Genomic DNA, 115,343 nt, shown 5'->3' with positions numbered 1-115,343 from the left:
TTTTCATTATTACAGAGGAATCGTCTGGATATTAGACTAATTTTAAGGCATATAGTTACCCAAACCCAGGTAAAACAAAGTTGTTATTGAAATGTTTTACTTCATATAATTTGAACAACAGTATTCTAAAATATCTATTGCTATTTCGTTTTTACTCTTCAGAGGCAAGTCTATGACTTCATTTTTTGAAATTATATTAATCTTATTAGTATCGTAATTGAACCCAGCTCCTTTATCATTTAGAGAATTTAAGATTATAATATCTGCGTTTTTATCTAAGAGCTTTTGTTTGGCATTCTCCAATTCATTATCTGTCTCTAGAGCAAACCCGACTATTAATTGTCCTTTCTTTTTCTTTCCCAATGATTTTAGTATATCTATATTCTTAACTAATCTCAGGTCAATAATATCTTCACTTTTTTTTAGTTTTAGAGGATATATACTATCTATTTTATAATCTGACACAGCTGCCGACATGATGAGTATATCTGTATTATCAAAATAGTTAATAATTTCATTATACATATCTTCAGCAGAGGTTACATCAATCCTCTTTATGTTTTTATGATTTATCTTGAGATGTACAGGGCCAGTTATCAACACTACTTCAGCCCCCATATTTGCAGCCTCTTGGGCTATTGCAAAGCCCATTTTTCCAGAAGAAAAATTTGTTATAGCCCTCACGGGATCTATATATTCACGTGTGGGGCCTGCAGTTACTAATATTTTCTTTTTGTGTAGAGGAGTCTTCTTAGAAATATCCTCTTTTATAAAGGATACTATGTGTTCTGGTTCTGCCATTCTCCCTAATCCCACCAGGCCACTTGCTAACTCTCCTTTTTCCATGGGGATGATACGATTACCAAAAGAGCGCAGAGTATCGAGATTTTTTTTTGTAGAGGGATGCTCACACATGTATAAATCCATGGCTGGAGAAATATAAACATCACACCTAGCAGATAGATAAGTTAAAATTAAAGGATTATCTGCTAAACCTCTACTCATTTTAGCTATTGTATTAGCTGTAGCAGGCGCTATTAATATCATATCTGCCCAAAGGGATAATTCAATATGATCTATTTGTTCTGAACTTAATACGCCTTCTTTCCTACTTGAAATGTGGACATCGTTTTTGGAAAGAACTGAAAGAGTAAGCGGACTTACAAATCTCACGGCGTTATGAGTCATTAGGATCTTGACTTGAGCTTCTGCTTTTATCAGCAATCTCACCAAATGAGGAATTTTATAAGCAGCTATTCCGCCTGATACTCCTAATAAGATTTTTTTTCCTTTTAAAAAGGACATGTATCTAACAAGTTATTTAGATTCTTGAGCATCAACCCATTCCTGGGCTGCTATCTGTGTAGGTTTTGGAAGCCTTTCGTAGTATTTAGAGACCTCTATCTGTTCTCTGTTTTCAAATACCTCTTCTATGACTTCATTTTCGTATTGAAACTCTCCCAATCTAACTTTGAGATCTTTCTCTATCTCGCTAGAGATTTCCTTAGCTCTTTTACTTATTTTTACTATAGATTCATAAATATTATCGAGTTGATAATCGACTTTATTTTGATCGAAGGCAACTTTATTAGTAGAGTATTTTTTATAAACTTCCATTTTAATTTAATGTTATATATTCTATTGCTTTATAGTGTATGTCTGAGATTTCTTCCATCCATTTGGAATAGTTTTTATTCTCTTTATCAGAGTGTTTTATGAATAACTTACAAGCCGTATCCAAATCTATGAATCTCTTCTTTTTTTTAGATTCTATACTCTTTACAGCCAACTCATAAGCAGATTTTGCTCTGTAATAGTATATCTCGCTGGTAAATTTATTCCCTGGATAGTCATTTAAAACTGTACCTAAAGCCACCACAGCGGCTTTGTATTTTTTTGTGCTGTAATATATTTTAGCGTTTTCAAAAGCCTTTTTTTCTATTTTTTCTCTTAGCTCAGACATCAACTTATTACACTCCTCTACATATTTGGAATTAGGATATTTGTTAGTAAACTTTTGCAGATAAGGTATTGCATTATGCGTGCTTTCTTGATCTAAATAATATTTAGGAGAATCTAAGTAATAACAGTATGCCGATAGATACGCAGCGTATTGGGCATTTTCATTGTGTGGAAAATTTTTCTCGAAATTTTTCAACTGCTCAGCAGCTACTATATAATACCCCTTGTTATAAGAACACATTGCATTGTAATAAGAAAACTCTTCCATTTTTTCTAAGCCCCTGTAGTATGGTAATATATTCTCAAAAAACATACTAGCCGTTTCGTAGTCCCCTTCGTTATAATACTTAAGAGCCAACTTTTCCTTTTCTTCTAAAGAGCTACTGTTTAGTACATCATCAAGGGATGCACACGACCATGACAAGGTTATAACTAAAATGAATAGGCAATAATAAAGGTGATTTTTTATCATATTTTTTTCTAAAAAATGCAGCGAAGGTAAGAAACATTTCGCATACTGGTTTAATACAATAATGAGTTACAAGGGTAACAGATTTTGAAAGCCTAAATATAAAGTTTAATCTTTGCTAACCTGAGTTTTTGTCAATTAAACTAAGATTATTGAGAAATTAACCTGAATTATTATTCATACTTATATGAATTTTTCAGGTTAAAAACATTATTTTACTCAGTATTTTTATTCCTCATTTTTGGGCTTTATCTAAAAAATAGACCTGAATTTTGCCTCAGAAATTATTGAACCTTAATTTTTTTGGGGCTTATATTCTTCTGTCATTGATGTAGCTCCACTAAACATACTAGTCATTTTGTTTCTGGTATGTATTTCCCATTGGCTAATATCCTGATTGAATTTTATAGCGCCTCCAAACATATTGGTCATATCAGTAACATTACCTACTTGCCAGTTGCTTAAACTTTTATTGAAAGATGTGGCCTCATTAAACATACTAGCCATATCAGTAACATTATAAACCTCAAAATTGTTTAAATATCCATTAAAAGATGTAGCATTTGAAAACATCCTAGACATATTAGTAACATTAAAAGTATTCCAACTTGTTAAATCTTGATTAAAAGATGTAGCATTTGAAAACATGCCAGACATGTCAGTAACTTTGGAAATATCCCAACTACTTATATCAGAGTTAAATGATGTAGCGCCTAAAAACATGCCAGACATGTTAGTAACTTTGGAAACATCCCAATTACTTATGTCACTGTTGAAAGATGTAGCATTTGAAAACATTGAAGACATATTAGTAATTCCCTCTAAATTTGGAGTCTCTGAAGGTAGAGATTTCAACTCAGAACAAGATTTAAAATATCCTCCTTGATCACTGCCAAATTTTAAATTCCCCCAAGATGAAATACTTATTAATTGAATTGTTATTCCTCCATCATTTTCTGACATTTTTTCAAAGTTAAAGCCTTCGATTTGTCCTGTGATTGTCACAGTATACTCACCTTCTTTCTCATATGTATGAGTGTTATTAGTCCAAGAAGTAATTCTTTCGGATTTACCATCCCCCCAATCTACAGTAAAATCATACGTGCCATCATAATCTATGGGTAATTTTAATTTCTTATTACTCCCAACTTTCCATTTTGACACAAAATCTTTTGACAGAAGCGTCACTATTACAGTGTAATTTTTAACATAAGGCTTTAAATATTGATTTTTAATTGTGATAGTTTGAGAATAAGGAGAAGTAGACCCAGTAAAATTTAGAGGATAAGTGATTAAAGAACTAATGTTATCACCAGAAATAGAAGCATTTAAAGAACTTATATTAACCTGGTTAGCAACTGTGACAGTTATAGTATTATTCTCTTCATTAACAGTGCCAATATATTCTTCTATGCTAGAAGGAAAATTAGCCCCCGTATTTTGATCCTTACTAAACTTTAACTCCGTTATTCTCGGCTCCTTATAAACTCTTACGTTATACACTTTTCTCCCCCCCCCCCCCCCCCCCACGCAGGCCCTACAGCACTGTATTTTACAGGATTAGTATGAGAATTGCTAAAATCAGCAGAAGAAGTGTTAGCCTCAGTAGTGCCAATATCCCCACTATATATTTCTGTTCCATCAAGGTTATTATTGTCGGCTACAACAGTTGGTGTTAATCCTTCTAATATAGCATTATGAGCAACTTTAACAATTATTTCTCCTTCACTATGGTTAACTTCAACAACTATATTATTTCCAAGGTTTTTATCGGTGTTAGTAAATGTGAAACTTTGTATCTGAGGAACAGCATTTTGAGTTACAGTTACATTGTAAGTAACAATAGTTCCATCCTGAGCAGTAACTGTATAAGTTTTTTGACTACTAAAATCTTGCGCTATAGTAGCTTGGGGACTAACACTAGCTCCCTTATGTAATTCTATATGAGGCGTTAAATTAGTAAGTACTGCATTATGAGGGACATTAATAGTTATTGTATGATTATCCGAATCAGTAGTGCTAATAACACCACCTAATTCTTTAACAATTTTCCCAGTATTTAGATTGTCTCCTTCTGCTTTAAACTTAAAGGATATTAACTTAGATGATTTTAAATCTTTAATAATTATAACCTTGTATACTTTTTTTTGTCCATTTTTAGCGATTACTGTATACTCCGTTGCAGAATTTGCACTAAAGGTAATCCCCTTTTTTTCATTAGGAGAAAAACTAACACCAGAATGAACTATTGTAGGTTTCAAACCGCTTAAAGTTGCAGATTCAGATAGGTGTAGTGTTATGGTAGGAGGAGTGACCTTCTCATCGATAACACCATTTCTATTTGCAAAAATTTTCCCCTCATTTTTAGACTTCTCTAATATAAAACTACTAATAGAGCATTCTCGACTATCATTGTTTTTAACCTTATCACTCTTTATGCAGGACAGAATAAACACCGACAAAAACACAAAATAAAAAACACTCTTTACATGAGAAAAATAAAATGTCTTGGTAATCATATTTATTCCATTTAAATAAAATGAATACGAAGTTAACACTTTTTCTTTTAAATATGCTGACATAGTAGCGAAATACTTTTTAACCTAGATCATCCCAGATTATTCATGTTTATATTTCAATATTGTGCATAAAGTGTTAATTTTAAAGGGTTTTACCCCAAAATCAGCCACTTTACATAAAGTCCAAAAGTGGGGAATTAAAGTACATTATTTATAACCTGAATTAGATTGATAATTACTCAGAAATACTGAGTAAGATAATATTTTTAATTTGAAAAATTCATGTGACTATGAATAATCGGGGTTAAAATACTCACATACCAGTTATTAGAATGACTGTTTCCTGGGCGAAGTACAGGAAGAATAACCTGTCTGGTATCTCTATTATGAAAAAAATAGTTCATTGTACATGAACTTACCATAATAACCGTTAAACATTGACATTTGTTGATTGCCATGAGTTGCATCATTGGTTGAATCTACGTCGATAACTATTCTTTTACGAGCAGATAAACTTGAAATATATTTGTATAACCACGCATTACAAAGCTTAAAAATAGCCTGTTTATTCAAGCTGTTCTCAAATCTTGATATAGTGGCTGAGATGACAAATCACCCTGAAGAACATCTTTTTTAAATAAAGGGTCGTTCTGTAAATGGCTAACGTCATTGGTATCTTCATAACCTAACATTATCAATGAAAAATTTAATTCAACAGAAGTTTCCCTCTATAAAATAATATGTTTTTATTCCTCATTTTTGGACTTTATGTAAAGTGGCTGATTTTGGGGTAAAGCCCTTTAAAATTAACACTTTATGCATAATATTGAAATATATCTATGAATAATCCAGGTATCCTACTAACCTTTGTTTTTTTGAATATCCATACAAAACAAGTCTAAAAATAGACCTGAATTTTGCCTCAGAAATTCTTGAACCTTATTTTTTTTGGGGCTTATAGTCTTCTGTCATTGACGTAGCTCCAATAAACATATCAGTCATTGTATTACTCGTATGTATTTCCCATCGGCTAATATCCTGATTAAATTTTATAGCGTTTTTAAACATATTGTTCATATTAGTAACATTACCTACTTGCCAGTTGCTTAAACTTTTATTGAAAGATGTGGCTCCATCAAACATACCAGTCATATTTGTAACATTATCAACCTGAAAATTGTTTAAATATCCATTAAAAGATGTAGCATTTGAAAACATATTAGACATGTTAGTAACATTAAAAGTATTCCAACTTATTAAATCCTGATTAAAAGATGCAGCACTTGAAAACATGCCAGACATATCAGTAACTTTGGAAACATCCCAACTACTTATATCAGCGTTGAAAGATGTAGCGATATAAAACATCCATTCCATATTAGTAACACTAGATACGTCCCAATTACTTATATCACTGTTGAAAGATGTAGCACCAAAAAACATGTGAGACATATTAGTAATTCCCTCTAAATTTGGAGCCTCCAAAGGTAGAGATTTCAACTCAGAACAATGTTTAAAATATGCTCCATTATTGCCAAATTTTAAATTCCCCCAAGATGAAATACTCATTATTTGAGCATTAGTTATTGCCTTTTCTTCAAAGTTAAAACCTTCAATTCGTCCTGTGATTGTCACAGTATACTCACCTTCATTCTTATATGTATGAGAATTATTAGTCCAAGAAGTAATTCTTTCAGATTGACCATCCCCCCAATCTACAGTAAAATCATAATTACCATCATGATATATGGGTAATGTTAATTTCTCACCTTTCCCAACTTTCCATTTTGACACAAAATCTTTTGACAGACGGGTAAGTGTTACAGTATACTCTCTTGTATAAGACTCTAAATGTTCATTCTGAACTGTAATAGTTGTAGAATAAGGAGAAGTAGACCCAGTAAAATTTAGAGGATAAGTGATTAAAGAACTAATATTATCACCAGAAATAGAAGCGTTTAAAGAACTTATGTTAACTACTCCAGCAACTGTGGCAGTTATAGTATTATTTTCTTCATTAACAGTGCCAATATATTGTTCTATGCTAGAAGGAAAATTAGCCCCCGTATTTTGATCTTTACTAAACTTTAGCTCCGTTATTCTTGGCTCTTTATAAACCTTTACGTTATACACTTTTCTACCCCCAGCAGGCCCTACTGCACTATATTTTAGAGGAGTTATATGAGAATTGCTGAAATCATCAGAAGAAGTGTTAGCTTGAGTAGTACCAGTATCCCCACTATATACTTCCGTTCCATCAAGATTATTATGGTTCAAGACAACTTAAGGGGATTTTTTCTTATCCATTTTAACATACAAAAATACAAATTTTCATTTCGATAATTAAACCTCAATTCACACTCTTTTAGATGATAATAAAACTTGTGCTTATGGACTCCTCTAAACCTGGATAATCGAACTTTACATAGTCCCCAAAAATTCTCAATTCCATTAATGTGATTTACTCCTTTAGCAAATTCATTTTCACTATGTTTTACTCTATAATGCCTCTTATAACCATAGTTTACCAAGCCGTCATAAGACTTAAATCCATCAGTATAAATTGTACTTTCTTTACTTGCTCTGCTCTCTATAATAGGCATTATTACTGATGATGAGCAGTTTTTTACAATTTGTGTATAAACTTTACCCTCTCTCTTTAACATACCAAATACTGGAACTTTTCCTCCTGATCCTCGTCCCCTTTTTCCCCTAACTCGTTTAGCTCCAAAATAACTCTCATCTAATTCTATTTCCCCTTGATTAAAGGGACTTTCTTCTTCGCATTTTTGAACAATTAACAAACGTAATTTGTCAAAAATTTTGTTGATAGTATAACGACTTACATTAGTCAATTTACTAACTTTTTTCGCTTCAATATCTAGGCAAAATAACCGTAAAATAGACCTGAATTTTGCCTCAGAAATTCTTGAACGAATTATATACTTGGTTTTCATAGATAACATAAGGGGTTACACGCATGTAAATTTACCTTAAGTTGTCTTGAACCTTATTATTATCGGGTGTAACAGTTGGAAGTAAATCATTAAGCTGTGCATTATATGGAACTTTTACTATTATATCAGCATTATTCTTAATTGTAACAGTTACATTATTTCCAAGGTTTTTATTTGAATTATTAGAGTTGTTGGTATCAAAACTAAAAGTTTTTATCCTAGGTTCGGAGTTTCTAATTACTCTTACATTGTAGGTAACAATAGTTCCATCTTGAGCAGTAACTGTATAAGTTTTTTGACTACTAAAATCTTGCGCTATAGTAGCTTGGGGACTAACACTAGCTCCCTTATGTAATTCTATGTGAGGAGTTAAATTAGTAAGTACTGCATCATGAGGGATATTAATAGTTATTGTATGATTATCCGAATCAGTAGTGCTAATAACACCACCTAATTCTTTAACAATTTTCCCAGTATTTAGATTGTCCCCCTCTGCTTTAAACTTAAAAGATATTAAACTAGATGATTTTAAATCTTTAATAATTATAACCTTGTATACTTTTTTTTGTCCATTTTTAGAGATTACTGTATAATCCGTCGCAGAATTTGTACTAAAGGTAATCCCCTCTTTATCATTAGGGGAAAAACTAACACCAGAATGAACTATTGTAGGTTTCAAACCGCTTAAAGTTGCAGATTCAGATAGGTGTAGTGTTATGGTAGGAGGAGTGACCTTTTCATCTATAACGCCATTTCTATTTGCAAAAATTTTACCCTCATTTTTAGACTTCTCCAATATAAATTTACTAATAGAGCATTCTCCACTATCATTGTTTTTAACCTCATCATTGTCTTTAACCTCATCATTGTCTTTAACCTTAGTACTCTTTATGCAGGACAAAATAAACACCGACAAAAACGCAAAATAAAAAATACTTCTTACAATAGAAAAACAAAAAGTCTTGGTAATCATAACTATTCCAGTTAAATGTTAAAATACGAAGCTAACTCTTTTCTTTTGAATATGTTGAGATAGTAGCGAAATACTTTTCAACCTAGATCATCCCAGATTATTCATGTTTATATTTCAATATTGTGCATAAAGTGTTAATTTTAAAGGGTTTTAACGAAATCTAGGTCACTTGAATTATTTTTGGGATATATCATTATGAAAAATTAAAAATTTGAAGTGCGAAAATTATAGTTTTTTTTTAAAACTTGAGTTTAATCTAATTCAGATTACCAACTACGATAGCAACCTTTTTACTATTTGATTATTTTGGCGATTTTTGTAAAAAAAATGTTATTGTCAATTCATGAAATTGATGGAAAAATCTCTGAATACTCCTATAGAATACCTAAAGGGTATTGGTCCTCATAGAGCAAAATTTTTCAAGAAAGAACTAAATGTATCCACTTATGGTGATTTGATAGAATTTTTCCCTTATAAATACATAGATAAAAGTCAATTTTACACTATTTCGGAGATAAATGCTACTCAAAAAATAGAAGTGCAATTAATAGGAAGAATAACATCTCTGAAAAATATAGGTGAAGGCAAAAAAAGCAGATTATGTGCGACTTTCAAAGATGACACTGGAACTTTAGAATTGGTTTGGTTCAAAGGGATAAGCTGGATTAAAAACAACATAAAAATAGATGAGCGTTATGTAATCTTTGGAGTTCCAAATATTTTCAATGGAAAATACAGTATTGCGCATCCAGAAATGAGCACTTTGAGCGAATATAAAAAATCTCGCATTCCCATACAGGCTGTGTATCCATCTACAGAAGCTCTAGTGAAAGTTAAGATCAGTAGGAGATCTATGCAAAACGCTATGAAGAATCTCTTTGTAGAACTGAAAGGTGAAATAGAAGAAACCCTTACAAGTGAGATAATCGATTCCCTAAATATTATGAGCAAAAAAGCTGCTTTGATAAATGTTCATTTTCCAAAGACATTAGAGCTTTTAGCCAGAGCTCAGTACAGACTGAAATTTGAAGAGCTGTTTTTCATACAATTGGGATTGATAGATCAAAAAATATCAGATAAAAAAAAATACAAAGGGTATAGTTTCAATAAAATAGGAATCAAATTCAATGCTTTTTACAATGATATCCTTCCCTTTAGTCTGACACGAGCGCAGAAGAGAGTTATAAAAGAGATAAGGCGAGACCTAAATACAGGAGCTCAGATGAATAGATTATTACAAGGAGATGTGGGTAGCGGAAAGACCATAATCGCCGTATTGAGCATGTTAATAGCTATAGATAACGGATTTCAAGCTTGTATAATTGCTCCAACTGAAATATTAGCAATACAGCATTATACAAGCATCCAAGAAAGTGTAGAACAGTTAGGTATTAAAACGGAATTATTAACAGGATCAACTAGCACAAAAAATAGAAGGAATATACACGAGAATTTGTTACTGGGGACTTTGGATATCTTGGTAGGAACGCACGCTCTGTTCGAAGATGCGGTAGAATTCAAAAATCTAGGCATAGCCATCATAGACGAACAGCATAAATTCGGTGTAGCTCAAAGGGCTAGGATGTGGAAAAAGAATAAATTGCCTCCACATGTTTTAATAATGACAGCAACTCCTATACCCAGAACTCTGGCTATGAGTTTATACGGAAATTTAGACTTGTCTACAATAGATGAGCTGCCTCCCAATAGAAAGCCCATAAAGACTGTCCACAAATATGATTCTAATCGCTTAGCTGTATGGGGGTTCATTAAAGATGAAATAAAAAAAGGCAGACAAGTTTATGTAATCTATCCTCTCATAGAAGAGTCTGAAAAAATGGACTATAAAGATTTAATGGACGGATATGAGAGCATGTCGAGATATTTCCCCATGCCTGAATATCAGATTAGCATCGTTCATGGTAAGATGAGTTCAGCTGACAAAGAATTTGAAATGAATCGATTCTCCAAAGGGGAAACGCAAATAATAGTAGCCACTACGGTTATAGAAGTAGGTATAAATGTTCCAAATGCATCTGTTATGGTAATAGAGAGTGCTGAGCGATTTGGTCTTTCTCAATTGCATCAGCTAAGAGGTAGAATAGGAAGAGGGAGTCAGCAATCTTTTTGTGTTTTGATGAGTTCTTTCAAACTGTCTGATGAAGCCAAAATACGGTTAGATACTATGGTAAGGACAAATGATGGTTTCGAGATAGCCAATGTAGATTTAAAACTAAGAGGGCCAGGAAACCTAAAAGGCTTACAACAAAGCGGAGTATTAAAATTGAAAATAGCCGACATAACCAAAGATGGTGATATTTTAACCACGGCTAGATCCAAAGCTATGGAGATATTAAAAGACGATCCTCAATTGGAAAAAGACAAGAACAAAAGCATAAAAAAACAATATAGTATTATCAAGCAAACTACCAATGTATGGAGGAATATTAGTTGAATAAAACTCATTATTTATAATGCTTATAAATTGCAGGGTGTCGTTAAAAATTGACAAAAAAATTAATTCAATAGTTTAATTTCGCGCATCACGTTGTGATGTTCTATTACTTTTTCTGAAAAAAAATATGAAAAAAGAAACCCTTTCGATTATGCGTAAATGTTGTTTAGTTATAATATTTTTATTTTCAATTGCGTATAATTCATATTCTCAGGATAAGAAAGCGGGCAAAGCGTTGTTTAATTCTCTTTGTGCTTCTTGTCATAATTTAGACAAAAAGACTATCGGCCCCCCTCTTAGGGGCATCAGCCAAAAGAGATCGAAAGAGTGGTTACATTCTTGGATTATAGACAATGTAAAGCTTAGAGAGTCTGGTGATGTAGACGCTATAGCTATATTTGAGGAATACAACGGATCTCTCATGAGTCCCTTCCCTCAACTTTCAGATGCTGATGTCGACAATATACTAGCTCATCTGAATACTCCTAAGGAAGATAAAAACAATGTAGCGACTTCTAGTGGTGAAAAAAACACAGGCGGTGGAGGCAGCGACAAAGGTATATCTACAGAAGTATTCTTATCGGTTATAGTGGCTATCATGCTGTTGTTTACAGCTATGTTATTCAAATCTAAAAACGCTATAAAAGCTGCTAAGGGAGAACAGACATTTTCATTTTTTGGCAGCGTAAAAAATATCATTACCAAGTTTCTTAAAAATAAAAGACTACTAACGGTATTTATAATCATAATCATTTTTTCATTTCTCAGGTTGGGTTGGAATTGGCTGATGCAAGTAGGTGTAAATACTGGGTATGAGCCTATACAGCCTATAGCCTTTTCTCACAAGATACACGCTGGAGACAACAAGATAGATTGTATGTACTGTCACTCTAGTGTGAAATATTCTAAAACAGCGGGAATACCTTCTGTCAATGTGTGTATGAACTGTCACTTTTATATACAGGAGGGGACGAATACAGGGACTAAAGAAATAGCTAAAATATATAACGCTATAGGTTTCGATCCAGAAACGTCATCATATATAGAAAATTACGAACAAAAACCTATAAAATGGATCAAGGTTCACGATTTACAAGATTTTGTGTATTTCAATCACTCTCAGCATGTTAAGGTTGGAGGTATTGCCTGTGAGACTTGTCATGGTCCTGTAAAGGAAATGGATGACATGAGACAACATTCTGATTTAACAATGGGTTGGTGTGTAAATTGTCACAGAGAAACTCAGGTTAAAATGGAAGGTAATCCTTACTATGAGGACATTCATAATCAGATGAAAGAGAAACATAAAGGAAGTAAAATTACAGTTGATAAAATAGGAGGGTTGGAATGTGGCAAGTGTCACTACTAATTAAAGCCTTTTAAATAATTATCTAGATGATGTCTAATAAAAAGTATTGGAAGGGATTAGAGGAGCTCAAGCAAGGCTCTGAAGTGGTTGATAATATAAAGAACAGAGAGTTCTTAGAGTATATTCCCGTAGAAGATTTTTTAGGGAACAATCAAGAGGCTTTAAACAACTCGAATACCAGCCGTAGAGATTTCTTAAAATACGTCGGATTTAGCACTTTAACTGCTTCTTTGGCAGCTTGTGAAGGTCCAGTGGTAAAGAGTATTCCTTATGTGATAAAGCCTGAAGAGATAACTCCAGGGGTTCCAGATTATTACGCTTCAATTGTAAATAACGGTGAGGATCTCTCTTCAGTGTTGATTAAAAATAGAGAGGGTAGGCCTATTAAAATAGACCCTAACCCTTTGGCTCATGACTACGGATCTGTAAACGCTAGGATAGTTGCTTCTATACTTTCGTTGTATGATTCCGACAGGATGAAAGGTCCTAAGAAATTAGACGACATAACTTCGTGGAAGACCTTAAATAAAGACACAAAAGAGGCTCTAGAGAGAGCTAAAACTAATGGGAAGAAGTCTGTAATTCTAACGACCTCTCTAGTAGGGCCATCTACTAAATCTTTGATAAAAAAACTCAAAAATCATTACGGAGTAGAACACATCACATATGATGCTATTTCAGAATCTGCTGCAGTAACTGCTTTTGAGAGGAAATTTGGAATAAAAGCTCTATTGTCATACGACTTATCTAAAGCTAGTATTATACTGTCATTTGGGGCTGATATCTTAGGTGACTGGCAAGGTGGAGGTTTTGAAAGGAGCTATTCTAGCGGGAGATATCCAAAAGATGGACACATGTCTAGACATATACAGATAGAGTCTAATATGTCTATAACAGGAGCTAATGCGGATGAGAGAATTCCGGCTTCTCCTACCCAACAGAAATTTGCTCTAATCAATCTTTACAATATTCTCTCTGGGGAGAATCTGCCTAGTCAGAAGACTAGTATAGACGATCGTATAAAGGATATTGCCCAAGATATTAAAAAAGCAAAAAAATCTTCTTTTATAGCGGTTCATAGTGATGAGGTGAGTGTAAATCTCATAGCCATGGCTATAAACGAACTCCTAAATTCGGAGGTGGTAAGTAAAACACCTCGTTACGTTCGTACATCTACAAATGATGGGATAGAAGGGTTAGTATCGGATATGAATCAAGGCAATGTGGAGGTTTTGATAACCTCTTACACAAATCCTGTTTATACTCTTCCAAATGCTTCAGAGTTTATAGAAGGTTTAAAAAAAGTTGATTTTTCAGTGGGTTTTGCACAAAAAGAAGATGAAACAGTTTCTCTTATGAAATACAAAGCTCCTCAATCACACTTTTTAGAGAGTTGGGGAGATATCAATTTCTCTCTAGGAGCATACGGACTAATGCAGCCTGTGATTAGACCTCTATTCGATTCACTTCAATTAGAAGATTGTATGTTATCTTGGTTGGGTTCCACTGAGAGTTTTTACGATTATCTAAAAAGATACTGGGAGGAGAATATATTAGATTCTCTCTCTTGGAATACGGCTTTACACGATGGGATTCTCATCAAGAATGAGAAGGTAAATCTAAGTGATAATTCTATAGATCTACATGCGGAAGCTTCAAAAATAAAGCCTGGCAAAGGCACAGAATTACAATTGTATGGAAAAATAGGTATGGGTAATGGTTACCAAGCTAATAATCCTTGGTTACAAGAAATGCCAGACCCTATAACTAGGACTACTTGGGATAATTACTTAACTATCTCTATCAAGCAAGCAAATGAATTAGGCTTAAAAAACTGGAATGTATCTAATGGAGCTCTAAATGGAGATAAAGTGGATCTAACTGTCGATGGTCTAACTATAAAAGGGATTCCAGTTATTGTACAACCTGGACAAGCTTATAAAACCGTTGGGCTTTCCTTTGGATACGGCAGAAAAAAAGCTATTAAAAGCCCTATGGAGGTAGGGGTAAATGCTTATCCTCTATATAAGAACTTCAATTCTGTACAGACAGATGTTTCTATAGAAAAGTCTTCTGATGGACATCATGAATTTGCATGTATACAGTTACACAATACCCTTATGGGTAGAGGAGATGTAGTCAGGGAAACCACATTAGACTCATATATAAACAAATCTAAAAGCCAATGGAATCCAGAGGTTGCTCTCGATACACATAAAGGAGTTAAAAATGTAAATGAGATAGATCTTTGGGATTCAGTAGATAGATCTATAGGTCATCATTTTAAGCTCTCTATAGATTTGAATACGTGTACTGGATGTGGAAGCTGTATCATAGCCTGTCAGGTAGAAAATAACATTCCAGTTGTGGGCAAAGAGGAGATGAGAAATAGTAGGGATATGCATTGGTTGAGAATAGATCGCTATTATTCTTCTAAAAGCTCGTTTGAAGAAGATACTCACACAAAAGACAACGCTAGTGGTCTAGCAGAAAGTATAGCAGAATTAACATCTTTAGAAGATGCTTCTGAAAATCCAGAGGTAGTATTTCAGCCTGTTATGTGTCAGCACTGTAACCATGCTCCTTGTGAGACGGTGTGTCCTGTGGCAGCTACTTCTCATGGTAAGCAAGGTCAAAATCAAATGGCATATAACCGTTGTGTGGGAACTAGATACTGTGCTAATAACTGCCCTTATAAAGTCAGACGTTTCAACTGGTTTAATTACTCTAAAAATGATGCCTTTGATTTTAACATGAATGATGACCTAGGGAGAATGGTTTTAAATCCAGATGTGGTAGTTAGATCTAGGGGAGTTATGGAAAAGTGTTCTATGTGTATACAAACTACTCAATATGTCATTCTAGAGGCCAAGAGAGAGGGTAGGAAGTTAGTCGATGAAGATTTTAAAAACTCTGTAGCATGTGCTTCTTGTTGTCCTACTGACTCTATGGTATTTGGAGATGTAAATAATCCAGATAGCACTATTGCTCAAAAGGAAAAAGATGATAGGAGATATTACTTGTTAGAACATGTGGGAACTAAACCTAATGTGATGTATCAAGTAAAAGTGAGAAATAAAAAAGTTTGATAAAATAAAGATTAATTAAATGGGTAGTCATTACGAATCTCCAGTAAGAGAAGCCTTAATAGAAGGGGATAAAACTTATCATGATATTACTCTGGATATAGTTGCACCTATAGAGGGTAAAGCTACTAAGTTCTGGTGGTGTATGTTTACAATATCTGCCATTGTAGCTCTTTGGGGCTTTGGCTGTATGGCGTATACTATAGGTGTAGGAATAGGTGTTTGGGGTTTAAATAAAACTGTAGGATGGGCATGGGACATTACTAATTTCGTTTGGTGGGTTGGTATAGGACATGCTGGAACTCTTATATCTGCTGTTTTATTACTCTTTCGTCAAAAGTGGAGGATGTCTATAAACAGGTCTGCTGAGGCTATGACAATTTTTGCTGTGGTACAAGCTGGGTTATTTCCTATAATCCATATGGGGCGACCTTGGTTAGCTTATTGGGTTTTACCTTTACCAAATCAATTTGGTTCCCTTTGGGTAAACTTTAACTCTCCCTTACTTTGGGATGTATTTGCCATATCTACGTATTTAACTGTATCATTAGTATTCTGGTATGTAGGTCTGGTTCCAGACTTTGCTATGATAAGAGATAGAGCAGTAAATCCACTTACTAAAAAGATATATAGATTTTTTAGCTTTGGATGGACTGGCAGAGCTAAGCATTGGCAAAGATTCGAGGAAGTTTCCTTAGTATTAGCAGGTTTAGCTACACCTCTAGTTCTTTCAGTTCATACTATAGTATCTATGGACTTTGCTACTTCTGTAATACCTGGTTGGCATACGACCATCTTTCCTCCTTATTTTGTGGCTGGGGCTGTGTTTTCAGGGTTTGCAATGGTTCAGACACTTTTGATAGTTATGAGAAGAGTTATAAACGTAGAATGCTATATTACCATCAGACATATAGAATTGATGAATATCATAATTATGGTAACAGGATCTATAGTTGGTGTAGCGTATATAACGGAATTATTTATAGCCTGGTACTCAGGTGTTGAATATGAACAATATGCGTTTTTAAACAGAGCTACAGGCCCTTATTGGTGGGCTTATTGGATAATGATGACTTGTAATGTCATATCTCCGCAGTTGATGTGGATTAGAAAATTGAGAAGAAACATAGTATTTACATTTATATTATCAATATTTGTGAATGTAGGTATGTGGTTCGAGAGGTTTGTGATTATAGTTACCTCTTTGCATAGGGATTATCTTCCTTCATCTTGGACAATGTTTTCTCCATCATTTGTAGATTTGGGTATCTATGTAGGGACGATTGGTTTTTTCTTTGTCTTATTTTTAGCATACTCTAGGACTTTTCCAGTTATAGCTCAAGCTGAGTTGAAGACTATATTAAAATCCTCAGGTGAGGAATACAAAAAAAAGCATAAGTAAAATGGGCAGTAACTATAAAACTATTTTAGCAGTATTTGACGATGATGACATCGTATTAGGTAGTGTTAAGAGACTCCGAGAAGAGGGGTATTATGTGGAAGAAGTCTTTTCTCCTTTTCCTATTCATGGATTAGATAAGGCTATGGGGCTAGCCCCAACTAGAATGGGCATAACCTCTTTTATATATGGTTGTTGTGGTTTGACTTTTGCTATTTTGTTGACATCTTATATGATGAACTACGACTGGATTCAAGATATAGGGGGTAAACCTGCTAATAGTTGGTTTTATAATATGCCTTCATTCGTACCAATCATGTTTGAGTTGACTGTATTTTGTGCTGCGCACCTGATGGTATTCACTTTTTTCTTCAGATGTGATTTATATCCAGGAAAGATGGAAGATAGTCCTGATATCAGAATTACTGATGATAAATTTGTCATGGAAGTAGTTTTAGAAGGAGACGAAGATAAGTTGAAGGATTTACTTAGGGAAACTGGTGCCATTGAAATTAAAAATAAGCCATAAGTTAGATGAAGAGTAATATAATCATAGCCCTAAAATTTTTAATTGTTGTAATGTTTATTTCTTCTTGTGGTCAAAGAGATAAGAGTAAACCAAATAAAGTTTATATGCCAGATATGTACTATTCGTTGGCCTATGAACCATATAGTTATAATGAAAATTTTGCGGATAAGTCCTCAGCGAGGAAACCAGTAGCTGGAACTGTAAAAAGAGGGTTCGTCCCTTATGATATGCCAAATACAACCGAAGGATATCAGTTGTCCAAGACAAAAGTGGTATCTCCATTGGAAAAAAATGAAGATAATTTGCGCAATGGAAAAGCAAATTTTAACATATACTGTGCCCTTTGTCATGGAGAGAAAGGTGATGGACAAGGAATTTTAGTGCAAAATGAAAAGATTCTAGGGGTGCCAGATTTCAGCAAAGTAAGGCTCCCAGATATAACAGAAGGTAGTATTTTTCACGTTATAACCTATGGAAAGGGAATAATGGGATCCCATGCTTCTCAATTAACTAAAAAAGAGAGATGGGAAATAGTTCAGTATGTAGAAAAGTTAAGAAATGATTTGTAATTTATCTCTTGCATAAGCAAAGTAGATATTTTTTTAAGTCATTAAGCAAAAAAGAATAACGTATATCTGTATAATAAATTAGCATGTATTTATTTTCAAAGAGACTAAAAGGTGTTTGTATCCTACTCATGGCTATAGGGGTAATATCCCTTGTGTATGGTTTATTATCGGCACCTAAAACCATAGAGGACTTAAAGTCACATTCTCATGGTGAGCATTCACATCACTCGACAGAATTAGTAGATAATAATCCCCACAATGACATAGAACATATGACACATACATTACATCAATTACAAACCCGACCTTGGTCGGCATTATATGTAAGTGTTTTCTTTTTTATGGCTATTTCCCTAGGGGCGGCTTGTTTTTTATCTATTCAAAATGCTACCAAGGCTGGGTGGGCTGTATTGGTTCTCAGAATTATAGAGGGGATAACTCTCTTTATTCCTGTAGGAGGGATTTTGATTTTGATTGTTCACTTATCATCTGCATTTCATCTGAATCATATATTCCATTGGATGGAATCGGGAATAACAGACCCTAATGCAGAGAATTACGATGCTATAATAGCTGGAAAATCGGGATATCTAAACTTTCCATTTTTCATCATAAGAGGAGTTATATATGTGGCTATGTGGTCTTTGCTTACGTATCTAATTCGTAAAAATTCATTACTTCAAAAAACTCCAGGGACTGGCATGGTCTTTTGGGGGAGGTCTATGAAGTATAGTGTGATATTTTTAGTCTTTTTTGCAGTTACTTCTTCTACGTCTTCTTGGGATTGGATAATGTCTATTGAACCTCATTGGTTTAGTACTTTATTTGCTTGGTATATCGTGGCAGGAATGTTAGCTACAGCGACTACTACATCGGCTATTATATTTATCTTTTTAAGATCCAAAGGCCTTCTGAAAGAAGCTAATAATAGTCACCTACACGATTTGTGTAAGTATATGTTTGCATTTAGTATATTTTGGACATACCTATGGTTTTCTCAATTTCTGTTGATTTGGTATTCTAACATTCCTGAAGAGGTTACTTATTTTATGACCAGATTTGAAGAATATAAAATCCCATTCTTATCCATGTTGGTTATGAATTTCGTCTTCCCTGTGTTACTTCTTGTAAATGCTGATTTTAAACGTGTTTACTGGTTTGTGATTATGGGAGGTATAGTAATCTTGATAGGGCATTGGTTAGACGTATTTATTATGATAATGCCTGGCAGCGTGGGGAGTAATTGGAGTATAGGCATACCAGAGATTGGTACTACCTTGGGAGTTTTAGGTTTATTTGTCTATATTGTTATGAATGGCATTTCTAAAGCGCCCCTTTTTCCAGAGGGTAATCCTCTATTAGAAGAGAGTAAAAGATTCCACTTTTAGAGATTTCATAAGTCTTTGGATTTGGTCGATAAACCAGATCATATGATTTAATGGAAAATCTTCTGTAAAAAGTGTAAGTAGAAAAGCCTGAAGATCCCAATATTATTCTATATCTTAGAATTGTTGTTCAACTTGGTGATTTAAACTATTTATTTTTTTTCAGAAAAGTCTTAAATTTGATGCTGATCAAGTATTTCTAGATAAGCTAGGCGCTTGCTATTGTTGAGAGCTATTTTATGGTAATTATTTTTTTAAGAAAAACTAGTATCTAAATAGCCTTTTTAAACAATTTTTATAAATCAAATAGTTATCATGAATGCAAAGTTTTCTACAAGGAGTTTATTGTTTTTCATACTGTTATCTTTAATTTTTTCCTGTATTAAAAGTGAGAGGACGGCAGATACAGGAGAAGATTCAAAACTGAGTTCGGATAAGATTATTAGGCTATTCCAACTTAAGGATTCTGAAAATCAAGGCAAGAATCTAGGTAAAGAAGTAACAGTTACTATAGATACAATTAATTTTACTATATCGTTATCTGTTCCGTATAATGCTATTTTGACTGGTTTAAGATTTAACATAGAAACTCCAGATAACGCAAAAATAACTCCCTCGAGTGGGGAAGAGGTTAATTTTGAGCTCATAGCCGATTCTAATCCTAAGGTTTATAGAAAAATATTCAAGGTGACAGCCCAAGATGGCAGCTCCAAAGATTACACAGTAAATATAACTAAAGCTTTATCTGGCGAGTGTAGTATTAAATCATTTAAACTAATTAACCATATAAATACTGGCAAAAAACTTGTGAAAGATATAACTGGAACTATAAATCCCGATGACTTTACTATATCTTTAATTGTTCCAAATACTGCAGTTATAGAAGGGTTAAAACCAACTATAGAGACTGACTTTGGTGCTACAGTTAGTCCAGCAAATGAAATATCTCAGGATTTTATTTCTGGCGAAGCTGTAGCTTATACTGTTACAGCTCCAAATGGAACAAAAAATATTTATAAAGTAACTATAATTAAAGAAATCGCTCCGAAATTAACATCTTTTATAATACAGGCTAATGTTGATAAAGGCGTACCAAACCAAGTCGAATCTGTATTGACTCATGATGATGACAGTGATACTGGTAGTATCTCATTAAAATTTCCCAAAGGAGCTAATGATATTAATTTAACAGGATTAACATCTGCCATTCAGGTGCCTGATGGGTGTGTAGTAGATCCAGCTTCTGGAGAAATATCTGGAGAGATTGAAGGTAAAGCTTTTACTTTATTAAAAGGTGATACTGGTTCTACAAGAGTCTATACAGTAACCGCAGTTAAAAGCCCTTATATTAGTCGTTTTGTATTTGCTTCTAGTGGCAATGCTGGTATAGATTCTGACGTAGTTGGAAATATTGACCATAGTAACAACACTATAAATCTAGTTGTGCCTAGTGGTATTGATTTAACTTCTGTTAGGTTAACACCTACAATTCAAGTGGGAGATGCTAAAACAATTACTAGTTCTCCTCAAAATTTTAGTAATCCTGTAAGTTATGAGGTAGTATCTTCTACTGACGAGAATTTTACTAAGACATATTCTGTTGAAGTAAGGAAAGTGTCATCTGAGGCTAAAATCACAAAATTTGAATTAGAAAAGGGATATCCTGGTAGTATTATAGATAATGTTGCTGGCAGTGATAGGGGTAGGATAGTTGTGCATTGTGTTGCTTTAGCTTCAAGAAGAAACACTAAGCTTCCTTCTATAGAAGTATCAAGATGTGCTACTGTAAGTAGTACGCATGAAAATGGTTTTAGTCGTTATAATATTATCTATGAATATACCGTAACAGCTGAGGACAAAAAAACAACAAAAACTTATGATATGTTTATGTATAATCAGGCTTATGCTGTAACTAAAGATGAAGTGAAACTAGAAGGAAATGATATTACTACAGCTTCTGTATCTGTTGATAATGATAAAAGAGTTATAACTTTTTCTGTGTCTTCCACTACTAATGATTTAACAGCTTTAATGTTGTCCTTAAACTCTACTAGAGGATATTTCATAGAAACTAGCGCAGTTCAAGATTTTTCTAATGGGAAAGAAGTAAGGTATGAGTTTAAGAAATATACATTTGGTGGGAAGAGATATGTGTCTATAGGTTATTACTGGGTAAGGGTAACTAGGTCTCTTTAATGGTATCTCTTAACTAAAAGAGTTATCAAAATGTTTAAAAACTCAAAATCACTTCTGGTTTTTGAGAGTATGTAAATTAATTGAAATCGGATTATATAATTATTTCTGAGTATGGTATGACTATTTTGAAGCCTTTTTCTGATAAGTAGTTAGGTGTGTTCTCATTTCCAGTAAACATTACAAAGTCTCCTCCCCATGCCCCCAAAGATTTTACTATACCATCTTTGTAATCTGAAAAGACAGACTCAGATATCATCGGGATTCCAAGTGTTTTAGAAACTATTTTCTCGTGTTCTTTGAGAAGGTATTCGAATTGATCTAGTGATTTTACAGATATAATCTCTTTAGTTATGTGAGAAATATCAGATATGGACTTTATAGGATTATCTATAGTATTATAATATTCTATAGCCTTTTTAGTACTCATTTTATTGCCTAGGTATACAAAATATAGATTGTCTTTAAAGGGAACATCAAAATTTATCTCCCTCCAAGAGGCTTTACTTTCTTTATTATCATAGACTATAGCTCTTTGTGATTTTGCACAAGCAAGGTCATATCCACTACCTAAAAATGATTTAGACCTTTTCATCAAATCAAAGGGATTTATCTCTGCCCACTCAGATAGATTAGTTATTAAAGTAGAACTGCTTCCCATACCCCATTCAAGGGGAAAGGTGAGTTTAGTCTCTACCCTAACAGAATTTTTATCACTGAGAAAAGCGGGATTTATAGATGTGCTAGACTTTAATAAGTCTTGAAGTATAGAAGCTGTCTCCATATGGGAACAAGCTAAGATTTGAAGAGTCTCTATATCAAAATCAGATGTAAACCACAATTGATCATTTAAATCATAAGCTTTCCATTCTAATAGTCTTTTTTTTGAAGTGTTAGAAACGAACATGGTTTGTCCTTTTGTCAAGGGAAGAGCTAGAGACAGAGCCCCCTTTAGAACAAAATATTCTCCAGTAAGAAGGAATTTACCATTGCTATAGAACTGCATAACATTATGCATTATGGTGGCATAAAATATAAAGGAGTCTCAATTAATTGAGACTCCTTTATTTAGAATCAAAAATTTATAATAATTTAGGGAGTGAATTATAAATTAATTCACTTTGTTATTAAGTTCAGACCCAGGCTTAAACTTAACAACAGTCTTAGAAGCTATCTGTATAGCTTGTCCTGTTTGGGGATTTCTACCTTCTCTAGCCTCTCTCTTTGAAGTAGAAAAAGAACCAAACCCTACTAAAGATATTTTACCTCCTTTAGATAAAGTGTTTTCTACATTAGAAACGAATGACTCCAACATTTTTTTTGCATTTTCTTTAGTAGATCCTGTATCCGATGCCATTGCATCTATAAGTTCTGATTTATTCATAATTTCATTTTTTTTTAAAATGTTAAAACAAGTCGGCTAATTTATGGTTTTTTCTTACACGATTAAAAAAAATCAATCAGTGCTTATAATTTAATTTTTATCACTTCCCCTTGGTTATTTCTGATGTTAAAAACAGTGTCATTTTCGAACACTAAGTATTGTCCTTTTATACCTTTCAAAGTGCTTTGAAACTTAGATTCTTTTTCAATATTTAGAGTTTTTATACTGTTTAATCTAGATTCTAAGGGGTAATTTATATCACAAATGCTACTATCGTTTATCAAGTAGACTTTTAAATCTTCATCTAGATATTTAATCGCTCTATCTCTTTGCTTATAGATATCTATTTCTGAAATTTCATTTGTTAACATTTTTCTCCAATTAGTCTTATCTCTAAATATCTCTTTTAGAGAGACTTCAATTAAGCCAGCTAAATATCTATTTGGTGTTTCAGCAATTGATATAGCTCTTATAGCTCCTTGATCAATCCATCGCGTGGGTAATCCACTTTTGCGAGTTATGCCTATTTTTATATCATCTGTTATGGCTAGATATACTACATGTGGCTGTAATTCTATTTTTTTTTCCCATTCTAAGTCCTTTACTTCTATTCCTAAATGTGCTTTGCTCAACTCTGGCCTAAAAATGCTTTCATTAGTTTGAGGTGATTCCCAAAAACACGAATAACAATGTCCCTGACGATAGATTTTATCAACTGTTTTCTCACAGAAGACACACTTAGAGCTCAGGTGTTCTATACTGAACTCCCTAGATATTAATTTGTTTAATTCTATATAACCAGATTCTGTATTTAGGAAATATCTAACTGGACTGGCATACTCTGTATGCATTTTTTTCAAGTGAACCTGTAATGTCATTTTATTTAAAAATTCTGCCTGAACTCAAGTTTTGATGGCTATTTTATTTTGATGGTTAAAAGTATAAACATTCCACTGAAATGAGCTACATAAAGATTCAGTCCAACTGAGATTATAAGTCTAATTCTTCAATAGCCAAAACTATATTTTTATCGTTTATAATTCTAGTATGGATATCGTATTTTATCTCTTGTTTTTCCTTTGTCAATATTCCTTTAGGGAATTTTGATAGATTTATGTCATCCTTAATACTTATGCCGCCTTTTCCATAGGCTTTGTAAATGGATTCTTTTGCTCCCCAGGCAATGTGTATATCTCTTAAATCAATAAATATTTCCTTTTCTCGTTCTGTTAAAAACTTATCTGTTAAACTCAATATCCTATTTGATATGACCTCTTCTATATCTACACCTATTTCTCTATTGCTGAGTGCTATTGCTATAGACTGTTTAGAATGAGATATGGAAATAAACTGAGAACTGTTCGACAAGAAAGGTTTACCCTGGGGAGTATATAACAATTGATCGTCGTTTATACCTAAACTTTTGAGACACATTCTAGTATATAGAAACTCCTTTTTTCTTTTTGAAGAAGAGAACTTTTTAAATAATTTTAAACTGTCAACACTCAATAATCCTTCCTTTATCATCGATGATGAATTTATATGATCAGGCATATCAAAAACGTGTATTTCAGTTTGCTCTCCTATTTTGTATCCTTTGAATTTCAAGTATTTTAGTAGCTTTGCGCAGTTAGAATTTTAAAACACAAAAATATGAAAACAAATACTGGACTTTACATTCCGTATAAGGTAAAAGATATGTCATTGCACAATTGGGGAAAAATGGAAGTGGAACTAGCTGAAGCCGAAATGCCAGGGTTAATTTCATTGAGAGAGGAATACAAAGATTCTAAGCCCCTAAAAGGCGCTCGCATAGCGGGATGTCTACATATGACTATACAGACAGCTGTATTGATAGAGACTCTAATACATCTAGGAGCCGAAGTGTCATGGAGTTCGTGCAATATATTTTCCACTCAAGATCATGCAGCGGCTTATATAGCTAAATTGGGAATACCAGTATATGCTTGGAAAGGCATGAATGAAGAAGAATTCAATTGGTGTATAGAGCAAACACTATTCTTCGGAGAAGAGAGAAAACCTCTAAATATGATTTTAGATGACGGAGGAGATCTGACTAATCTAGTCTTAGATAAGTACCCTCACCTCACTAAAGATATAAGAGGAATATCCGAAGAGACCACCACAGGTGTTCACAGGTTATACGAAAGAGTTAAAAAAGGAACTTTGCCTATACCTGCCATCAATGTAAACGACTCTGTTACCAAATCTAAATTTGATAATAAATACGGATGTAGAGAGTCTGCTGTAGACGCTGTTCGTAGAGCAACTGACTTAATGATTTCTGGTAAAGTAGTAGTTGTGGCTGGTTTTGGAGATGTAGGTAAAGGGAGTGCCGCTTCTTTTAGCAGTGCAGGAGCAAGAATTATAGTTACAGAGATCGATCCTATATGTGCTTTACAAGCTGCCATGGAAGGTTTCGAAGTAAAAAAAATGAAAGATGCAATATTAGAAGCTGATATTGTAATTACTACAACTGGAAACAAAGACATCATCGTAGAAGAGCATTTTCTAAAAATGAAAGACAAGGCTGTAGTTTGTAACATAGGGCATTTCGACAATGAAATAGATATGGATTGGTTAGATACAAATTATGGAGATACCAAAGTAGAGATAAAACCTCAAGTACACAAGTATACTTTAAACGGAAAAGATATAATAGTTCTAGCAGAAGGCAGGTTAGTGAATTTGGGTTGTGCTACTGGTCATCCCTCTTTTGTTATGTCTAATTCTTTTACTAATCAAACTCTGGCTCAAATAGAACTGTGGAAAAACACAGATAAATATCAAAATGAAGTGTATACTTTGCCAAAAGTTCTAGATGAAAAAGTAGCTAAACTACACCTTTCAAAAATTGGAGTAGAATTAGATGAGCTAAGCCAAGAACAAGCAGAATATATAGGAGTTAAAAAAGAAGGTCCTTTTAAACCAGATTACTACAGATATTAAAACAGATATAAATATTGTAAAATCAAAAGGAATCTCTCGATTTATTTTTTTTCTTATAAAAAATTACAAAGAGATATTTTATAAAAAACACCTGCTTTTTTTGGCAGGTGTTTTAGCTTAAAACCTCATTTTTATCATAAAAGTTGAATATATGAATACAGAAGACAGATATATATCCAAGGCTTTTGGAATACATCCAATCATGGAGTGCATTAAATCTGGGAAAAAAATCATTAAAATATTCATACAAAAAGGATTAAAAGGCAATAATATAGAAGATCTCAAAGAGATGATAAGGATAAACAAAATACATTGTGTATATGTTCCCTTACAGAAATTAAATAGTCTTACTAGAAAAAATCACCAAGGTGTTTTTGCCTTTATCTCTCCTATAGATTTTTTTAAAATAGATGATATTCTTCCACAGATATATGAAAGAGGAGATCTGCCTCTTCTGCTTATTTTAGACAGAGTGACAGATGTTAGAAATTTTGGATCCATTGTACGTACAGCCAAATGTGCAGGTGTTGATTCCATTATAATCCCCGATAAGGGAAGTGCTCTTATAAATGAGGATGCTATAAAGACATCTGCTGGTGCTATCTACGATATCCCGATTTGTAGAGAGAAATATATACTCAATACAATAGATTATTTGTATGATAGTGGGGTTCAGGTAGTAGGAGCAACAGAAAAAACTGATAAATCTCTATACGAGATAGATTTTAGTATTCCAAGCGCAATAGTTATGGGATCGGAAGAAGATGGTATATCGCCTGCATATCTAAAAAAGATAAAAGAAAGGGCTTCCATTCCTATGGAAAAAGGCATATCGTCTCTTAATGTATCTGTAGCTTGCGGAGTGTTTTTATACGAGGCTGTGAGGCAGAGAACACATATTCTGTCCAAACCCACTAACACTATCCCGATCTAATCTAAAGATTGATTCTCTATAGCGCCTAACTCTAACATTTCTTCGTATTCCTCAGGACTCAGGTCATTAAAAAAGAAATGAATAGGATTTACTCTTCTATTATTCTTATGCACCTCATAGTGAAGATGGGGCGCTGTGGAACTCCCTGTATTACCTACATAGCCTATTATATTACCTCTTTTAACCTTATCTCCTTTCTTAACGTTAAACTCTTTCATATGTGCGTACAGAGTTTTATACCCATATCCGTGATCTATAATAACTACGTTACCATATCCATTATTTAACCTTCTGTTTTTAGTAGTAAGGGACTTCGCAGCATATACAATACCATCACCTGTAGAATAAATGGGTGTGCCTTCAGGAGCTGCAAAATCTAATCCACTGTGCATTTTTCTCACCTTATATATAGGGTGTGTTCTATATCCAAAACCAGATGATAACCTCTTTAATTCCTTATTGGAGATCGGTTGTATTGCAGGTATAGAGGCTATCATCTTACTCTTATTCTTCAAGAGTGAAGTTATCTCATCAAGTGATTTTGACTGTATGTACAATTTCTTAGCGAGAATATCTGTTTTTCTAACTGTGGACATTATGAGTTGGGAATTATCAAAGCCTTTTAACTCATTATAGCGATTTATTCCTCCAAAACCAGCATTCCTCACACTCGAGGGGATGCTATCGGTTACTAATAACACCCTATAAATGGAATTATCTCTATCTTTCATTATTTCTAAAACAGAATTTATCTCATTTATTTTTTTGTTTATTATATTGTAATTAACCAACAGATTATTTAACTCCCTCTTAATTTTTTTCTCTTTTGGAGAATCAACAAAATGGAATACTACGGAAAATGCTATACTTCCAAAAAGCAAAGACGATAAGATGAAAAAGAGCACTTCCATTAGTATATCTCTACGCCTTTTGGTTATTTTTATAAAGGAGAGACTGCTTGGATCGTACTTGTATCTGTTTTTTTTGTTTGTCACAAATTTATATTATGTCTAATATAGTTACCTTCGCAGGTTTGAATACCAAGGGTCAAAAGTAAAATTTATTTCACAAAAACACTATGAAATCAAAAGATATAAGAGGGTTGTTTTTAGATTTTTTCAAAGACAAACAACACAAAATAGTCGAATCCGCTCCTATTATCTCTAAAGATGACCCTTCATTACTCTTTGTAAACGCTGGGATGAATCCCTTTAAAAACATATTTTTAAATAGTGAAAAGCCTTTTGCTCCAAGAGTTTCTAACACTCAAAAATGTCTTAGGGTATCTGGAAAACACAACGATTTAGAGGAGGTGGGTAGAGATACTTATCATCACACTATGTTCGAAATGTTGGGCAACTGGTCTTTTGGAGATTATTTTAAACAAGAAGCTATTGATTGGGCTTGGGAATTATTGACCAAAATATATAAAATAGATCCTAAAGATCTCTTTGTGACTGTTTTCGAAGGGGATAAAAAAGACGGTATAGAGCTCGACTTAGAGGCTCATACATTCTGGGAAAAACATCTTCCTAAGGATAGAATCCTAAAATGTGGTAAAAAAGATAACTTTTGGGAAATGGGATCTACTGGTCCTTGCGGACCTTGTTCGGAAATACATATAGATATAAGAGATGACCATGAAAAAAGAGCTGTACCTGGCAGAGATCTAGTAAATAAAGATAATCCTCAAGTAATAGAAATTTGGAATCTGGTATTTATTCAGTATAATCGAAAATCTAATGGTGTATTAGAAAAACTTCCTCAGCAGCACGTAGATACTGGAATGGGATTTGAGAGATTATGTATGATTCTACAAGGAGTGAAATCGAGTTACGACACTGATATATTTACACCTATAATCTCTAAAATATCTGAGATAACAGGGAAAAAATACAACGATAAGGAAGATACAGATATAGCTATAAGAGTCATAGCAGATCACCTTCGTGCTATAGCTTTTTCTATAGCAGATGGACAATTACCTTCTAATACTGGTGCTGGTTATGTCATTAGACGAATATTGAGAAGAGCTGTCAGATATGGATTTACTTTCTTAGAGAGAAAACAACCGTTTATATACAAAATAGTCGACACCTTAGTGATTGAAATGTCAGAGACTTTCACTGAACTAAAGGCTAAAAAGACATTGATAAAAAACGTAATAAAAGAAGAAGAAGAATCTTTCTTTAAAACCTTAGAACAAGGTATGATTAGAATAGATCAAATGATTAAAGATTCAAAAGGAGATACTGTTTCTGGAGAAAAAGTGTTCCAGCTCTATGACACTTATGGATTCCCAGTAGATTTAACTGGATTGATCCTAAAAGAGCACCACATGAAACTAGATGAACAAGGGTTTAAAAAAGAGATGGAAATACAAAAAAATAGATCTAGAGAATCCGCTTGTGTAAAAATTGATGATTGGATAGAGATAATTAAAGATCACAAAGGGGAATTTATAGGTTATGACTGTTTAACAAGTGAGGTGAAAATCTCCAAATACAGAAAGGTGACAACCAAGGATAAACATATATATCAGCTAGTGTTTAATATCACTCCTTTTTATGCTGAAAGTGGGGGGCAAATAGGAGACACGGGATATATAGAAAGTTCTAATGTTAGAATCCCCATAATAGACACCAAAAAAGAAAATAACCTAACGGTTCATATCGTAAATGAAATCCCAGAAAACACGACTGATACTTTTAATGCGGCAGTAGAAAAATCTCGTAGAAATAAGATAACGATCAATCACTCGGCCACACATCTTTTACACCAGGCACTTAGAAATATATTAGGTCAACACGTAGAACAAAAGGGATCATATGTCAGTGATAAATATCTCCGTTTTGACTTTTCACACTTTTCCAAGTTAAGTCCAGATCAGATAAGAGATGTAGAGAAATTCGTCAATAATAAAGTAAGGAGCAATATAATTCTCGAAGAAAAACGTGAAGTTCCAATAGACGAAGCTAAAGCACAAGGCGCTACAGCTCTATTTGGAGAAAAATATTCAGATTTGGTGAGAGTCATAAAGTTTGGTGACTCTATAGAATTATGTGGAGGCACTCATGTTAAACAGACAGGAGATATATTTTTATTTAAAATAACACAGGAGACATCCATAGCTACTGGAATCAGACGTGTAGAAGCTATAACATCATCGGCTGCAGAAGAGTTTTTTACAGAAAAATTAAATCTCTTGGAAGAAGTAAAGAGTAAATTAAAAAACACTTCGGATCCCATAAAAGCCATAACAGATCTACAGGAAGAAAATAGTATTTATAAAAAGAAGATTCTGTCTATGACAAAGGAGAAGACAAAGTCTATAAAGGCTAATCTTTTAAAATCTATAAGTCGTATGGAAGATATCAATTTTATATCTACCGAATTAGATCTAGATACAGAATCTGTTAAGAGCTTAGCATTTGAATTAGACAGAGAGATTCAAAACTTGTTTTTTATAGCTGGATCAGTGTCCAACGGCAAGATAAATATCACAGTTTTTATTTCTAAAAATCTAGTCAAAGAAAGAAATTTAAGTGCTAATGAGATTATTCAAAAAATTTCCAGAGAGATAGATGGCAGGGGTGGCGGACAAGACTTTTTCGCTATAGCTGGAGGTAAAAATCAAGGAGGGTTACCCCGAGCTATGCAACTAGCAAAAGAATACATCTCATGAACAAAGTAGCTTTTTACACATTAGGGTGCAAATTAAATTTTTCAGAGACTTCTACTATATCGAGAGATCTCACCAAAAATGGTTATGAAAATGTGTCTTTCGAAGATAAGGCCGATATATATATAATCAACACCTGTTCTGTAACAGAAAACGCTGATAATAAATTTAGAAGTGTAGTAAAATCAGCCCTTAAAAAAAATCCCAACGCTTTTTTAATAGCCATAGGCTGTTATGCTCAACTCAAACCAGAGGAGATATCTCAAATAAATGGGGTAGATATGGTTTTAGGTGCTACTGAAAAATTCAAGATACTAAACTATATAAACGATATCGCTAAAAAGCCCTTGACAGAAGTCCACTCTTGCGAGATAGGAAATGCAGATTTCTTTGTGAGTTCTTATTCTATGGGAGACAAAACACGTGCCTTTTTGAAAGTACAAGATGGATGTGATTACAAATGCACATATTGCACTATTCCACTAGCTAGAGGGAAGTCTAGAAGTGATACTTTAGAAAGTGTTATAAATAATGCTGTAGATATTTCCAATAATGGAATAAAAGAAATAGTACTTACAGGAGTAAACGTAGGTGACTTTGGAAAGTTAAACCCAGGAGATAAGACTTATAAGAATTCTTTTTTCGAGTTGATACAAGAATTAGACAAGGTAACAGGCATAGATAGAGTTAGAATTTCATCAATAGAACCGAACTTATTAAAAAATGAAATCATACGATTTGTATCTAAGTCAAGTAAAATAGTTCCTCATTTTCACATACCTCTACAATCGGGCAGTGATACTATTTTAAGGAGGATGAAGAGGCGTTATCTTACAAATCTCTATTCTAAAAAGATAGATACTGTTAAAAAAATAATGCCTGATGCTTGCATAGGAGCCGACGTAATAGTAGGATTCCCTGGAGAAACTGAAGAACTGTTTTTAGAGACATATAATTTTATATTAAACACTGATATATCTTATTTACATGTCTTTTCTTATTCTGAACGAGATAATACTTATGCTGCTGATAATATCAAAGAGGTAATACCCAAAGAAGTGAGAAATAAGAGGAGTAAAATGTTGCGCACTCTATCAGCCAAAAAACGAAGAGCCTTTTATGAATCTCAGTTAAACAAGGAGTTTCTAGTTCTCTTTGAATCTGAAAATAAAAGCGGATTTATACACGGCTTCACTGAAAATTACGTCAAGGTAAAAACCTATTGGAATCCAGAATTAGTAAATACTATACATAAAGTGACTTTGTCAAAAATATCTCAGGAAGGAGAGGTTATATGTGATTTTATATAGTCTTTGTTGGGTTATATCACTGTTTTGAATATTTAGACCGTTTGAAAATAAACATTCAAAATCTATTTATGATAAATTATCCTAAAGATCCCTGATTAAAAAATTCGAAGAAGAAGCCGCCCCGTTTCATTAATGAAACAGCTTTTTTTTTAATTTTTGGTATTTAGCGCTACATTTTGCATTCCTTTTAAAAACCTGAGCTCGACTAATAAAGACACTTGAATCCTTTGATTTTATTCGGATTTAAGGAAATCCCCTTTAGTTTTGGGCTCTTTTTGTATGCTTATGATACCGACGAACTCAGATTAAAACGTAAAAAATTACTACTATCTTAGCGCGCTAGCTTTCGGGCAATGGTTTACTTATAAAGTAGGGCATTGACACTTATTTTTTAACCTTAATTTAATTATGTTTAAGAAAAATTATTTTGTAAAGAGCGTTATTTTCTCTTTTGTGTTGTTGTCGGCGATTATTTTTTCCTGTGATAAAAAGAACATTATAGAAGATGATTTAGATATATGTATAAATTCATTTGAATTACTGAATTCTGAAAATGAGCGAAAAAACTTAGGTTCTGATATAATTTCTGAGATAAATGCTCAAGAGCATACTATATCATTAACAGTTCCTCATATTGCTGAATTAACTGGATTAAAGTTTAATATAAAACTATGTGAAGGGACTACCATATCCCCTGCTAGTGGAGAAGAAGTCAATTTTGAAGTTATAGAAGAATCTACAGAGGAAGAAACTACTAAAAAGCCTTCTCCTCAACGTTATAAAAAGATATTTACTTTAACAAAAGGTGGAACGCAAAAAGAGTATACAGTAATCATAACAAGAGCTTTATCTAGTGATTGTTCCATTAGTTCTTTTGAATTAAAGAAGACTGAGAATAATGGTAAAATTTTTGGAGATAGAGTGGGGCAAATTACTAAAACTGATGGAGCTAATACAATAACATTACATGTATCTGATGCTGCTAATTTAGATGACTTAACTCCTACAATAATTCACACAGGGGCTATTATTACTTCGGGAGAAGTAGTTTCTACTACTGAAAACAGTATTACAACAACTACAGTAAATTATACAGTAACAGCTGAAGATGGAAAGACAACAAAGGTTTATGCGGTAAAATATGTCAAAAGCTTGTCTTCTGATAATAGAATTTCTAAATTTGAGTTTAAGAAAGAGAGTAATGTTAATGATGGTCTAAAATTAACTAGGTCTTCTATTGCTGAAGAAGGTAAAACAGTTGATGTTACAATTGATAATTCTGCTGGAACCGTAAAGGTAAAAGTATCTACAGAAGCATATATAACAGATTTAATCCCCACTATAACTAGGCATACTAGTGCTACTATAAGTCCAGAAATTGCAGCTCATAATTATAGTAATGGTAATAAAGTTTATACCATTACAGCTGAAGATGGTCAAACAAAACAGTATACAGTGTCTATTGCTACGGATTTGTCTAATGCTAAAGAGATAAGCAGTTTTAAATTAGAAAAATCTAAAAATGAAACTAAGATTTTTGGAGATAGAGAGGGCGTTATTACGGAATCTACTGATACTTCTACTATAACATTACACGTGTCTGATGCTGCAACTTTAACTGATCTAAAACCTACAATAATTCATACAGGGGCTAGTATTACTTCGGGAGAAGTAGTCTCTACTACTGTAAACAGTATTACCACAACTACAGTAAGTTATACAGTAACTGCTGCAGATGGAAAAACAAAGGTCTATGAGGTAAAATATGTCAAAGACTTATCTTCTAATAATAGAATTTCTAAATTTGAGTTTAAGAAAGAGAACAATGTTAATGATGGTCTAAAATTGACTAGATCTTCTGCTGCTGAAAGAGGTAAAACGGCAGATGTTACAATTGATAATTCTGCTGGAACCATAAAGGTAAAAGTGTCTACTGCAGCAACCATAACAGCTTTAACTCCTACTATAACCAAGCATGCTAGTGCCACTATAAGTCCAGCTGAAGGTATTCATGATTATGCAACTTCTAAGACTTATACCATTACAGCTCAGGATGGTCAAACAAAACAGTATACAGTTTCTGTTTTTAAGGATTTGTCTAATACTAAAGACATAAGCAGTTTTAAATTTGAGCATGCTCAAAATGGTGATAAGGGCTTTAATGGTCAGGATTATGGTGGCACCATAAATAATCCTTCTAATGCAGATTGGGAAGGGACTATAACTATCGCAAAAATGCCACATACTATTACAAATTTAACAGGTCTAAAGCCTACTATAGCTATCAGTGCTAGTGCCACAGTAAATCCAGCAGCTGAAGTAGTACAAAATTTCACTCGTGGTACAGCTGTAGTATATACTGTAACAGCTCAAGATGGAACTACTAGAAATTATAATGTAACCATAGGTGAGTTAAGTGCAATGGCAGATATTACTTCTTTTAAAATTAAACAGTTAGATCATAGTATCATTGCTCCAAATGTTACAACAGATATGACGATAAGTCCTACAAATGGTGGAAATGATTATACAATAGTATTAGATGGAGAAGATGATAATGATGTAAAATTAAAACCTGAAATAGTAGTGTCTCCAAGTGCTACAGTAAATCCAGCTTCTGGAGCAGAAACTACCTTTACTTATGGTATAGCTCAAACTTATACTGTAACAGCTGAAAATGGTGCTACAAAAGTATATAGTGTAACTGTAAAGTCGTCGAATTCTAAGATGAAATCATTTAAGTTTAAAACTAGTGATGTAAATAATAGTAGTAAAAGAATTGTTCAAGATGTAACAGGAGTTATAGATCATGGTACTAAAACAGTAACTGTAAATGTTGCGCATGATGCAGAGCTTAATGGTTTAACTCCTCATATAGAATTATGTAAGGGAGCTAGTATTAGTCCCGAAGCTACTACACCGCAAGACTTTAGTAGTGAAAAAACTTACACTGTTACTGCTCAAGATGGGAAAAGCACTGCTAATTATGCTGTAACGGTTTATACCTTAAAGAAGGAATTTATCTCTAAATGGAGGACCAACCGAACATATGAAAAAATACAATTGCCTATATACGATGGAGGAGACTATGACTTTATAGTAGACTGGGGAGATGGTACAGAACCTAAACGCATCACGAACGACAATATAGTCGATGCTTCACATATGTATTTACACTCAGGAGAAAAAACCATCACTATCACAGGAAAAATAGAAGGTTTTAACTTCGGAGAAGTTTTCAAATGTAATGCATATAATTCTAGCATCATAGGTTGTGCTGATGCAGAAAAGATAATAGGTATTTCATCTTGGGGAGAGTTAAAATTTGGTAATCGCGGAGGGTATTTTGACGGGTGCAAAAACTTAACTTTCTTACCTCTAGAAGCGCCTAATTTAGAAGGGGTTACTAATATGAATTCGATGTTTAGGGGTGCTATAAATTTCAATCAAAATATAGGCAACTGGAATGTTTCTAATGTTACTAGTATGTATCGAATGTTTATGGGTGCTACATTTTTCAATCAAAACTTAAATAACTGGAATGTTTCTAATGTTCAAATGATGAACTCAATGTTTTTACTTGCTAGATTTTTCAATCAAAACTTAAATAACTGGAACGTTTCTAATGTTAAAGATATGGAATACATGTTTGCAGGTGCTACAGATTTTAATCAAGATTTAAGTTCTTGGAATGTTTCTAATGTTCAAATTATGGAAGCGATGTTTTCAGGTGCTACAGCTTTTAATAAAGATTTAAGTTCTTGGAATGTATCTAATGTTAAGTATATGAGACGGATGTTTGAAGGAGCTACATCTTTCAATCAAAATATAGGTAGTTGGAATGTTTCTAGGGTTTCTAGTATGTCTGAGATGTTTAGGGGTGCTATAAATTTCAATCAAAATATAGGCAACTGGAATGTTTCTAATGTTGAGGATATGGAATGGATGTTTACCAGTGCTACAGCTTTTAATCAAGATATAAGTTCTTGGAATGTTTCTAATGTTATGAAGATGGACCAGATGTTTAAAGATGCTGTATCTTTCAATCAAAATATAAGTAAATGGGACTTATGTAAGTCTATGTATTCGATGGGATTAATGTTTAGCGGTGCTACATCTTTCAAACAAGACTTAAGCAAATGGAAAGTGCCAAGAGGAACTAGCATGATACATATGTTTGAAAATTCAGGAATGCCTTATAGTGGCTCTGATAAGAGCGAGCATCCTACACATAAAACATCTGATTATTAGTATAATTATTGTTATTATTTAACAGCCGTCTCATTAATTAAATGAGGCGGTTTTTAGACATTATCTCATAAAGTGTGTAAATAAAAAAAGCTGCCTTGGTTTTGAGACAGCTTCGTGAATTTTTGTAAAGAGTATCTCTCTCAAGTTGTGTTGTTTATAAAGTAACTAATTAAGATACAGGAACTGCTGCTAAATCAACAAATTTTAGTCTATAAAATTTAGCCGTACGTCCATCCTGAGCTACTATTTTAAAAGAATAGCCTTTTTTGTTATAAAAATCAGCCTCTAAAGTAAATTCTTCTGTAGGATTATGAGCTGGGAAGTTATTAGCATTAGCTCCGCCAGAAGCATTGGTCGTATCAAAATAAGCTCCATTGGGAAGAGTAGTAGCTTTATTAGCCCAAAATATCCATCCCGCTTCTACATCAGCAGTTAAGTCATATCCTTTGGTTAAAGTTAGTACAATTGGGTTTGTATTAGAAGAGCCAGCGTTGGTATTATTTCCACTATCAATTCTAGGGTAAGCAGTCCCTACAGATGTGTTATCAGGTTTTCTGCAACTAATTACAAGTCCTGTGGCATTCTCATACTGACTGTTAGCAGTTAAAGCGCATTTAGTTGATGGAGTATCATGAACGAATATTAATTTATATGTTTTTTTAACGAGAACCTCATCACTTTTGTCTTTTTTAACAAGATTTAAACCCTGACTAATGCCTTCGTTTTTTTTTAACTCATCATGAACCAAACTAGTGGTAACAGAATAATTAAAAACACTAGAATTGTCATCAACCTTAGTGGTTCCTAGAGAAATACCTGTTTCAGATTTGTTTAAGGTAACCTCAGCCTCAAGTGTAACAGAAGATTCATTTAACTCTGTGTTAAAAGGCACAATCACTTTAATAACATCATCTTGAATAACGGCATCGAGCTTTTCACCTAGTGTGGCATATGTGTCAGCAGGAGTCTTTTTTATGAAAAGAGATTTGTAAGCAGTAGAAGCGGAAGCGCCACCACCAGTACCAGTAGTATTTCTCAACTTTTTGAAGGAAAATTGTTTAATGGCAATAGAAGATTGTTGAGATTTTTTTCCATTTTCTTGATTGTCTTCTTTAGAACAAGAAAATGTAAGTAAAATAAGAGCTAGAGATGCTAATATTGTTTTTAATAAATTTTTCATTTTTTAAAGTTTTTAAATTAAATCATAAAATTATTGAGGATATTTTTTCTCTTAAACCTAAAAAGGGTTTTTTGAAATTGAATATTTATTCTTTAAAACTGCTATCGATTTGAAAATAGAACCTCTCTTTCTCTTAGGCATTAATTAGAGAACCTTCTGTTCTATACCAACTTAGCAAGAGCCTTTTCTGCAGCTTGCACTTCAGCAACTGCCAAAGCAAAAAACTTAGCAGTTTGAACCGTATCACAAAAAAAGTAAAAGCTATAAAAAAAAATTAACAGGAGTTATCTGTACAGATAAGATCTGTAACTTTTAATATAGTTACCTTTAAACGGAATGCAAATGTATGAAAAAATTCGAATAAAATAGTTTTTTAAAAATCCTTTATAAAATCTTCTTAAGTTATCTCGAATTATTTGTAATCATACAATAAGTACTTCTTTCTTATCTCTTTAAATTGTTCTATTCCGTTTTTCCAAGTAGCTTTTATCTCATCTTGACTCATCCCTTTTTTTATCTGTTGTACTGTTTTGTCAGTGCCGATTAAAAGCCTAAAATAATTTGTGAAAAAATTATCTCTTTCAATTAAAGTGTTGTTATAAGCCCATATGATCCAATCTAAATTCAAACAGTTTAATTTTTTATCGTAATTAAAAGTTCCTTTAAAACATTTGAGCCCTTCGTGTTTAGGTTTTTTGGCTCCCAATACTGTTTTAGGAATAAAATAGTTTTCACTTGTTTTAAAAAAAGGAGACCCAAACATCTGAAATGGCATATCTGTTCCTCTCCCAACACTTACACTTGTCCCTTCAAAAAGTGCCAAACTGGGATATAAATTCACTGATTTATCATTAGGCAGATTAGGAGATGGCTTTATGGGCAAACTATATTCTTTATTCCGACTGTAATTATCACAGGCTATGACTCTTATAGCACATTTTTGTTCATTATTCATCCAGTTTTCACCATTTACCATATTGGCGTACTCTCCTATTGTCATTCCATAGACTACAGGTATGGGATGCATTCCGACAAATGATTCACAGTCTTTTTGCAATATAGGCCCATCTATATAATGGATATTAGGATTAGGCCTATCTAAAACTATCAATAGTTTATTAGCTTTAGCACAAGCATCTATAACATAGCTAAGAGTAGATATATATGTAAAAAAACGCACCCCTACATCTTGTATGTCAAATAGCACTACATCTATATCCCTTATATCATTTGGATCTAATTTTTTACTCTTACCATAAAGAGAAATTATGAGTAGTTCACTTTTAGATTCCGTTTTATTTTTTACTTCTTCCCCTGCACTGTGATCTCCTCGGAATCCATGTTCAGGAGAGAATATTTTAGTTATGTTAATCCCAAGAGATAAAAGAGAATCCACTATATGAGTATTTTCTATCATACCAGTGTGATTAGTTACTACAGCTACATTCTTGTCACTTAGAAGATTTAGATATAAATTTGTTCTATTTGCTCCTGGTATTATTTTTTGACTTTCTGTTATTCTATTGTCTCTTTGTGAATACACAGTTGTTGAAACCAAAAACATTATATATAATGTTGTTCTATTTAGGTACATTTGGGGCGTTTTTTAAAAATTGTTAATGTTTAATTTTGAGCAATTTGTAGCCAAAAGGCTAACCCACGATGATACGGAAAAATGTGATTTCACACTCACACCCTTTATAGTAAAAATAGCTATTATCTCTATAGCTTTAAGTGTAACTATAATGATAATAAGTATATCTGTAGGGGTCGGTATACAAGATAAAATAAGGGAGAAAGTAAGTGAACTATTCGGTCATATACAGATTACAGCATATGAAAATATAGATACTTATACCACTTCTTCTATCTCAAAAGATCAGGTATTTTACCCTGATATAAAAAAACTAAATGTAGAGGGAGTTACAAGTATACAAGCTTATTGTTATAAAGCTGGCATCATTAAAAATGATAAAACTTTTGAAGGGGTCATTCTAAAGGGGGTAGATAGTATTTATAATTTCAGTTTTTTAGAAAAATATTTACAAGAAGGTCACATACCTAGATATACAGAAGAATATAACGACAGCGTATTAATATCTAGTTATATCGCCAAGAATTTAGAATTGAAATTAGGAGATAAATTCAACATGTTTTTTTTAAGAAAAAATAAGACTCCTATAGTAAGAATTTTTAAAGTTTCTGGCATATTTAAAACTGATTTTTCAGATTATGATAAGACATTTGTATTTGCAGATATAAAACACGTTCAGCGCCTGAATAAGTGGAAACAAAATGAAATTAGTGGTTTTGAGGTTTTCATAGATGATTTTGATAAGCTAGATGAAATAGGACTAAAAGTATATAAAGGAATAGGAGCTGATTTAAACTCTACAACTATAGCTGAAAAACAAAGATTTATAATAGATTGGATAAAACTCTTCGATATTAATATTGCCGTGATACTCATAATAATGATATTAGTATCTGGTGTTAATATGGTAACAGTTCTAATCATCCTAATTTTAGAACGAATAAAATTCATAGCAGTCATGAAAACTATTGGATGTAATAACTCCACACTTAGAAGAATATTTTTCTTCAAGTCTACATATATAATATTAAGAGGATTGATATTTGGTAATATTATCGGCATTGGATTACTCTTGGCACAAAGTTATTTTGAAGTAATAGATCTAAATCCTGATATATACTACGTGGATACCATACCTATAAGTTTTAATTTATATCATGTATTCTTAGTAAATATATCTACAATGTTTTTTTGTTTATTGCTAATGTTTTTTCCTACGTATATGATCTCCAAAGTGAATCCTATGAAAATATTGAGGTTCGATTAAATTCTATCATGAGATTCAAACACTTATGAGTATTTGCAAAAGCCTCATTTGTTAAATACTAATAATCGTTCTATCGATAGCCAGGATAGATATGATTTTAAAAGGCGAATAAAAGGGCAGGGGAGCATTGAATTTAGATATCTTGATTTAATGGTTATATTTGGCTGCATTTTAATATCTCCTATGAAAAAATTACTCAAATCATTCATGGCATCTATACTATTTATATCATGTGTGGATGGATCTAAAAAAGGAGATATATCTTATATAGTGTGTACCACTGGTATGGTTGAAGATATAGTTAAAAATATAGTAATCGATAAAATACCTGTAGAATCATTAATGAAATCAGGAGTAGATCCACATCTATACAAACCTACTCAAGGTGATATTAAAAAGATAATAAAAGCAGATATAATATTTTACAACGGATTGCATTTGGAGGGGAAGATGACAGGAATCTTAGAAAATCTATCTGATAAAAAAAAAATTGTAGCTGTGTCAGAAGCCTTAGACAAATCAGATTTAATAAATGATACTGATTTTATAGGAGCTGAAGATCCTCATATATGGAATAATGTATCAAACTGGATAAAGGCAACTGATTACCTAAGGGATATACTAATTGAATTAGATGAAAAAAACAAAGATTTTTATATAGAAAACGCTAGCGTTTATGTAAAAAAATTAGAAGATTTACACCTGTATATAAAAAATAGCATAGCTAGTATTCCCCAAAATAGAAGAGTCTTGATTACTTCTCACGATGCCTTTTCTTATTACGGCATAGCTTATGGATTAGAGACAAAGGGACTACAAGGGATATCTACCGCCTCGGAATTTGGGTTAAAAGACGTAGTAAATATGGTAGATTTTATTATAGAAAGAGGGATAAAGGCAATCTTTGTGGAGGATTCGGTTTCTTCAAAATCACTAAAAGCAGTGGTAGATGGATGTAAGAGTAAAGGCTATGAGGTAGAGATAGGAGCAAGCCTATTTTCCGACGCTATGGGTGTGGAAGGTACGCCAGAGTCTACCTATATAGGCATGTTAACTCACAACACCGATCAAATAGTTAAAGCTCTGAAATAATATGTTAGAAGATGTATCTATAGAGGTTCATAGTTTAACTGTGAGTTATGAAAAGAGGCCTGTATTGTGGGATATAGATTTCACCTTGCCCGTAGGAGAGATAATAGGTATCATAGGGCCTAATGGTTCGGGTAAAACTACTTTATTGAAAGCCATTATGGGCTTGGTGCCCATAAGCAGTGGCTATGTAAAATTATTCGACAAACCATTCGATAAAGTTAGAAGTAGAATCAGTTATGTCCCACAGAGAGAGTCTGTAGATTGGGATTTTCCAGCCAGTGTTATGGATGTGGTCTTAATGGGCAGATACACTAAGAAAAATTTATTGACACCTCTAAAAGAGCGAGATTATTCCATAGCTAAAGAAGTTTTAGAACAAGTAGATATGCTCCCCTTTGCCGACAGGCAGATTTCTAAACTATCTGGAGGTCAACAACAACGTGTTTTTATAGCTAGGTCTCTGGCTCAGCAAGCCGATATTTATATTATGGATGAACCCTTTGTAGGTATAGATGCTGCTACTGAAGAGGCCATTCTAAATCTTTTAACAGATTTAAAAAACAAGGGAAAAACAGTTATTATAGTTCACCACGATCTACAGACTTCTTATCAGTATTTCAATTGGCTAGTCATGCTAAATACTCGCCTTGTGGTCTGCGGTAAAAAGGAAGATGTATTCACCTCTAAATTTTTACAAGAAGCCTATGGAGGTAAATTGAATGTATTGTCTAAGGTGGGTGATCTAATAAAAGATGGGGAATTCTCTGTAAGAGAAAAAGATGTATTATAATCGACCGATATGGAATCTCTCTTATATTTTTTTTCTTTTTCCGATTATAATATTAGGCTTGTCACCATTGGATGTGTTATTTTAGGCATCGCCTTATCTGTTATAGGGGTATTTCCTCTGTTGCAAAAAAAATCATTGATAGGGGATGTAATATCTCATTCTGTATTTCCAGGTATAGGCTTGGCTTTTTTTATTACCAATTCAAAAAACATGTATCTTCTGTTGTTGGGAGCTATTATAACTGGATGGCTCTCTACTATGTTCATAAATTTCATAAAGAACACCACCAAATTAAAACCCGATACCGTTTTAGCTACAGTATTAATAATATTCTTCAGCTTTGGAATTTTGTTGTTTAGCTTGATACAAAATCAGAGTCATCTCTCTAAATCTGGGTTAAATAATTTCATATTTGGAAAAGCTGCATCTATGAGTGAAAGCGATATATATATATTAGCTAGTGTGGCTGTGATTATCATCATTTTTGTAATAGTATTTTACAAGGCTTTTATAATAACCTGTTTCAATAGGGAATATGCCAAGACCATAGGTCTGCCAGTAGTGTGGATAGAGAGTTTAATATCTACCCTTACCATATTGGCTATAGCTTCGGGAATACAGACAGTAGGAGTCGTATTAATATCTTCTATATTGATAGTCCCTTGCGCTACTGCTAGATATCAAAGTGATAAGTTGTATGTAATTATCATTTTGAGCGCAATAATAGGAGGTGTATCTAGTTTATTTGGAGTATACATTTCTTTTGTAGCTCCTTCTATGCCTACTGGCCCTTGGATAGTTATATCTCTATCGATCATATCATTTTTATTTATGTTGTTGGCCACAAAAAATGGGGTTATTACTAAAATGATATTAAAGAGAAATAATCAGAGAAAGATACTTTTGGAAAACATCTTAAAAACTCTTTACAAACTTGGAGAAGATAGAGGTGATTTTTTTAGGCTGATTCAAGATACTCATATAATGTCCAAAAGACATTTTACACAAAGGGAATTACATATTGGAATGAAGAGGTTATGTAAAAAAAAATTCGTCATTCCATCTGGACAAAACACTTGGAAACTTTCTAAGATGGGCTTGGAGGAGGGCAAGAGAGTAACGAGGATTCATAGACTGTGGGAGTTATATTTATCTGTGAAGTTGAGACTTAAAAAAGATCACTTACATCCTATAGCAGAGTCTATAGAGCACGTTATAACCCCTGAGATAGAAGCTGAGCTATACAGAGAGTTATCTAATCCTAAGTCGGATCCACACGAAAAAATAATACCATAATATACATGGATAGTAACGACATATGGATTGTACTTACAGGATCTATCATAGCTATAAATTGTAGTCTATTAGGTGTTTTTCTAATCTTGAGAAAAATGGCGATGATAGGAGATGCTATATCTCATTCTATACTTCCAGGAATAGTTTTGGCATTTCTTTTTTTTGGAGAGCGCAATGCTTTTTTTATGATTTTAGGGGCAGTCTTATTCGGATTATTATTGGTATTTATGGTTGAATATTTTACCACTAAGATTAATTTACAAAATGATGTCTCCATAGGTTTTTCTTATACTTTTCTCTTTGCTCTAGGGATAATTTTAATTTCTCTTTTTACAGGTAAAGTCGACATAGATACCGATTGTGTACTATATGGAGAAATAGGTTATGTGCCTTTAGATACTGTTTACATAATGGATACTGATATAGGTCCTCGCTCATTTTGGATTACTATAATGGTTTTATTATCATTATTAATTCTGTTAAAAATAGGATTTAAGGCCTTGTATATAACCTCTTTTGATCCTAATTATGCTTCATCTATAGGTGTTCCCGTTGTGTTGTGGAATTATTTTTTAATGACACAAGTCTCTGTAGTGGCTGTCACTTCCTTTGAATCTGTGGGCGCTATCTTAGTTATATCATTTTTAGTAGTACCTCCAGCGACAGCATATCTCGTTACGGATAAAATAAAACCTCTATTTATAGGTTCTGCAGTTATAGGGGTTTTGTCCTCTGTATTGGGATATACATTATCTATATGGTTAAATGTTTCTATATCAGCTAGCATGGCCGTTGTATCTGGATTGTTTTTTACCTTAGCCCTGATATTTTCTTCCCTAAAGAAAAAGAGAGACATAAATAAATATTTATCCTACAGGGAATAATAGATATGAAAGGGAAATTGCCAAAAAAACTGTATTACACTATAAGTGAAGTGGCCGATTATTTTAATGTGAATATCTCTTTGATTAGATTCTGGGAAAAAGAATTCGAAGAGATAAATCCCAAAAGAAATCAAAAAGGCAACAGATATTTCACCAGTAAGGATATAGATAATATAGCTTTTATATATGATTTGTTAAAGGTCAAAGGTTATACTATAGAAGGGGCAAAGGAGAAATTGAAAAATGAAAAAGAGGTAAGCTTGTCTAATTATCAACTCATAAAAAAGTTAGAAAATATTAAAAGTAGACTGTTAAAATTAAAAGCAGTAAAAGATGATTTATAAATCATATTATTTCAGGTGGAACACCTATTTATTAACATTATTAATATCTTAAATACCAATTGAGCTATATAGATATTGTAATTATCGGAGTACTCTCTTATGGGTTTATTAGAGGTCTTTACAACGGATTGATATTAGAGTTGACATCTTTGGCAGCTTTATTTTTAGGTGTATACATATCTATTTATTTTTCTCATTACAGTCTAGAGATCCTCAAAGAGTTTTCAGTAGATGAGGCATATTTAGATATAGTATCATTTTCCATAACTTTTGTCACTGTTGTATTATGTGTGAATATTTTCGGTAATATTTTGAATAAAATAATTAAGATTATTTCTTTAAATATTATCAATAGAGTATTTGGGGGAATCTTTGGATTTATAAAAATGGCTGTCATAACATTTAGTATTTTATACGTTTGTAAGAATATAAACGACAACTTTTTTTTCTTCGAAAAGAATATTTTTGAAGGATCAAAATTGGCAGAAGTAATATTGAATTATGGCAATGGGGTTATGACAAAATTTTATTAAATCTTTTGAAATCATACTGTAAATGATTAGATATTGCTTATCAGCTTTACTTGTTTGTGTTTTTAGCCTAAGCTCTTTTTCTCAAAAGAGCTCTCATATACTTAAGTTAGACATAGGTTCAGGCTTACACACTCTAATAGATAAAAATTTTTCATCTCAGATATATACTGGAATTTCCACCTCTGGCGGACTAGGATATTTTTATCAAACTAATGTCTCAAAATACAAAACTCTATTCTACGCAGATAAGGGATTCTATAATGAAAAAAAACTTTTTCCCAATATTTGGTCAATAGACATAGACTTTTATCAAATGTATCTCAGGAACCAATTTGTTATGCATATAAGCTCTTTTAGTGATGTAAATTATTTTTTAGGAGCTTCTACAAATAATAAATTTTATCTCAACACTATCACAAAATTTAAGAATTCTAACAATTCAATAGCTTATTCTATAATTTCAGATTTGTCTATAAGTAATCTTATTGAGTATAACTTTTCCTTTTTTTCTGCTCCTCTAACATTTGTATGGGCCGTGGATATAAGTTTATTAACTCATATGTTAAGACCACTTTACAGTGGAATAATATCAAATAAAAATAAGATAATAGGTCAGAGCAAATTCTCCTTTATAAATGAAAGTATTCAAACTAGAAGTGAAATAGAATTGTTTTATAACCTAGAAAATGGAAATAAAATAGGACTATCTTATTTTTGGAATTACACGAGTTATGATTCCAACAAACCCATAAAATACGATCCAGTAAAATACGCTCAGCACAGTTTGTTAATAAGCATTTATTTCTCTTTTATTTAAAAGTCTTAAATAGTAGATTATAGATTTAGGGCTTGAGAAGAGAACAATTAATAATTATATTTGCCCTCATTTTAATATGAGGAAATACACATCTGAATTCAAAAATAATCTCAAAATAGCATATCCAATCATAATAGGGCAACTTGGATATGTCATCCTATCTCTAACAGACAATCTGATGATAGGGCGTCTGGGAGCTGAAAACTTAGCTGCTTCATCCTTGGCTAATGGAGTGTTTTTAGCAGTATATGTATTTGGGCTGGGCGTATCCTCGGCAATTACTCCAATAGTAGCAGAATTCGATGGCAGAGGCTCTTTAAAAGAAGGGGCTAAGGTCTTTCAACACAGTTTAATATTAAATATTTTTTTAGCTCTATTTATGATTTCGGTGCTGTTGTGCTTAGTACCTATGTTAAAATATTTCGATCAACCAGAAAGAGTAATAGAACTGACGATTCCTTATTTGGTGATATTATCCATCTCCATTATGCCAATGATGATCTTTCAGACTTTAAAGCAGTTTGCAGAAGGTTTAGCAAATACTAAACCGGCTATGAATGCGAGTTTGGTAGGTAATTTGGCAAATATCATTTTTAATTATGGTCTGATTTTTGGAAATCTTGGAATGCCTGAATTAGGTATAGAAGGAGCCGGATATGGCACCCTAATAGCTAGAATATTCACCCTGGCATCTATGTTGATTATAATCTACAATCAAAAACATTTTAGATCATATACTGTTTTTATAACCTTTAGCACATACAGCAGAGATATATTTATCAGGATAATAAAAGTAGGCGTCCCCATAGGGTTACAAATGCTATTCGAAGTAGGCGCTTTTGCCAGCTGTACTTTCATAGCGGGATTTTTAGGAGCAAAATACATAGCCGCACACCAAATAGCTTTGAACTTGGCGTCTATAAGTTTTTTAGTAATAACAGGAGTTTCTGCAGCAGCTAGCATTAGAGTAGCTAATCAAAAAGGAAAGGATAACAAGTATTGTATGCGAATTATGGGTATGTCTTGTCTCTTGATGACATTTTTTCTAATGACCTTTTTCGCCTTAGTGTTTTTTATATTTAGGGATTTTCTGCCTATATTTTACATAGCTGATATTGAAGTTATCAAAATAGCATCTTCACTGCTGATAATAGTTGCTGTATTCCAAATTACAGATGGCTTACAAGTCGTTGCATTAGGAGCTTTAAGAGGTATGCAAGATGTCTTTATCCCTACTTGTTTTACATTCATAGCTTATTGGTTTATCACCATACCATTGGCCTATATTCTAGGGATTACTATGGGCTTTGGAATAGAAGGTATCTGGATCGCCATTAGCATAGGCTTAAGTATTTTAGCTATTGTATTTATACACCGATTTTATAAAATGACAACAAATGAACCAAGTGCCAAAGTTTTTGTTAGCTGATAACTCTAATTATCCAGATAGTATCTATGTGGTACATACAGAGTATCCTAGATTTATATATGACATATCTAATGATGAAATCATCTTGGACGATGACGATATAGAAGATGAGGATAAGGAAAATATCACCCAAGAGTTAAGCTCCTTGATAGAGGAGGCGCAAGCTTTTTACGATTCAGAAATGTCTGAATACGACAAGTGATTGAATTATTGGCATACTAATTGCTGTGTATTATACACATATTCATCTAAAACATGATCAAAACGATTGTATCTTTGTCAGATATGTCGATTGTGACAGCATAAAAAATTAATATGAATTTCGATAAAATAAGTTTTAGTCTTTCTGATGAAGACGTGAGTTTTATTCCCCTTATTGGTAATGGAGATGATGAGAGCACTAATATAGATAGCCTCCCTGAGAGTTTACCTATATTGCCGCTGCGAAATATGGTGTTATTCCCAAGTGTTATATCGCCTGTAACTGCAGGGAGAGATAAGTCTATTCAGTTGCTAGATGACGCCAATAAAGGTGAAAAATTCATAGGTGTAGTCGCACAGAGAAGTGTAGATATAACAAATCCTAATATTGAAGATTTGTATGAAGTAGGAGCTATTGCGAAAATCATCAAAATTTTTAAGATGCCAAACGGCAATACCACAGCTATACTTCAGGGAAGAAGAAGATTCAGGATAAAAAAAATATTGAGCAAAAAGCCTTATCTGCGAGCAGATATAGAAATTATAAAAGAGCCAGTATTTAAGAGGACCAAAGAATTTGTAGCAATGATAGATGCTATAAAAGATCTCTCCTTACAAGTTATAAGAGAAGACCCTAATATCCCTACTGAAGCCACCTTGACAGTAAAAAATATAGAGAATGATACTTTTTTGATAAATTTTATCACATCTAGTATAATAATGTCTGTATCTGAAAAGCAAAAATTCTTGGAAGAGTCTAATATAAGGACTCGTGCCATGAAGATAATGAAGACTTTAGATATTGAATTACAAAAGATAAAACTGAAAAATAAAATTCAGAAAAAAGTAAAGGTCGATTTAGATCAACAACATAAGGAATACTTACTTCATCAAGAGATGAAGACCATTCAAGAAGAGTTGGGGGTCCCTTCTTACGATTTAGAGATAGAAGAACTATCCAATAGAGCTAAAAAAAAGAAATGGAGCCCAAAAATAGAAGAGTTATTCGATAAAGAATTATCTAAATATCAGAGGATGAATCCACATATAAGTGAACATTCTATACAGAGAAATTATTTAGAGACTCTATTAGATCTCCCTTGGGAGAAATACTCAAAAGATAGCTTCAATCTATCTAAATCACAAAAGATATTAGATAAGAATCACTACGGCTTAGAAGATGTAAAAGATAGGATTATAGAATACATGGCAGTGATAAAATTAAAAGGAGATATGAGATCACCTATACTCTGTCTATATGGTCCTCCAGGTGTTGGAAAGACTTCTTTGGGTAAATCTGTAGCTACTGCTTTAGGAAGGAAATATGCCAGAATGTCTTTAGGTGGTCTAAGAGATGAGGCAGAGATAAGAGGACATAGGAAGACCTATATAGGAGCTATGCCAGGAAGAATAATTCAATCCATAAAAAAGGCTAAGACTTCAAACCCTGTATTTGTTTTAGACGAGATAGACAAATTATCCGCTAGCCATAACGGAGATCCCTCTTCTGCCTTATTAGAGGTTCTAGATCCAGAGCAAAACAGTGATTTTTACGATAATTTTTTAGAAGTAGGTTACGATTTATCTAAGGTTTTATTTATCGCTACGGCTAATGATTTATCTAGTATCCACCCTGCCCTTTTAGATAGGATGGAAATCATAGACGTAAACGGATATACTGTAGAAGAAAAAATAGAGATAGCAAAAAAACATTTACTTCCAAAACAGATAAAAGAGCACGGTCTTAAAAAGGGACAGCTAAATATAAAGGAAAAGGAATTTGAAGCTATTATCGATGGGTATACTAGGGAATCTGGAGTTAGAAACCTAGAGAAGAAAATAGCTAAAATAGCTCGTAGTATTGCAAAACACATAGCCTCTGATGAGGAGTATAATGTGAATGTATCTGTAGAGGATATAAATAAAATTTTAGGTCCTTCGAGTTTAAATAGAGATAAGTATCAAGATAATGAAATAGCTGGGGTAGTCACAGGGCTGACTTGGAGTTCGGTCGGAGGAGATATTCTATTTATAGAATCCAGTTTATCGAAAGGCAAAGGGAAGCTAAGCATTACTGGAAATTTAGGCGATGTTATGAAAGAATCTGCCACTATAGCTCTTCAATATATCAAATCAAACTCAGATAACTTTGGCATAGATTCAGAATTATTTTCCAAATACGATATACATATACATGTGCCAGAAGGAGCTATTCCTAAAGAGGGCCCTTCAGCAGGTATTACCTTATTGACATCTTTAATGTCTCTATTTTCTCAAAGAAAGGTCAAATCACAATTGGCCATGACTGGAGAAATTACCTTGAGAGGTAAGGTCTTACCAGTAGGAGGTATAAAAGAGAAGATTTTAGCAGCTAAAAGAGCTGGCATAAAAGATATTATACTTTGCAAAGACAATAAAAAAGATATAGAAAGAATAAAAGAATTCTATTTAAAGGGACTAAAATTTCACTATGTAGATGAAATGAGTGAAGTCATAGATATAGCCCTCTTGAAAAGAAAAGTTAAAAACGCCAAGGAGCTTTAGATAAAATAGTATCTCTGTAAGGAGATACTTATTCGTTTTTTAACTGCAAAGTGTCTTTTTTGAAAATATCTACTTTTGATTTTGGTCGCTCATTTTCTTTCCAAATGAAATTCCTCAATTTTCTAGCATTAATAGGAATTTTATCTATTGGGAATACTTTGCTGTCGACATCTTTTATATAGGATATACTCGATAGTTTATTCTCCTGAAAAGTAATATTTATATAGACCGAATTAGATTTGTCAACACCCAATAAATTCTCTTGTTCATCTTTCAAGTAATATAGAGATTGGCTATTTCCATCTATGAATAGTTTGTACAATTGATTATCTCTAAAACTTCCATACATGTTTTTCCCTTTTATTTGATTGAATCTATCATCCTCTTGTTTAGATACTATAAATGAATTTTCTAACATCTTTATTGAATCTAATTTATCTGTTTTTTCATCTATTTTAATAGATATTCTATCTGCGGTTAGTTGATATTCATCTGCCCATATCACCGGATCTACTTCCATGTTTAGAGTTCTATTACTCTCTCGAAAAGATACGGAATCACATTTACCCTGAAGATCATCTTTATAGAATTTAACATTATTAAAAGCCCTTAATAACTTATTTCCAATACTATCTCCTTTTACTATTATTTTGTCCGAATGCATAAAGAGAGAATCTTCTTTTAGAATAAACGTCACCATTGGGTTGATGGTAACCGCACAGGAATCTAATTTATTAAATACATCAACTCTTTCAGAATTTATTATCACAGAATTAATAGTGTCTATTATTTCTACATTCCCCATATAAGTAGAGTGTTCCGTCTCCCTATTATAGATGAGACTATCGGCCTCTAGAGTTCTATTATCGTATTTTAAAATTGGCCTTTTATCAAAAAAGGCTGTGTTTTCAGAAGTGTTATAAATGCCGTAAATAAAATTTATATCTCCGTCTTTATTCTCTATTTTCGATGGACCACAAACAGTTATATTCTTTTGTGCTATATCGTGATATACTGTGTCAGAATACATAGTATATCCATCATTATTTTTGAGTACTATATCTTTAAAAAACGCTATTTTTTTTCTTTCCATATAGTAGTACCCTTCTTTACTAACTAAAGTGTTTAAGCTATCTTTTAAATGACCGCCATTTAGATAAAAAGCCTCTTGTTTTTTTCTATCAAAAAAGAGAGAGTCTGTGGTTAATTCACTTAAGGTATGAGTTTTTAATTTTACGTTTTCATAGAGTTTGGCTAAAGATTTGTCTCCCTCGTAAAAAGCGTAATCGCTGTAAGCAAAGACAGAATCTCCTTGATTTATTACCACATTAGAAAAAGCTCTCATTATATTGCTTTTAGTGTCGAAATGAGCACTATCACAATCCATAATGGAGCCTTCATGAGAAAACTTTACATTACCTATTAGCCTTTGTATATCCAGATCTTTACTGCCTATCATGCTATCTGCATTCAGTAATAATATTTGTGATTTCGATTCAGAAATATTATTAGTCTTTGCAGGAATATTGCTCTGTGACAATAATATAAAAGGGCTAATACATAGGATGAAAAAAATATGATATTTCCTTGTAATACAAATCAGATGAGAATTTTTATTTTATTATTTTTTAAATCTCTTGATTTCTCCTGATTTAACTCTTAAAAAGTAAGATATCTTATCCCTATTTATTTCATTGGATAAGATAAGCAACCCAATAATATTTGGAACACTCATTAAAAGTTGTACTATATCAGAAAAGGCCAATACATACTTTATAGAAGAAGATGATCCTATCACTATAAATATCAAAAATATAGATTTATATATGGATTCAGAAACAACACCAGTTCCAAATAGATATGTCCATGCTTTTAACCCGTAGTACGACCAAGATATAGCGGTAGAGAATGCAAATAAAAATATTACTATAATCAGAGCATATGAAAACCAAGGAAACACACTTTCAAAGGCAGAAGATGTGAGTTCTACTCCTTCTAATCCTACGACCTCATGTCTGCCAGTTATGATTATAACCAAAGCTGTTGTAGTACATATAATTACTGTATCTATAAACGGCTCTAATAAAGCTACTACTCCTTCACTTACTGGCTCTTCTGTCTTTACAGCGGAATGTGCTATAGGAGCAGACCCTACCCCTGCTTCGTTAGAAAAAGCTGCCCTTTGAAATCCAACTACCATTACTCCGATAAACCCTCCTTTCATAGAGTCCGCATTGAATGCTTGTTCGAATATTAAAATGAAAGAACTCCATATATTATCATAGTGGGCTAGAATAATTACAAAAGATACCAGCATGTAGAAACCAGCCATAAAAGGAACTATTTTTTCAGTAACTTTTGCTATACTCTTTATTCCTCCTAAAATAACTACACCTATTAATAACGCCAATCCTATTCCAAAAACTACTCCATAATCTTCCATTTGAGGAAATTTATTTGCCAACTGGGCAAACGCCTGGTTAGCTTGAAACATATTTCCACCACCAAAAGATGTTATTACAGCCAGTATAGAAAATACTACGGCCATGGCTTTACCCGTTAAAGGGAAATTTCTATTCTCCAATCCCTTACTTATGTAATACATCGGCCCTCCATTCACTACTCCATCAGTAATAACCCTATATTTTACACCTAACATACATTCAGCAAATTTCAATGCCATACCTAACATACCCATTGCTATCATCCAAAATGTAGCTCCTGGCCCTCCTACAGATACAGCAATTGCAACCCCAGCTATGTTACCTAAACCTACAGTTCCAGATAAGGCAGTAGCTAGAGCCTGGAAAGGAGATACTTCACCTTTATCATCTGGATTTTCGTATTTTCCTCTCAATAAATCTAAAGCGTGTCTCATTCCACGCAAGTTTATGAAACCTAATCTAATAGTGAAAAATACCGCAGCAAATACCAACCATAAAAGAATAATAGGCACAACAGTTTTCTTTGCAAATCCAAAATTTTCGTGTTCTACTGAGCTTAAAACAGGAGATTTAAGTGTTAGTGATTTATCATTTAAGATTTTTTCAATTTCGTATAAATTTCCACCTAAAACTATATTGTCACCCTCGCTTAACTCTAGAAAGTTAGTGCCATTACCTTCTATTTCATGAGAATTAGCATTGGCATTAACCGTGCCTGAGAATATATTATCTATTACTACTTTTCCATGTTCATCGTAAACAATAGGATCGTATAACCCTAAAAAACTCAGAGGATCCCAAAAAAACACCTCCTGCATTACCTCTACTATAGGAGCAAATACGGATTCTATTTTGTCGCCTAAAGACTCCTCTTCTTTACTCTGTTGTGTATCAGATGTAACATCGTCTAATGATCCTTCACGGGTTTGTGTCTCAGAATGAGAACCATGATTGTTATCATCATCTGATGATATGGATTTGGTGTCGCTTTGTTCGAGAGTGTCTTCTAAGACTTCTGCGTTATTCTGTGCTAAGCTAAAGTTATGCGCAAAAGAAAAAAAAGCAACTATTAAGACAAGGAGGAGTGTTTTATTCATTTTTTTTATTACTAGAAAATTTAGTTGTAAATAATTATGGCAAATTTAACAATTACTTTTGTAAGTATTACAAATTATATTTTAAACTGATAAAATGCTGTCTCCCCATCAAATTAGACTGATTCATATTATAGACAAATCGTCCAGAATTAGTCTCACTATAGCTCGTATCATATTTGTCTGGATAGTTGTCAAATATGTTTACAACACCCAAAGTTAGATTTAGATTGCCTATCAACTCAAAATTAGCTTTGAAGTTAAAAAATACTTTTGGCGATAATTTAAATCTCGTTGTGCCATCGGGATGTTTCCAAGATACAGATCCCACATAGTTAGCATCAGCTGTAAGGCTTATGGGGTATAAATCGTATGTAATAGAAGCATTAGCCTTAGTGTTTGGCAAAGAATTTTCTATTCTACTTCTATCAGAATTATCAAAGAGTGCATTCTGTTGTGAAGAACTTTCTATAACCTCTGGTAATTTTACTTTTGTTACATCAGTTTTATTGAAGTTAAACCCTATCCTTCCATGAATACTACCCATTGTAAATGTTTTTCTATTTATAGATAGTACTACATCTACTCCTTTTGTTCTAGTCCTCAAAGCATTGAGAAAAAATTGAGCTGATTTTAAATTATATTCAATTAAATTATTTTTCAATACAGTGCCATTATCTACCTTCTCACTTTCTATAGTATTGGACATTATCACTCTATCCTTTAGATCTATCATGTAAGCATCTATTGTTAGGACAAACATATCAAATATTTTGAATCCGACTCCTAATGATAAGTTAACAGATTTTTCGGCAGTTAATTTAGGCACTCCTATCTTTCTTAAAAACTCATGCTCGGAGTCCAATTTAGAAATTTCAAATAATTTTTTATCTAGAAGAACTGTTGTGCTCGTCTGATAATGCTTTTGATGAAGTGTAGGTGCTCTAAAACCAGTACTAACCGCCCCTCTCAGTGCAATCTCATCTATGGGTTTATACCTAGTATTAAATTTCCAACTAAAATTATTTCCAAAGTCTGAATATTCTTCATATCTACCTGCGGCTCCAATTAATAAATTATCTGTTATATCTATCGTAGACTCTGCAAATATCCCAAAATTTGATCGGTGTTTGTTATAGTCCAATGAAATACCTTTAAAAGATTCAGCTCCAGAGGCTAAATACGATTCAGGATCCCCTTTTTCAGACAAATATTGTTCAAACCTCTGTTCCATTCCAATCAACAGCGAAATAGAATGGATATCCATTAAATCGTCATATACTCTAGAGAGAAGAGCATTGTTAACAATGTGATTAAACTCATGTGCTCCTATATAGAAATCAGTGGGACTCATCTTTTTTAAAGCATCATTATTATTATCAACTCCCAGTCCTACATTATAACTGTTAGTAATGTTATAATCTATTCTGTTTGCACCGTAAGTGCTACTCAAGTCTATATTCCATTCTTTATAAGTAGAGGATAAGCCTAGTGTCAATGTTTTATCAGATATTTTAGGTTCCATCATGGGATTAAAAAAGAATTTACCCTTGTAAGTATTTTCAAAGGCCTTGGATATGGCAGAATTCCAATATACAGTTCTAGTATACTGTGGAGAAGAACCGCTTCTAGCAGTATAAGTTCCAAAGGAATAAAGTTTTGTTTCGGAGGGTTTATCCAAAACATATCCCCCATTGAACACAAAACTTCCTGTCTCTTGACTCGCCATGCCCACTACACTTCCCGCTCTAGGAAAAAAATGGAACATACTCTCGCCTCTGTCGGTTATTTTATCTGGATCGAATTTCCCCTTTTTAGTATATTCTTCTTTAAGATTAGCAATAGCCTCTTTTCTCTTATCTGCTCCTAATCTATTTACTTCATTTTCCAGTTTTTCTTCGTAGTCTTTTAGGTAAAATTTGCCGAAATTTTCTCCAAAAATATCATACTCTAGATAAGGGTCTACATTTCCAGCCCTATTAGTCGCCCCTTGTCTCGACAAAAAAACGGAAAAATTAGTATAGAAATCCTCTGTGCTTTTACCAAAGCCTGCAGACAGAGTTTGATTTTCACCATCTCCCTCTGTAGTATTACTATAATCGGCTTTTACATATGGCCTTGTAGACTTTTTCAATATGATATTAATTACTCCTGATATAGCATCAGAACCGTATTGAGCTGCAGCGCCATCTCTTAAAACCTCAACCCTGTCTATAGCAGATGAAGGGATAGAACTCATGTCTACCCCTACTTCACTTTTACTAGAACCTTCATAAAAATCTACAAAAGCAGAATGATTCTTTCTCTTTCCATTGACCAATACTAGTACTCTAGATTGGAATAATCCCCTTAATCCAGCTGGGTTGTAAAAGGCTGTCGCATCAGATACAAAAGGCTGTATAGCGTGATATGAAGGCACAATTTTAGATAACTGCAAATCTAAAGATGGCGTTACAGATTCTACAACTTCAGACAATTTTAAATTATCTATAGGAACTGCAGCATTAATAAGAAGTTCTGGATTTAACTCTATCTCCTGTTAAAACCATCTCGTTTAATTCTATCACTTTATTCAAAATAATTTTAAGACTATCTAAATTTTTATCCATATCAAGCTCTTTAGATACCGCAGTGTACTCTTCATGGCTAAAGATTAATACTGTTTTTTCATCTGGGAGATCTTTCAAATAGAACATTCCATCTAAATCTGTGGTGGTTCCCATTTCAGTACCTTCTATATATACGGAAACCCCTAATATCGATTCTCCAGAGTCATCTGTCACAACTCCAGAGACAGATTTACTGTTCTGAGAATACGCACTCGAGGAAAATAAGACAATGCTTACTAAACCTAGAACCGTAGATACAAAAGCCTTTTTAAAAGATGATTTTATCATTATATAATTTTAAAAAAAATTAGTTTGATGTATTTATAATCTTAGCTGATTTAAGAGAATCTAATTATATCCTATAAACTGTACTTTAATCCAGCCAAGAATTGTCTACCCATTATATTAGCCTGTCCTGTATTATTTGTATACTTAAGCCTTCCTGCTAAACTATACCTATCATCCTTTTTCAATTCATCTGGATAAGTGTCTAATACATTTACAACCCCAACAGATAAGTTCAGATTATCTATCAATTCCCAATCTATATTAAGGTCAAAAAATACCTTTTGGGACATGGTATAGTCAAACTTGTCTCTATCTTTTGGGTAGTCCCAAGATACAGGCCCGACATAATTAGCATCAACAGTAAAACTCAAAGGGGATAATTCATATGTGAGAGATATATTCCCTTTAAAATTAGGAACAGAGGTCTCTATTCTACTTCTGTCAGACAAACTAAAAAACTCCATTTTATTTTCTGAATTTTCTATGACTTCTGGAAGCTTTTCTTTTACTATTCGAGTTCTATTAAAATTAAATCCTAATCTACCATAAATATTACCTATAGGTAACTTTTTTTTATTCATAGACATAACCAAATCTACACCAAAAGTCCTAGTATGCAAAGCATTCAAGAAAAATTGAGCTGAGGCTAGATCATATTCTTCTAAATATCTTTTTAAATCTGTTCCATCTTTCACAGCTTTACTACGTATTGTATTTGAGAACACTATTCTATCGTCTATATCTATCATATATCCATCGATTGTTAGAGTAAACACATCAGGTACTTTAAAGCCAGCACCCACTGATACATTCATAGATTTTTCAGGATTTAATCTTGGAATTCCTATTCTCTCCAAAAACATATGTTCTGTATTTAAACTAAATACATCGGTTAGCTGACCATCTAAGATTAGAGTTGTTCCTGCTTGATAGTATTTCTGATGAAGTGTAGGAGCCTTAAAACCAGTACTAAACGACCCTCTAAATGAAATCTCATCTATAGGCTTATATCTGGTGTTTGCCTTCCAGCTGAAATTATTCCCAAAGTCAGAGTAATTTTCATATCTTCCCGCAAATCCAATTAGAAAATCATCCGTTATATCTAAAGTAGATTCAGCGAATACTCCAAAATTAGACCTCTTTTTATTGAAGTCCAACATTATACCTCTATAAGATTCGGAGCCAGAGGCTATATAAGATTTTTTTTCTCCTTTTTCAGATAAATATTCTTCAAATCTTTGTTCCATCCCCATAGATACAGAAATAGAACTCATTCCTATTACGTCTTCAAATACTCTAGACAAAAGAAAATTATTTACAACATGATTGAATTCATTAGCGCCTATGTAGAAATTAGTAGGACTTATCTCTTCTTTTCCCGAAGGAGTTTCTAATCCTATATTATAACTATCTACAATGTTGTAGTCTACCCTATTTCCACCATAAGTGCTACTCAAATCTATATTCCAATTATTATAAGTAGAGGACAGTCCTAACGTAATGGTTTTATCAGATATGCCTGGAGTCATCATAGGATGAAAATAGTACTGATCTCTATAAGCATTATCAAATGCTCTCATTATGTTATCCTTCCAGTATCTGGTTCTAGCATATTGAGGAGCAGACCCGCTTCTGTACATATACGTTCCAAAAGAGTATAACTTAGTTTGAGAGGGTTTATCCAAAGTATATCCAAAATTAAATACAAAATTCCCTGTCTGTTGATTAGGAAGGCCTACTTTAAAACCTGCCTTAGGATTCTTTTTAAACATGTCTTTTCCATCATCTGTAATTTTTGTTTCGTCAAATTTTCCGTCTTTTGTATAAAATTCTTTTACATTCTTAATTGCTTGCTCTTTATTTTCTGAAGTGTCTCCCCCTAATTTGGCAATTTCTTCAGCTAGTTTTTCTCTATACCCTTTAAGATAAAAATTACCAAAGTTCGTCTCGAAAATATCGTATTCAAGATAAGGATCTACATCTCCAGCTCTATTAGTTAACTCTTGCTTTGAATATGCTACAGAAAAATTTGCATACATATTTGCTGTGCTCTTTCCAAATCCAGTAGAAAGCATTCTAGTTTGGCCGTCTCCCATTTGCGTAATCCCGTACTGCGCTTTTATATATGGCTTTGTAGATTTTTTTAACACTATGTTAATAACCCCAGACATAGCGTCAGAACCATATTGTGCAGCAGCTCCATCTCTCAATATTTCTACCCTTTCTATTGCAGATGAAGCTATAGAGTTCATGTCTACCCCTACTTCACTTCTACCAGGCCCTTCCATTGCGTCTATAAAAGCAGAGTGGTTTTTTCTCTTTCCATTTACTAATACTAACACTCTTGATTGAAACAATCCTCTAAGTCCTACTGGATTGTGAAAAGCTGTTGCATCAGCCACAAAGGTCTGTGTAGAAGTATATGAAGGAACTACTTTAGATAATTGCATATCTAGTGATGGCGTAGCTACTTCTCTAACTCCAGATAGAGATATATTATCTATGGGAACTGGGGCATTAAAAGCTGTTCTAGGCTTGGCTCTATCTCCAACCAAAACCATCTGTTCTAATTCTACGCCTTTTTCTAAGGTTATTTTAACTCCACTCAAATCGCCATTGAGGTCATACTCAACACCTTGGCTACTATACCCTACATAACTAAATACTAGTTTGACCTTTCCATTTGGGAGATCCTTTAGAGAAAAAATACCGTCTAAATCTGTAGTAGTGCCAATCGTGCCACCTTCTACTTTTACAGAAGCTCCAGATATCAATTCACCAGAATCGTCTGTAACAGTACCAGAAATAGAATTTTGAGAATACGCATTCGAATTAAGTAGTAAAGAAATGCCAGCGAGAATCAGCAGGCAGAAATGATAATGTTTTAAAGGTAATTTCATAAATATTCTTGTTTTTGTTATTGAACTGAGGTGGCTAAAATAGTTTTTTTTTCTATGTAAAAAAAATATTGAATTTTGTTAAAAGTTAGAGTGTTAGTTCCTTATGTGAAATATCACTTTAAAATAAGACAGTACTACCAATAAAGTTAATCGTGAAATATTTTTTAAATAGACGTTTTATTTCTATAGCCTCAACAGTCGGATTTCATATTATATTGTTAGTGTTTTTAGGTTTATGCTCTATAACTTCTGAAAGAAAAGAATTATTATCTTTTTTAACAGTAGAGTTCAAAGATGAAAATACACTAAATAGCCAAGAAAAACAAGATGACAGTAAAACGGACAAAAGTGAACTAAACAATATGAGTAGCATTGAATCTGAATCTAACTCAGACAGACCATCTAGTTTAGATATAGATGATTTTTCCGTAGAAAAATTTAGAAACTCATTGAAAACCATTGAGAGAATGAACGATATAAAAGACAGAGATAAAGATTTATTCGACGATGAAATAATTCAAAGAGATATAGAACACACGGAAGTAAATGATGAACATCTAACACAAGACTTGGATACTACAGAAGATTTAAATCAATATTACACGGGAGAGAGCACTATAAATTTTAGCTTAAAAGACAGATATCAGAAAAAAATACTCAATCCAATATACAAGTGCATAGAACAAGGGTTCGTAGTCATAGATATAAAAGTCGATAGATTGGGAGAGGTAATCGAAGTGAGTTTTAATAAAAAAAAGAGTACCACTCTAGATAAATGCCTAATAGATACAGCCCTGTCTTATGCTAAAAAATCTAGTTTTAACAGAGATGACAACGCTTTAGAATATCAAAATGGCTTTATATCTTTTTTATTTTCTAAGTGAAAATGATATTTTTTTGACACTATCGCTTAAAACCTGAGTTCGATTAATAATCACTTAGGGTAATTAAATAAAAACAATGGAATTAGAGTAAAAGGATATAAGCAAAGATTTAAGAAAAAATCTATTTGAAAAAGGCGTAGAATTGATTACCTCAGTTAAAAATAACATGAAAAATGCCCTCATGCCAATGATTGATAAACTATTACTCAGAAAGAGATCAATCATAGAAACCATCAATGATCAGCTTAAAAATATTTGTCAAATAGAACATTCTATACATAGAAGTTTTGCTAATTTTCTTAACCAATATTATTTCTGGACTTATCGCTTACAGCTTTTCGCCTAAAAAGACCTCTGTCAAATACCCAATCGTCGGTAATGCTCGTCTTAATTCGTTTTATTAATCGAACTCAGGTTAAGAGTTATTTATTTTCAAATGAATATTAATCAAATCTAGGTTTAGATAAAAAAACTATTATTTGTCATCCAAAAAATAAAAAGCTCCTTTGTGTTTGATTTTTAAATTCTAATATTTTTTCAAAAAAAATCTTTGAAGATTAGGATAAGTTTATAATTTGCTCGAGTTTATTTAAGGCATAGGTCTTCCCCACTTTTTAAAAACTATTAAAAAAACAAATTAAGTATGAGTGATAATACATCTCTTTCAACTATTAAAAAAATATTTCTATCGCTATTAGTGTCGATGATTACTATTACTAGTTATTCTCAGTATAAGATAAACGGAATAATTCAAGATAATGATAAATTACCTTTGGAATATACAGAGGTAATACTCCAGACTTTAGACTCTGTAGCAATAAAATCTAAACTTACAGACAAGAAAGGATATTTCATCATAGATGATATAAATAAGGGAGAATATGAACTGATTATAAGGTATTTTTCTGAGAATATTCACAATCAAATTATTTCAGTTGAGAGAGATTTAGACCTAAAAACTATATATGTAAATCCAGATGTGTCTCTTAAAGAAATCGTTCTAGAAGCCAAAAACCCTGTAATAGAGAAAAAACCAGATAGACTAATATTAAATGTAGACAACTCAGTGGCAGCAACTGGAAGAAATGCCTTAGAAGTACTGAAAATAACTCCTAGACTAAAAGTAGAAAACGATAAAATATCTATGATAGGAAAAGAAGGCATGTCAGTTATGATTAATGGCAGAATAGTCCAATTCTCTGGAGAAGAGCTGTCTAACTATCTAATGACACTTAATTCAGAAGACTTGAAGAAAATAGAAGTTATACCAAATCCTCCTGCTAAATACAGTGCAGAAGGAAATAGCGGGCTGATAAATATAGTCACTAAAAAATCTATAATAGATCAATGGAATGCTTCACTAAATGGATCCTATTTACAGAGAATATCTCCCTCTGGGAGAGGAGGAGCTAGTTTTAATTTCAAAAAAGGAGATTTAGAGATAACTAGCAGTATAGGTTATTCTTATGACGTAGTTGTACGCGGAGAGAACTCTCAAATTAATTATACTGAATCAATATGGAAAACGAAGAATAAAAGAGAGAGAACTATGAATTTTATTTATCCTAGATTAGGCTTGGAGTATAAGATAAATGATAAATTATCAACTGGTTTTAATTATAATTTTTTTTTCGCAAAATTATTTATAGATGAAAATAATAATTCCACCGCAGGCTATAATACCCCTTCTCCAATTGATCACGAGACAATAGCCAAGAGTGATCTGAAAATTGGACAAAATACCTTAAACTATCATATTATATATGATATAGACACTATAGGTAGAAAATTGTCTTTAGATTTTGATTTGTTGGATTACAATCTTAAACTAGAACGGAATTTAGGTATTAAAAGGTTTATTCCAAGTAAGGAATCTAAAAAGAAGGTGCTCAATAAACACGATAAAGACAAAAATTATGGGGCTCAAGATGTAGATAATTATTCTGTGAATCTAGATATGGAGCATCCTACAGAATTTGCTAATTACAATTATGGAGGGAGAGTTGTTTTTACCGAGACTAATAGTCCAAATGAATATTATGATATTATAAATGGAGAAAAAAAATTAAATGCCAATAGTAATGAGTTTAATTATAAAGAGAACAATCAAGCGATATATTTTAGCGCACAAAAGAACATTTCAGAAGAATTTCAAGTTAAATTAGGGATGCGATATGAATTCACTCAAACTAAAGGCTATTCAAAAACCCTTGATAAAACTCATAAAACTAATTATTCAAAACTATTTCCTACCGTATACTTGTCCTATAATCTACATAACAACCATACCTTTAGCATAAATTATGGCAAAAGAATAGAAAGACCTGCTTATTGGCATTTAAACCCTTTTATTTGGGAAACAACTAAAAATGTATATGTTAGAGGTAATCAATATTTACGACCTTCTTTTACCGATAATGTTGAACTGGAATATACTTATAAAGGAATAAGCATCACTACTTTATCCTACTCTTATACTGATGATGGCTTTGGACAAATCGGTAAAACCGATAACTCTACCAATAAAATAGAGAACATACATTTAAATTTTTATAAGAAAAAAAATTTTGGCATCAATCAGACTCTTATTTACAATCTTACAGGGTGGTGGAATTTAAATGCTACTGCTAATGTATATTATCAATATACCGATTCTAAAGTTGAATTACTCCCAAAAAACCTAAATGGGTTGAATAGTTATTTTAAATTATCTAACAATTTTATTCTGACCTCTGATAGGACTTTATCAGCCAATCTGAACTTTGTATATGTGCCAGCTGGTATTTATGAATTAAAAAATATTGACTCCTATAATAGTTTAAACCTATCCCTAAGATGGTTATTATTAGATAATAATCTAACTCTTAGCTTAAATGCAAATGATATATTTAATTCTTCTATAATTAACTCTGTTTCTATTTATGATGGTATAGAGTCTTCTTATGAGATATATAGAGACAACCAGTTTATAATGGTAGGTGTAAGCTATAGGTTTGGAGATATTTTTACTTCTAGCAGAGCTAGAAGTAAAAATACAGAAGAACAAAAGAGAATTTCTATGTAAGAACTTTAAAATTAATGATGCTTGAGTTAAAATATTGCTATAAACCTGAGTTCGATTAATAATTTGCCTAATAAAAATGCTTAAAAAAAACCTTGGATTGAAGAGACTAAGATTTGTGATAAATTTTATGTTTTTGTACAAAAAGTGTCAAGTTTCCACTAAATCGCCTCATAAGCATACAAAAAGACTCCAACAACTATACCAGTAATCTCTTAATCTTCAATAAATTCAAAAGGTTCAAGCTTTTTTATTAATCGAACTCAGGTTTAAAGTGTGTAAATAAAAAATGACATATTTTTTCGTTTTTATTCATAATCGAACTCTTTTGTTAAAAATAGTTAAAAATTGATTCAGGATTATTCCTGAATTCTGTATAGGTATAGACTATTTTTTTGTAACCTCCCTAAGAACTAAAAAAAGTAGAGTTTATAATATATTCATCCGTTGGGAAGGATAATTTATTTTTGGTATACTTCCTGATTTCTCCATTAAGATTTTCAATTTCTCCTTATAAAATCTTCTCAATACCACGTTATAAATATCTTTTAGAAACGAAATCAGATCCTCTTCTGTTTTGAATTGTTTTTAGAAATACACCCCTTAATAATGATTCTTTTTTCATGTATAAAGTATTTTAAATAATACATCTAGGATTGAAAATCTAAAATATAACTTTACACACTTTGTGGGATAGTGTTGAAAAAGGGTTAACTTATCTCAAAGTTAATTAAATCAAAATCAGGCTAAATAATTAAGTATCTCTCAGAGTAAATTTACTTCCCAAATAGACTTTTCTAACCATCTCGTCTTCAGCCAACTCTTTTGCAGTTCCGTATTTTAGGATACTTCCATCAAATAAGAGATAGGTTCTGTCAGTTATGGCTAGAGTCTCTTGTACATTGTGGTCTGTTATGAGTATCCCTATGTTTTTTTTCTTAAGAGTGGATATAATATTTTGAATGTCTTCTACAGCTATGGGATCTACGCCCGCAAAAGGTTCATCTAAAAGAATAAATTTGGGATCCACAGCTAGACAACGAGCTATCTCAGTTCTCCTTCTCTCTCCTCCAGATAGGAGATCTCCATTGCTCTTTCTTATATGAGATAAATTAAACTCCTCTAAGAGTTCATCTACTTTTTTCAATTGTTCTTTTTTGGAGAGCTTAGTCATTTGCAGTACAGATAAAATATTGTCTTCTACACTTAGTTTTCTAAATACAGAAGCCTCTTGTGGTAGATAGCCTATACCTCTTTTTGCCCTTTTGTACATGGGATATTTAGATATATCTTCATCATCTAGATATACAGAACCTTTATTGGGTTTTACAAAGCCTACTATTATATAAAAAGATGTAGTCTTGCCCGCTCCATTAGGCCCTAATAATCCCACTATTTCACCTTGTCGTACCTCTATAGAAACCCCTCTGACTACTTGTTTATCTCCATAAAACTTTATTATATCGTTGGCTCTTAAAATCATATTTCTCTAGTTTAAAAATTACTTATTCCCCTTATGTAACAGACGTGTTACTCTTATAGCCGTGTCTAAAAAAACAATCTTAGGGTTAGCATTTCTCTCTATATGATATATACTTTCACTGAAATATTTTAAAAAGTCTTCTATATTATCAGAAGTTATAAACTTGCAAAAGTTGCTAAAATTAAAACTTTTTCTCTCTAGTCTAATCAGCACAAAATCTTTGACATTGTAGTTATTTAACATAGCTTGTCTGAATACCTCTATGCAAAACGATAAAAAACTCTTGATGACTTCTCGGTTGTAATCACAAATTTTGTTGGTTAAAGTTATCAAAGCGTAAATATCAGTTTTGATAGCTGATCGAACCATAGTGATAAATAAATCTTCAAATTCTCCATTAATGGCATTTACATCTAATAGTTTCATAGCTTTATTCCAATTGCCCTCGGATTGATGGGCAATATGTGTGGAGCTATTTAGATCTAAATTGTATTCATCTGATAATTTCTTAGATATGAGTTGCTGTGGTATAGGTTTAAAATAAACGCTTTGCAACCTAGAACGCAAAGTGGGGATGATATTATTTTCATTTTCTGTTACAAATATGAAAAGTGTCTTTGGAGTCGGCTCCTCTATTATTTTCAGCAATTTATTCGACGCTACTAAATTTATTTTTTCAGCCATCCACACTATGATAACTTTATAACCTCCCTCGAAAGATTTTAAACTAGATATATCTATTAATCTCTTTACATCATCTACATTTATCTGTCCTTGCACGTTTTCTATACATATGTGCTCATACCAATCTAATAAACTCCCATACGTATTCTTTCTTAGAAATATTCTCCAATCTTCCAAAAACAAATCGCTGATAGGATTTTTAATTTTGGTAGTTTTTGCTGTGGGGAACACAAAGTGTAAATCAGGATGTGTCAACTTATTTAGTCTCTCTTTACAAGATTTTATTTTATCCTCTTGTGTATACCTAGAAAGCAAGACCGCGTTAGCATAGGCTACGGCCATTGGGAGGGTTCCAACCCCTTGTTTACCTATAAATAATTGAGAATGACTAATCCTATTATTATCTATAGTTTTTTGTAGAGACTCGATTATCTCTTTTTGACCTACAATATTTGAAAAAGCTGTATTCATCATTTATCAATGGCTTCTCTCTATGACGTAATTTACCATTAGTTCTAAAGAATCTCTAGAATCATTTTTATCAAACTGATTTAATATTTTCAAAGATTTATCTCTGTATTCTTCCATTTTGGAAATTGTGTATTCCACACCTCCATTTCCCTTTATAAATTCTATGGCTTGGTTGACTTTATTTTTATCTTTATTGTGCTTTTTGATAATATCGCTCAGCCATTTTCTCTTATCCTTTTCGCAGTTATTTAGAGTGTAAATAAGAGGTAGGGTCATCTTCTGTTCTTTGATATCTATTCCTATAGGTTTCCCTGTAATGCCAGTTTTTTTATAATCGAAAAGATCGTCTTTCATTTGAAAAGCTATCCCTACGTATTCTCCAAATAGTTTTATCTTTTCCAAGTCTGTTTCATTACACCTTGCCGAACTGGCTCCCATGGCACAACAGGCACTTATAAGTGAAGCTGTTTTTTGTTTGATAACATCGTAATAAGTACCTTCAGAAGTGTCGAATCTCTTGGATTTATCCATTTGAAGGAGTTCTCCTTCGCTCATATCTTTCACTGCTTTAGATATAAAACCTAAAATTTCATAATCTTTGAAATCTATAGCTGTGACTAATCCTTTGGACAATAAATAATCGCCCACTAATATTGCTATCTTATTCTTCCACAGGGAATTTATAGAAAAACAACCTCGCCGCATATTACTGTTGTCTATTACGTCATCGTGTATCAAAGTGGCTGTGTGTAAAATCTCTACCAAGCAAGCAGCTCTATAGGTTTTTTCGTTTATCTCTCCAAACATCTTTGCCGAAAGGAAAACCAACATGGGGCGCATCTGTTTACCCTTTCGTCTAATTATAAAGTGCATGATTTTATCCAATAGAGGAACTTTACTGCTCATAACCTCTCTGAATTTTTTTTCAAAAACTCTCATTTCCTCTCTTATAGGAATAGATATTTTCTTTGAGTTATAAGGCATATAAAGTCATTTTGTCTTTTGGAAGATTATTGCCCTATAGAGATGATAGGACTTTCAACTATATTACTTCTGTTGTGGTTCTTATCTAGAAGCTGAATTCTAAACTTTATTTGCGCTGGTAGAGGAAAATCTGTAACAGGTATAACTATATCGTGTATTACAGTCCCTATTTGTGTGTTATGTTTGCCTTTTACGTGGTGAATACGAGCGTAAAATCTCTTTTTTTTATCACCCTTTTCCTCTTGAAATTTTCCGTCTTTTTTAATAAAATAATCTATAAGTAAATTGTGATAATACACACTAGACTTGTCAAAGGGAGGTTTATTATCATTTTTTTCAAACCCTCCATCTCCATCTACAAATTCTATATTCACTCTGTATATGTATATATCATTGCCAAGTGCATCTTTTTGACCTTTTATAACCTCTCCAGACAAAAAAGATATTTCAGGTTCATCAGGATAAGATTTCACACAATTATAAAATCCTAATATCAATAGTGATAGTAATGTTTTTAGTAGCCTATACTTCATACTATTATCACTTGTTTTTTATGCCAAAAGTACTATTTTTTAAATACAGAGTTTTGTGCCTTGAGCTATGTATTTATTTTATGTTTAAAATATTTTTCTAACTTGACCGTTCTCTAAAATAGATTAGAGATAACAACATTTAAATAACATTAACAATCAAATAAAACTAACTATGCTGTATTATGCCATCTCAACATGTGTTTTCGTAATTGCTATTTTATCCTTAATATTTTTCATAGTTAAACAGCAGACTGCTGTCGTCATAGAACGTTTTGGACGTTTTAACAATGTATATCAATCTGGATTACGTATGAGAATACCTTTAATAGATCAAATTGTAGGGAGGGTGAGTTTAAAGATTCAACAATTGGATGTCGTAGTAGAGACTAAAACAAAAGACGATGTGTTTATTAGCATAAAAGTATCTGTGCAGTACAAAGTAATTAAAGACAAGGTCGAAGATGCTTTTTATAAACTGGATTATCCACAAGATCAGATTACTTCTTATGTTTTTGATGTGGTGCGTGCCGAGGTTCCAAAAATGATTCTAGACGATGTATTCTTACGTAAAGATAATATTGCTATCGCTGTAAAGTCTGAATTGAATGATTCTATGATGGAATACGGTTATGATATAATTAAAACTCTAGTAACGGATATAGATCCAGATGCGCAAGTAAAAGCAGCGATGAATAGGATTAATGCTGCTGATAGAGAAAAGACTGCAGCTCAATACGAAGGAGATGCGCAGCGTATTTTAATAGTAGAAAAGGCAAAAGCTGAAGCCGAGAGCAAGCGTTTACAAGGCAAGGGTATTGCAGATCAACGTCGTGAAATAGCTAGAGGTCTAGAAGAGTCTGTTGAGGTATTGAATAGGGTTGGCATTAACTCTCAAGAGGCTTCTGCGCTTATTGTGGTGACACAACACTATGATACATTACAGTCTATAGGCCATGATACCAACAGCAATTTAATACTATTGCCTAATTCTCCACAAGCAGGAAGTAATATGCTAAATGATATGGTCGCTAGTTTTACCGCTAGCAATCAGATTGGTGAAGCGATGAAAAAAAACAGAAATGAAATAGAAAAAGAATAACATTGTTCTTTTTAAGCCTTAGTTATTTCTTGTAAATTTATTATAGTTAATTTTTAACTTGTCGGTTCAAATCTGAATTGTGTTTTTTTGTGTTAGCTGTATTAAAGGATTTATTCTATTTATTTTATCCTTCCGTTTGTTTGTGTTGTGAAAGATTATTAACTGATAATGAGAGCGTTATTTGTGTGTTTTGTAGGAATGATATTCCTCAAACTAACTTTCACCTTATGAAATATAATCTCGTTGAATCTATTTTCTACGGCAGAGTTAAAATAGAAAGAGCTACTTCTTTTCTGTTATTTAAGAAAAAGGGCTTAGTGCAAAACTTACTTCATCAATTAAAATATAAAAATCACCCTGAAATCGCTTATATCCTAGGTAATTGGGCATATAGAGAGCTAGGCAAAACAGATTTTTTCGATGAATGTGACATAGTTATACCCGTTCCTCTACATAAAAAGAAGCAGAGAAAAAGAGGGTATAATCAAATTCACCTCTTTGCTAAGGCCATATCAGAAAATTTAAAAATCGACTTGTCTCTTTACAATCTAGTGATGAAATATCAAAAAGATACTCAGACAGAAAAAAGTCGTTTCGATCGTTGGGAAGGTGTAAAGAATGTGTTTTATTTATCAAAACCACAGGAAGTAGAAAATAAACACATATTGATAGTAGACGACGTGATAACTACAGGAGCCACAATAGAGGCTTGTATAAAAGCCATTAAAAGTGACGTTAAGGAGGTAAAAATAAGTGTACTCACAATTGCATTTGCAAGTTAAGTTTCTAAACACTATCCTGAAAAACGTGTAAGGTTTTAAAATATGTCATTTTTTATTTACACACTTTAAGGGATGGTGTCTTTAAAAGGAAACTAAAATGTAGTGACTAAATACCAAGAATTAAAAAACCGCCTCGTTTAATTAATGAGACGGCTTCATTTACACACTCTAAGCGATAGTGTCTTATTTCCTTAAATGAATCAAAAAAATCCCCTCAAGAGTTATCTTGAACTTTAAAAAACTCTTAATATAATGGTTGCCAAAACACAGAGAATACGTTTTATGGGAGCTTCTAAAATGCAGCCACAAAATAAACCTAGTTGACTTTAATAATAAACTAATTTAATAAGAGCTTAAAAAGCTCTGTTGGATTTTCTAAGTTTTTGTTGTTTTGCCAAAATCTTCTTATCGCCTTTGGTTAGAATATTTGATTTACTTAACATCTCAATTAGGACATCTAACTTTTCTTCATTAGCAGAAAGCTTTTCCTTAAGAATAATATTTTCGTCTATTAGAGCATCATTGTGTTTTTTTAATTCTACCACACTATCGTAAATAGCTTGTGTGGCTGAGATATTCAATGTAGTGAGCCCATCATAGTCTACTGATCTTAACCCAGATTATTCATAGTTACCCTTTAAATATTGCGCATAAAGTGTTAATTTTAAGGCATTAAAGTCCAAAGAAACATACTTTAATATAGCCCAAAAATGAGGAATAAAAACACATTATTTTATAGAGGGAAAACTTCTGTTGAGTTAACTTTTTCATCATCAGAAATTAGCTCTGATGGATCTTTAATCATGCTTGAAAAACTAGAAAGAGATCATAGATTGATTCATTATTACAGTAAACTTTTGCCTGATACTCGAGACTCTAGATTTATTACTTATACCAGAAAGCAACAGTTAAAACAAAGGGTTTATATGATCATGTTAGGCTATGAAGACGCCAATGATGTTAATCATTTACATAACGATCCTTTATTCAAAGATGTTCTTCAAGGTGATTTGGCTTCTCAACCTACTATATCAAGATTTGAGAATAGCTTTGACAAACAAGCCTGTTTTTTAAGTTTTGTGATGCGTGGTTATACAAATATGTTTCAAGTTTATCTGATCGTAAGAGAATAGTTATTGACGTAGATTCAACTGATGATCCAACTCATGGCAGTCAACAATTGTCAATGTTTAACGGTTATTATAGTCAATTCATGTACAATGAACTATTTTTTCATGATGGAAAAACAGGACAGATTATCCTTCCTGTACTCCGCCCAGGAAATAGTCATTCTAATAAATGGTATGTGAGTATTTTAAAGCGAATAATTATCAAAATACGTGAGAGTCACCCAGAGATGGAAATAATTATTAGAAGTGATAGCGGCTTTAGTTGCGCTCCTTTTTACCAATTAGTAGATGATTTTGATTTACTATATGTGACAGGCATAGCGAGCAATGAAGTTTTAAAAAGAAAGGTATCTTGGTCAAAAAATGCTGTAAAAAAAATGTATTTAGATCAGGGAGAGAAGCACCAACATTTTATGAGTTTTACGTACAAAGCCAAGAGTTGGCACAAGCCTCAACAGTGCTATTCTAAAGTTGAGAGTACAGGATTAGGGATGAACATAAGGCATTTTTCTAGTAATCTTCCCCAAAAGGATGCTAGAGAAATTTACTTTGACTTTTATGTGAAAAGAGGTGATTCAAGTGAAAATAGAATAAAAGAAGTTAAAAATATGTGTTTTTCTGATCGTTTGTCAAATCATAGTTTTCTTGCTAATTTTTTTCGACTTATGATGAGTAGTCTTGCCTATGAAATGTTTTTATTACTGAAACAGAAGATAAAGAAAACAAGATTTGAAGTAGCAAAAAAATGGTTAATCAGTTCGATTAGAACCTATCTTCTCAAGGTAGGAGCAACGATTAAAATTACCAAAAGGCGAATCTATTATCAGCTATCTAAATCTTTTGTTTACAAGGGTTTATTTCGGGAAATTATTACCCAGTAACGGTTGTTTATTTGTGAAATGAACAACCTTGGGATAGTTACGCCTTGTCGTTAAAAAACCATGTAAAAACACTAAAAAAGAGCATTGTCATCCTAAAAAAAGGTGCAAAAAAACGACAAAGAAGATGAGTTCTCTTCGATTAGTAAAAAAGTTAAGGAAAAAATATCACGTCTAATCTATTTTAGTATGACTATGAATAATGCGGGTTAAATCATCTACTTGCTTACCGTATACAAATACTTTATTTAAAGATGAATCACTTCCTAAATCTACCACAAAAGTATTATCGTTTTTTATCTCTTTTACTTTAACTAAACTCTCTTTGTTATCATCTAAAACTAATTTTACCATGTCTCCCTTAGAAAAACCGTGAGATTTCTTTGTAGTAATTAATGTCATGTTATTAATAGTTTCTACCGAACTCGATGATTCATAGACGCTAGGAATTACACCACTGTTCTTTCCTACAATATTTGGAACTATACCTTCTATCTGCTGAGCTATTACTTTTTTAAAATGCTGATTACCCATTTTATTAGTATCTCTCATAGTGTAATCCGTGATTTCTATATCTAAAAGTTTTTTAAGATCTGATTCTTTATCTGAAATGCCTATTATGCTCTTGATACGTTTATCAGAAGTGAGTTTTACGCCATTTGCATAAACAGTTCCTAGTAAGAAAATACCGTCATTATTAGTATTGCCAATGGTTATAGTATTATCCCCATGTCCTATAACGTCATTACCTATAACTATCTCATTAAAGCTGTTATCTGCTTTCGCTCTAGCATAGTTTCCTATGAAAATAGAATTATTTGATGTCTGGAGTCTTGGCCCTTTGCTAATAATACCAGCCTCAAATCCTATACCTATATTACGACTACCTGTAATCACAGTATGTAAAGTCCCTAGCCCTATAGCTATATTATAATCCCCTGTAGTCATATCATGTAAAGGATGTACACCTATTCCTATATTTTTTATTCCACGTACTAAATTGCGTAAAGAAGATTTTCCAATAGAAGTATTCATAGAACCTGCAGTGTTATTAGCGAGAGAATATGCGCCAATAGAAGTATTATCATTACCTATAGTATTATTTTCCAAACTTTTAAAGCCAAAAGCCGTATTCCGATAGCCAGTGGTTATGGCATCACCAGAGTTTATACCTAAAAAACTGTTTTCTATACCACTATAGAGACTAGCACTAACAGTACCTCCACTAGTTCCATTACTGCCCTTTCCTGACCATTTAGTTATTAGATTATTATTCCCTACTTTTCGCAGGGTATCAAAACCAATATCTTCCCAATTAGGATCAGAAGGTGGGGTAGGGGTGGTGCTAGTGATAGTGATAGCAGATCTAGTTCTCTTATAAAAAACCCCATCGTAAAGAACTACATCACCTATATTATAAGTAAACCCTATCATCATTTTACTTCTTTTGTTAAAACCTGCACTGTGCAATATGCCTCCTAAATGAGTAGATGTAATACTACCTTCCTTACCTATGACTACCGTATTGTTTCCTTTTCCTGTAGCGCCATTACCTATAACTATCTCATTAAGGCTGTTATTTGCTTTCGCTTTAACGTTATCTCCTATGAAAATAGAATTATTTGATTTCTTGAGAGCTGTTGATCCGTTAGCAATATAATAACCAGCATCACTTCCCATAGCTATATTTTTACTCCCTGTAGTCACATTATATAAAGCATTTGCTCCTATAGCTGTATTTTCACTTCCTGTAGTTATTTTATGTAAAGTAAATGATCCTATAGCTATATTTTTATTCCCTGTAGTTATACTATATAGAGGATGTGAGCCTATTCCTACATTTTTTGTTCCATCTACTAATTTGTATAAAGAAGCGTATCCAATTGAAGTATTCCTTTCACCTGTAGTGTTATAAGCCAGAGAATATGCGCCAATAGAGGTGTTTCTAGAACCTTTAGTATTATCTCTAAAACTTTCAAAGCCAAAAGCCGTATTCTGAGCGCCAGTGGTTATGGCATTACCAGAGCTTATACCTAATAAAATATTTTCTTTACCAGTGCCTGCGCTAGTTCCATTACTGCCCTTTCCTGACCATTTAGTTATGAGATTGTTTTTTTTATCCTCTACCTTGATGAGAGTATTAGTCTTATTTATTTTTTCATCAAGCTTTTTACCCATTTTAGCTGACAATACTTTATTAGGATTATCAGTCCTTAAATCATCTGCTATTTTGTTCTCATGAATCCTCTTTTCCAGACCTTCAGCTAACTCTCTTCCCTTATTAGCTGATAATGCTTTTTTCTTATCAATAGACGTTAATTCATCTAATACCTCTACTTTAAAACTGGAATCTAACTTATTGTCTATTTCTTCTTTAAGGGCTTTTCCTTGCGCTGCCGATAATACCTTTTTAGCATCATCAGTGATTAAATTATCTGCTATTTTGTTTTCATTAATCCTCTTTTCCAAACCTTCAGCTAACTCTCTTCCCTTATTAGCTGATAATGCTTTTTTCTTATCAATAGACGTTAATTCATCTAATACCTCTACTTTAAAACTGGAATCTAACTTATTGTCTATTTCTTCTTTAAGGGCTTTCCCTTGCGCTGCCGATAATACCTTTGTAGCATCATCAGTGATTAAATCATCCGCTATCTTGTTCTCATGAATCCTCTTTTCCAAACCTTCAGCTAACTCTCTTCCCTTATTAGCTGATAATGCTTTTTTCTCATCAATAGACGTTAATTCATCTAATACCTCTACTTTAAAACTGGAATCTAACTTATTGTCTATTTCTTCCTTAAGGGCTTTTCCTTGCGCTGCCGATAATACCTTTTTAGCATCATCTGTGATTAAATCATCCGCTATCTTGTTTTCATTAATCCTCTTTTCCAAACCTTCAGCTAACTCTCTTCCTTTATTAGCTGATAATGCTTTACTCGCATCAATAGAGGTTAAGTCGTCTAATACTTCTACTCTAAAACTCGAATCTAACGTATTGACTATTTCTGTTTTATTAGGATTTAAATTATTTTCGGCCGAGGTTTCCCTAGCAGTGTAAGCATATATAGCATAAGGAACACTAAGTAACTCACTTTTTTTGTGCACATCGTATTGTCCATTATTATTAAGATCTAAATCTACCTTAACCTTATGAGGGACTTCCCAATCTAGATCTGTCAATTTAATATCTTTATATTCGGAAAGTTTATTCCCTTCTCCTATTTTTAAAGATGCCACACCTTCTTTATTAGTTTTTACTCTATGAGATTCGCTATATGTGACTTTCTCATTACCTGAAACATCATTAACAAATAAGGATATACGCACATTTACAGGGGCCTCCCTTAATAAATTTCCTTCATTATCTCTTATCAAGGTCTGGTAACTTAACCTATCAGGAAAGGTTTGAGAAAGCAATGATACACTAGCTAATAGTGACAAAAAAAATGACGTAAAAAAAATATTTTTCTTCATATAAGGTTGATGTTTAGGATTAAAAAACTAAGCTGTCTAGTTCTGTTTGAGTTATGTTTGACTACGAAATAAGCCGATTAAACTACTAGATAGTAAAAAGTAAAAACCCGACAAATATACAGTTTTTTTTAGAATACTCTAGTTGATGAGACATGTCAGATACAATAACATTAGTTTAAAAGCCTAATTTTTCAGCATTTTAAGTAATTACTAATCATATTTAGATTGTTTGCCAAAACTCAAATTAAAAAATTACTATTATCTTAGCTGAGATATTCATTTTTCCTGCAAATGGCAGGAGAATTAGACTGAAATTTAGGGTTAATAGTTTTGGTACTGTGTGGTTCAAACGATTGACATTTATTGTAATTAATTATCGATTATTAGAGTTATGAAGACATTTTCTTTCATTTTTATAAGGAGTATTTTTTCTTTTGTATTGTTATCTGTGTTTTTTTCTTCTTGTTTCAAGGAAAAAAAGGTAGATCCCGACCTTAACTCAAATCTGAGTTCAGAGAATAAGATTATATCATTCGAATTGATTAATTCTGATAATGAAGATAAAAATCTTAGAGCAGATATTCCTGGTATCGTTGTAGATAGTGATTTTACAGTATCGTTAAAAGTTCCCTCAGATGCAATTTTTGAAGGATTAAAAGTCAAGGTAGTCGTTTCAGAAAATGCTAGTATTTCTCCAGAAAATGGATCAGAAGTTACTTTTGATCTAGTAAGCGGTTCTAATCCTGAAGTTTATACAAAAGTATTTAAGGTAACAGCCCAAGACGGTAGCGTTCAAGATTATGCAGTTAATATAACTAAATCCTTATTTAGTGACCGTTCGATTACAAGTTTTGTATTAGAAAAATCTAAGAATGTGGGCAAGATTTTTTCAGATAGAATCGGACTTATAGATGAAAATGCTACTCCTCCAACTATAATCTTGCAAGTTTCTGATGCTGCAACTTTAACTGATCTAAAACCTACAATAGTTAAATCAGGGAATAGTGTTAGCCCAGACAATGAGGTAGCTGTTTCTTTTACTAATAATTCTGCTACAGATTACAAAGTGACTTCTGGGGATGGTCAAGAGAAAATATATAAGGTTACAGTAATTCAGTCTTTATCTTCTAATAATAAAATTTCTGAATTTGCATTTACAAAAGATAACGCCAATAATACTGGATTAAAATTAAGTAGGTCTTCAACTGGGACTAGGGCTAGTGACGTTATAATTAGTGATAGTAGTGATGGCAGAACAGGAACTATAGCAGTAAAAGCATCAAGTACAGCAACTATAACAGAACTGCTTCCTAACATAACAAAGCATGAAAGAGCTACCATAAGTCCAGCTATTTCAGCTTATGATTATAGCAATTCTAAGGTTTATACTGTAACAGCTCAGGATGGTCAAACAAGAGATTATACTGTATCTGTTTCTAAAAGTCTTTCTAATGACAAGAATATGACTTCTTTTATATTTGAGCATGCTAAAAATACAGAAAAGAGCCTTAATAGTAAGGATTATTCAGCAGGAACTATAAATTCTACTCCAGATAGTGATGTAGATATAAATATTAATCTTCCATATACGGTTTCAAATTTAAATGGTCTAAAACCTACTATAGCACTAAGTCATGATGCTATAGTAAATCCAGAAAGTGAAACGCCACAAGATTTCATTAGAGGTACAGCAAAGAGATATGTGGTAACAGCACAAGATGGAACTACTAAAAATTACGATATAACTATTCCTGTATTACAAACAGGAGTAGAGATTACTTCTTTAAAAATTAAACAGTCAGATCATAGTAGTGATTCTAAGGTGAGGTTTGCTCCAGGAGTGACAGAGGTAGAAGGTGATATATCAAATACTGGTGATACTTATAAAGTAGATATAATATTAGATGGAGATGATGACGCTAGTGTAACCCTAAAACCTGAAATAACATTATCTGCAGGCGCTTCAGTAGATCCTACTTCTGGAACAGGGATGGAGTTTACATATGGTACAGCTCAAACTTACACTGTAACAGCTGAAAACGGTAGCACCAGAGCATATAGTATAACTGTAAAATCTTCTAATTCTAAATTAAAATCTTTTGGGTTTAAAACTACAACTGGAAATAATAGTGGCACTGGTAAAATTGTAAAAGATATATCAGGGGTTATAAATCACACTACTAAAACAGTAACGGTGAAGGTCCCACATAATGCAGAGCTCAATGCTTTAACTCCTGAAGTATTAGGGAATAAGGGCTCTACAGTTACACTTAAAACAGGAGGAGGATCTGCTAATACAGCGCAAGATTTTAGTAGTCAAAAAACTTATACAGTTACTGCTCAAGATGGAAAAAGCACTACTGATTATACCGTAAATGTTAGTAACTATGCTGAACCTCGAATAGAGACGTTTAAATTTAGTGCTACTACTAACTCTGGCAAAAAACTTGGAGGGGAGGATATCATAGGTGTCATTAATCATAATTCTGGAGATACACCAGGAGAGATAATTCTTAAAGTTCCTCATGATGCAGAGATTAGTGATTTAACTCCTGAAGTGGTTGCAGCGACTACACCTTCTGGCATTGAAGTATATAAAGAAAGTACTGGCACTCAGAACGCTAATTCTAGCAATGACTTTTCTAGTTCTGACAGCTCTCCTAAGAAATACAGCGCAGTAGATCCTGCTGGAGGCAGAAAAACATATAATGTGAAAGTTTTTAAAGCTCCAGCTATAACAGAATTTAAGTTTACTAGTAGTGCTAATGGATCAGCTAGTTTTCCTAGTGGAACAACTGAATATACAGGCATTGTCACTGATAACAGTTTGACAGCTGGAACTATAACAGTCACAATTGATAATACCGTTACTTTAACATCACTAAAGCCTGATATTACTGTTTCTAATGGGACAGTTTCTCCTACAGATTCTGAATCAAAGGATTTTAGTTCAGAAACTACTTATACCGTGATGCATTCTAATGATTCAAATTTTACCAAAACATATACAGTTAGTGTGAATAAATCACTAAAACCTTAAATTTTATATAGGGGCTGGCAAAGAAGATTAATTTATTGGAACAAGACAATTTAATTAACTCACTTTAGAAGAACTTATTTTAAGTGAATATTACTCCATCTCCGTTAAAAATTATTTTAACTCAAAACACATAGATTTAGTAGCTTTGACAGCAGATTAGGATCAATCTAGAAATCATGCCAAGTATCGAAAAGATTCAAAAGGTTTAAGTGTCCTCATCAAATATGATTAGTTGTATGGGGTTTCATAACAACAGTTATGATTATATAAAGAAACTTTCTAATAATCATTGTTGCTTAACCTACAAGGTTCGTGATTGCTGTTCCGATTTGTTTGTTTACACATTTAACGTTCAAAATAAACTTTTTTTGAACGCATATTAAGTGTATAAAAGAATTTGAATAACTAGTGTTTTATTTTAAAATCTCTAAATAAAAAGTGCAAGAGATTAATGTTCTCAGTAATTAAAAATTATATTCCAGTATTTTTGTTCTTTATAATAGTGTTATTTTCTTGTCGTAAGGAGCAACAGGAATTGATTTTAACTGAAAATCACATTATCAGTAGTTACGAAGATTTATTTAATTCATTTTGGACTACCATAGATAGAAACTATAATTATTTCAATGAAGAAAAAATTAATTGGAATGATATTCACAAGAGATATATAGATAGATTTAGAGATTTAAAAACATTTAACAAAAGATTTGCTGATAAGGATTTAGCTATAAGAGAGATGAATTTAGCATCCAAATATTTCTCTGATATTTTATCGAAAATGTTAGACAATCACCTCTACATCAGGGTGACTTTTCCTTTCCCTCATGCAAATATAACTGTAACTAGAGAGTTTAGCACACGTACTAAAGCTAGGATAGGTGTAGATGGTAAATTTAGTCAATTTTTAATTAGAAAGAATATCGTCATAGATAAAGAGAAAGCTATAAATGAAGCATCTAAGCTATTCGTAGAAAATACTTCAGTAAAGAGAAAGGTTAAATTTGGATCTGCAGGTAGCAATAAATCTATAACTGACTTATACATTTTAGGCATGTTGAAAAATATGAGAGACAGCACATTGTATTTTGCACTTAATGAGTTTAAATTATCAGAAAAAGCAATAATATTTGCCGACATAGCTTTTCCAATTATACCTCGGCCAAAAAAAATATATTCAACGTACGACGATCGATTTGTAAATCTCCCAGAATCTATAGCAGATAATTTTAAGATAGGGCTACATGACATAGATGATCTAATATGTAATGGAATAGATAGGATAAGGGAATCTAATGAGTATAAAAATATTCTAAATCACAGAGAAAAATTTATTAAAACAGAAATAATGGACTGTTTGAGTGTTGAAAGAGATTTGATTTTATTTGAAGCCTTATTCAAGCAACTGAGCAAAGATATACTTGTCAAAGTAGTCACGTATATGGAATACTATAGTAAGAGGATGCCTTCGGCTTTATTTACAGATATATTAGATCCATTGATAAACAAAGTAAATAAGATGAGGGATGATTATGCTAATATTTCATCCAAGGTTAAGGATTGTCATCTTTATGAGTTATTTTTTAATAAGTTGGGAAATGGCTCTATAAAAAAAATCATTATAGACTTAAGGGATAATCTCGGAGGTGATGCTTCAGATAGGAAGCACCTTATTGATAGATTAATAACAAAGAAAAATCTCTACGGTTATGAAAGGACTAAAGAAGGCAATGGCAGATTTAACTATATTCCTTGGGTTCCAGTATATACAAGTACTCATCCTTTTGGACTTAAATCTCCCATTCCAGTAGTTATATTAATGGATGAAAGATCAGCTAGTATGTCTGAAGTGCTTACAATTATGTTAAAAACTCAAGGTAAAGTTAAAGTTATAGGAGATTACAGTGGTGGAGCATTTGCTGGATTATCTAGTGATAAAGATTTATTTAATGGAGGTTTAATAGGGGGAAATGAATACTTGTATTTTTATATGCCAGTAATGGCTTTCAAAGATAAAGACAACAATGTATTAGAGGGCAAGGGCGTTAGGCCAGATATTTTTGTTATACCTACCGAAGATGATATTTTAAACAATAGAGATCCAGCATTGCAAAGAGCCATTGAAGAAATAGATAAGATGAATTAACAGATATTTTAGTTTTTTCATTTTTTTAAAGATAAGAGGCTATACATTGTGTAAGTTTTTATTCTAAAGTATGTCAATTTGATATATTTGTAACCCTTTTTTTTTACTCTTAAAGATGAAAATATCATATGATTGGTTGAGAGATTATCTAGAGATAGATGATACTATAGAACATGTATGTAAATTACTTACAGATATAGGTTTAGAGGTAGAGGCAACAGAAGTATTTGAAACTGTAAAGGGTGGATTGAGAGGTGTAGTAGTCGGAGAGGTTTTAAGTTGTCGGAAGCATCCCAATGCTGAAAAACTAAATATCACAAGTGTAGATGTAGGTAATGAGAGTGTTTTAGAAATCGTGTGTGGAGCTGCTAATGTAGAGGCGGGGCAAAAGGTTCCAGTCGCTTTAGTTGGGACTGTTCTCTACGGTGACAATGGAGAAGAATTCGAAATAAAGAGAAGAAAGATAAGGGGTTTGGATTCCAATGGCATGATCTGTGCTGAAGATGAAATAGGTATTAGTAGTGAAAAATCTCATGGCATTATGGTCTTAGATAAAGACCTTCCCGTTGGAATGCCTGCTTCAGAAGTTTTCAATGTAAAGAGTGATTATATAATAGAGATAGGCCTAACTCCTAACAGGGCTGATGCCATGAGTCACTTTGGGGTGGCACGTGATATTAAAGCTGCATATGAACGTTTGAATAAAAACTTTATTTGGAATTCTAATAAGGCGATAGACAATTTTAGTATTAGTTCTAAAGATAAAGACTGTATTTCTGTAAAGGTAGAAGATGAAGTATTAGCACCTCGTTATGCAGGCCTGAGTATATCTAATTTAAAAATAATGCCTTCTCCAAAATGGCTTCAAGACAGATTGATTAGTATAGGAGTCTCTCCTGTAAACAATGTTGTAGACATAACAAATTATATTTCACACGATTTAGGCCAACCACTTCACGCTTTCGACTTAGATCAGATAAGAGGAGGAATAGTTGTAAGGAGGGCTTCTAAAGGCGAAAAGATCACAACTTTAGATGAAATAGAAAGAGAACTGCATACTGATGATTTAGTTATTTGCGATTCTGAAAAGCCCATGTGTATAGCTGGCGTTTTAGGAGGAAAACTCTCAGGAGTCTCTAACAATACTGATAAAATATTTTTAGAGAGCGCTTATTTCAATCCTGTATCTATAAGAAAAACATCTAAGAGGCACAGTATAAATACTCAATCATCTTTTAAATTCGAAAGAGGTATAGATCCAAATCTATGTCTTTATGCACTCAAAAAAGCTGCTCTTTTAATATGTGAAATTGCAGGAGGAGAAATATCTTCAGATATTTTTGACAACTATCCCAACCCTATAAAGGCTTCTGTTATAGATTTTTCTATAGATAGAGCCCAACGCATTATAGGAAAAGAGATGTCGTCGTCTGAGATAAAATCAATACTAAAGAGCCTAGAGATAGAGATAATTTCTGAGAACAAAAATTCCCTTAACATACAGGTGCCAGCCTATAGGGTTGATGTAGAAAGGGAAATAGATGTAATAGAAGACGTATTGAGAATTTACGGTTATGACAATATAGAGCCATCTGAGAAAGTCAGTATTCCTATTATCAGTAATGATAAAAAGAACTGTCCAGAAAAAATCACAGGAATTATAGCAGATTATATCTCTTATAATGGCTTTAATGAAATCATGACAAATTCTTTAACTAAGGAATCCTACACTACTGCATCAAACTCCTTGAAAGAGAATGAATACGTTAAAATATTAAACCCTTTGAGTAGTGATTTATCCCTAATGAGGCAAACCATGTTATTTGGAGGCTTGGAAGTGATTAGTTTTAATATAAATAGAAAAGAGACAGATCTCAAATTATTTGAATTTGGAAATGTATACCGTCAAGTAGGCGAAGATTATATAGAGAAAAAACAACTTAGTCTATTTGTAACTGGAAAGAGAGGCTCAGATAATTGGATAAAGAAATACCAAGATGTAGATTTGTTTTATTCAAAGGGAATATTGGAAAATATTCTAAATAAGTTGGGGATTAAAGACACAGAATATGTGCCTGTAAAAAACGATCTTTTCTCAGAGGGTTTAGGTATTGAATTAGATGGTAAAACAATAGCTTCTATGGGATGGGTAAGTTCTAATATCCTAAAAAGGGCTAATGTAAAGCAAGGAGTTATTTTCATTGATTTTTATTGGGATGAAATATTAGAATCTTTGAGAGAAGATAATATAAAACACGAGGATATGGCAAAATATCCTAAGGTGAGAAGAGACCTTTCATTGCTTTTAGATGAGGGGGTGTCGTATCAGCAAATACTCAAAGCTAGCACTCGTGCTGAGTTAAAAATCCTAAAAGAAGTAGATTTATTCGATGTGTATCAAGGAGAAAATCTACCTAAAGGCAAGAAGTCTTATTCTATAAGTTTTGTATTACAAGACCAAGACAAAACTCTTACTGATAAGAGAATAGAAAAGACCATGAATAAAATACAATCCGCTTTAGAACTCCAATTTGGAGCAACACTTAGATAATTCTTTTATGGTAAAATATATTGTTTGCAACTTCAATAAGTTATCGATTTCATTTTCCTTGGGAAGGGTTTTGTCTCTATTGGTGATCTCTTTTATATTATCTGCATGTGAGGAAAATATAGATATAATGCATTTATATGAAGGAGATGTATTCGGCACTACTTACAGCATTAAATATACGGCTCGAGAAGACCAGGACTATAAAACCGATATAGATAGTCTGTTTAAGGTTATAAACAAATCCATGTCTACTTATTCAGCAGATTCTGATATATCAAAGATAAATGATGGGAAGGTTGTGTATATAGATGAGATGTTTGAAGAGGTTTTTTTTAAATCTAAAGAAATATACAATAAGACAGAGGGTTATTTTGATCCTACTGTATATGTTTTAGAAAAAATGGGCAATGCTGATTCCGAGAAGGATTTACAAGAGCTTAGAAATTTAGTGGGCTTTGGTAAATTAAAATTGATAGATGGATATATCTATAAAGACGATCCAGATGTAATTTTTACTTTTAATGCTATAGCCAAAGGGTATGCTATAGACCTTGTGGGTAGGCTTTTAGATAAAAAAGGCTCTCAAAACTATTTGATAGAGATAGGAGGAGAGATATTAGTAAAGGGCAAAAAGATAGATGGTAAAAAATGGATGGTAGGCATAGAGTCTCCAAGAATGGATTTAGACAGACAAATAGCTGAATATTTAGTTATGGAAGATCAAGCCGTAGCCACTTCTGGAAACTATAGAAAATACACAATAGATAAACAGACTAATAAGAAACGCGTTCACATAATAAATCCTATTTCAGGAGAAGACCAAGAGAGCGATATTATAAGTGCCTCGGTGGTATCTAAGAGTTGTATGATAGCAGATGCTTATGCTACAGCGTTTATGGCTATGGGTTTTGATAAATCTATATCTCATTTAAAAGAGTCTCGTGAGGATATAAGTGTTTATTTTATCTACATAGACAGCGAGGGTAATGAGAAAACCTACATAAGTGAAAACTTAAAAAAACAAATAATAAGATTCTTATAATAAGAGGAATACTTACAATATTTTATAGATTATATGAAAGATAATAGTAGTGATAAGGGGAAGATTCGTTTAAATAAATTTATAGCCCACTCGGGGGTTTGTTCCAGGCGGGAGGCTGATATGCATATCAAAATAGGTCAGGTCAAGGTAAATGGCAAGGTCATAAGTGAAATGGGTTATAAAGTAAATCCTACTGATAAAGTTCATTTTGGGGATAAGCCTATAACTTTTGATAAGTTAGTTTATATATTGTTGAACAAGCCTAAGAATTTCATAACCACTACTAAAGATCCAAGAGATAGAAAAACGGTTTTAGACCTTGTGAAAAATGCTACTCCATCTAGGGTTTACCCCGTGGGTCGTTTGGATAGAATGACAACAGGAGTTCTATTAATTACAAATGATGGAGATATTTCTAAAAAGTTGACTCATCCATCTCATAGAGTAAAAAAGATATATCACGTTTCATTGGACAAAAAGTTCAGTATGTCTGATTTAGAAAAGGTTTACAAGGGGATAAAATTAGAAGATGGCCTTGCTGTGGTAGATAAGATATCTTATATAAAAGACGCTCCAAAAACGGAGGTAGGCATAGAGATACATATTGGAAAAAACAGAATAGTAAGAAGAATCTTTGAACATCTAGGTTATAGTGTCATTAAGTTAGACAGGGTATTTTTCGCTGGTTTTACAAAAAAAAATCTAAAAAGAGGGGAATGGAGATTTTTAGAAAATAAGGAAATAAATATTCTAAAAATGATGTGATGTCTAAAATATTACAGGTCTGATTTTTAAGGCTTCCCTATTGGGGAAGAGGGATAATGATTGGGATGTTTTGTCTTTTCATGTGTGAAAAATTTCACTTTATTATTTAGTGAATAGAATTAATGTTAAAGGTTTATGGTACAGTTTTATAAGAATCCATCTGGTAAGGTTTATTTTGTGGTTAGTTCCAAAGATATAGATTCTCAAACCCAACAGAAATTAGAGTGGTTATTTGGCGAGGCTCAAAAGGTAGATAGTGAATCTTTAAAGGGATATTACTTGGGGCCTAGTCCTGAGATGATTTCTCCTTGGAGTACTAACGCTGTGGATATAACTGTAAGTATGGGTATAGAGGGCATACAGCGAATAGAAGAGTTTCAAGAAGTGTACAGCGAAGAAGTAGAATACGATTCTATGTTACAGAAGTTGTATAAAAACATATGTGAAAACAGTTTAGAGACAAAGATAAAAAGAGAAGATATCATCTTTATCGATGATATAGATTCTTATAATATACAAGAGGGCTTAGCCTTGAATCAAAATGAGATTAACTATTTAAATCAACTAAGTCTGCGTTTAAATAGAAAATTGACAGATTCTGAAGTATTTGGTTTTTCGCAGATAAACTCAGAGCACTGCAGGCATAAGATTTTTAATAGTAAATACATTATAGACGGTCAGGAAAAGGATCATACCCTTTTTGAATTGATAAAAGACACGTCTAAAAAATCTCCAGACAACATAGTTTCTGCTTACAAAGACAATGTGGCTTTTGTAAAAGGAGATATAATAGAGCAATTTGCTCCTGAAAAAGGAGATCAACCAAGTAGCTTTAAAACTAAAAATATAGATGCTGTTTTATCCTTAAAGGCAGAAACTCATAATTTCCCCACTACTGTAGAACCTTTTAATGGAGCGGCTACTGGATCTGGAGGAGAGATAAGAGACCGACTAGCAGGAGGTAAAGGCAGTCTCCCTTTAATAGGGACAGCCGTATATATGACTTCTTATTCTAGGTTAAAGGAGAGCGTCGATAGTTCGCTTAGTAGTAGGTTTTGGGAAAAGGCGACAGAGCCTAGAGATTGGTTATATCAGACTCCTTCGGATATATTGATAAAGGCTTCTAATGGTGCGAGTGATTTTGGAAATAAATTTGGGCAACCTCTTATATGTGGATCTGTACTTTCATTCGAACACTTCGAAAACGATGAGAAATACGGTTTTGATAAAGTAGTTATGTTGGCAGGTGGAGTGGGATATGCAAAAAAAGAAGATAGTTTTAAAAGTAACCCAGAAGAAGGAGATGTAATTGTTATTATAGGAGGAGATAATTATAGGATAGGCATGGGAGGTAGTTCTGTTTCTTCGGTAGATACCGGAGATTTTAGAAAGACTATAGAGTTAAGCGCTATACAGAGATCTAATCCTGAAATGCAGAAAAGGGTGGCTAATGTCATCAGGTCTATGGTAGAATCAGATGATAATATCATAGTTTCAATTCATGATCACGGAGCTGGAGGACATCTAAACTGTCTTTCTGAATTAGTTGAAAAGACTGGAGCCTACATAGATTTGAATAAATTGCCAATAGGCGATAAAACCTTGTCAGCCAAAGAGTTAATCGGCAATGAGTCTCAGGAGCGTATGGGGCTTATAGTAAAACCTAAAGATCTGCCTATTTTACAGAGGATAGCAAAGAGGGAGAAAGCGCCTTTGTATGTGGTGGGAGAGGTAAGAGGAGATAAGGTCTTCAGAATAGAATGTTCTATTACAGGAGAAAAGCCTATAGATTTAAATATTGAAGATATATTCGAGAATACTCCTCAAGGATCTGTGATAGACAAATCTGTAGATAGAAAATTCTCTAGTATAAATTATGATGTAGAAAAACTAGATGAATACTTATCAGATGTTTTGAAACTAGAGGCTGTAGCTTGTAAAGATTGGCTTACAAACAAAGTAGATAGATGTGTCACAGGTCGAGTAGCTAGACAGCAAACAGTTGGATCTCTGCAATTGCCTCTTAGTGATGTGGGTGTGGTAGCTCTGGATTACAGAGGGAATAAAGGTATAGCTACCTCTATAGGTCATTCTCCTGTAACGGCTTTGATAGACCCCGTAGGGGGATCTCGTAATTCTATAGCAGAAGCATTGACAAATTTAATATGGGCTCCGTTATCTGATAGATTAGATGGTGTTTCATTAAGTGCTAATTGGATGTGGTCTTGTGGAAATGAGGGTGAAGATCACAGGTTGTATGAGGCAGTTAAAGGTCTTAGAGATTTCGCTGTAGAGTTGGGAATAAATATCCCAACGGGTAAAGATTCATTGTCTATGACCCAAAAATACCCTGACGGTGATCCTGTCTATTCTCCAGGGACGGTTATCATCTCTGCTATAGGTAAATGCCAAGACGTTAAAAAAGTAATAAAGCCAGTATTTAATAGAGATAAAAAAAGTAATATCTATTATATAGATCTCTCGGGAGATGCTTATAGTTTAGGGGGAAGTAGTTTTGCACAGATAGTAAATAAAATAGGGGATATAGCTCCTACGATTAGAGATGTTAAGGCCTTCAAATGTGCATTTAACACTGTTCAAGATCTGATATTAGAAGATAAGATCTTAGCAGGACACGATATATCTGCTGGAGGTATTATAACTACATTGTTAGAGATGTGTTTTGCAGAGAACGATTTGGGAGCAGAGATATCTCTGGGGCAAATAGGAGAGAACGATATTATAAAGTTATTATTTTCAGAAAATGCTGGAATAATATTTCAAGCTAAGGATGATGTAGAAGAGATATTAGAGTCTAAAAATATTAACTATAAAAAAATAGGAAAGGTTACTGACAAGCCTATTTTGAAGATTGTAAATATGGATAATGTTTACAATTTCGATATACAAAAATTGAGGGATGAATGGTATGAAACTTCTTATCTATTAGATAGTAGACAGAGTGGAAAAGATAAAGCCAGAGAGAGATTTGAGAATTACAAAAAACAGCCGTTATATTTTTCTTTTCCTAAATACTTCACTGGAAAGTTTAGAGATTTAGGTATTTCACCAGATAGAAAACAAGGCCCTAAGATAAAGGCTGCTGTTATAAGGGAGAAAGGAAGTAATACTGAAAGAGAGATGGCTTATGCTCTTTATCTAGCAGGTTTTGATGTATTAGATGTGCACATGACTGATTTGATGAGTGGCCGAGAAGATTTAAAAGATGTGAATTTTATAGCAGCCATAGGTGGTTTTTCTAACTCGGATGTGTTAAACTCTGCTAAGGGATGGGCTGGTTCTTTCAAGTATAATAACAACGCTAAAAAGGCTCTTTATAACTTTTTTGACAGGAATGACACTTTATCTATAGGGGTCTGCAATGGTTGTCAATTATTCATAGAATTAGGACTTATAACTCCTTCTCACAGTGAGAAGCCTAAAATGTCACACAACGATTCTAATAAGTTTGAATCTGCTTTTATAAACATTTACATCCCAAGGAACGATTCAGTAATGTTACACACTTTGTCCGACACGAGGTTAGGTATTTGGACAGCTCATGGTGAAGGCAAGTTCAATTTGCCTTATGAAGAGGACAAATACAATATAGTCGGCAAGTATGCTTATTCTGAATATCCAGCTAATCCTAACGGATCGGATTATGAGACAATGGCTTTATCCACTCAAGATGGGAGGCATATAGCTATGATGCCTCATTTAGATCGTTCTATTTTTCCTTGGAATTGGGCGCATTACCCCGACAGAGATGACCAAGTATCTCCTTGGATAGAAGCCTTTATAAATGCAAGGAAATGGATAGAAAATAATGGAGTATGAAAAAAATAGTTTTAATATCAGTATTTTTTCTCTTTTTATCCTGTGAGAAAGATGACGTTTGTATAGATGGCGTCACTCCAAAATTAAAAGTGGAGTTTTTTACCAAAAAAAAGACTAGTAAAGGGAGGGATATAGATCAGAAGAAGCACTTAACAGATCTCACTGTCATATGGAAAGACACGACAGATACGATAATTAAAGATTCTAAAAATGTTCAAAGCGTAGATTTAAAATTGGATTTTACAAAGAATCACACAGAATTTGTATTTATTACAGGAGAAAACAAAGATACTATCAAGGTCAAATACAATAGGAAGCCTGTTTTTGTATCTAAGGCTTGTGGTTATAAAATAACTTTTAACAACCCTAAGTTTGAATACAGTAAAAATCTCATAAAAGAGATAAAATTAGTTGAGACAGGAATGAATATTACCGTAGACGATGAGACGCATGTTAAGATATATTATTAGTGTATTATTACTGTTTTGCAGTCTTTATGTAGAGGCTCAGAGTACTTCTTCTAATGAAGAAGTTCAAATAGAGGTAGACACCATTCCTTATAGTCCCCCTAGCGATGGTCTCAGGATAGGGGCAGATATCTTTTCTCCAATTTGGAGTATGTACAATGGGAGAGAATCATATGGATCAACTATAGATACTAGGGTTTATGATCGTTATTTTATCAATGGGCAATTTGGTATTGGAAAATCTAATTTTAAAAATGATTTTATAGAGGCTGTTGAAGAGGGAAAATTTTTCAAAATAGGAGTTAATTACGATCTATTTAAAAGGACTGACGATGAAAACAATATGGTTTATATAGGCCTTCGCTATGGTTCTGCTTTTGTAAAGCAAAAAATGAATTATGTGATAAAAGACAATGACCCTAAAATGGAATTCAGTAAATCTTTAGGTTTAGTTGAGATAAATCCACATTTTATGGAGTTTTGTTTCGGTATAGAAGTAGAGATTACATCTATGATTTATTTTGGATGGTCTTTGAATATAGGTCATATTATTCACGGGAGGGCTCCTGATGACAAAGGAGCAGCAGAAGCCATATACATTCCTGGATTAGGAATGCACAACGACGGACTAAACCTTCATTTTCAATATAATGTGAGCTTTTTCTTGCCTTACAGATGGTTTTTCTAGATAAGAAAAACTGATTATTTTTTATCTATCTATTTGAATAATCTCAAGTATAATAATTCTATTTGGGACTGTTGTGTCTACCTTTTTGTGTATAAAGTTTTAACCCAGATTATTCATGGTTATATTTCAATTTGAACATAACGTATTATTTTAGGTTCAAGACAACTTAAGGTAAATTTACATGCGTGTAACCCCTTATGTTATCTATGAAAAACAAGTATATAATTCGTTCAAGAATTTCTGAGGCAAAATTCAGGTCTATTTTACGGTTATTTTGCCTAGATATTGAAGCGAAAAAAGTTAGTAAACCGACTAATGTAAGTCGTTATACTATCAACAAAATTTTTGACAAATTACGTTTGTTAATTGTTCAAAAATGCGAAGAAGAAAGTCCCTTTAATCAAGGGGAAATAGAATTAGATGAGAGTTATTTTGGAGCTAAACGAGTTAGGGGAAAAAGGGGACGAGGATCAGGAGGAAAAGTTCCAGTATTTGGTATGTTAAAGAGAGAGGGTAAAGTTTATACACAAATTGTAAAAAACTGCTCATCATCAGTAATAATGCCTATTATAGAGAGCAGAGCAAGTAAAGAAAGTACAATTTATACTGATGGATTTAAGTCTTATGACGGCTTGGTAAACTATGGTTATAAGAGGCATTATAGAGTAAAACATAGTGAAAATGAATTTGCTAAAGGAGTAAATCACATTAATGGAATTGAGAATTTTTGGGGACTATGTAAAGTTCGATTATCCAGGTTTAGAGGAGTCCATAAGCACAAGTTTTATTATCATCTAAAAGAGTGTGAATTGAGGTTTAATTATCGAAATGAAAATTTGTATTTTTGTATGTTAAAATGGATAAGAAAAAATCCCCTTAAGTTGTCTTGAACCTTATTTTTAAAACTTATTTTTAAAACCTGAGTTCGATTAATAAAGACGCTTAAATCCTTTGATTTTATTCGGATTTAAGGAAATAGCCCTTTAATTTTGGGCTCTTTTTGTATGCTTATGAGGCCGACTTAGTCGAAATCTAACAATTCTTGCACTAAAACATTCTATTTATCACAAACACAAACCTCTTTAATCTCAGTTAATTAAAGGGTTTCAAGTACTTTAATTAAGTAAATTATTAATCGAACTCAGGTTATAAAAGTCAATAAAAACAAGCGGGCAGAAAATAAAAGAAGTATAATTACTTTCATGGTTAGGAATGTAATGCAGTATTGATTATCAGTTAGTTACGGCATTTGGGCAACAAATAGGCAACAAAAGTCTATAAAATAAGAGATAATAAAAACAAGTAAGTGTAGAGAGCTTAGAACTAATTGATAAGCTAGTATAAACCTTTTTTCTTTGTTTTAGTCCTCAAATTAACCCAGATTATTCATATTTGGGGAGAATCCAAAAAAAAAAGGAGGGTGGGGAATAAAAGAAGAGGTTCTAAGGAAGTGTTAAAAAGATTCATTTTTTTCACAAAAAATACCCTGTATCTAAATGATAATACACGATTCAGAAGATTACAAAAATGGGTTTCTTTTAGATTAATGCTTTTGAGAGATGGCTACCTTTTTAGTTCCCAAGATATATAACAACCCCCTTTTTTAATAAGTATCCTTGAGGTATATCTCAAAGTATAGATAATGCATAACAAAATGTTAAATGAAAATACAAATAACAAACTAACGCCTGAATCTGTTTTTAGGCTTTTAGATGTAAATGCTATTGTTGATGCAGAATCAAAATACAGAAAAAAGTGAGTCTTTTAATAAAGAAGAAAAAAACTCTACTAAGTATTGCTTTCATGCGTGTGCAAGTAGAGCTTACAAATAAACAATAACAAGCCTACATATTCTGAAACTTGCAACTTTGTAAACTGTGCAAACTGCAAAGTTGCAAACTGCAAACTGCAAACTGCAAACTGCAAACTGCAAACCGTGCAAACTGAGCAAACCGTGCAAACCGTGCAACCCTTACCTACACAATCAGGAAATCATTATCTATAAGACCCTATCTCATAAGCTGAGTTCGATTAATAAATTGTTTTGATAAAAATGCTTTAACCCCTTTAACCCGCATTATTCATAGTCATATTAAAATAGATTAGACGTGATATTTTTTCCTTAACTTTTTTACTAATCGAAGAGAACTCATCTTCTTTGTCGTTTTTTTGCACCTTTTTTTAGGATGACAATGCTCTTTTTTAGTGTTTTTACATGGTTTTTTAACGACAAGGCGTAACTATCCCAAGCTTGTTCATTTCACAAATAAACAACCGTTACTGGGTAATAATTTCCCGAAATAAACCCTTGTAAACAAAAGATTTAGATAGCTGGTAATAGATTCGCCTTTTGGTAATTTTAATCGTTGCTCCTACCTTGAGAAGATAGGTTCTAATCGAACTGATTAACCATTTTTTTGCTACTTCAAATCTTGTTTTCTTTATCTTCTGTTTCAGTAATAAAAACATTTCATAGGCAAGACTACTCATCATAAGTCGAAAAAAATTAGCAAGAAAACTATGATTTGACAAACGATCAGAAAAACACATATTTTTAACTTCTTTTATTCTATTTTCACTTGAATCACCTCTTTTAACATAAAAGTCAAAGTAAATTTTTCTAGCATCCTTTTGGGGAATATTACTAGAAAAATGCCTTATGTTCATCCCTAATCCAGTACTCTCAACTTTAGAATAGCACTGTTGAGGCTTGTGCCAACTCTTGGCTTTGTACGTAAAACTCATAAAATGTTGGTGCTTCTCTCCCTGATCTAAATACATTTTTTTTACAGCATTTTTTGACCGAGACACCTTTCTTTTTAAAACTTTATTGCTCGCTATGCCTGTAACATATAGTAAATCAAAATCATCTACTAATTGGTAAAAAGCGGCGCAGCTAAAGCCACTATCACTTCTAATAATTATTTCCATCTCTGGGTAACTCTCACGTATTTTGATAATTATTCGCTTTAAAATACTCACATACCATTTATTGGAATGACTGTTTCCTGGGCGGAGTACAGGAAGAATAATCTGTCGTGGTGTCTCCATCATGAAAAAAATAGTTCATTGTACATGAATTGACCATAATAACCATTAAACATTGACAATTGTTGACTGCCATGAGTTGGATCATCGGTTGAATCTACGTCAATAACTATTTTCTTGCGATCAGATAAACTTGAAACATATTTGTATAACCACGCGTAACAAAACTTAAAAACAGCCTGTTTGTCAAAGCTATTCTCAAATCTTGATATAGTAGGTTGAGAGGCCAAATCACCTTGAAGAACATCTTTGAATAAAGGATCGTTCTGTAAATGATTAACATCATTGGCGTCTTCATAGCCCAACATGATCATATAAACCCTCTGCTTTAACTGATGCTCTCTGGTATAAATAATAAATCTAGAGTCTCGAGTATCAGGCAAAAGTTTACTGTAATAATGAATCAATCTATGATCTCGTTCTAGTTTTTCAAGCATGATTAAAGATCCATCAGAGCTAATTTCTGATGATGAAAAATTTAACTCAACAGATTTTCTCCCTCTATAAAATAATGTGTTTTTATTCCTCATTTTTGGGCTATATCTAAAGTGGTGAATTTTTGGTTAAAACCTTCTAAAATTAACACTTTATGCCTAATATTAACAATATATCTATGAATAATCTGGGTTAATTAACTATGATTAAAGAAACTCCTATTTGTGATAACTAGAATGTTTTTGTCCAAAAGTGTCAAGATTCCATTAACCCAGATTATTCATAGTCATATAAATTTTTCAGGTTAGATCTATCGTTTTTATCCAGTATTTCCAAATAATTACCAATCTAACTCAGGTTATAAAGAGTTCAGTTTAAAAAAATACACTAACTTAGCTGGCTACTGATGTAGTAAATGAGTAGTTTGTTAATTATTGAATTTAAAATTCTAAAAAAATGAAAAAAATATTTAAAGATCTGCTGGTAATGCTAGCTTCTGGAGTTATTGTCTTTTCCTGTGATAAAGATCCAGATGATGTTGCAGGTTTAAATGGGGGAGAAGTAGAGATTAAAAGCGTCTCTTTTTTAAAGGACAAGAATAAAGTTGAGGGCAAAGAAGAGTTAACTGAATTATATAAAGGTTTGTTTATTAAAAAGACTCCTTCGGATTTTTCAAAGTACTCTACTGCTGAAGAGAAAGCACTTAGTTCAAAAATTGAAATAAAAGAAAATGATATTTATGTAAATATACCTTATAACCAAGTGCTAAAAGTGAAAGAGGTTGGTAACCTTAATGCTACAGTAACTCTTGCAAAGGTTCCTACTGATGTTACTTTAGTTTCTTCGTCTACTAAAATTGCTTCTACTACCTTTGATATTCCAATCAGGATTGGAGCTTGTGAGTTGTCTCATGATAACTTAAAAGATGATGGTGTTATTACCAAAAACATAAGGTTTTCTAAAAAAGTAGGATCTAAAAATGTTACTTTCGATTATTTTGTGCATTTCCAATATGACAAAAAGGAAACTAAATCAGCTAAATGTGATCTCTTCACTACTACGACTGCGAATGCCCCTATTACTCAACTTTCTTTTACTAGAGATTATCAGATTAGTACAACACTACAAGCTAATAACAGCTATGTGTGTGAAAATGCTATTGCTGGTCATGCAAAATGTGACGGCTTTAGTAAATCAGGAACTATTGTTACCCCCGTGCTTACTTCCGTTACCAGTGGGAAGGGCGATACAAAGGAAAACCCTATAGAACTGCATTTCGAAGGAGGGACTTATACCTCCACTAGTGGTAATACTACTACTTTTAATAGTGCTGATACTCAAAAAGGATTTGATGTTGCTCATATAAAATTGAATTATAAGACTGAAAAAGGAAAGGAACACGAAGCGCAGTTTACAATGCCAAACTTTACATTTATAGCTGATGGAGCTGTTCTTCCAGATGGAGCATTTTTTAGCACCGAAGGTCTTGAAGGAACTAATTGTGGTAAGGCATATAAACAACGAATCTGCCCAAAAGACCCATCAAAACCATTTAGAGTATCTAATCCATTACCTGGTGCAAATAATGGTATAATTTTTAAAGTAGTAGCTCAGAATGGAACAAGCGAAAAGTTCTACAAATTAATATTTAAGAATAAGTATAATAATACTACTGCTCCTGGTTGGGGTATCCAATCAACCGTAAATTAACCTTTTAATCTTATTATAGAAGTAAACATTTATTAAATTCTAAAAAAATGAAAAGAATATTTAAAAATATGCTAGCATTGCTAGCTTCTGGAGTTATTGTATTTTCCTGTGATAAAGATCCAGATGATGTTACAGGTTTAAAGGGGGGAGAAGTAGAGATTAAAAGCGTCTCTTTCTTAAAGGACAAGAATAAAGTTGAGGGCAAACAAGAGTTAACTGAATTATACAAAGGCTTGTTTATTAAAAAGACTCCTTCGGATATTTCAAAATACTCTACTGCTGAAGAAACCGCACTTAGTTCAAAAATTGAAATTAAAGAAAATGATATTTATGTAAATATACCTTATAACCAAGTGCTAAAGGTGAAAGAAGTTGGTAACCTTAATGCTACAGTAACTCTTTCAAAGGTCCCTACTGATGTTACTTTAGTTTCTTCGTCTACTAAAATTGCTTCTACTACCTTTGATATCCCAATCAGGATTGGAGCTTGTGAGTTGTCTCATGATAACTTAAAAGATGATGGTGTTGTTACCAAAAACATAAGGTTTTCTAAAAAAGTAGGATCTAAAGATGTTGCTTTCGATTATTTTGTGCATTTTCAATACGACAAAAAGCAAACTAAATCAACTGACTGTGATCTCTTCGCTACTACAACGACTGCGAATACCGCTATTACTAACCTTTCTTTTACTAGAGATTATCAGATTAGTACAACACTACAAGCTAATAACAGCTATGTGTGTGAAAATGCTATTGCTGGTCATGCAAAATGTGACGGCTTTAGTAAATCAGGAACTACTGTTACTCCTGTGCGTAGTGAGACTACTAAAACTGGAGATTCAGAAACAAATGCTATAGAAATCCATTTCGAAGGAGGGACCTATGCTAGGACTAGTAATAGTACTACTACTATTAGTGATAATAGTAAAGCATTTGATGTTGCTCATATAGAATTGGATTATACGATTTCTAACGGGAAGAAACCCGTAGCAAAGTTTACAATGCCAAACTTTACATTTATAGCTGATAAAGTTGTTCTTCCAGATGGAGCGTTTTTTAGCACCGAAGGTCTTACAGGAACAGATTGCAAAGGTGAATATAAACAAAGAATCTGTCCAAGAGATCCATCAAAACCATTTAGAGTATCTAATTCAATGCCTGGTGCAAATAATGGTATAATCTTTAAAGTAGTAGCTCAGGATGGAACAAACCAAAAGTTCTACAAATTAATATTTAAGAATAAGTATCCTAACGAGACTCAATGGAAGGCACTATCTGCATAGTTAGTTTGTCCTTTTAATCTTATTTAAAATGAAACATTTATTAAATTCTAAAAAAAATGAAAAAAATATTTAAAAATATGCTAGCATTGCTAGCTTCTGGAGTTATTGTATTTTCTTGTGATAAAGATCCAGATGATGTTACAGGTTTAAAGGGGGGAGAAGTAGAGATTAAAAGCGTCTCTTTCTTAAAGGACAAGAATAAAGTTGAGGGCAAACAAGAGTTAACTGAATTATACAAAGGCTTGTTTATTAAAAAGACTCCTTCGGATATTTCAAAATACTCTACTGCTGAAGAAACCGCACTTAGTTCAAAAATTGAAATTAAAGAAAATGATATTTATGTAAATATACCTTATAACCAAGTGCTAAAGGTGAAAGAAGTTGGTAACCTTAATGCTACAGTAACTCTTTCAAAGGTTCCTACTGATGTTACTTTAGTTTCTTCGTCTACTAAAATTGCTTCTACTACCTTTGATATCCCAATCAGGATTGGAGCTTGTGAATTATCTTATGATAACTTAAAAGATGATGGTATTATTACCAAAAACATAAGGTTTTCTAAAAAAGTAGGATCTAAAAATGTTGCTTTCGATTACTTTGTGCATTTCCAATACGACAAAAAGCAAACTAAATCAACTGAATGTAATCTTTTTCCTACTGGTACGGCTCAAAACGCTGCAATTACCAACCTTTCTTTTACTAGAGATTATGCGATTAGCACAACACTAAAAGCTAATAACAGCTATGTGTGTGAAAATGCTAGTGACGGTCATGCAAAATGTTCGAGTTTAAGTAAAACTTCTACAGCTGTTACTCCTGTGCGTAGTGAGACTACTAAAACTGGAGATTCAGAAACAAATGCTATAGAATTGCATTTTAATGGGGGGACTTTGGGTGCTGGTTTCTCTGCGACTAGTTTCAATGATTTCATAGGGAACTCATTTGATATTGCGATTCTTGATCATGATTATAACGCTACAGATAATGCAGCTAAAACCGCAAAGTTTACAATGCCAAACTTTACATTTATAGCTGATGGGGCTATTCTTCCAGATGGAGCGTTTTTTAGTATTGAAGGCGTTACAGGGACAGATTGTGGTAAAGCTTTTTCTAAAAGAATCTGTCCAAAAGACCCATCAAAACCATTTAAGATAACTAATCCAATGCCTGGTGCAGATAACGGTATAATTTTTAAAGTAGTAGCTCAAGATGGAACAAGCCAAAAGTTCTACAAATTAATATTTAAGAATAAGTATACTACGAATTGGACTACTGGCTAATTTAACGTTTTGATCTTATCTAAAAGTAAACAGTTATTAAATTCTAAAAAAATGAAAAAAATATTTAAAAATTTGTTAGCAATGCTAGCTTCTGGAGTTATTGTATTTTCCTGTGATAAAGATCCAGATGATGTTGCAGGTTTAAATGGGGGAGAAGTAGAGATTAAAAGCGTCTCTTTCTTAAAGGACAAGAATAAAGTTGAGGGCAAACAAGAGTTAACGGAATTATACAAAGGCTTGTTTATTAAAAAGACTCCTTCGGATTTTTCAAAATACTCTACTGCTGAAGAAAACGCACTTAGTTCAAAAATTGAAATTAAGGAAAATGATATTTATGTAAATATACCTTATAACCAAGTGCTAAAAGTCAAAGAGGTTGGTAAACTTAATGCTACAGTAACTCTTGCAAAGGTTCCTACTGATGTTACTTTAGTTTCTTCGTCTACTAAAATTGCTTCTACTACTTTTGACATCCCAATCAGGATTAGAGCTTGTGAGTTGTCTCATGATAACTTAAAAGATGATGGTATTATTACCAAAAACATAAGGTTTTCTAAAAAAGTAGGATCTAAAAATGTTGCTTTCGATTATTTTGTGCATTTCCAATATGACAAAAAGGAAACTAAATCAGCTAAATGTGATCTCTTCACTACTACGACTGCGAATGCCCCTATTACTCAACTTTCTTTTACTAGAGATTATACCATTGGAGAAACAAAATTAAATAATAGCTATGTGTGTGAAAATACCAAAGAGAATTATGCAAAATGTTCTAGCTTAACTAAAACAGGGAATGTTGTTACCCCTGTATTTTCAAATACATCCAGTAAAGATGGGCTTTCAGAAGCAAATGCTATAGAAATTCACTTTGGCGGGGGAACTTTATCAGCAAGTGCTAAAACAACTACTTTTAATTCCAGTTCTACGGATACAATATTTGATGTTGCTCATCTTGAAATGGATAAAATAGATGACAGTAAATCAATGCCAAACTTTACATTTATAGCTGATGGAGCTGTTCTTCCAGATGGGGCATTCTTCAGTATAGAAGGTCTTGAGGGAACTAATTGTGGTAAAGCTTTTTCTGAAAGAATCTGTCCAAGAGATCCATCAAAACCGTTCAAAATATCTAATCCAATGCCAACCAAACATAATAGTATAATTTTTAAAGTAGTAGCGCAGAATGGAACAGATCAAAAATTCTATAAATTAACATTCAAGAATAAATATATTCCTCCTTTTTATAACACCACTAGCTAAATAATATTTTACTCTTGTTTAGAAAAAAGAAGCTGTCTCAAAACCGAGGCAGCTTCTTTATTCTGAGTTTAAGAAGTCACTATTTGGGTGATGTCTAATATCAATAAAGATTTTTCTTTTCATATTTTTTTAATCAAATTATACTAATGGATTGATAGTTTTTTGAATTTTTAAAATTTAAATAACATGAATTACTTATTTAAAAGTTTATCGATATTTCTAATATCGACAGCGATTTTTTTAGTCTCTTGTAAAAAGAAGGAGAATTCGTATATCGTAGAGAACTATATAAATATTTTTGAGTTTGAAAATGTAAAAAATGCGGGTAAAAAATTAGGTGGAAATTTAACTCCAGTTGCGGCTGATGAGCATAATATTTATTTCAACGCTCCCTTTGGCGCTAATCTTAAAGGATTAATGCCTACTATAACTCTCCCTCAGGGAGTTAGTATAAGTCCTTCAGCTGATGAGCCTCAAGATTTTAGTCGGGGTAAAGGCGTTAAATATACCGTAAGATCTATTTCAGGTAAAACCCAAGTCAATGTAAAGATAGATATAGCTAATGCTAAAAAGTTAGTAGAAATTAAGAGTGTTGTATTTTCAAAAGATAAGAATAAGCTCAGTGATGATAGTGAGTCAGTTAATGAATTCTACAAAGGCTTTTTTATTAAGAAAACTCCAGAAAGGACCTATGAAGCCTATGATCGTGAAGAGAAAGAGTTTAATGCAAAAATTTCTATTATAAAAAATGATATTTATGTTCAAATCCCGTATAATCCAGTCTTAGAAGTAAAAGAAGCTGGTAATCTTACCGCTACAGTTACTTTTGCAAATACTCCTGATAATGTTAGTTTAATAAATGGTTTGCCTTTATCGCCAGTTAGCGTTAATTCCATCAATCTAGAAGTTCCTATTAATATTGGAAATAAAGAGTTTAGTCATGCTAATATGCTCAGAGGTATTACCAAGCGAATTAGATTTTCTAAAGATTTTGGATCTAAAAATCTTATAGAGGATTATTTAGTTCATTTTCAGTATGATACGGATGAACTTTCAGATCAGTGTGATCTTTTTCCAGTTACTTTAGGATTAGGCGAATCAGTTGATAATCTGGCTTTCACTAAGGATTATTTACACAATGGTGAAAAAGTTAATAATACTTATATGTGTTCGCTTTTAGCCCAAAAAAACGATAAAGGCGCTGATCAATGGCCTTGTGGAGCCGTAAATGTTCCCACTATTACACCTGTACTTACTAAGTTAATAACCGATGATATGGGATTTTCAGAGAGTTCTCCTATAGAAATTCATTTCAAAAAAGAGGTTTCGATGGGTGCAAAAAATGTGTTTGATATTGCTCTTAAAAATGATTTAAAAAAGCTAGCAGATGGAAAGAAAATGCCAAATTTTAAGTTTATAGCTGATAATGTTGTCCTCCCCGATGGAGCATTTTTTAGTATAGAAGGACTTAGAGGATCTAATTGTAATAAGCCGAGAGTTCAAAATATATGTGTTCAGAATCCAACTGAATTGTTTAATATGTATAATCTAATTCCACTTAAAAATAATGGTATAATTTTTAAGGTAGTTGCTCAAAATGGGGTAAACTATAAAATATACAGGCTATTATTTGAAAATAAATACAAGGATAATTCGTCAGTACTTAGTGTTGTATCAACGGCTAAAAAATAAGTAAGAAATGAAAAAAGTATTTAAAAAATTATCCATCGTTTTGATGATAGGAATTATTGTCTTTTCTTGTGAAAAAGAACCTAGTAAAAAGGAGATTTCGTACAATACTGCTGTTAAAAAATACGGCTATGGTATAAAATCTTTTACGTTTGAGGGTAAAAAAAATATAGATAATAATCTAGACGAAAATGAAGAGCTTTCACCAGTTGCAGCTGGACATAAAGGTATTTATTTTAATAGGGTTCCACATGAGACTATCCTTGAAGGATTAACTCCGACTATAAAGCTACACGATGGTTTTAGCATAACACCTTCAACTGATGAGCCTCAGGATTTTGATACTCCCGATGGTGTCAAATACACATTGACAAGCACTGATGGGGACAAGGTAAAGAAAACTGAAATTTCAGTAAAACTAAATAAGATAAAGGCTCCAAAATTAGTAGAGATTGAGAGTTTTAAATTTTCAAAGGAAAATAATAAAATTACTGGTAGCATAGATTCAGTTACTGCCCTATACAAAGGGATGTTTATTAACAAGACTCCACAGAGGAAATTTGAAGATTATACAGATGAGGAAATAATACTTAATTCAAAAATTACTATCGATAAAAATGACATTTATGTTAAATTTCCATACAACGGATCCTTAGGGCTTGATAATGCTACTGGAAATCTTAATGCTGTAATAACCTTTAAAAAAGTTCCTGATGGTGTTGATTTAATACAAAAACCTCCTTTATCTTCTGTTAGGATCAAATCACTTGATTTAGATTTACCTATTACTATGGGTAAACACGAGTTCACTCATTCCAACATGCTTAGTGGTATTAGCAAGCACGTGAGGTTTTCTAAAGATTATGGATCTGAAGTTATCACAGAAGATTATTTTGTGCATTTTGAATATGATAAATCTATTATTCCTTCGTCTAATTGTGATCTTTTCCCTGTTAATTTGGAATTAGGAAAGTCGGTAGATAACCTGGCTTTTACCAAAAATTATGTGCATGATAATGAAAAAGTTAATAATACTTATATGTGTTTACTCTTAGCTAGTGGACATGGACAATGGCCTTGTACGGGAGAAATAAAAAATGATGTTAGTATTACACCTGTTCTCACTAAGTCAATAACAGGTAATATGGGTAGCACAGAGGAAAATCCTATAGAGATTCACTTTAGAAAAGATTATTGGAGAAAAATAGATAATAAAAACGTTAACATAACTAAAAACACCTTCGATGTTGCCCTTGTAAGTGGATATAAGCTAGCAGCTGGAAAGGAAATGCCAAATTTTAAGTTTATAGCTGATAATATTGTACTTCCCGATGGAGCATTTTTTAGTACAGAAGGACTTAAAGGCACTAAGTGTTATGCTCAAATCATTTGTCCAAAAGATCCATCTAAATTGTTTGAGGTATCTAATAAAATGCCATATAGAAATAATGGCATAATTTTTAAGGTAGTTGCTCAAGATGGAATAACATATAAGATATATAGGCTGTTATTTGAAAATAAATACCAAAATTCATCTTCAAAACTTACTACAGATTAAGTTAATATTTGAGTTATGGGTATAATTATAAAAAGTTAAAAAAATGAAAAAAACATTTAATAATTCGTTATTAGTCCTAATTACAGGTCTTATTATCTTTTCTTGTAGAAACGATAATGTTACAGCAGATGAAGAGGGAGAAATATATGCTTCAAAATTAGTTGAGATTAAGAGCGTTATTTTTTCAAGGAAAAATAATAAGATTTCCAATGGCAATGAGTTAACTGAATTATACAGGGGCTTGTTTGTTAAAAAGACTCCTGGAAAAATCTCACAATACACCGATGAAGAAGAAGCAACTCTTAATTCAAAGATCAGTATCGTAAAGAATGATATATATGTAAAAGTTCCGTATAATCAGACATTAAACATAGATAAGCTTGGCACGCTTAATGCTACTATTTCTTTTGTAAAGGCTCCTGATAATGTTATTTTGACTGAACATCCAGTATCTAAAATCTCTGAGACGGTTAATTCTATGAGCGTAGAGTTTCCTGTTACTATAAAACGTTACGAGTTCAGTCACTCTAATATGCTTGTAGGTATTACTAAGTACATAAAGTTTTCTAAAAAAGTTGGATCGAGAAATAGTAAGAAAATTTACAAGATACACTTTAAATATGATGATAACGAAACTAAGTTATCTAATTGTGATCTTTTTCCTATTGATACAAAAAAAGATGCTAAGATTAGCAATTTTTCTTTCACTACTGATTACAAGCATAATGGTCCTAAAGTTAACAATAGTTACGTTTGTGAAAATATTCACAGTGGCAGTAAATCAGAATGCTCTAATTTAAGTAAAAGCATTATTGTTACCCCCGTTCTTACTAAGGATATTACTGTAAATTCAGGAGATTCAGAGACAAACCCTATAGAAATGCACTTTGATGGTGGTGTTTTATCAGGCAGTGCTACTATATTTAATGATACATCAAAAGCGTTTGATGTCGGACATCTCAATGGAGATAAAATGGAGACAGGTAAAACTCTACCAAATTTTTCATTTATAGCTGATGGAAGTATTCTTCCAGATGGTGCGTTTTTTAGTATTGAAGATCTTAAAGGAACTAATTGCAACGAGTCATTTAAACAACGAATTTGTCCAAGAGATCCATCAAAAATATTTAAAGTGGAAAATCAAATGCCTCAAGCAGATAATGGTATAGTTTTTAAAGTAGTAGCCCAAGATGGGATAACTCAAAAATTCTATAAATTAATATTTAAGAATAAATATGATGTTTATTATTTAATGGAGATAAACAAATCCACAAAAAAAAGTTAAAACGGATTATTCATAGTCATATGAAAACGGACTAGACATGATCTTTTTCATTAACTTTTTTGTTAATCGAAAAGACATCGTCTTTTTTGATACATTTTTTAACATGAAAATGCTCTTTTTTAGCCTGAGTTTGATTAATAAATCACTCAAACCCTTTGATTTTATTAGCATTTAAGGGAATGCCCTTTTAGTTTTGGGCTCTTTTATGCTTATGAGGCCGATTTAATGGAATTTAACAATTCTTGCACTAAAACATTCTATTTGTCATAAACACGAATCTCTTTAACGCCAGTTAGTTGAAGGTTTTTTAAGTACTTTAATTAAGTAAATTATTAATCGAACTCAGGTTTAAAGGGTTTCAACCAAAAATAATCATTTTAGATATTCCCCAAAAATGAGGAATAAAAATATATCATTTATAAATCTGAGTTCATCAATGACTACTTATAACCTGAGTTCGATTAATAAAGACGCTTGAATCCTTTGATTTTATTCGGATTTAAGGAAATAGCCCTTTAGCTTTGGGCTCTTTTTGTATGCTTATGAGGCCGACTTAGTCGAAGTCTAACAATTCTTGCACTAAAACATTCTATTTATCACAAATATGAGCCTCTTAAATCTCAGTTAATTCAAGGCTTTTGATTGCTTTAAGTAAGCAAATTATTAATCGATGGCAGTAAAACAAAAAAGCCGCTTGAGATTTACCCCAAACGGCTATCAAATAATAATACTAATTTATATTATTGAGATCTTGATACTCATGCTGGTTTAAGTTTGGATGCCTGCTATTAGCAGTGTTACTATCAGAGTCACTATAAGGCATTCCTGAATTTCGAAACATGTATTCCATGCTAGTACTACTTGGCACATTCCAGCTGCTTAAGTTTTGATTGAAAGCTGTAGCATTTGAAAACATCGACAACATATTAGTAACATTAGAGACATTCCAACTACCTATATTTTGATTGAAAACTATGGCGTAATTAAACATTCCTATCATATCAGTAACATTAGAGACATTCCAACTACCTATGTCTTGATTGAAAGCTATAGCACCTGAAAACATCTGCGACATATTCGTAACCTTAGACACGTCCCATTTACTTATGTCGCTATTGAATTTTGTAGCACTTGAAAACATCGAAGACATATTCGTAACCTTAGACACATTCCATTTGCTTATGTCGCTATTGAATTTTGTAGCACCTGAAAACATCTGCGACATATTCGTAACCTTAGACACGTCCCATTTACTTATGTCGCTATTGAATTTTTCAGCTCTTGAAAACATCGAAGACATATTCGTAACCTCTTCTAAATTTGGGGCTTCTGCGGGTAATGTTACTAAATTATAGCATTCTTGAAAGCATCCTGCAATCATAGTCACAGTCTCAGTCCTAGGATTAGTCTGATTCTGATCCTGGGAAACTCTATAAGTATAAGTATAACTAATACTATTCCCTAATTTCAGATCACCCCAATCTGATATCTCTAATATTTTATCCTTGCTACCTGGAACCTTTCCGAAGTTAAAGCCTTCTATTTTTCCTGTAATAGTTATAGTTTTATCACCTCCTGTTTGATATCCATGTGAAGCTTTAGTATGAGAAGTAACTGTTTGTTTTGTTCCATCTCCCCAGTCTACTGTAAAATCATAGTCTCCACCATCGTAAATAGGTAATTTTATTTGTTGGTTTGCACCCAAATTCCATTTTGAAATAAATTTCTTTAACTTATGGGTAATATTCACAGTGTAATCTCTAGTTTCTCCATTCCCTGCTGTTACTGTGTATTTCAGAGCTTCTGTAGGAATCGTTGAAAGGTCTATATTTTTAGAATTATCAGATATAGAAGCAGATTTTGAAATTTGTATTGACGGCACTATGCTTTTTATTTTTTCTAAATCATAGTAAGATAACTCTGTTAGTGATATAGATATACTTGAATTTCCTTCATCAATACTTGTTGATATATTGGCTTTTACATTATCAGGTTTATCAATACTAAAAGACAATATTTTAGGTTCAAGACAACTTAAGGTAAATTTACATGCGTGTAACCCCTTATGTTATCTATGAAAAACAAGTATATAATTCGTTCAAGAATTTCTGAGGCAAAATTCAGGTCTATTTTACGGTTATTTTGCCTAGATATTGAAGCGAAAAAAGTTAGTAAATTGACTAATGTAAGTCGTTATACTATCAACAAAATTTTTGACAAATTACGTTTGTTAATTGTTCAAAAATGCGAAGAAGAAAGTCCCTTTAATCAAGGGGAAATAGAATTAGATGAGAGTTATTTTGGAGCTAAACGAGTTAGGGGAAAAAGGGGACGAGGATCAGGAGGAAAAAGTTCCAGTATTTGGTATGTTAAAGAGAGAGGGTAAAGTTTATACACAAATTGTAAAAAACTGCTCATCATCAGTAATAATGCCTATTATAGAGAGCAGAGCAAGTAAAGAAAGTACAATTTATACTGATGGATTTAAGTCTTATGACGGCTTGGTAAACTATGGTTATAAGAGGCATTATAGAGTAAAACATAGTGAAAATGAATTTGCTAAAGGAGTAAATCACATTAATGGAATTGAGAATTTTTGGGGACTATGTAAAGTTCGATTATCCAGGTTTAGAGGAGTCCATAAGCACAAGTTTTATTATCATCTAAAAGAGTGTGAATTGAGGTTTAATTATCGAAATGAAAATTTGTATTTTTGTATGTTAAAATGGATAAGAAAAAATCCCCTTAAGTTGTCTTGAACCAAGTTTAAAAGAAAGGTGTCTCGGTCAAAAAATGCTGTAAAAAAAATGTATTTAGATCATGGAGAGAAGCACCAACATTTTATGAGTTTTACGTACAAAGCCAAGAGTTGGCACAAGCCTCAACAGTGCTATTCTAAAGTTGAGAGTACAGGATTAGGGATGAACATAAGGCATTTTTCTAGTAATCTTCCCCAAAAGGATGCTAGAAAAATTTACTTTGACTTTTATGTTAAAAGAGGTGATTCAAGTGAAAATAGAATAAAAGAAGTTAAAAATATGTGTTTTTCTGATCGTTTGTCAAATCATAGTTTTCTTGCTAATTTTTTTCGACTTATGATGAGTAGTCTTGCCTATGAAATGTTTTTATTACTGAAACAGAAGATAAAGAAAACAAGATTTGAAGTAGCAAAAAAATGGTTAATCAGTTCGATTAGAACCTATCTTCTCAAGGTAGGAGCAACGATTAAAATTACCAAAAGGCGAATCTATTACCAGCTATCTAAATCTTTTGTTTACAAGGGTTTATTTCGGGAAATTATTACCCAGTAACGGTTGTTTATTTGTGAAATGAACAAGCTTGGGATAGTTACGCCTTGTCGTTAAAAAACCATGTAAAAACACTAAAAAAGAGCATTGTCATCCTAAAAAAAGGTGCAAAAAAACGACAAAGAAGATGAGTTCTCTTCGATTAGTAAAAAAGTTAAGGAAAAAATATCACGTCTAATCTATTTTAATATGACTATGAATAATGCGGGTTAAGTTCTTGGAAATTACCAAGTAGTACTATCGTGACAGGGATGCTTCATGGATCAGGAATGTCTTCTAATAATTCTAATTCTAGCTGCACTAATAAGAGCAATGACAAGTATCCTAAAAAAAGTAGTTAAATAACCCTTTTTAAAATATGAATAGTCAGTGATATTCTGAATAAGGTAGACTATTGTGTTATTGTTTAATGGCCGCTTGAGGTAAAATCCTAAGCGGCTTTTTTGTTTTACTGCCGTAAAAAACTATTTGCCTTTATCTAATTTACTAAGCTGTATTTTTTTTACTATATTTCATAGTAAGGCAATAAAATATGGCATTCCGACAGTATTTTCTAATTTTTTCAAAAGAGCTTTAACCAGAATACCAAAGAAGAAAAGTACAAAAGGTCTAGAGTCCCTAGTTACGGTATCAAAGAAGCGAGAGAGCTTGATATAATAGCCTTAGCACAGATTATTCATAGTTATATTTCAATATTTGATATGAGGTGTTAATTTTATCAGAAACATAAACTTTACACACTTTATTGAGATAGTGTCGAGTCTTTATCTACAATTTAGACACTTTGTGCGATAGAGTCTGAATAGGTCAGAATAATCAATCTCTATTTCTGTTATATCTACTTTTGAAGCCGCCGCCGCCGCTTCTAGGTCTTTTATAATCATCATTTCGTCTATTCCCTGAATCAAAGCCTCTATTTCTAGAATTGAAGCTTCTGCCTCTTCCACCTGAAGGACCAAAACCCTTCCTCTTTAAAGAGATCTCAGCTGATAAGCTTCTTCCATTTATATCTAATCCATTTAACCTTTCTATGACGTATTCGGATTTATCGTCTACAATGTTGAAAAATGAAAATTTTTCTTTTACATCTACACCGCTAATCTCATTGTTGAATAATTCTAGATTTTCTTTTAAGAAATCTTTTAAGCTATCCCATTGAAACCCATCTTTTTCACCAATGTTGATAAATATCCTTTTAGTTCCACTGCTATGTTCGTCAGCATAATCGTTTAAATCTCGAGTGTTTTTATAGTACTTTAGAAAAATATTAAACTCCATGGAGACAAATTTCTTTATTATATCCTCTTTGGACATATGTTCTAACTCCTTTTCAATTTTAGGTAGAAATTTAGCTATTTGTTCTTCTTGAACTTCTGTATCGTGTACCTTTTTTACTATGCTAAAGAGCTGTTTCTCGCATATCTCTTCCCCTTTTGGAACTTGTAATTGTTCAAAGGTAGATTTTGCAATACGCTCTATAGTCTTGATTTTATGCTTGTCTTTTGATGTAATTATGGAAATAGACAAGCCATTACGCCCTGCACGCGCTGTCCTTCCAGAACGATGAGTATAAACCTCTGGTTCGTCGGGCAACTGATAATTTATAACATGACTGATATCATCTACGTCTATACCTCTAGCAGCCACATCCGTTGCTACTAATATTTGTATTTGTTTGCTTCTAAAAGTCTTCATCACAGCATCTCTCTGATTTTGAGTTAAATCACCGTGAAGAGAAGATACATTATAACCGTCTTGTATGAGACGTTCTGTTATGATTTGAGTTTCAGCTTTTGTCCTGCAAAATATCAATCCGAAAATATCTGGGTAAAAATCTACTATCCTCTTGAGAGCTAGATATTTATTACTGGAAGACACCATATAGTACTGATGCGATATGTTTTTAGCACCTTGATTTTTACTTCCTACAGTAATCTCTATAGGTGAAGACATATAATTTGCAGCTATTCTAGCTACCTCTCTAGGCATTGTTGCAGAGAACAGCCAAGTACATTTGTCTTTTGGAGTTTCAGATAGTATACTATCTATATCTTCTTTAAAGCCCATGTTTAACATTTCATCGGCTTCATCTAATACATTATATCTGATTTTGCTTATATCGAGATATTTTCTCTTTACCATATCTAACATACGCCCTGGTGTAGCTACTATTATGTGAGCTCCTCTCTTTATGTCTTTGGCTTGTTCGTTTATATTAGCTCCTCCGTAAATAGACACCACGCGAATGCCTTTTATATATTTTGAATATTTTTTTAATTCTTCACTTATCTGAAGACATAGTTCTCTAGTTGGAGAGAGAATCAAAGCTTGAGTTTCTTTTTTAGAAATGTCTAATTTTTGAATTAAAGGCAATCCAAAAGCTGCAGTTTTCCCAGTACCTGTCTGAGCTAAACTAACTATATCCACATCTTTTTCTATGAGTATAGGGATACTTTTTTCTTGTACTTCCGAGGGAGTTTCAAATCCCAGATCTTCAATAGCTCTAGCCAGCTCGTCATTAATTCCTAATTCTTTGAATTTATTCATAAAGTTATCTTAAATGTAGCCTGCAAAGGTACGATTTACTTTGCAGTGTTTCCTTTTTATTATTGATAAAAACTGAGAATTTCGCAATTATAGCTTAGATTTTAGAATTTTTATCTTATCCCTGAGTTTAGCAGCTTCTATAAAGTTTAAATCTATAGAGGCTTTTTCCATTTCTCTTTTGGTTTTTCGGATCTCTTTTTTTATTAAATCAATATTGTGATATATCTGATTTTCTGTGTTTTTGGCATTTGTTTTTTCAAAACTATTACTACCTTTTCTAATGGCGCTCGTGGAGTTTTTCAACATTTTTGGAATAATGCCGTTTGCTGAATTGTACTCTATTTGTCTTTGTCTTCTATTGTGTGTCTCTTCAATGGTTCTACTCATACTTCTAGTGATGTTGTCGGCGTACATTATAGCCATGCCGTTTACATTTCTAGCGGCACGGCCTATGGTCTGAGTAAGAGAACGATAAGATCTCAAAAATCCCTCTTTGTCGGCATCTAGTATAACAACTAGAGAGACCTCTGGCAAATCCAAACCTTCTCTCAAGAGATTCACTCCTATGATAACGTCGAAGACACCTTCTCTAAATTGTTTTAGAATTTCTATTCTATCTAAAGTATCTACATCGGAATGTATATAGCGACAGAGTATGGATATCTTATCGAAATATTTATGTAATTCTTCTGACATCCTCTTGGTGAGTGTAGTGACTAATACTCTTTCGTCTTTGACTGTTCTTTTTCGGATTTCTTCTATTAAATCATCTATTTGATTTTCAGTAGGCCGCACCTCTATTATGGGGTCCAGAACTCCTGTAGGTCTTATTATTTGTTCTATTATAACCTTTTGGCTTTTGTCAATTTCATAATCAGCTGGCGTGGCACTCACATATATAGTTTGATTTTGCAGTTGTTCGAATTCTTCAAATTTTAAGGGTCTATTATCCAAGGCTGATGGAAGTCTAAATCCGTGTTCTACCAAATTTTCTTTTCTAGATTTGTCATTTCCATACATGGCGTGAACTTGAGGAATTGTAACATGGCTCTCATCTATTATCATTAAGAAGTCGTCGTCGAAGTAATCTAACAAGCAAAAAGGCCTACTGCCCTCTTCTCTTCCGTCTAGATATCTAGAGTAATTTTCTATGCCAGAACAATACCCCAATTCTTTTATCATTTCAAGATCAAAATTGGTACGCTCCTCTATTCTCTTTGCCTCTATGCTGGCGCCCTTGATTCTAAATTCTTCTTTTCTCTTTCCTAAATCCAAAGCTATATTATCAATGGCGTGTTTGATTTTTTCTTTTGATGTGACAAATAAATTAGCTGGATAGATAGAAATAGAGTCGAATTGACTCAACTTCCTGTTGAACTTTGGTTCTAGGGTTTCTATATTTTCTATTTCATCTCCAAAAAAATAAATCCTGAATATCTCATCTAGGTAAGAGGGATAGACATCTACTATGTCGCCTCTCACTCTGAAAGTTCCTCTGGAAAATTTTTCCTCTGTGCGATTGTATAAGCTACTTACTAACATTCTCAATAAGCTGTTTCTATCTATTTGCATTCCTATGCGCAGCTCTATGGTTTTCTCTTTAAAATCGTGAGGGTTGCCCATACCGTATAGACAGGATACTGAAGACACTACTAAAATATCTCGTCTGGCCGAAAAAAGTGCAGAAGTGGTAGCTAGACGCATCAATTCTATCTCTTCGTTTATGGATAAGTCTTTTTCTATATATGTTCCCGATTGTGGAAGATAAGATTCTGGCTGATAATAATCGTAATAGGAAACAAAGTAATGAACTAAATTCTCTGGAAAAAAATTTTTGAATTCCAAATATAACTGGGCCGCTAGAGTTTTATTATGTGCTAATATAAGTGTAGGTCTTTGAATCTGCTCTATTACATTTGCCATGGTGAAGGTTTTGCCAGAGCCTGTTATTCCCAATAATGTTTGATGTTTTATGCCTTTATCTAATCCAGATACCAACTTTTTTATGGCGCTTGGTTGATCTCCAGTCGGGGTAAAATTTGAACTTAATTTAAATCTCAATTAGTTTACTTTTGGATGGGAAAAATTGTGATAAAATCATCACGTGTACAATCGCTCGAAATTACACATTTTTATTTTAACCCTTTGATTGAGTAATCCTTAAATATCAATGAATAAAAAAGTACTTCTAATCATATTAGACGGTTGGGGAATAGCAAAAAATAAGGAGGTATCAGCTGTAGATAAGGCAAACACTCCTTTTATAGATAGTTTGTACAAAAATTATCCTAATAGTCGTTTAGATGCTTCAGGCGAAGCTGTTGGGTTACCCAAAGGACAAATGGGTAATTCTGAGGTAGGACATATGAATATAGGAGCTGGAAGAGTAGTATATCAGGATTTGATGCAGATAAATTTATCTATAGAGAACGACTCTCTAAAAGACAATGAAATTTTGAAGAAAAATTTCTCAATGGCCAAGGCCGAAGCAAAGAAAATCCACTTTATAGGCTTGTTATCAGATGGTGGGATTCATTCTCACATCAACCACCTCAAAGCACTGTTGAAGATTGTAAAAGAAATGAAACTGAAAAATGTATTTCTACATATTTTCACTGATGGCAGGGATACAGATCCTAAAAGTGGAGTAAAGCACCTGGAAGATATAACTCAATACACATTAGATAGTCATATCAAAATATCAAGTGTGATAGGTAGATATTATGCAATGGATAGGGATAATAGATGGGAACGCATAAAATTAGCCTATGATTTAATGGTAAATGCAAAAGGAGAAAAGACTGATGATCCTATACGGTCAATAAAAAAATCTTATGAAAATGGTATAACCGATGAGTTTTTAAACCCTATTGTAGTCACAGATGAAAACGGAAAATACAATACCATATCAGAGGGAGATTTAGTAATATCGTATAATTTCAGAACCGATAGATGCAGGCAGATCACAGAGGCCTTAAGCCAAAGAGATCTCATAGAATGGGGAATGAAAAAAATAAACCTCAACTATATAACCATGACTAATTACGATGATAATTTCAAAGATATAGAAGTGATTTTCAGGAGGGATTTATTAGTCAAAACACTGGGAGAGGTATTGTCCGATAATGGCAAGAAACAGATCCGTATCGCAGAGACGGAGAAATATCCTCATGTGACATATTTCTTTTCTGGAGGGAGAGAAGAAGAATTTAAAGGGGAAAAAAGATTGTTATGTCCTTCTCCAAAAGTTGCTACATACGATCTTCAGCCATCTATGAGTGCTCGTGATATAAGAGACAAGATATCTGTAGAATTACAAAAAAAAGAGGCTGATTTTATTTGTCTAAATTTTGCTAATCCAGATATGGTGGGTCATACAGGAGTCATGCAAGCTGCTATAAAAGCTTGTGAAACAGTAGACGAATGTGCTGAATCTGTGGTAGAAGTAGCCTTAAATAACGATTATACAACTATAATAATTTCCGATCATGGGAATTCTGAGTGTATGATAAATGAAGATGGAAGTCCTAATACTGCTCATACTACGAGTCAAGTGCCTTTCTTTTTGATAGATAAGGACTGTAAAAATTTTGTGGTAAAAAATGGAAAATTATGCGACGTAGCCCCAACCATTTTAGATATTTTAGGAATTCCAAAACCTGAACAAATCGATGGACAAAGTCTCATAAGTTGATTTTTGATTATCTCAAATTATTTCGTAGGACAGTTTGTGAACTCACCTTAGAATATGGATTATTGATTTTTCAGAAAAATAATTCAATCATTAGTAGGATATTAAAACTACATTAGTAGGCTAAAGGGGATTTTATGGATATTACATATGATCCCTTTGCTGTGTTGAAGTCATTGAGATTTCAATTGTTGAAGTTTAACGTATTAATTATTGAATTATGAAAAAAAATAATCTAAAAGAGGTATTGTTATTTCTATCGTCCTTTCTTCTTATTGTTTCGTGTGAGAAGAATAAAGTAATTCCTGAAGATGAGAATCTTGAAAGTGCAATTCCTAAAGAGATAAAGAGTTTTAAACTAGAACCATCTAATAACGAAGAAAAAATAGGAGCTGATGATATAGAGGCTCAAGTCGTTGAATCCAATGGACAAAAAGTATATATTTTACTATTGCCTAATGGTGTAAAATCTGAAACTAAAGAATTTACTCCTACGATTACAACATCTGAAAATACTACTATAAGTCCTGAGAGTGGTTTTCCTCAGCAGTTAGGTAATATTAGTATGGTTGAAGGAAACTTTGATTTTTCTCAATCAGGTGTAGAATACACAGTTAAGTCCGATGAAGATCAGTCGATTAAAAAATACAGAGTTATTGCCGTTAGAGCTCCTGATAGTGTTAATGCTGCTGAGACTTCAATTACTGTTGAAAGTAATAATGACAAACTTTTAACTGATTCTACTAGTCCAGCTGTTGATGATTTAAAGCAGACAATAACATTTGGTTCTTTACAAGCCCCAAATCTAAAAAATGACATTAGTGAAGATGAGATTACATTGGGTATAAAAGTGAGTTTAACTCGGATAACTGCAGAAGATGGTGAAGATATTTATAAGGAGATTCCTTCTCCAACTATTCCAACTACGGTTTCTTTTAGTAAGAAAGGAGAAAGTGGAGATGATCTAAATACTTATGAGTCTATTATTCCAATTACATATGAGATAGAGGGAGAAACTTTTGTAAAAAATTATAAAACAATTATTTACAAAAGGTCTGATGCAAAAGTTAGAGAAGAACTTAAATCTTCTATCGCTGAATCTAAGGCTAAAGCTGAGGAAGCTAAGGGAATCGCTACTGAAGCTAAAGCTACTGCTACTGCTGTTAATGATGAAGCTGCTAAAACAACTGCTGATGAAGCTATTAGAGCTGCTACTGATGCTGAAGCTACTGCTGATACTGCTATTAACAGTGCTGAAACATCCAGCATTAGTGCTCTTAAAGAAAAGGTTACTGAAGTTGCTGCTAAAGCTGAAAAATCTAAGCAAGATGCTGATGCTGCTAAGATTGCTGCTGAAAAAGCTAAGCAGGATGCTGAGAATGCCAAAGTTGCTGCAGCTCAAAAAGCTGCTACTGATGCATTAGCTGCTGCTAATTCGGCTAAGCAAAAAGCTGAACAAGCTAAATCTGCTGCTGATACTGCTTCTCAGAAAGCTACAGAAGCTAAAAATAGCGTTGCTATCAATGTAGATGTTAATCCTCTATCTGCTATTCTTGAAGCTGCTGAAAAAGCTAAGCAAGATGCTGAGACTGCTAAAGGAGAAGCTCAAGCTGCTAAAACTGTTGCTGAACAAGCTGATACTGATGCTAAAGCTGCTAAGAGCGCTGTTGAGGCTATTACTGCTAAATCTGGAGAAACTAATACTGCTGCTCAGACCGCAAATGAGGCAGTTTCTAAGGCTAACGAAGCTGTTCAAACTGCTACTGCCGCTGAGTCTACTTCTAATGAGGCTATTAGAGTAGCTGCTGAGACTATTAAAGTTATTTCTCAGAAAGCCGCTGAGATTGCTGATGCTAAGGCTAAAGAAGCTAAAGCCGCTTCTGATAAGGCTGGAGAGGCTAAGAATACTGCTGACACTGCTGATACTGAAGCTCAAGCAGCTAAGGCTGCTGCTGATAAAGCTATGAATGACGCTAAAGCCTTAGCTGCCTCTATAGCTGACGCTACTCTTAGCACTGCTGTTGCTGTCGCTACTTCTGAGGCTGCAAAAGCTAAGATTGCTGCTGATACCGCCACTTCTGAGGCTGGAAAAGCTGCTGCTGAGGCCCAAAAGGCGAAGGCTGCTGCTGATAATGCTAATGCGGCTAAAACTGCTGCCGAGGCTGCTCTTGCTAATGTTGGAGAAGCTAATACTGTTGAAGCTATTGGATATGCTAAGACCGCCGTTGCTGAAGCGGCTAAGGCTGTTGCCGCTCAGAAAGCTGCTGAAGCCGCTAAAGATGCTGCTGAAGAAGCTAAAACTAAAGCTGAGACTGCTAAAGGTGAAGCTGAAGCAGCTCTTAAAAAGGTTCTTTTAGCTGTTGCTCAGGCTACAGCCCAGGCTTCTAAGGAAGCTGCTGAGGCTTCTAAAATTGCTGTTCAGACTTCTGCTGCTGAGGCTGGGAAAACTCAAACTGCAGCTAATACTGCTGTTACTGAAGCTGAAAAAGTTAAGGATGCTGCTACTCAAGTTGTTACAGCTGTTAATGCTTTAGCTTCTTCTATA

The 115,343-nt window shown here is 32.9% G+C and carries 80 protein-coding genes and 4 pseudogenes (1 of these 84 only partly in view); 51 read left to right on the top strand and 33 right to left on the bottom strand.

The window, feature by feature from the left end; genetic code table 11:
* Positions 1-96: 96 nt before the first annotated feature.
* The 9 genes from coaBC to JBKA6_RS01290 all read right to left on the bottom strand — a co-directional run bounded on the left by coaBC (position 97) and on the right by JBKA6_RS01290 (position 8,823).
* On the bottom strand, positions 97-1,305 hold the full coding sequence (coaBC, locus tag JBKA6_RS01330) for a bifunctional phosphopantothenoylcysteine decarboxylase/phosphopantothenate--cysteine ligase CoaBC (RefSeq protein WP_096685092.1): 1,209 nt from the start codon (positions 1,303-1,305) through the stop codon (positions 97-99).
* Between the two features lie 12 nt (positions 1,306-1,317).
* Positions 1,318-1,617, bottom strand: coding sequence for a DNA-directed RNA polymerase subunit omega (locus tag JBKA6_RS01325; RefSeq protein WP_096685089.1), 300 nt, complete (start codon positions 1,615-1,617; stop codon positions 1,318-1,320).
* Between the two features lies 1 nt (position 1,618).
* Positions 1,619-2,434, bottom strand: a complete 816-nt coding sequence (locus tag JBKA6_RS01320; RefSeq protein WP_096685087.1) for an outer membrane protein assembly factor BamD — start codon at positions 2,432-2,434, stop codon at positions 1,619-1,621.
* Between the two features lie 291 nt (positions 2,435-2,725).
* Positions 2,726-3,934, bottom strand: coding sequence for a BspA family leucine-rich repeat surface protein (locus JBKA6_RS01315; protein WP_096685085.1), 1,209 nt, complete (start codon positions 3,932-3,934; stop codon positions 2,726-2,728).
* Complete coding sequence (locus JBKA6_RS01310; RefSeq protein WP_096685083.1) at positions 3,922-5,013, bottom strand: DUF5018 domain-containing protein; 1,092 nt, start codon at positions 5,011-5,013, stop codon at positions 3,922-3,924. Before JBKA6_RS01310 ends, JBKA6_RS01315 begins: the two co-directional genes overlap by 13 nt.
* Positions 5,014-5,334: 321 nt before the next feature.
* A complete protein-coding gene (locus JBKA6_RS01305; protein WP_262490693.1) occupies positions 5,335-5,544 on the bottom strand; it encodes a transposase in 210 nt (69 codons plus the stop codon).
* Positions 5,545-5,889: 345 nt separating this feature from the next.
* Complete coding sequence (locus JBKA6_RS01300) at positions 5,890-7,227, bottom strand: BspA family leucine-rich repeat surface protein (RefSeq protein WP_096685078.1); 1,338 nt, start codon at positions 7,225-7,227, stop codon at positions 5,890-5,892.
* Positions 7,224-7,916, bottom strand: a complete 693-nt coding sequence (locus JBKA6_RS01295; RefSeq protein WP_086558007.1) for an IS1595-like element ISIse1 family transposase — start codon at positions 7,914-7,916, stop codon at positions 7,224-7,226. The genes JBKA6_RS01300 and JBKA6_RS01295 overlap by 4 nt, the downstream gene beginning before the upstream one ends.
* Positions 7,917-7,938: 22 nt before the next feature.
* Complete coding sequence (locus JBKA6_RS01290; protein ID WP_157776861.1) at positions 7,939-8,823, bottom strand: DUF5018 domain-containing protein; 885 nt, start codon at positions 8,821-8,823, stop codon at positions 7,939-7,941.
* A gap of 409 nt (positions 8,824-9,232) precedes the next feature.
* Here JBKA6_RS01290 and recG point away from each other — a divergent pair, with 409 nt between their 5' ends.
* From recG to JBKA6_RS01250, 8 genes are all read left to right on the top strand, one after another.
* Entirely contained in the window at positions 9,233-11,335 is a 2,103-nt protein-coding gene (gene recG / locus JBKA6_RS01285) for an ATP-dependent DNA helicase RecG (protein WP_096685071.1), read from the top strand.
* Positions 11,336-11,462: 127 nt separating this feature from the next.
* Entirely contained in the window at positions 11,463-12,704 is a 1,242-nt protein-coding gene (locus JBKA6_RS01280; protein WP_096685067.1) for a c-type cytochrome, read from the top strand.
* Positions 12,705-12,733: 29 nt separating this feature from the next.
* Positions 12,734-15,793: a TAT-variant-translocated molybdopterin oxidoreductase gene (locus tag JBKA6_RS01275; RefSeq protein WP_317044160.1), complete on the top strand. Its 3,060-nt coding sequence runs from the start codon at positions 12,734-12,736 to the stop codon at positions 15,791-15,793.
* A gap of 19 nt (positions 15,794-15,812) precedes the next feature.
* A complete protein-coding gene (nrfD, locus tag JBKA6_RS01270) occupies positions 15,813-17,192 on the top strand; it encodes an NrfD/PsrC family molybdoenzyme membrane anchor subunit (protein ID WP_096685059.1) in 1,380 nt (459 codons plus the stop codon).
* A gap of 1 nt (position 17,193) precedes the next feature.
* The gene (locus JBKA6_RS01265; protein WP_096687319.1) at positions 17,194-17,718 is read left to right on the top strand and encodes a DUF3341 domain-containing protein; all 525 of its coding nucleotides are present in this window, start codon (positions 17,194-17,196) and stop codon (positions 17,716-17,718) included.
* A 5-nt stretch (positions 17,719-17,723) separates the two neighbouring features.
* A complete protein-coding gene (locus tag JBKA6_RS01260) occupies positions 17,724-18,287 on the top strand; it encodes a c-type cytochrome (RefSeq protein ID WP_096685056.1) in 564 nt (187 codons plus the stop codon).
* 128 nt (positions 18,288-18,415) lie between these two features.
* Positions 18,416-19,675, top strand: coding sequence for a quinol:cytochrome C oxidoreductase (locus JBKA6_RS01255; RefSeq protein WP_231952063.1), 1,260 nt, complete (start codon positions 18,416-18,418; stop codon positions 19,673-19,675).
* A gap of 312 nt (positions 19,676-19,987) precedes the next feature.
* Positions 19,988-21,868: a DUF5018 domain-containing protein gene (locus tag JBKA6_RS01250; RefSeq protein ID WP_096685050.1), complete on the top strand. Its 1,881-nt coding sequence runs from the start codon at positions 19,988-19,990 to the stop codon at positions 21,866-21,868.
* A gap of 91 nt (positions 21,869-21,959) precedes the next feature.
* Here the strand turns inward: JBKA6_RS01250 and JBKA6_RS01245 are convergent, their stop codons facing one another.
* From JBKA6_RS01245 to JBKA6_RS01230, 4 genes are all read right to left on the bottom strand, one after another.
* Complete coding sequence (locus tag JBKA6_RS01245) at positions 21,960-22,871, bottom strand: GYDIA family GHMP kinase (protein ID WP_157776860.1); 912 nt, start codon at positions 22,869-22,871, stop codon at positions 21,960-21,962.
* Positions 22,872-22,976: 105 nt separating this feature from the next.
* Positions 22,977-23,249 carry an HU family DNA-binding protein gene (locus JBKA6_RS01240; protein WP_096685045.1) on the bottom strand — a complete coding sequence of 91 codons (273 nt, stop codon included), beginning with the start codon at positions 23,247-23,249 and terminating at the stop codon, positions 22,977-22,979.
* Positions 23,250-23,332: 83 nt separating this feature from the next.
* Entirely contained in the window at positions 23,333-24,100 is a 768-nt protein-coding gene (locus JBKA6_RS01235; protein WP_231952062.1) for a DUF2797 domain-containing protein, read from the bottom strand.
* 139 nt (positions 24,101-24,239) lie between these two features.
* A complete protein-coding gene (locus JBKA6_RS01230) occupies positions 24,240-24,857 on the bottom strand; it encodes a 4'-phosphopantetheinyl transferase family protein (protein ID WP_096685038.1) in 618 nt (205 codons plus the stop codon).
* Positions 24,858-24,902: 45 nt separating this feature from the next.
* On the opposite strand from JBKA6_RS01230, the gene ahcY reads away from it, so the two are divergent.
* Positions 24,903-26,219 carry an adenosylhomocysteinase gene (gene ahcY, locus JBKA6_RS01225; RefSeq protein WP_096685035.1) on the top strand — a complete coding sequence of 439 codons (1,317 nt, stop codon included), beginning with the start codon at positions 24,903-24,905 and terminating at the stop codon, positions 26,217-26,219.
* 151 nt (positions 26,220-26,370) lie between these two features.
* Complete coding sequence (gene rlmB / locus JBKA6_RS01220; RefSeq protein ID WP_096685032.1) at positions 26,371-27,153, top strand: 23S rRNA (guanosine(2251)-2'-O)-methyltransferase RlmB; 783 nt, start codon at positions 26,371-26,373, stop codon at positions 27,151-27,153.
* Here rlmB and JBKA6_RS01215 read toward each other — a convergent pair.
* The gene (locus JBKA6_RS01215; RefSeq protein ID WP_231952060.1) at positions 27,150-28,148 is read right to left on the bottom strand and encodes a M23 family metallopeptidase; all 999 of its coding nucleotides are present in this window, start codon (positions 28,146-28,148) and stop codon (positions 27,150-27,152) included. The genes rlmB and JBKA6_RS01215 overlap by 4 nt on opposite strands.
* A gap of 83 nt (positions 28,149-28,231) precedes the next feature.
* Between JBKA6_RS01215 and alaS the strand changes: the two genes are divergently transcribed.
* From alaS to JBKA6_RS01200, 3 genes are all read left to right on the top strand, one after another.
* Positions 28,232-30,838 (top strand): alanine--tRNA ligase, encoded by a 2,607-nt coding sequence (gene alaS, locus JBKA6_RS01210; RefSeq protein WP_096685028.1) that lies wholly within the window; start codon positions 28,232-28,234, stop codon positions 30,836-30,838.
* Positions 30,826-32,145: a tRNA (N(6)-L-threonylcarbamoyladenosine(37)-C(2))-methylthiotransferase MtaB gene (gene mtaB / locus JBKA6_RS01205; RefSeq protein WP_394340187.1), complete on the top strand. Its 1,320-nt coding sequence runs from the start codon at positions 30,826-30,828 to the stop codon at positions 32,143-32,145. Before alaS ends, mtaB begins: the two co-directional genes overlap by 13 nt.
* A gap of 408 nt (positions 32,146-32,553) precedes the next feature.
* The gene (locus JBKA6_RS01200) at positions 32,554-36,396 is read left to right on the top strand and encodes a BspA family leucine-rich repeat surface protein (RefSeq protein ID WP_096685023.1); all 3,843 of its coding nucleotides are present in this window, start codon (positions 32,554-32,556) and stop codon (positions 36,394-36,396) included.
* A gap of 169 nt (positions 36,397-36,565) precedes the next feature.
* Here the strand turns inward: JBKA6_RS01200 and JBKA6_RS01195 are convergent, their stop codons facing one another.
* Positions 36,566-37,576 (bottom strand): hypothetical protein, encoded by a 1,011-nt coding sequence (locus tag JBKA6_RS01195; RefSeq protein ID WP_096685021.1) that lies wholly within the window; start codon positions 37,574-37,576, stop codon positions 36,566-36,568.
* Between the two features lie 412 nt (positions 37,577-37,988).
* On the bottom strand, positions 37,989-39,119 hold the full coding sequence (locus tag JBKA6_RS01190; protein ID WP_231952058.1) for an exo-beta-N-acetylmuramidase NamZ family protein: 1,131 nt from the start codon (positions 39,117-39,119) through the stop codon (positions 37,989-37,991).
* Between the two features lie 76 nt (positions 39,120-39,195).
* Between JBKA6_RS01190 and JBKA6_RS01185 the strand changes: the two genes are divergently transcribed.
* From JBKA6_RS01185 to lon, 11 genes are all read left to right on the top strand, one after another.
* Complete coding sequence (locus tag JBKA6_RS01185) at positions 39,196-40,437, top strand: ABC transporter permease (RefSeq protein ID WP_096685016.1); 1,242 nt, start codon at positions 39,196-39,198, stop codon at positions 40,435-40,437.
* Between the two features lie 183 nt (positions 40,438-40,620).
* Complete coding sequence (locus JBKA6_RS01180; protein ID WP_096687317.1) at positions 40,621-41,529, top strand: metal ABC transporter solute-binding protein, Zn/Mn family; 909 nt, start codon at positions 40,621-40,623, stop codon at positions 41,527-41,529.
* Position 41,530: 1 nt separating this feature from the next.
* Positions 41,531-42,319, top strand: coding sequence for a metal ABC transporter ATP-binding protein (locus JBKA6_RS01175; protein ID WP_096685013.1), 789 nt, complete (start codon positions 41,531-41,533; stop codon positions 42,317-42,319).
* A gap of 9 nt (positions 42,320-42,328) precedes the next feature.
* Positions 42,329-43,615, top strand: coding sequence for a metal ABC transporter permease (locus tag JBKA6_RS01170; protein ID WP_096685009.1), 1,287 nt, complete (start codon positions 42,329-42,331; stop codon positions 43,613-43,615).
* Positions 43,616-43,620: 5 nt separating this feature from the next.
* A complete protein-coding gene (locus JBKA6_RS01165; protein WP_096685007.1) occupies positions 43,621-44,499 on the top strand; it encodes a metal ABC transporter permease in 879 nt (292 codons plus the stop codon).
* Positions 44,500-44,504: 5 nt separating this feature from the next.
* Entirely contained in the window at positions 44,505-44,843 is a 339-nt protein-coding gene (locus JBKA6_RS01160) for a MerR family transcriptional regulator (protein WP_096685005.1), read from the top strand.
* A 59-nt stretch (positions 44,844-44,902) separates the two neighbouring features.
* Positions 44,903-45,376 (top strand): CvpA family protein, encoded by a 474-nt coding sequence (locus tag JBKA6_RS01155; protein WP_096685003.1) that lies wholly within the window; start codon positions 44,903-44,905, stop codon positions 45,374-45,376.
* A 22-nt stretch (positions 45,377-45,398) separates the two neighbouring features.
* Positions 45,399-46,193, top strand: coding sequence for a hypothetical protein (locus tag JBKA6_RS01150; protein WP_096685001.1), 795 nt, complete (start codon positions 45,399-45,401; stop codon positions 46,191-46,193).
* A gap of 76 nt (positions 46,194-46,269) precedes the next feature.
* Entirely contained in the window at positions 46,270-47,622 is a 1,353-nt protein-coding gene (locus tag JBKA6_RS01145; RefSeq protein WP_096684999.1) for an MATE family efflux transporter, read from the top strand.
* Entirely contained in the window at positions 47,591-47,824 is a 234-nt protein-coding gene (locus JBKA6_RS01140; RefSeq protein WP_096684997.1) for a hypothetical protein, read from the top strand. The genes JBKA6_RS01145 and JBKA6_RS01140 overlap by 32 nt, the downstream gene beginning before the upstream one ends.
* A 113-nt stretch (positions 47,825-47,937) precedes the next feature.
* Entirely contained in the window at positions 47,938-50,367 is a 2,430-nt protein-coding gene (lon, locus tag JBKA6_RS01135) for an endopeptidase La (protein ID WP_096684995.1), read from the top strand.
* Positions 50,368-50,395: 28 nt separating this feature from the next.
* On the opposite strand, the gene JBKA6_RS01130 is transcribed toward lon, so the two are convergent.
* From JBKA6_RS01130 to JBKA6_RS01110, 5 genes are all read right to left on the bottom strand, one after another.
* A complete protein-coding gene (locus JBKA6_RS01130) occupies positions 50,396-51,907 on the bottom strand; it encodes an OstA-like protein (RefSeq protein WP_096684992.1) in 1,512 nt (503 codons plus the stop codon).
* An 81-nt stretch (positions 51,908-51,988) separates the two neighbouring features.
* Positions 51,989-53,908 carry an alanine/glycine:cation symporter family protein gene (locus tag JBKA6_RS01125; protein WP_096684989.1) on the bottom strand — a complete coding sequence of 640 codons (1,920 nt, stop codon included), beginning with the start codon at positions 53,906-53,908 and terminating at the stop codon, positions 51,989-51,991.
* A 67-nt stretch (positions 53,909-53,975) separates the two neighbouring features.
* Positions 53,976-56,381, bottom strand: coding sequence for a TonB-dependent receptor plug domain-containing protein (locus JBKA6_RS01120; RefSeq protein WP_157776859.1), 2,406 nt, complete (start codon positions 56,379-56,381; stop codon positions 53,976-53,978).
* 28 nt (positions 56,382-56,409) lie between these two features.
* Positions 56,410-56,802, bottom strand: coding sequence for a carboxypeptidase-like regulatory domain-containing protein (locus JBKA6_RS01115; RefSeq protein WP_096684984.1), 393 nt, complete (start codon positions 56,800-56,802; stop codon positions 56,410-56,412).
* A 71-nt stretch (positions 56,803-56,873) separates the two neighbouring features.
* Positions 56,874-59,702 (bottom strand): TonB-dependent receptor, encoded by a 2,829-nt coding sequence (locus tag JBKA6_RS01110; protein WP_096684981.1) that lies wholly within the window; start codon positions 59,700-59,702, stop codon positions 56,874-56,876.
* Between the two features lie 152 nt (positions 59,703-59,854).
* Between JBKA6_RS01110 and JBKA6_RS01105 the strand changes: the two genes are divergently transcribed.
* From JBKA6_RS01105 to JBKA6_RS01095, 3 genes and pseudogenes are all read left to right on the top strand, one after another.
* On the top strand, positions 59,855-60,586 hold the full coding sequence (locus JBKA6_RS01105; protein WP_096684979.1) for a hypothetical protein: 732 nt from the start codon (positions 59,855-59,857) through the stop codon (positions 60,584-60,586).
* 97 nt (positions 60,587-60,683) lie between these two features.
* Positions 60,684-60,990 (top strand): annotated as a pseudogene (locus JBKA6_RS01100) (transposase); the annotation flags it as partial.
* A 239-nt stretch (positions 60,991-61,229) separates the two neighbouring features.
* Positions 61,230-63,650 carry an outer membrane beta-barrel family protein gene (locus JBKA6_RS01095; RefSeq protein WP_096684975.1) on the top strand — a complete coding sequence of 807 codons (2,421 nt, stop codon included), beginning with the start codon at positions 61,230-61,232 and terminating at the stop codon, positions 63,648-63,650.
* Positions 63,651-63,959: 309 nt separating this feature from the next.
* On the opposite strand, the pseudogene JBKA6_RS07750 reads toward JBKA6_RS01095, so the two are convergent.
* The 5 genes and pseudogenes from JBKA6_RS07750 to JBKA6_RS01075 all read right to left on the bottom strand — a co-directional run.
* Positions 63,960-64,152, bottom strand: a pseudogene (locus JBKA6_RS07750) (IS256 family transposase); the annotation flags it as partial.
* A 249-nt stretch (positions 64,153-64,401) separates the two neighbouring features.
* Positions 64,402-65,130, bottom strand: coding sequence for an LPS export ABC transporter ATP-binding protein (gene lptB / locus JBKA6_RS01090; RefSeq protein WP_096684973.1), 729 nt, complete (start codon positions 65,128-65,130; stop codon positions 64,402-64,404).
* Between the two features lie 18 nt (positions 65,131-65,148).
* Positions 65,149-66,285 carry a DNA polymerase III subunit gene (locus JBKA6_RS01085; protein ID WP_172843088.1) on the bottom strand — a complete coding sequence of 379 codons (1,137 nt, stop codon included), beginning with the start codon at positions 66,283-66,285 and terminating at the stop codon, positions 65,149-65,151.
* Between the two features lie 6 nt (positions 66,286-66,291).
* A complete protein-coding gene (locus JBKA6_RS01080) occupies positions 66,292-67,269 on the bottom strand; it encodes a polyprenyl synthetase family protein (RefSeq protein ID WP_096684967.1) in 978 nt (325 codons plus the stop codon).
* Between the two features lie 26 nt (positions 67,270-67,295).
* The gene (locus JBKA6_RS01075; protein ID WP_096684965.1) at positions 67,296-67,802 is read right to left on the bottom strand and encodes a hypothetical protein; all 507 of its coding nucleotides are present in this window, start codon (positions 67,800-67,802) and stop codon (positions 67,296-67,298) included.
* Positions 67,803-67,974: 172 nt separating this feature from the next.
* On the opposite strand from JBKA6_RS01075, the gene JBKA6_RS01070 reads away from it, so the two are divergent.
* Together JBKA6_RS01070 and JBKA6_RS01065 are read left to right on the top strand one after the other, a co-directional pair.
* Entirely contained in the window at positions 67,975-68,901 is a 927-nt protein-coding gene (locus tag JBKA6_RS01070) for an SPFH domain-containing protein (RefSeq protein ID WP_096684962.1), read from the top strand.
* A gap of 227 nt (positions 68,902-69,128) precedes the next feature.
* The gene (locus JBKA6_RS01065) at positions 69,129-69,683 is read left to right on the top strand and encodes a ComF family protein (protein ID WP_096684959.1); all 555 of its coding nucleotides are present in this window, start codon (positions 69,129-69,131) and stop codon (positions 69,681-69,683) included.
* Positions 69,684-70,036: 353 nt separating this feature from the next.
* On the opposite strand, the gene JBKA6_RS01060 is transcribed toward JBKA6_RS01065, so the two are convergent.
* Positions 70,037-70,264: a hypothetical protein gene (locus tag JBKA6_RS01060; protein WP_096684956.1), complete on the bottom strand. Its 228-nt coding sequence runs from the start codon at positions 70,262-70,264 to the stop codon at positions 70,037-70,039.
* Between the two features lie 129 nt (positions 70,265-70,393).
* Here JBKA6_RS01060 and JBKA6_RS07885 point away from each other — a divergent pair, with 129 nt between their 5' ends.
* Both JBKA6_RS07885 and JBKA6_RS01050 read left to right on the top strand, forming a co-directional pair.
* Complete coding sequence (locus JBKA6_RS07885; RefSeq protein WP_096684953.1) at positions 70,394-70,816, top strand: transposase; 423 nt, start codon at positions 70,394-70,396, stop codon at positions 70,814-70,816.
* Positions 70,747-71,694: an IS1380 family transposase gene (locus JBKA6_RS01050; RefSeq protein ID WP_096684951.1), complete on the top strand. Its 948-nt coding sequence runs from the start codon at positions 70,747-70,749 to the stop codon at positions 71,692-71,694. The genes JBKA6_RS07885 and JBKA6_RS01050 overlap by 70 nt, the downstream gene beginning before the upstream one ends.
* Before the next feature lie 171 nt (positions 71,695-71,865).
* Here the strand turns inward: JBKA6_RS01050 and JBKA6_RS01045 are convergent, their stop codons facing one another.
* Positions 71,866-75,168, bottom strand: a complete 3,303-nt coding sequence (locus JBKA6_RS01045; protein WP_096684948.1) for a tail fiber domain-containing protein — start codon at positions 75,166-75,168, stop codon at positions 71,866-71,868.
* A 391-nt stretch (positions 75,169-75,559) separates the two neighbouring features.
* On the opposite strand from JBKA6_RS01045, the gene JBKA6_RS01040 reads away from it, so the two are divergent.
* The 9 genes and pseudogenes from JBKA6_RS01040 (at position 75,560) to JBKA6_RS01000 (ending at position 90,594) form a co-directional block, all read left to right on the top strand.
* Positions 75,560-78,208 (top strand): DUF5018 domain-containing protein, encoded by a 2,649-nt coding sequence (locus JBKA6_RS01040; RefSeq protein WP_096684945.1) that lies wholly within the window; start codon positions 75,560-75,562, stop codon positions 78,206-78,208.
* Between the two features lie 487 nt (positions 78,209-78,695).
* Entirely contained in the window at positions 78,696-80,351 is a 1,656-nt protein-coding gene (locus JBKA6_RS01035) for a S41 family peptidase (RefSeq protein ID WP_157776858.1), read from the top strand.
* A gap of 115 nt (positions 80,352-80,466) precedes the next feature.
* Complete coding sequence (gene pheT / locus JBKA6_RS01030; RefSeq protein ID WP_096684937.1) at positions 80,467-82,902, top strand: phenylalanine--tRNA ligase subunit beta; 2,436 nt, start codon at positions 80,467-80,469, stop codon at positions 82,900-82,902.
* A gap of 7 nt (positions 82,903-82,909) precedes the next feature.
* A complete protein-coding gene (locus JBKA6_RS01025; protein WP_157776857.1) occupies positions 82,910-83,944 on the top strand; it encodes an FAD:protein FMN transferase in 1,035 nt (344 codons plus the stop codon).
* 54 nt (positions 83,945-83,998) lie between these two features.
* Positions 83,999-84,709: pseudogene (locus JBKA6_RS01020) on the top strand (pseudouridine synthase); the annotation flags it as partial.
* A 135-nt stretch (positions 84,710-84,844) separates the two neighbouring features.
* The gene (purL, locus tag JBKA6_RS01015; protein WP_096684931.1) at positions 84,845-88,549 is read left to right on the top strand and encodes a phosphoribosylformylglycinamidine synthase; all 3,705 of its coding nucleotides are present in this window, start codon (positions 84,845-84,847) and stop codon (positions 88,547-88,549) included.
* Positions 88,546-89,019 (top strand): DUF6452 family protein, encoded by a 474-nt coding sequence (locus tag JBKA6_RS01010; RefSeq protein ID WP_096684929.1) that lies wholly within the window; start codon positions 88,546-88,548, stop codon positions 89,017-89,019. Before purL ends, JBKA6_RS01010 begins: the two co-directional genes overlap by 4 nt.
* A complete protein-coding gene (locus tag JBKA6_RS01005) occupies positions 89,000-89,704 on the top strand; it encodes a DUF6048 family protein (protein ID WP_096684927.1) in 705 nt (234 codons plus the stop codon). Before JBKA6_RS01010 ends, JBKA6_RS01005 begins: the two co-directional genes overlap by 20 nt.
* A 197-nt stretch (positions 89,705-89,901) precedes the next feature.
* Positions 89,902-90,594, top strand: coding sequence for an IS1595-like element ISIse1 family transposase (locus tag JBKA6_RS01000; protein ID WP_096684925.1), 693 nt, complete (start codon positions 89,902-89,904; stop codon positions 90,592-90,594).
* Between the two features lie 1,387 nt (positions 90,595-91,981).
* On the opposite strand, the gene JBKA6_RS00995 is transcribed toward JBKA6_RS01000, so the two are convergent.
* Both JBKA6_RS00995 and JBKA6_RS00990 read right to left on the bottom strand, forming a co-directional pair.
* Complete coding sequence (locus JBKA6_RS00995) at positions 91,982-92,755, bottom strand: transposase (protein WP_157776856.1); 774 nt, start codon at positions 92,753-92,755, stop codon at positions 91,982-91,984.
* The gene (locus JBKA6_RS00990) at positions 92,755-93,282 is read right to left on the bottom strand and encodes a transposase (RefSeq protein ID WP_096684921.1); all 528 of its coding nucleotides are present in this window, start codon (positions 93,280-93,282) and stop codon (positions 92,755-92,757) included. The genes JBKA6_RS00995 and JBKA6_RS00990 overlap by 1 nt, the downstream gene beginning before the upstream one ends.
* A gap of 361 nt (positions 93,283-93,643) precedes the next feature.
* On the opposite strand from JBKA6_RS00990, the gene JBKA6_RS00985 reads away from it, so the two are divergent.
* From JBKA6_RS00985 to JBKA6_RS00955, 7 genes are all read left to right on the top strand, one after another.
* Positions 93,644-94,897, top strand: a complete 1,254-nt coding sequence (locus JBKA6_RS00985) for a hypothetical protein (protein WP_096684918.1) — start codon at positions 93,644-93,646, stop codon at positions 94,895-94,897.
* A 47-nt stretch (positions 94,898-94,944) separates the two neighbouring features.
* Positions 94,945-96,180: a hypothetical protein gene (locus tag JBKA6_RS00980; RefSeq protein ID WP_096684916.1), complete on the top strand. Its 1,236-nt coding sequence runs from the start codon at positions 94,945-94,947 to the stop codon at positions 96,178-96,180.
* A 56-nt stretch (positions 96,181-96,236) separates the two neighbouring features.
* Positions 96,237-97,460, top strand: coding sequence for a hypothetical protein (locus JBKA6_RS00975; protein ID WP_096684913.1), 1,224 nt, complete (start codon positions 96,237-96,239; stop codon positions 97,458-97,460).
* A 51-nt stretch (positions 97,461-97,511) separates the two neighbouring features.
* Positions 97,512-98,720, top strand: a complete 1,209-nt coding sequence (locus tag JBKA6_RS00970) for a hypothetical protein (RefSeq protein ID WP_096684910.1) — start codon at positions 97,512-97,514, stop codon at positions 98,718-98,720.
* A gap of 186 nt (positions 98,721-98,906) precedes the next feature.
* Positions 98,907-100,412: a hypothetical protein gene (locus JBKA6_RS00965; RefSeq protein WP_096684907.1), complete on the top strand. Its 1,506-nt coding sequence runs from the start codon at positions 98,907-98,909 to the stop codon at positions 100,410-100,412.
* 7 nt (positions 100,413-100,419) lie between these two features.
* Positions 100,420-101,967 (top strand): hypothetical protein, encoded by a 1,548-nt coding sequence (locus JBKA6_RS00960; protein ID WP_096684905.1) that lies wholly within the window; start codon positions 100,420-100,422, stop codon positions 101,965-101,967.
* 43 nt (positions 101,968-102,010) lie between these two features.
* The gene (locus JBKA6_RS00955; RefSeq protein ID WP_096684902.1) at positions 102,011-103,252 is read left to right on the top strand and encodes a hypothetical protein; all 1,242 of its coding nucleotides are present in this window, start codon (positions 102,011-102,013) and stop codon (positions 103,250-103,252) included.
* Between the two features lie 730 nt (positions 103,253-103,982).
* Here the strand turns inward: JBKA6_RS00955 and JBKA6_RS00950 are convergent.
* A complete protein-coding gene (locus tag JBKA6_RS00950) occupies positions 103,983-105,266 on the bottom strand; it encodes a BspA family leucine-rich repeat surface protein (RefSeq protein WP_096684899.1) in 1,284 nt (427 codons plus the stop codon).
* Positions 105,267-105,317: 51 nt separating this feature from the next.
* Here JBKA6_RS00950 and JBKA6_RS00945 point away from each other — a divergent pair.
* Positions 105,318-106,011: pseudogene (locus tag JBKA6_RS00945) on the top strand (IS1595-like element ISIse1 family transposase).
* An 18-nt stretch (positions 106,012-106,029) separates the two neighbouring features.
* Positions 106,030-106,563, top strand: a complete 534-nt coding sequence (locus JBKA6_RS00940; RefSeq protein ID WP_096684897.1) for a transposase — start codon at positions 106,030-106,032, stop codon at positions 106,561-106,563.
* Positions 106,564-107,376: 813 nt separating this feature from the next.
* On the opposite strand, the gene JBKA6_RS00935 is transcribed toward JBKA6_RS00940, so the two are convergent.
* Together JBKA6_RS00935 and uvrB are read right to left on the bottom strand one after the other, a co-directional pair.
* Entirely contained in the window at positions 107,377-109,107 is a 1,731-nt protein-coding gene (locus JBKA6_RS00935) for a DEAD/DEAH box helicase (protein ID WP_096684894.1), read from the bottom strand.
* Between the two features lie 87 nt (positions 109,108-109,194).
* The gene (gene uvrB / locus JBKA6_RS00930; protein ID WP_096684892.1) at positions 109,195-111,168 is read right to left on the bottom strand and encodes an excinuclease ABC subunit UvrB; all 1,974 of its coding nucleotides are present in this window, start codon (positions 111,166-111,168) and stop codon (positions 109,195-109,197) included.
* Positions 111,169-111,277: 109 nt separating this feature from the next.
* Here uvrB and gpmI point away from each other — a divergent pair, with 109 nt between their 5' ends.
* Both gpmI and JBKA6_RS07430 read left to right on the top strand, forming a co-directional pair.
* Positions 111,278-112,801 (top strand): 2,3-bisphosphoglycerate-independent phosphoglycerate mutase, encoded by a 1,524-nt coding sequence (gene gpmI / locus JBKA6_RS00925; RefSeq protein WP_096684889.1) that lies wholly within the window; start codon positions 111,278-111,280, stop codon positions 112,799-112,801.
* Positions 112,802-113,018: 217 nt separating this feature from the next.
* Positions 113,019-115,343, top strand: partial view of a hypothetical protein gene (locus tag JBKA6_RS07430; protein ID WP_157776854.1) — the 5' portion only. The gene runs 618 nt beyond the window's last position; 2,325 of the gene's 2,943 nt are visible here — the first part of the coding sequence; its start codon is at positions 113,019-113,021; its stop codon lies beyond the right edge, outside the window.

Origin of the sequence: Ichthyobacterium seriolicida, from assembly GCF_002369955.1 — a bacterium.
GTDB classification, from domain to species: Bacteria; Bacteroidota; Bacteroidia; order Flavobacteriales; family Ichthyobacteriaceae; genus Ichthyobacterium; species Ichthyobacterium seriolicida.
This window is presented reverse-complemented; position numbering and strand designations above follow the sequence as displayed.

Bases quoted from the DNA above. Each gene is read 5' to 3' on its own strand.
- JBKA6_RS01125 (WP_096684989.1), bottom strand. From the start codon at position 53,908: ATGAATAAAACACTCCTCCTTGTCTTAATAGTTGCTTTTTTTTCTTTT.
- JBKA6_RS01295 (WP_086558007.1), bottom strand. From the start codon at position 7,916: ATGTTATCTATGAAAACCAAGTATATAATTCGTTCAAGAATTTCTGAG.
- JBKA6_RS01150 (WP_096685001.1), top strand. From the start codon at position 45,399: ATGATTAGATATTGCTTATCAGCTTTACTTGTTTGTGTTTTTAGCCTA.
- JBKA6_RS01075 (WP_096684965.1), bottom strand. From the start codon at position 67,802: ATGAAGTATAGGCTACTAAAAACATTACTATCACTATTGATATTAGGA.
- JBKA6_RS01240 (WP_096685045.1), bottom strand. From the start codon at position 23,249: ATGAATAAATCAGAACTTATAGATGCAATGGCATCGGATACAGGATCT.
- JBKA6_RS01170 (WP_096685009.1), top strand. From the start codon at position 42,329: ATGGAATCTCTCTTATATTTTTTTTCTTTTTCCGATTATAATATTAGG.
- JBKA6_RS00955 (WP_096684902.1), top strand. From the start codon at position 102,011: ATGAAAAAAACATTTAATAATTCGTTATTAGTCCTAATTACAGGTCTT.
- JBKA6_RS01110 (WP_096684981.1), bottom strand. From the start codon at position 59,702: ATGAAATTACCTTTAAAACATTATCATTTCTGCCTGCTGATTCTCGCT.
- pheT (WP_096684937.1), top strand. From the start codon at position 80,467: ATGAAAATATCATATGATTGGTTGAGAGATTATCTAGAGATAGATGAT.
- JBKA6_RS01160 (WP_096685005.1), top strand. From the start codon at position 44,505: ATGAAAGGGAAATTGCCAAAAAAACTGTATTACACTATAAGTGAAGTG.
- JBKA6_RS01010 (WP_096684929.1), top strand. From the start codon at position 88,546: ATGAAAAAAATAGTTTTAATATCAGTATTTTTTCTCTTTTTATCCTGT.
- JBKA6_RS01145 (WP_096684999.1), top strand. From the start codon at position 46,270: ATGAGGAAATACACATCTGAATTCAAAAATAATCTCAAAATAGCATAT.
- JBKA6_RS01085 (WP_172843088.1), bottom strand. From the start codon at position 66,285: ATGAATACAGCTTTTTCAAATATTGTAGGTCAAAAAGAGATAATCGAG.
- rlmB (WP_096685032.1), top strand. From the start codon at position 26,371: ATGAATACAGAAGACAGATATATATCCAAGGCTTTTGGAATACATCCA.
- JBKA6_RS01200 (WP_096685023.1), top strand. From the start codon at position 32,554: ATGTTTAAGAAAAATTATTTTGTAAAGAGCGTTATTTTCTCTTTTGTG.
- JBKA6_RS01185 (WP_096685016.1), top strand. From the start codon at position 39,196: ATGTTTAATTTTGAGCAATTTGTAGCCAAAAGGCTAACCCACGATGAT.
- JBKA6_RS01165 (WP_096685007.1), top strand. From the start codon at position 43,621: ATGGATAGTAACGACATATGGATTGTACTTACAGGATCTATCATAGCT.
- JBKA6_RS01040 (WP_096684945.1), top strand. From the start codon at position 75,560: ATGAAGACATTTTCTTTCATTTTTATAAGGAGTATTTTTTCTTTTGTA.
- JBKA6_RS01265 (WP_096687319.1), top strand. From the start codon at position 17,194: ATGGGCAGTAACTATAAAACTATTTTAGCAGTATTTGACGATGATGAC.
- JBKA6_RS00970 (WP_096684910.1), top strand. From the start codon at position 97,512: ATGAAAAAAATATTTAAAAATTTGTTAGCAATGCTAGCTTCTGGAGTT.
- JBKA6_RS01245 (WP_157776860.1), bottom strand. From the start codon at position 22,871: ATGCAGTTCTATAGCAATGGTAAATTCCTTCTTACTGGAGAATATTTT.
- JBKA6_RS01045 (WP_096684948.1), bottom strand. From the start codon at position 75,168: ATGAAGAAAAATATTTTTTTTACGTCATTTTTTTTGTCACTATTAGCT.
- JBKA6_RS01065 (WP_096684959.1), top strand. From the start codon at position 69,129: ATGAAATATAATCTCGTTGAATCTATTTTCTACGGCAGAGTTAAAATA.
- JBKA6_RS01195 (WP_096685021.1), bottom strand. From the start codon at position 37,576: ATGAAAAATTTATTAAAAACAATATTAGCATCTCTAGCTCTTATTTTA.
- JBKA6_RS00980 (WP_096684916.1), top strand. From the start codon at position 94,945: ATGAAAAGAATATTTAAAAATATGCTAGCATTGCTAGCTTCTGGAGTT.
- nrfD (WP_096685059.1), top strand. From the start codon at position 15,813: ATGGGTAGTCATTACGAATCTCCAGTAAGAGAAGCCTTAATAGAAGGG.
- JBKA6_RS01070 (WP_096684962.1), top strand. From the start codon at position 67,975: ATGCTGTATTATGCCATCTCAACATGTGTTTTCGTAATTGCTATTTTA.
- lptB (WP_096684973.1), bottom strand. From the start codon at position 65,130: ATGATTTTAAGAGCCAACGATATAATAAAGTTTTATGGAGATAAACAA.
- alaS (WP_096685028.1), top strand. From the start codon at position 28,232: ATGAAATCAAAAGATATAAGAGGGTTGTTTTTAGATTTTTTCAAAGAC.
- JBKA6_RS01255 (WP_231952063.1), top strand. From the start codon at position 18,416: ATGGCTATAGGGGTAATATCCCTTGTGTATGGTTTATTATCGGCACCT.
- JBKA6_RS07885 (WP_096684953.1), top strand. From the start codon at position 70,394: ATGAGGAATAAAAACACATTATTTTATAGAGGGAAAACTTCTGTTGAG.
- JBKA6_RS00995 (WP_157776856.1), bottom strand. From the start codon at position 92,755: ATGGAGACACCACGACAGATTATTCTTCCTGTACTCCGCCCAGGAAAC.
- JBKA6_RS01320 (WP_096685087.1), bottom strand. From the start codon at position 2,434: ATGATAAAAAATCACCTTTATTATTGCCTATTCATTTTAGTTATAACC.
- JBKA6_RS00975 (WP_096684913.1), top strand. From the start codon at position 96,237: ATGAAAAAAATATTTAAAAATATGCTAGCATTGCTAGCTTCTGGAGTT.
- JBKA6_RS00985 (WP_096684918.1), top strand. From the start codon at position 93,644: ATGAAAAAAATATTTAAAGATCTGCTGGTAATGCTAGCTTCTGGAGTT.
- JBKA6_RS00965 (WP_096684907.1), top strand. From the start codon at position 98,907: ATGAATTACTTATTTAAAAGTTTATCGATATTTCTAATATCGACAGCG.
- JBKA6_RS00935 (WP_096684894.1), bottom strand. From the start codon at position 109,107: ATGAATAAATTCAAAGAATTAGGAATTAATGACGAGCTGGCTAGAGCT.
- gpmI (WP_096684889.1), top strand. From the start codon at position 111,278: ATGAATAAAAAAGTACTTCTAATCATATTAGACGGTTGGGGAATAGCA.
- JBKA6_RS00990 (WP_096684921.1), bottom strand. From the start codon at position 93,282: ATGAGGAATAAAAACACATTATTTTATAGAGGGAGAAAATCTGTTGAG.
- JBKA6_RS01140 (WP_096684997.1), top strand. From the start codon at position 47,591: ATGAACCAAGTGCCAAAGTTTTTGTTAGCTGATAACTCTAATTATCCA.
- JBKA6_RS01280 (WP_096685067.1), top strand. From the start codon at position 11,463: ATGAAAAAAGAAACCCTTTCGATTATGCGTAAATGTTGTTTAGTTATA.
- JBKA6_RS01250 (WP_096685050.1), top strand. From the start codon at position 19,988: ATGAATGCAAAGTTTTCTACAAGGAGTTTATTGTTTTTCATACTGTTA.
- JBKA6_RS01260 (WP_096685056.1), top strand. From the start codon at position 17,724: ATGAAGAGTAATATAATCATAGCCCTAAAATTTTTAATTGTTGTAATG.
- ahcY (WP_096685035.1), top strand. From the start codon at position 24,903: ATGAAAACAAATACTGGACTTTACATTCCGTATAAGGTAAAAGATATG.
- JBKA6_RS01080 (WP_096684967.1), bottom strand. From the start codon at position 67,269: ATGCCTTATAACTCAAAGAAAATATCTATTCCTATAAGAGAGGAAATG.
- purL (WP_096684931.1), top strand. From the start codon at position 84,845: ATGGTACAGTTTTATAAGAATCCATCTGGTAAGGTTTATTTTGTGGTT.
- JBKA6_RS01325 (WP_096685089.1), bottom strand. From the start codon at position 1,617: ATGGAAGTTTATAAAAAATACTCTACTAATAAAGTTGCCTTCGATCAA.
- JBKA6_RS01235 (WP_231952062.1), bottom strand. From the start codon at position 24,100: ATGCATACAGAGTATGCCAGTCCAGTTAGATATTTCCTAAATACAGAA.
- coaBC (WP_096685092.1), bottom strand. From the start codon at position 1,305: ATGTCCTTTTTAAAAGGAAAAAAAATCTTATTAGGAGTATCAGGCGGA.
- recG (WP_096685071.1), top strand. From the start codon at position 9,233: ATGGAAAAATCTCTGAATACTCCTATAGAATACCTAAAGGGTATTGGT.
- JBKA6_RS01095 (WP_096684975.1), top strand. From the start codon at position 61,230: ATGAGTGATAATACATCTCTTTCAACTATTAAAAAAATATTTCTATCG.
- JBKA6_RS01000 (WP_096684925.1), top strand. From the start codon at position 89,902: ATGTTATCTATGAAAAACAAGTATATAATTCGTTCAAGAATTTCTGAG.
- JBKA6_RS01180 (WP_096687317.1), top strand. From the start codon at position 40,621: ATGAAAAAATTACTCAAATCATTCATGGCATCTATACTATTTATATCA.
- lon (WP_096684995.1), top strand. From the start codon at position 47,938: ATGAATTTCGATAAAATAAGTTTTAGTCTTTCTGATGAAGACGTGAGT.
- JBKA6_RS01025 (WP_157776857.1), top strand. From the start codon at position 82,910: ATGGTAAAATATATTGTTTGCAACTTCAATAAGTTATCGATTTCATTT.
- JBKA6_RS01115 (WP_096684984.1), bottom strand. From the start codon at position 56,802: ATGATAAAATCATCTTTTAAAAAGGCTTTTGTATCTACGGTTCTAGGT.
- JBKA6_RS01175 (WP_096685013.1), top strand. From the start codon at position 41,531: ATGTTAGAAGATGTATCTATAGAGGTTCATAGTTTAACTGTGAGTTAT.
- JBKA6_RS00960 (WP_096684905.1), top strand. From the start codon at position 100,420: ATGAAAAAAGTATTTAAAAAATTATCCATCGTTTTGATGATAGGAATT.
- JBKA6_RS01310 (WP_096685083.1), bottom strand. From the start codon at position 5,013: ATGTCAGCATATTTAAAAGAAAAAGTGTTAACTTCGTATTCATTTTAT.
- JBKA6_RS01005 (WP_096684927.1), top strand. From the start codon at position 89,000: ATGTTAAGATATATTATTAGTGTATTATTACTGTTTTGCAGTCTTTAT.
- JBKA6_RS01275 (WP_317044160.1), top strand. From the start codon at position 12,734: ATGTCTAATAAAAAGTATTGGAAGGGATTAGAGGAGCTCAAGCAAGGC.